Genomic DNA, 112623 nt, shown 5'->3' with positions numbered 1-112623 from the left:
TGAAATCTCATCCGCGCGGCGGGCAGGCCGACGCCATCATTGTCGATATGCACTGCGAGGCGACCTCTGAAAAGATGGCGATGGGGCATTATTGTGATAAGCGCGTCAGCCTTGTGGTTGGAACACACACCCACGTTCCAACGGCGGATACGCAAATTCTTCCTGGCGGTGCCGCGTACATGACCGATGCTGGCATGTGCGGCGATTACGACTCGGTCATCGGTATGGACAAGTTGGAGCCAATGCGTCGCTTCATCACTGGCATGCCCAAGGCGCGGTTCACACCCGCCAATGGCGAAGCGACGCTGAGCGGCGTGTTCGTCGAAACGGATGATCGCGATGGGCAGGCCAAGTCTGTCCATATGGTCCGTGTAGGTGGCCGGTTGCAGCAGGCAGGCCCCTGAATGCAAGTCAGGCTTGCTCTACCCTTGTCAATGCGAGAAACTGACCGCCAGGCGCGTTGGCCAGGTTAGGGTTCGGACAGAATACCACGAATGCAATTCCTTCAACTTACAGATATGGGCAGTGCAATTCTGGCGCTGGTGATTGTTGCGGGCATGTTTGTCATGTTTCTGCGCGAAGTTTACCCGACTGAAGTGGTGGCGATAGGCGGCGTGGCCCTGATGCTGGTCACCGGTATTTTGCCTTATCAAAGTGCACTGGCCGTCTTGTCCAACCCCGCCCCTTGGACGATTGCGGCGATGTTCATCATCATGGGCGCTTTGGTTCGCACCGGCGCACTGGACGCGTTTACGTCGACCGCACAGAAACAGGCGCAGGTGAACCCGCGATTTGCCATCGGCTTGCTGATGGCTTTTGTCGTAATCGCTTCGGCCGTGGTATCGAACACGCCGGTGGTGGTCGTCATGATCCCGGTCTTTGTTCAGATCGCGCGCACGTTGAATATACCGGCTTCAAAACTGCTGATCCCGCTCAGCTACGCAGCCATCCTTGGCGGCACACTGACCCTGATCGGAACTTCGACCAACCTGTTGGTGGATGGGGTTGCGCGGTCTCAGGGGATGCCCGCGTTCACGATCTTTGAGGTCACCCCACTGGGCATTGCGCTGGTGATCTACGGGATGATCTACCTTCGCTTCATTGCGCCGCGTCTTTTGCCGGACCGGGACAGCATGGCCTCGATGCTCAGCGACCGATCCAAAATGAAGTTCTTTACCGAGGCGGTGATCCCCCCCGAAAGCAACTTGATCGATCGCGAGGTGACGGGCGTCCAATTGTTCAAACGTCCCGGTGTGCGTCTGATTGACGTTATCAGGGGTGATGAATCACTGCGACGCAATCTTAAGGGCGTCACGTTGAATGTGGGTGACCGCGTTGTCTTGCGTACCGAGATGACCGAATTGCTGAGTCTGCAAACCAACAAGGAGTTGAAACGCGTCGATCAGGTCTCGGCGGTCGAGACAAAGACGGTTGAGGTGTTGATCACCCCGGGGTGCCGCATGGTCGGACGAACGCTGGGCGCGATGCGCTTGCGCCGCCGCTATGGTGTTTATGTTCTGGCCGTACATCGCCGGAACCAGAATATCGGCCGGCAACTTGATGATCTGGTGGTCCGGGTTGGCGACACGCTGCTGTTGGAAGGTTCTCCGGCGGATATCAAGAAACTGGCCGCCGACATGGATATGGTTGATGTCACGCAACCCTCGGCGCGCGCCTTCCGGCGCAGCCATGCACCGATTGCGATCGGTGCGCTGACCGGCATCGTGGTTCTGGCTGCGCTGGGAGTGGCCCCGATCCTGTTGCTGTCTATCCTTGCGGTCGCGGTGGTCCTGTTGACCCGCTGCATTGATGCGGATGAGGCGTTTTCCTTTGTCGAAGGCCGCCTGTTGGCATTGATCTTTTCGATGCTTGCCATCGGCGCCGCGCTGGACGCCTCGGGGGCGGTCTCTCTGATCGTTGAGGCGGTGGCGCCTGGTCTGGGAATGCTGCCACCGTTCCTGATCATCTGGGCGGTCTATCTGCTGACATCCGTGTTGACGGAACTTGTTTCGAACAACGCGGTTGCGGTTGTGGTCACGCCCATTGCCATTGGACTGGCACAGGCGGTCGGTATTGATCCGCGCCCATTGGTGGTGGCGGTGATGGTCGCGGCCTCTGCTTCGTTTGCGACGCCTATCGGGTACCAGACCAACATGATGGTCTACGGTCCGGGCGGGTACAGGTTCACTGATTTCCTGAAGGTCGGTGTGCCTTTGAACATCACAGTCGGGTTGCTTGCCTCGCTGTTAATTCCATTGGTCTGGCCTTTGTGATACCGGCGCAGAACCGCCGATATTTGGGCGCCGGTCTTGTAAACACTTATCCAGACCCGATCTTTTCTTCAAAGCATCTGATAAAAAGGACACGACCATGTCTTTTCCAAAGATCGGTCAAACCATTGTGGCCAGTGCAGTTGTAGTGACCTTGCTGAGCAGCGAAAGCTCGGCTGGTACCGTGAGTGGAAGCGCCACTTACCGCGAACGGATTGCTCTTCCACCCGAAGCGACGCTGTATGTGGAATTGCAGGATATTTCGCGCGCTGATGCAGCAGCGGTTACTCTGGCTGCGCAGCGTTACGCGTTGGACGGAGTGCCAGCGGATTTTGAACTGGCCTATGACGATGCGCTGATTCAGGACGAGATGCGCTACGCGGTACGAGGGTCGATTTATCGCGGAGAAGAACTGCTGTTCACAACGGACACGGTCTATCCGGTTCTGACCAACGGCGAGGGCAATTCGTCTGATTTGGTGCTGGTGCAGGCAAGCGGGCAGGGGGCCGCGATGCTCGAAAACACGAAATGGACCGCGATCGGGCTGAATGGTGACGCGCTTAACAGTGAGCGTCTTCCAGAGATCTCTTTTGAGACGGGCGGCGCCTTCGGCGGAAGCGGTGGCTGTAATCGCTTTACCGGACAAGCCGAGATCTCCGGCAGTAGTTTGGATTTCCCGGATAATATTGCCGCGACATTGATGGCGTGCCCTCCTGAATTAGAAAAGGTTGAGAGAGCGTTCTTTGACGCGCTGCAAAACGTGGCAACGTATGCAGTAGCAGGTGATAACCTGGTGATGCTGGATGGTGCAGGCGAACCGATACTGAAATTCGTCCGCGCGCAGTAGGGCAGAGAGCTCAGGCTACCGCTCGGGATCGTCCTGCATTGCGGCCGGAGAATATACAACCGCCCAGAAACGTGCCTTCCAGTGCGTTGTAGCCGTGATAGCCACCTCCGCCAAATCCTGCGACTTCGCCGGCGGCAAACAGGCCGGGGACGACCTGTCCGTTTGCGCCGATCATCTGGCTGTCCAAATTGGTTTGAAGACCCCCGAGGGTCTTTCGGGTCAACACATGTAGTTTAACCGCAATCAGCGGGCCGTTTGACGGATCAAGGAACTTATGCGGCTTGGCGGTGCGGATCAGCTTGTCTCCGCGGTAATTTCGAGCCGCAAGGATCGCCATAATCTGCGCATCTTTCGAAAACGGATTGTCCACCTGTGAATCCCGCGCCTCGATTTGGGCGCGAAGATGTGCTTCGTCAATCAGACCGTCGCCCAGATGGTTCATGCCGCTAACCAGCTCAGTCAAGGTATTGGCGACCACGAAGTCCTCACCCTTTTCCTTGAAAGCTTCGACCGGCGCTGTCGCCTTTGTGCCCGAAAGGATGCGTTGACGGATCACCTCTTTCCAGCTGCCAGAGGTGAAGTCGGGGTTTTGTTCCGAACCGGAAAGCGCGAATTCTTTCTTGATCACTTTCTGCGTCAGGACGAACCAGCTGTATTCATATCCGGTTTTCAGGATCTCTCGCAATGTGCTCAGAGTGTCGAAGCCCGGCAAGCAGGGGGGTGCCAGCCGGTTGCCTTCCGCATCGAACCACATCGAACTTGGCCCGGGCAGAATGCGGATGCCATGCGAGGGCCAGATCGGGTTCCAATTTCGAACGCCTTCTGTGTAATGCCACATCCGGTCACCGTTGATGACATGGCCGCCCGCTTTTTCGCTGATTGGGATCATCCGTCCATCAACGTGAAACGGCACTCCGGCCACCATGTCGTTGGGTGGCTGTCCTAACCGATCATGTGGCCAGTTCTTCCGCACCATCTCGAAATTCCCCCCAATCCCACCCGAGGTGACAATGATTGAAGGCGCATAGACTTCAAATTCGCCCACCTCATCCCGATTGGTCTTGCCGCCACGCTGGGCGGTGTCGTCGGCCAATACCTCGCCCGAAACGCCTTTGGCGCCACCGTTCTGCATGATGATGTGACTGACCTGGTGGCGGAATTTCAATTGGATCAGCCCAGAGTTGAAGTGATCACGTACGCGGCGGACGAAGTGTTCCAGTACACCCGGCCCGGTGCCCCAGGTTATGTGAAATCGCGGGACCGAATTGCCGTGCCCATCCGCATAAGATCCGCCGCGTTCCGCCCATCCCACAACCGGGAACCAACGCAGACCCATTGCATGTAGCCATGGGCGCATTTCTCCGGCGGCGAATTCGACATAGGCCTCTGCCCATTTGCGAGGCCATGTGTCTTCGTCCCGATCGAACTGGGCACTGCCCATCCAGTCACGCAGGGCAAGGTTCTGGCTGTCGCGAATTCCCATCCGGCGTTGTTCCGGCGTGTCGACCATGAATAACCCACCAAGGCTCCAGAACGCTTGTCCGCCAAGGAAGTGTTCTGGCTCCTGGTCCAGGACAATCACTTTTTTACCGCGGTCTCCCAATTCAGCGGCAGCGGCCAACCCGGCCAGGCCGCCACCGACGACAATCGCATCTGCAGTGTTGTTGGTCATAAGGCGTCCTTTCAGCGGTTGCGGAACCAGACGAGAAACGGCAGGACCACGATATGCATCGTGATACCATATACAACGGAAGGTAGGGCCAGCGGGCTGAAACCGCTTTCGGTTCCGGTAATTATAGCCGCCAGCGTGATATCCATGGCTGCGTTCTGAATACCGGTTTCGATCGAGATCGTCTTGCTCTCATCCCACGACAGACCTGCCGCGCGGGCTAGTCCCAGTCCGGCCAGTAGCAAAGCGACGTTTAACGAGATCAGGCCAGCGCCCATGGCGCCAAGATTGTCGACAAACAGTTGCCAATTCCCAGCCAACGCGGTCAGGACAGTCAGAACGAATAGAACGGTTGCGGCTTTGTACAAGGGGCCATCCACACGACCGGGGAATCCGCGCGTGAAATGTCGCATGATGACGCCGGTGGCAAAAACTTGGCGGCGGATCAGTACGCGCCGGAAATCGGCTACTTCAAGCCCGATACCCAGCGACAGCATGATAGTAGCCAGCGACAGCAGTAGGCCCACGTTGGTTAGCAGATCCAAGAACAACTCCTCCCAAAGCCGTCCGGATTAACCTAAGCGAGGGGTAAGTGATCAGGCAACCACGCCGTTGGGTCATCCATATCGTTGGGCAAAACAGCGCAGGATTTCTCCGGGCTGCGTCACGTCGGCGGCGTGGCAGGTATCGATCAGACTTTGGGCATCCGCGGGTGGGAAATAGCCGTGATCTTTGTAGATGTTGATGCGCTGCTCAAAATCTTTCGCGTCCGCTTCGGGGTGGAACTGCGTGGCATAGACATTCTGACCCCAACGGATCATCTGGAACGGGCAGGGGTCCGAAGCCACAAGATGGACGCACCCGTCAGGCAGTGCTTGCACAGCTTCCTTGTGCCCCACGAAAGCGTCGAACCTGGGCTGTAGATTGGCAGTTAACGGGTCGCGCGCGCCTTCCTCGGTCAGGTGGCAGGTCGAAGGGCCGACGGGTTCGCCAAACTGTTCCTTGCTGACCTCTCCTCCCAGATGGGCCACAAGTATCCCCAAACCATAACAGCAACCCATAAAGGGATGATCGTGCGCCGTGATCTGAGGCATCAACCCCATGATGGCCTTTTCGATCCGCGCGTCCATCGGCGACTTCGTTGCCGGATCGTCACTGACACATCCCGGTCCACCACCAACGATGACTCCGGCGTAGTCGGTCACGTTCAGCCCCTCGGGCAAGTCTTCGCAGTCTAACCTGATGCGGTGGGTCTGGTCGGGCAACAGGCCGCTGCGATTTAAGATCGACGCGAACTCGGCATCCGAAGCATCGGTTTCCGGGCGCAATTGCAGGGTCAAAAAGCGTTTCATGAGGTGCCTTTACCCGTCAAAGCGGCCAAAAGACAAGGATGGAGGGAATGGACACCGCGATGATCAGAACTTCGAGCGGTAATCCCATACGCCAGTAGTCACCGAACCGGTACCCGCCAGGACCCAGTACCAGTGTGTTGTTCTTGTGTCCGATGGGTGTGAGGAACGCGGCAGAAGCGGCAACTGCCACGGTCATTAGAAACGGGTCAGGCGAGACCTCAAGCGTACGAGCCATCTGAATCCCGACAGGTGCGGCTACGATGGCAGTAGCGGTATTGTTCAGCACGTCAGACAACGTCATGGTGACTACCATCAAAACGGTCAGGATAGCCCAGGCAGGCAGGCCATTTGTCAGCTGGATCAGCGCATTGGCGATCAGTTCCGTGCCGCCCGAACTATCCAGCGCACTGCCCAGCGGTATCATTGACCCCAGCAGTACTACTACTGGCCATTCAATGTGATTGTAGATGTCCGCGATTGGCATGATCTTTGTCAGCACATAGGCCACCACCACCAATCCCAACGCAATCGGCAGATAAAGCAGCCCAACACTTGCCGCCAACACGGCAGTTGCGAACAAGCCAATGGCCAGCCACGCTTTATCGTTAGCCGTGACATTCAACCCGCGCTCTGCCAGCGGCAGACAGCCCAGCCACTCGGTCACATCCGCCCCGCGATCACGGGGGCACAACAATAGCAGGATGTCACCGGGCTCTACTTCTGTTTTGCGCACCTGTTCGGAGATGCGGCGACCTTGGCGCGAGATACCCATCAATACCGTGCTTTGACGCCAGGCAAGGCCAACGCCCTGCGCGGTACGGCCGGTGATGCGGGCGCTTTCGGGAACTACGACCTCGATTACTTCCAGACCGTCACCGCCGGCAGTCAGCAATTCCTGCCGGCGCGTGTCAGAGAAATCCAGGTTCAGGGCAGCACGAAACTCATCCAACGCTTCGGGCCGTGCTTCAAGCACCATCGCGTCGCCCTCGTGCAGCGTTGCATGGGCAGATCGGCCATAGCGTCGTTTGCCGTCGCGGATCAGTCCGATGATGGCCACGTCTGATTTTTCAGCAACCTCGTATAACTCGCTGACCCGCTTGCCTATATGCGCCGAGTCCGAAGGAACGGTCAGTTCGGCAATGTACTCGGCCAAAACCTCCGAAGTTTCTTCGTGCGGGCCGCGATTGGGGATCAATCGCCATCCCACCAGCGCGACGAATGCAAGACCAGCAATAGCGGCCAAACCACCGACGGGGGCAAAATCGAACATGTGAAACGGCTCGCCCAATGTCTCGGCCCGGATTGAGGCAATAATGATATTGGGCGGAGTTCCGATCAGGGTGGCCATACCGCCGAGAATGGTGGCAAAACTCAGAGGCATCAGGCTCAGGCCTACGGAGCGTCCCGCTTTACGGGCGGTTTGGATGTCGACCGGCATCAGCAAGGCCAGCGCGGCCACATTGTTCATGAATGCGGACAATACTGCCCCGATCCCGCCCATCAGCGCGATATGGGCGCCAAGGCCGCGCGAAGAGTCGACCAACGTGCGCGTGATCAGGAAAACGGCACCAGACCGGACCAGTCCCGCGGAAACAACCAGAACCAGTGCCACGATGATGGTCGCGGGATGTCCGAACCCGGCAAAGGCATCGTCCACTGGCACCACACCAAGGACAACGCTGATCATGAGAGCCGTAAACGCCACAAGATCGTAGCGAAATCTGCCCCATAGCAGCATTCCAAAAACAGCAATGAAAAGGGCGAAAAGAATAATCTGATCCGTCGTCATGCCGTCACCATACCCGTAGGCGGGGCCTGAGCAAGCCGCTCTCTTGATCCTGCCCCCCGCAAACGTCTATATGAGCGCCAAATACACAATTACGATGACGAGGACGCAACATGGCAGGCCACTCAAAATGGGCCAACATCCAGCACCGCAAGGGGCGTCAGGACGCCGCGCGGTCCAAACTTTTTTCTAAACTGTCTAAAGAGATCACTGTCGCCGCGAAGATGGGCGACCCTGATCCCGACAAGAACCCGCGCCTGCGTCTGGCGGTAAAAGAGGCCAAGTCGAACTCGGTCCCCAAGGACGTGATCGACCGCGCGATCAAGAAATCGCAGGCGGGCGAGGGCGACGATTATGAAGAAATCCGGTATGAGGGCTATGGCCCCAACGGTGTGGCTGTGATCGTTGAAACGATGACTGACAACCGCAACCGCACTGCGTCTACCGTGCGTTCGACCTTCTCCAAGAACGGCGGCAACCTGGGCGAGACCGGGTCGGTGGGGTTCATGTTCGAGCGCAAGGGCGAGGTCGTATATCCTGCGTCCGCGAGCGATGCCGACACCATTTTCGAAGCCGCGATTGAAGCGGGTGCGGAAGATGTCGAAAGCTCGGAAGACGGGCACATCATCTGGTGCGCCGATACCGATCTGAACGAGGTTTCGAACGCGCTGGAAGCGGCGCTGGGTGAATCCGAGTCCACCAAGCTGGTGTGGAAACCTTCCACAACGACCGAGCTGGGCCTGGAGGATATGCAGCGCCTGATGAAATTGGTCGATGCATTGGAGGATGATGACGACGTTCAGCGCGTCACAACCAACTTCGAAGCCACCGATGAAGTCATGGCGCAGCTCTGACCGGCAGCGACTTCGCGTTATTTCAAATCCCGGCCTGGAAAGGCCGGGTTTTTTGATTCCACGGGATCTTAACTGAGTTCTTGGCCGCAGCGGTGCGAGTTTATACACTTGGAAAAGCGCGGTGGATGACCAACGGCAATCGGGCATGTCCGCGTCCTGAGGTGCGGAGCTACGTGGGCGACCGGTGAATGGTGAACAAAACCTCTGATCCGTCAAAGCGCAATGTGCCGGTCTTGGCTGGCCAGAGTATCCTGTCGCAAGTGGCATGGACCTTGGGTAGTCCCTCGGTCGTTTTGTCTTTTCTGGCGGTGTCGCTTGATCTGCCGATGTTCTTGGCTGGCGCGCTGGTATCTGTACGTATGGTGGGCAACATGATCTCGGACATTTTTCTGGCGCGTCCCATCGCGGCGCAACAGAGGAAGAAGCGCGGGATCGCCATAACCGAGCTCGGCATTGGCGCCTGTCTGTTGATGGCTTTGCTGATCGCGGCCACCGGCAGCGTGCCATTGACGGCGGTTGCCTTTGTGGCGGCGTTTTTTGCGATCGGGCTGATCGAAGAAACCCAGTCGCTGATGCTGTCTGACCTGTTTGGAGATCAACTGAAATCGAAATCTCGTATGGTCATTCGCTATCTTCAGTTGGGTGCGGGGGGGCTCGGTGCAATAGGTCTGGTGTTGCTTATTCACGAGGTTACTAAGCAAAATCCGCCATTTTCCCGCCATTCTGCTGTTATTGCGGCCTCAGTTACCTTTTTTCTGTTTTCCGCCCTGTGCATTCTGGCGATGGCTGAAAAGGCGCCGGATAAAAAACCCGATGTTAAAGGTCCGCACTTTCCTCGCCAGTCGTTGCGCGAGATCGTTTCAGGCATTCGTGACATGTTCGATCAGGCCTGGTTTCGCCGTTATCTGGTCATGCGTCTACCATTGGTCGTGGTGTCATTGTCGGTGCCCTTTTTTGCGCTCATCGCCGCAGAGGCTCATCACCACTCGGCCAAAGGGCTGACAGCCATGATCGTTTCATCGGCGTCCGGCTATCTGGTATCGGCGCCCCTTTGGCAGCTGGTGAACATGAAATCTCATCGAGCGGTGATGGTCACAGGCGCGCTTTTGGTGGCAGTAACTGGTATTGTGTTGCTGGCATTTCATTACATGCATATCGACCACGACGTTCAACTGCACGCGATTGCCTTGTTTGTCGTTTCTGTCGCCGTTACGGGAATAAGCAGCGCCAAAGGGCTGTATTTTCTGGATGTCGCTCCCAAAGACCAGCGCGTTCGGGGAGCGGCCGCCATAAAGGCCATCTGCCGGTTGGCCGGGGTTGTTTTCTCGGTTACTTTGGCGGCCGTTGCCCACATGCATGAGGTCGCTGCGGCAATTGTGTTCATAGTCCTGGTCAGCCTGTGGTCGGCTTTTTCATGTTATCGCATTGCTGCGCCGAAAAAGGGTAAGGCGATGCAGACCTGACTTCGATCCTTAGGAAGGACGCAGCAAATTGCGAGCGGCAACGTCTCGCACAGCGCGGGTCAGGGGCGCAAGGGCAGGGGCAAGTATGCGACCGACCTGCCAGCTTAGCGCCACGTCGAGAGGAGCGTTGGGCACAATCGCGCATAAGCGCCCGTCGTCCAAAGCAGGGCGAGCAAGGTTTTCAGGGTTCATACCCCAGCCGAGCCCGGCAGCAGCAGCTTCGACGAACCCTTGCGAAGATGGCAGGAAATGAGATGGAGGAGAAATCCGAACACCCGTTTGTTGAATAATCCAAGCCTGTTGCAGGTTATCCTTGAGGTTAAATGTCAGGCACGGCGCGAGTTGCAGCGATTTGGCGGAAACGCCAGTGCTGAACCAGGTTCGCACAAAGGCAGGGCTGGCGGTCGGCAAGTACCGCAGCGTTCCCAATTCGATCGCGTCGCAGCCGGTAACGGTCGAACCGCCGACTGTGACGGCAGCACTGACCTCACCGCGCCTCAACCATTCTGCTGAGTGATCCTGATCGTCAACCACAAGATCGAACAGCATGCCATCGACTTGTGACAAGGCCTCGATGAACCAGGTGGCCAGACTGTCCGCAGGCACTGCGATCCTGACGCAGGCAGGGCCCGTCTCTTGGTCCAGAGCCAGCTCTCGGTTTAACTGAGCTTCCAATAATCCGATATCAGCAGCGTGTTGGGCGATCCGCAACCCCGCCGGAGTTCCAGTGCAGGGCGTACCGCGCTGGATCAGAGATACTCCAACGCGATCTTCTAATGCCTTGATCCTTTGCGAAATGGCCGAGGGTGTAACAGACAAGTCGGCGGCGGCTGCGTCGAAACTGCCGTGGCGCAAAATAGCCGCCAACGCAGAGAGGTGATGTGGGTCAAGTGACATTAGCCAAACTTAATCAAGGTAAATCTCTTTAATTTGTTAAAGGTGCCAGTGCCATGTAGTCAACCAGCCAACAATTGGAGGCTTCATGTCCACATCGCTTATCGCCGGGTTTGTTCTTGGGTTCAGTCTGATCCTTGCCATCGGTGCGCAGAACGCCTTTGTGTTGCGGCAAGGCCTGCGGCGCGAGCATGTTTTTGCGCTGTGTCTGACCTGCGCACTGTCCGATGCAATACTGATCGGAGCGGGGGTCGCCGGTTTCGGTACTTTGGCGCAAGCCGCGCCGTGGTTTGAAACAGTGATGCGCTATGGTGGTGCGATTTTCCTGACGTGGTACGGGATGCGCAGTTTTTGGTCAGCGTGGCAGGGCGGGGCGGCAATAAAGGTTGGCGAGGGGCAGCGGACCACACGGCGGGCTGCCTTGCTGACGGTGCTGGCGTTCACCTGGCTGAATCCGCATGTCTATTTGGACACTGTGGTACTGATCGGATCCATCTCGGCCCAATACGAAGACCGGATGGGATTCGCCGTAGGTGCTATGACTTCAAGTTTTGTGTTCTTCTTTTCGCTTGGCTACGGAGCTCGGGTTCTGACCCCCTATTTTACGCGGCCTCGCGCATGGCAGGTTCTGGACGTTGTGATCGGTGTCGTTATGTTGGGTATCGCTTTGAAACTTGTTGCCATGTGAAGGGTTGTGGCGCGGCTGTTTTCGGTGTTCAACCAACGCCATGACTTTTCCTTCCGCCTCGTCCCGCCATGTTGCCGGTATGCTTTGGATGCTAGCTGCCGGGCTATCCTTTGTCGGGATGAACGCATTGGTGAAATCGCTTGGTTCATCCATGGACCCTATTCAGGCGGCGTTCCTGCGGTACGTTCTTGGGCTGGTTTTCCTGCTTCCGGCGATGCGCGCGATCGTGACGACCCGACTGACAACCCGTCAACTGCAGCTGTTCGGGCTAAGGGGTGTCATCCACGCCGTGGCCGTCATGCTTTGGTTTTATGCCATGACGACCATTCCGCTGGCCGAAGTCACCGCCATGAATTACCTGACGCCGATATACGTCACCATAGGTGCCACCCTGTTTTTAGGCGAAAAGCTGGCCTTTCGCAGGATCGCGGCCATCGGTGTTGCTCTGATCGGTGTAACTATCATTCTCCGCCCGGGCTTTCGTGAAGTATCACCGGGGCATCTCGCCATGCTGGGAACTTCTTTGTCTTTGGGCGGCTCGTATTTACTGGCCAAGTTACTTGTACGCGATATCCCTCCTTCAGTGGTGGTTGCCCATCTGTCGATCTGGGTCACGATCGCTTTGATTCCATTTGCCGTCGCTGTCTGGGAACCTCCCACTTTGCGGGACATCTTTGTGCTGTTCCTGATTGCAAGCTTTGCCACGGCGGGTCATTATTTCATGACGCTTGCCCTTCAGGCGGCTCCTGTTGCTGTGACCCAGCCGGTGACATTCCTTCAGCTTATATGGGCCACATTGCTGGGGGTGCTGGTGTTCCACGAGGGCATCGACATCTGGGTTGTCAGCGGCGGAACGCTGATTCTGGCTGCGGTCAGCTTTATCTCTTGGCGAGAGGCAGTGCTGAACCGGAAAGCAATCACTCCGCCTGACGTTGGTACAAAATTCTAGATGCCTGAGGTTCCGGGAATGGTTATTGATTGACGAGTCAATAAAAACCCCCTAGCGTTTAGGTTCAGGGCCTGAGCCAGGGGTGTATCAATGCCAAAACTCGGAATGGAACCGATCCGCCGCGACGCGATCATCAAAGCGACGATTGCCGAGCTGGGCGTTCAGAAATCGCTCGACGTGACGGTCAGTCAGATCGCCAAGCGGGCAGGGATGTCGAGCGCTTTGGCGCATCACTATTTCGGCGGCAAGGAGCAGATTTTTCTGGCAGCCATGCGCCGCATCCTGTCGGATTTCGGCGCGGAAGCCCGGGGCGAGCTTAATAAAGCCAAACCGAATGAGCGCGCACAGGCCATCATCCGGGCTTGTTTCGCCCAATCGTGCTTTACGCCGGATGTGATCGCTGCCTGGATGACTTTCTACGTGCTGGCGCAAACCAATGACGATGCCCTTCGCCTTTGGCGGATTTATCAGGCGCGTATTCGATCGAACCTGATCTACGCCCTGCGCCCGTTAATGAATGAACCGGTCGAAGCGGCCGAGAACATGATTGCTCTGATCGATGGTCTGTACATTCGCGCCGCTCTCAGCGCGCCGGAAGAGCCGCAGCTGGCCGTGATCCACGCTCAGCGCGTCCTGAGAACACTGCTCGAGGCTGAAAAATGACAAAACCGAATATTTTGATCCTGATGGTGGATCAATTGAACGGAACCCTCTTTCCTGATGGTCCGGCGGACTGGCTGCACGCTCCGAACCTCAAGAAGCTGGCTGCCCGGTCGACGCGGTTTGCCAACACCTATACTGCGTCACCCTTGTGCGCACCTGGGCGCGCCAGCTTTATGTCCGGGCAACTGCCGTCTCGCACCGGTGTCTACGACAACGCGGCTGAGTTTCGCAGCGATATCCCGACCTATGCCCATCATCTACGCCGCGCGGGGTATTACACGTGCCTCTCTGGCAAGATGCACTTTGTCGGCCCCGATCAGTTGCATGGGTTCGAAGATCGTTTGACGACCGACATCTACCCGGCCGATTTCGGCTGGACCCCGGATTACCGCAAGCCGGGTGAGCGGATTGACTGGTGGTATCACAATATGGGCTCGGTCACGGGTGCGGGTATTGCCGAGATATCGAACCAGATGGAGTACGACGACGAGGTCGCCTACAACGCTAAAGCAAAACTCTACGATCTGGCGCGCGGAAACGAAGAACGCCCGTGGTGCGTGACCGTCAGCTTTACGCACCCACATGATCCCTATGTGGCCCGTCGGAAGTACTGGGATCTGTACGAAGATTGCGAGCATCTGCTGCCTGAAGTTCCCGATCTGGGCTACGACAATCAGGACCCACATTCTAAACGTATCTTTGACGCAAACGACTGGCGCAGTTTTGACATCACCGAAGAGGATGTCCGCAAGTCACGCCGCGCTTACTTCGCCAATATTTCCTATCTGGACGACAAAATCGGCGAAATCATGGAGGTGCTGGAAACCACTCGACAGGACGCCATCGTCATGTTCGTCTCGGACCACGGCGACATGCTTGGCGAGCGCGGCCTGTGGTTCAAAATGAACTTCTATGAAGGTTCTGCACGCGTGCCGCTGATGATTTCCGCGCCCGACATGCAAGTCGGCCGCATTGATACCCCGGTTTCAACGATCGACGTCACGCCGACCCTTGGGGCACTGGCAGGTGTCGATATGGCCGAGATCGCTCCGTGGACCGATGGCGAAGATCTCGTGCCGCTTGCCAACGGCTCTGAGCGAACGGCTCCGGTGAAGATGGAATATGCCGCCGAAGCCTCTTACGCGCCGCTGGTTTCGCTGCGCTATGGCAAGTGGAAGTATAACCGCTGCGCACTGGACCCGGATCAGCTGTATGATGTCGAGGCTGATCCGAATGAACTGCACAATTTGGCCGACGATCCGGAGCACGCGGGAACGCTACAGACTCTGCGTGCTAAATCCGAGGCGCGTTGGGATCTAGACCGCTTTGATGCTGAAGTACGCGCCAGCCAGGCTCGGCGCTGGGTGGTCTACGAAGCGCTGCGCCAGGGTGGCTACTACCCGTGGGATTACCAGCCGCTGCAGAGGGCGTCCGAACGGTACATGCGCAACCACATGGATCTGAATAACGTCGAGGAAAATGCGCGGTTCCCGCGCGGAGAATGACCTCTTCATCTTTCTGGAAATACTCTCGCCGAAGGCCTCATAACTTGGATCGGCGGGGCAAGGAGTCGTGAATATGGAAGCAGACTTTGTCATCGTTGGTGCAGGATCCGCTGGCTGTGCGATGGCCTATCGCCTGAGCGAGGCTGGCGCCTCGGTTCTGGTAATCGAGCACGGCGGAACCGATGCCGGGCCGTTTATCCAGATGCCGGCGGCGCTCAGCTATCCGATGAACATGTCGCGCTATGATTGGGGTTACCAGTCCGAGCCCGAGCCGCATCTGAACAATCGCCGTCTGGCCTGTCCGCGTGGCAAGGTGATCGGGGGGTCTTCATCGATCAATGGTATGGTTTATGTGCGCGGACACGCCCGTGATTTCGATACCTGGGACACGATGGGTGCCGATGGCTGGTCCTATGCAGACGTATTGCCGTATTACAAGCGGATGGAAACTTGGCATGATGGTGGCCACGGCGGTGACAGCACTTGGCGGGGAACGGATGGCCCGCTGCACGTCTCGCGAGGCCCACGCGAGAATCCGTTGTTCAAAGCCTTTGTGGATGCGGGGCAACAGGCGGGTTACGAAGTCACTGGGGATTACAACGGGGAAAAGCAGGAAGGCTTTGGCCCGATGGAGCAAACCGTCTGGAAAGGGCGGCGCTGGTCGGCGGCGAATGCATATCTGAGACCCGCGCTCAAACGCGAGAATTGCGATATCGTCCGGGGACTTGCCTCTCGCATTGTCATCGAAAATGGGCGGGCGACAGGGATCGAGCTGACGCGTGGTGGCAAGAAAGAGATCATCCGCGCCCGGCGTGAAGTGGTTATTGCCGCTTCGTCAATAAACTCGCCCAAGCTACTGATGCTGTCCGGCATTGGGTCGGCTTCTCATCTGGCCGAGCATGGCATCGATGTTGTGGCGGATCGCCCGGGCGTTGGTGCGAACCTGCAGGACCACCTGGAGCTTTATATCCAGAAAGCTTCTCTGCAACCGATCACGCTCTACAAACACTGGAACCTGATCAGCAAGGGGCTGATCGGTGCACAATGGTTGTTTACCAAGACCGGCCTTGGTGCGTCGAACCAGTTTGAAAGTGCCGCATTCATCCGTTCGAAGCCCGGCATTGAATACCCGGACATCCAGTACCATTTCCTGCCGATTGCCGTGCGGTATGATGGGAAAGCCGCCGCCGAGGGGCATGGGTTCCAGGCTCATGTCGGCCCGATGCGTTCGCCGTCACGTGGCGCGGTGACCCTGCGTTCGGCCAAGCCTGAGGATGCCCCCGTAATCCGTTTCAACTACATGAGCCATGAAGAGGACTGGGAGGACTTCCGCACCTGTATTCGCCTGACCCGCGAATTGTTCGGTCAGGATGCGTTCAAGCCCTATGCCGGCAAGGAAATTCAGCCGGGCGCATCAGTTCAGACAGACGAAGAGCTGAACGCCTTCATCGCCGAACATGCGGAGAGCGCTTATCATCCTTGCGGGACCTGCCGCATGGGTCGGGCGGATGACAAACAGGCTGTTGTCGATCCGCAAGGTCGCGTGATCGGTGTCGAAGCGTTGCGCGTTGCCGACAGCTCGATTTTTCCGCAGATCACCAATGGCAACCTGAATGCGCCCTCGATCATGGTTGGCGAAAAGGTGTCGGACCACATGCTGGGGCGTGATCCGCTGCCCAAATCCAATGATCGGCCATGGATACACCCTGGTTGGGCCACCGCGCAGCGATAAGCTGCGCGGCGATTGCCGGTGAATCGTAAGCTACCGAATTGTTGCGATGTGCGGACTGAATTTGATCCGCGTCAATGCGGTACCTTACAGGTATCTTTAGCATTGAGACGTAACGCTAAACAAAGGAGCGAACAGGATGTCTCACACCCCGCATGAGCTGGCCGAGGAGTTCCCCGATAAGGTCGAAATGATGAGCCAGCTCAAGCAGACAGATGCGCATTTCGCACGGCTGTCGGATGAGTATCACGAGGTCAACCGTACGGTTCACAGGGCAGAAACCAACGTAACCCCGATGGAAGAGTTGGCAGAAGTCGAGCTGCGCAAGAAACGTGCGGCACTTAAAGATGAGATCTGGGCGATTTTGACCAAAAGCTGAGATCGCAGGTGGGGGTTCTGCCCCCGCCGCAATTCGCCGCCCCAAGCATTTTAGTTGGGAAATATCAGGTCACTTCATAGGGTAGTGTGCCGCGTTTGTGCGCGTCGATTGTCAGGCGCCGTTCCAGCGGCGGAACTGAGCGTTGGTGGCATGTCTGGCGCTCGCAGATGCGGCAGGAAATACCAATCGGTTCGAAGGCGCTGGCGTTGTTGATGTCGAGATTGTCGGCATAGACCAATGCTTCGGCGTGGCGTACTTCACATCCCAGAGCAATTGCGTAGCGGCGGACGGGGGCACCGAACGAGCCTCCGGATTTGGATACGTCGCATGCCAACGAGATATAGCGAACCCCATCCGGTGTTTCTGCTAGCTGTCGCAGGAAATGCCCCGGTGTCTCGAAGGCACGGTGAACATTCCACAATGGGCATGCGCCGCCAAACCGTGCGAATTGCAGGCGCGTAGCGGAATGGCGTTTTGTGATTGTTCCGGCTTGGTCGACACGCACAAAGAAGAACGGGATACCTTTGGCCCCGGGCCGTTGCAGAGTCGACAGGCGGTGCGCCACCTGTTCGATTGAGGCCCCGAAGCGGTTGCTGAGCAGTTCCAGATCGTGTCGGTCTTCTTGGGCTGCGGTCAAAAACGGGCCGTAAGGCATCAGCGAGGCGCCGGCGAAATAGTTGGCCAGCCCAATTTTAGCAATGGCGCGGGCCTCGTCGCTTTGGAAGCGTGCAAAGTCCAGCGTTGCCTCAAGCAGTTTGTCCTGACTGATCAGGGCTACCTGCAACAGCAGTTGAAACACCTGTGTTTGCGGGGCCGCGCGGGAAGACAGTCGCAGAGCCTTTCCGGCCGCATCATAGCTGCGCAACGTTTCTGTATCAGCAAAGGTAACCTGTATGCCCCGCTCGGACAGGCTAGTGAGTGCGGCCTGACGAATACCGCCCGGTGCTTCGGCGTGTGAGGCAAAGCGCTCGGCTGCGCGGTCGACAGCATCGATATAGTTGTCGCAGTAATGGAAGAAATCGCGCACCTCCTCCCAAGGGCTGGCCTGCGTACGCGCGTCTTCGCGCCCCAAGGCCTCGTCCAAGGATGCCAACCGTTCGTGAGTTTGGCGATACGTGCGGTGTAGTTCGATAAAGGCACGCGCTAGCGCCGGGGCGTTCGAAGCGGTCAGCCGAAGATCGGCAAGAGGCGGCACAGTGTCGGCAAAAACCGGGTCGGCCAGCACTTCGCGCATATCTGACACCAGCCGTTCGCTGTCGCCGGTGCTGAGTTCGGTCACGTCCATGCCGAATTCTTGTGCCAGCGCAAGAACAACAGTAGTCGAAATCGGACGGTTGTTGTTCTCCATCTGGTTCAGATAGGGCAGCGAGACGCCCAACTTGGCGGCGAATTCCTTTTGTGTCAGGGTCAGACGTGTGCGCATTTCGCGCAATTTCGCGCCAGCGTAGAGTTTTTGAGTGGCCATGGCGTATCTTTGCAGATTTTCTGAATGCTTAGGCTAACTTTGCAAAACTAACTGTGCAAGCCGCTACATGCCCAGTTGTCTTTCGCGCCAGATAACGCTGCTGATGGCAAAAATAGCCAGAACCGAAGTCGCCAGCATCAGCCACAACAGCGGCATTGCACCGGTTTCGCGGGTCAGTAGTGCGCCGGCCCACGCGCTGAGAGCTGCACCGCCTCCCAGCATAATGGCACCGCTCAGCCCTGAGGCCGTTGCTGCCAGATGCGGTCGAACTGAAAGCGCGCCGGCAGTGGCATTCGGGATGGACATGCCGTTGCCCAGACCGACAAAGGTCATTAGCCCAAAAAAGCTGAGGGCCGTGCCCATTCCCATAAGAAACAACGCTGCCGACAGCGCGACACCAATCGCGTTCAACCAGCAACCCCAGCGCACCATGCGATTGACGCCATAGCGTGTTGAATAGCGCCCGCTGATGAAGTTGCCGAAAAAGTACCCTAGAGCAGGGGCGCCGAAATACACGCCTACTTCGGCTGCAGTCATCCCAAACACTTCGGTTCCGATGAAAGGTGCCCCGCCGAGATAGGCAAAGAATGCACCGGACGATAGCGCCGATGACAGCGAATAGCCCCAGAACCGTGGAGAAGTCAGTAGTTCAGGGTATTCTCGAAACTGTTGCATCAGTGTCTTGCCGCTAGCCGCGGCCGTTTCCCCAAAATCGCGATAAGTCAGCAGCAATGCCAACGCTGCCAGTCCAAATGGCATCCAAAAGTTGGCCTTCCAGCCGAAAGCTTCTTCAAGTAATCCGCCGACTGCCGGACCGATCATAGGCACAACTGCCATACCCATGGTCACATACCCGATCATTGAGGCCGCCTGATCCTGTTCGTACATGTCGCGCACGGCTGCCCGACTGAGAACGATTCCCACAACAATCACGGCCTGAAACATTCGGAAAGCCAGGAAAATTTCAATGTTTGGCGCGTAGATGCACCCCAGAGTGGCCAGCAGGAACAAGCCCAGACCCCACAAAAGAACGGGTCTGCGCCCAGCCTTGTCTGCAATTGGCCCGATCAGTATTTGTAGAACTGCATTGACTAGAAGATACAGCGCAATGGACAGCTGCATTGTCTTGTAGTCGGTCTGAAAATAGGTGGCCATGAATGGCAGGCTTGGCAGATACAGATTCATGCTCAGTGCCGACAGGCCAGACAGCAAAACGAGTGTTGCAATCGTCGGGGGCGTGCGGCTGATAGGGGTTGTGCTGAACTGCATTGTTCACCTTTAGAGCTTCGGAATTGGAAATACCATCGGGCTATCCAAATTGTTTTGTTAATTAGCAAATTTGCAATTACCATTGCTATGGTTGTCAAAGTTTTGCAAATTTGCCGAATATAGCTTTGGTCAAGGACCATGTCCCGGTATTGTCCTGCAAAATTTCATAGGGGAATACCGGCATGAAAGATATCCTTTCCGAGCTTGAAGATCGCCGCAACGATGCACGGCTGGGCGGTGGGCAAAGGCGGATTGATGCACAGCACGCGCGAGGTAAGCTGACTGCGCGCGAACGGATTGAGCTGCTTGTAGATGAGGGCAGTTTCGAGGAATTCGACATGTTCGTAAGCCACCGGTGCACCGATTTCGGGATGGAAAAACAAAAGCCTGCGGGAGATGGTGTCGTAACCGGCTGGGGCACCATCAATGGTCGCATGGTCTATGTCTTCAGTCAGGACTTCACGGTTTTCGGAGGGTCGTTGTCTGAAACGCATGCCCAGAAGATCTGCAAGATCATGGATATGGCGATGCAGAATGGTGCACCTGTGATCGGCATCAACGACTCGGGTGGTGCGCGAATCCAGGAAGGCGTTGCTTCGTTGGCAGGCTATGCCGAGGTGTTTCAGCGCAACATTATGGCCTCGGGCGTGGTTCCGCAGATCAGTGTGATCATGGGACCCTGCGCCGGTGGTGCGGTCTACAGCCCCGCGATGACCGACTTTATCTTCATGGTTAAAGATACCTCGTACATGTTTGTGACCGGGCCCGATGTGGTGAAGACCGTGACCAACGAAGTTGTCACGGCCGAGGAGTTGGGCGGAGCGTCAACGCACACCAAGAAATCTTCGGTTGCAGATGGCGCATTTGAGAATGATGTCGAGGCGCTGGCCGAGGTGCGTCGTCTGGTGGATTTCCTGCCACTCAACAACCGTGAAAAGCCTCCTGTCCGCCCGTTTTTTGATGAACCCAACCGTGTTGAAACTTCACTGGATACGTTGATCCCTGAAAACCCGAACTCCCCCTATGACATGAAGGAGCTCATCACCAAAATTGCCGATGAGGGTGATTTCTATGAGATTCAGGAGGATTTCGCCAAGAACATCATCACCGGGTTTATCCGGCTTGAGGGGCAGACCGTAGGGGTCGTGGCCAACCAGCCGATGGTTTTGGCGGGATGCCTGGATATCGACAGCTCGCGCAAAGCAGCGCGGTTCGTTCGATTCTGCGATTGTTTTGAAATTCCGATCCTGACGCTGGTGGACGTGCCTGGCTTTTTGCCGGGGACTTCGCAGGAATATGGCGGCGTGATCAAGCACGGTGCCAAACTGCTGTTCGCCTACGGTGAAGCGACGGTGCCGAAGGTAACCGTGATCACCCGTAAAGCTTATGGTGGTGCCTATGACGTGATGGCGTCCAAGCACCTGCGCGGTGATTTCAATTATGCGTGGCCTACGGCTGAGATTGCGGTGATGGGTGCAAAAGGCGCGACCGAAATCATTCATCGCGCTGATCTGGGCGATGCGGAAAAGATCGCGAAGCATACGCAGGACTACGAAAACCGGTTCGCCAATCCCTTCGTTGCGGCTGAGCGTGGTTTCATCGACGAAGTCATCATGCCGCAATCGACCCGTCGCCGCGTGTCCAAGGCTTTTGCCAGCCTACGGAACAAGCAGCTGAAGAATCCTTGGAAAAAGCACGACAACATACCGTTGTAATCAGATCGGGCGGGGTGTTCCGCCTGATTCAACCCAAAGAAAAGCCAAGCCAAAGAGCATTTTGCAGCTATCAGATGAAGCATCCGACACGACATAGTTTTGCGCAGAGCCGCGGTTCCGCGCGCGCGACCCCGGGTGGAGGAGACCGGCACCGGTGGTTCTGGGGTCGCGTCGGTATTAGTGTCATTATGGCGGTTCTGACTGCAGCATCAGCTCATGCCGGCAACCTGTTGCCGGTTCCTTCGGGGCAGCCCGTTGAGCTCAATAATGTATTGCTGGACGACAATCCCGGCGAGCTCTGGGTTCGTTTCCGCTTTGTCGCGCCCAGAATCGGGTCGACTGCCGGACGTATCACTTATGATGTGGCTGTCGTCGACATGGCGCATTTGTGTGAAACACTGGCTGTTCCCTATGTGGCGCGGCATGAACTGGAACCTGCACGTGTCGTTATTTCGTTCTCTGACCGTGCGCTGGATTTCGGCGATAGGGCGCCTGACGCCACACAATTTTTCGAGGCCTACCGGTTGGAAGAGTCCCGGTGTATCTGGGAGGGGCTCTGACCATGAATGCCAGATTTCATGACCTCAGCGCGTCTTGTCCCAGTGTCGCACCTTCGGAGGTATACATGACTTTTCAGCTCCGGTTCATGAGCCGGTTTTGCCGTATTCTCAACCGTTTGCCCGAGGAGGCTAAGGTATGTTGAAACACCGTGGCTTTCCCGGTCGCCTGCCCGGAACCGATTTCCAGTTCATCATTCGACGTGCCAATCCCAAGGGCGCGACCCCTTTGGTGAAACGTGAGCGGTTCCGCGATCGCAAGCCGGCGGACCGCCGGGCCGACGCGGCCTTTTTACAGGCGTTGCTAGATCACTTCGGTGATCAACCTTTTGAGCGGGGCAATCTGGATGCCGGGCGGCTCAGTTGGCTGTTCGGGCGTGAGGTTGTCGCGGCGGAGGATCCCTTTGATCCCGACAGCTATGAGGCGTTGCTTGTGATTGATCTGGATGCAGTTCGCCAATCTTTTCCCGACATTCTCGACGGGGCACGCTGATTGTGAGCGGTTTGGCGCAAAACAAGAATGGGTGCGGCGTAGCCCGTGCAACCCCGCCCTGTGTCGGGCGGGGCCCGTGTGATGCGTCAGAAGTTCAGCTGCGCCGCCAACTGAACACGGTTGCCATCGAAGGTCTGACCGGAATTGACGTCGTTCCGCTCGCCATAGATGTATTCGGCGCTCAGTGTCAGATTATCGGTTGCCTTGTAGAAGGCGTTGACGTGGATCGTTTCCAGCTCGGTGAAGGCCAGAGTCCCGGTCGAGGTCGGCAGGTCATAGTCTTCTCGGCCATAGGCGATCCCTACGTTCCACTTCGGAGCAATATCTTGACGGAATTCGACGGTATAGCCGTCGACGTCATTGGCCTGACCGTTGACGATTGGGTCACCCAGACCGATCAAGTAAGGGCCCAGGGCCTCGCCGTTGACATAGTTGACCTGAAACAGGCCGCCATCCCACGGACGAACAGAGCCGGACAGCGTAAAGCCCGTCTGATCGACCTCGATACTACCGGACTGCGCTTTGCCATAAAGCGCAGAAGCCCGGGCAATGTACGTGCCGTCGTTGTATTCGGCAGAAGCAGTCAGGACCGGGTCATCCGAGTTGGATCCGCTGACGTTTTCTTCGACCGAGGCTGCAAAGGTCGTGTATTCCCCAAACTTGTTTGTGAAACGCACCTGCGGAACCCGGGCGAAGGGGATGCCAACAGGGCCATTGAATTCAACCGAGGTCGGGTATGTGTCGAGCGGTTGGAAATTGGTCCAATACTGACCGATCAGCCAGGCGTCTCCGATTCTGATATTGGCATGACGCAGCCGCAGCTCAGCCGTTCCGTTCGATGCGAAAAGGTCCAGTTCCAACTGCCCGCTGATGTCGCCAATAGCCGAGGGCGTGTTGGTTCTCAGGCCGATCCTGGATTGCCGGACCGTGGCGCCGAAGGTGCCATCCGTCGCGGCCGAAGGCTCGCCGATCACGTTAACAAAGGCCGTGTCGCCCTGATCGTATTCGAAGTCGTAGAAGAAGTCGGCTTTGATGTATCCGTAGACGTCAAGTGTGGTGTTTCCGATCTGCAGATCACCCGTTCCCGAGCCGGGATTGGCGGACTCCAATGCTTCGACCCGGGCGCGAAGCGCATCCAGTTCAGCCTGTGTCTGAGCATCTTGCGCAAAAGCTTGCGTAGAGGTCGCGCAAAGCGCGCTGGCAGCAAGCAAGCAAGCGGTTTTACTCTTTATTTTCATGGGGATAAATCCTTGTGTGCGAGTGTGCGCCGCCACCGTTCCACGCATGCAAAGATGATGGAAATCACTAAAAAGGGAGAAGAAAATCGGATTCTCTCAAGCAATCGTGTCGCGGGCCGCTCAGTTTTTCACACAGGTGTGAAACGCGTTCACAAGCGCCCAAACATACGCAGAAATTTTCGTCAGACACGCGCTATTGGCCGTGAAGGAAACCGGTGTCGTTCAGAGGTTTCGAAGGCGTTCTGTAACGGCAATGTGACGGCCGGAAGACGCACTGCAATGCAGGTTGCACGGCGGGACGTCGGCGCAAATCTGCGCGCGTTTTTGCCCGATTGGCGGGTTTCAGCCGGAAATCAAAAGAGAAGAAATGTCTGGTTGGCGGCAGAAATTGAACTGTGCAAGGTGAACAGGCCGTGCGGCTCTACTTTGCCTGCGTCGCACAAGCACCTACTATTCCGTACCCCTTCCTTCCGCGGGCAGGCTTGTGATCCCCACAATGACCTGTCCGCGTTTTTCTTTGCGCAAAACTTGTGGGTAAACTGGCAAAAAACTGCGCAAATTGCGAATTTTGCTGCTTTGTTATTGAATAACAACGCGTGTTTCCGACATCTGCCTCAAAAGACACCAAGAAACCTAATGGGGCAGAAAACATGCGATTCTCACGACTTTTCTATGTATTGGCGGCCTGTGCCGGGCTGGCAGCCTGTGGCGACACCACAGGTGAGCAGGCGGTGCTTGGCGGTGGAGCCGGTGCAATCGGTGCGGCGGTCCTTAGCGCCGACCCACTGTTCGGTGCTGCGGTCGGCGCCGCGGGCAACGTTTTGTACTGCAAGACGCAGAACAACTGTAACTAACAATAATTCTTCGGGGCGTGCGTCGCCCCGACCGTCATCGCGCAACACGCCGTTGCGGGGCTTTTGCCCTGCAGCGGCGTTTTTGCGTTTCCAGAACATCAAGACAAAGGACGTTCCATGTTCAACAAGATCCTGATCGCCAACCGGGGCGAAATCGCCTGCCGGGTCATCAAGACCGCGCGCAAGATGGGAATCGGCACAGTCGCCATTTACTCGGATGCCGACAAGAACGCTCTGCATGTCTCGATGGCAGATGAGGCAGTGCACATCGGTCCGCCGCCTGCAAACCAGTCGTATATCGTGATCGACAAAGTCATGGATGCCGTCCGTCAGAGCGGCGCTCAGGCGGTTCACCCTGGCTATGGCTTCTTGTCGGAAAACTCCAAATTTGCCGAAGCGCTGGATGCTGAGGGCGTAGCTTTTGTTGGCCCGCCAGTGGGTGCGATCGAAAGCATGGGTGATAAGATCACGTCCAAGAAAATTGCGCAGGACGCGAACGTTTCCACGGTGCCAGGCTACATGGGGTTGATTGAAGACGCCGATGAAGCGGTGAAAATCTCGAACGAAATCGGATACCCGGTGATGATCAAGGCCAGCGCTGGTGGCGGTGGCAAGGGCATGCGGATCGCGTGGAACGACGAGGAAGCGCGCGAAGGTTTTCAATCCTCCAAGAACGAAGCGGCGAACTCCTTCGGGGATGACCGGATTTTTATCGAGAAATTCGTGACCCAACCACGCCATATCGAGATTCAGGTGCTTTGTGACAGCCACGGCAACGGCATTTATCTGGGTGAGCGTGAATGCTCGATTCAGCGCCGGAACCAGAAAGTGGTGGAAGAGGCGCCGTCGCCGTTCATTGATCCCGAAACCCGCAAGGCAATGGGTGAACAGGCGGTGGCATTGGCCAAGGCTGTGAACTATGCCAGCGCTGGTACGGTGGAATTCATCGTCGACGGCGACAAGAACTTCTACTTCCTTGAAATGAACACGCGATTGCAGGTGGAACACCCGGTGACCGAACTGATCACCGGCGTTGACCTGGTGGAACAGATGATCCGAGTGGCTGCGGGTGAGAAACTCTCGATCACGCAGGACGACGTGACGCTGACCGGTTGGGCCATCGAAAACCGCCTTTATGCCGAGGATCCGTATCGCGGCTTTTTGCCGTCCATTGGCCGTCTCAGCCGCTACCGTCCTCCGGCAGAAGTCGCCTCGGGGCCATTGCTGGAAAATGAAAAATGGCAAGGCGATGCACCCGAAGGGGAAACGGCGGTGCGCAACGATACCGGCGTCTATGAAGGCGGCGAGATCAGCATGTATTATGACCCGATGATCGCCAAGCTCTGCACCTGGGCCCCGACCCGCGATCAGGCTATCGAGGCGATGCGCGTGGCGCTCGACAGTTTCGAGGTCGAAGGTATCGGTCACAACCTGCCTTTCCTATCGGCGGTGATGGATCACCCGATATTTGTCAGCGGAGACATGACGACCGCGTTCATTGCCGAAGAGTACCCGGACGGGTTCGAAGGTGTTGAACTGCCCGAGGCCGACCTGAAGCGTATCGCGGCGTCCTGCGCCGCCATGCACCGTGTCGCCGAAATCCGGCGCACGCGTGTGTCGGGTCGAATGGACAATCATGAGCGTAAGGTCGGCACAGACTGGGTTGTTACACTGCAAGGGCATGGGTTTGAGGTAACGATCGACGCCGATAAAGACGGATCGTCGGTCACGTTCTCGGATGGCACTACAATGCGTGTCACCTCGGGTTGGACGCCGGGCGATCAACTGGCAGTTCTGGATGTCGATGGCAGCCCGTTAGTGCTGAAGGTTGGTAAAGTGTCCGGCGGCTTCCGCATCCGTAACCGAGGGGCAGACCTGAAAGTGCATGTTCGCACCCCGCGTCAGGCGGAATTGGCCAAGCTGATGCCCGAGAAACTGCCGCCCGACACGTCGAAAATGCTGCTCTGCCCGATGCCAGGGTTAATCGTGAAGATCGACGTGGAAGTGGGGCAGGAAGTACAGGAAGGTCAGGCATTGTGCACCGTCGAAGCAATGAAGATGGAAAATATCCTGCGCGCCGAAAAGAAAGGCACCGTTGCCAAGATCAATGCCGGTCCAGGCGATAGCCTGGCGGTGGACGATGTGATTATCGAGTTCGAGTGATCCAGCCATGCTCGCAGTGAGGCCACATAACCAGATGGAGCCAGCGCCGTGCGCGGGAACCGGGTGGTGTGGCTTCAGTTGGGTGCCGGTTCAGCCGCCCTCGCGCCGTTCGCGAATCTCGCGTTCGCGCAAGGGTGTTTTGTCGATGGAGCGGCCAATTTCCCGCACGCTCCATGGCGACGGCTTACGAAGTTTGACCACACCGTCCTTATCGACAAAAACCATCTGGAATCCGCGCGGGCGCAATTGCGACCGGATCGGGGACCGTGACGCGGGATCTGTATCCGTGAGAACCACCACATCGCGGTCTCGCATCGCGTCTTCGCCTTCCAGCAACATGTCTATCTGTTGTTGGAAGCGTGGGTCAGCGGGTGTGTCTGCAAAGACGACGATGGGGCGGTTGACCCAAAGAAATTCACTTAACTCGCTGTCGCCAGCCGGACGGACAAACGCGTCGTCCGCAGGTGCAGACCCGTCCGCGGCCAATGCCGCCAACGGGATTAGTGCCGAAAAAACAAGGGCAAGCGTTCGTGTCATAGGGCCTCCTGTTCTGATGAATATAGCTGCTGCGCTGGCGAATGCGACTATAGGAATGCAGGTGATGGTCAAAAAAGTGTTCAAAATGCCTTTGCATCGCAAAACGCAAAGCTGCGTGGTGGGCTAGGCGCATGGAAATCACCTTGCATTTTGGTGCGCACCGCTGTGCGACTACCAGTTTTCAGGAATACATGCGCCGCAACGCCATGGCGCTTGCGCAAAAAAGAGTTGCGTTCTGGGGACCAGAAACCACGCGTGAAACGGATCTGCGTGCGCTGAAGTCCATGACAACAGCGTCACATGCCGCACTGCATCGTGAACTGGACCGGTGTCAGGCGCGCGGCGTTGAGCAACTGTTGATAAGCGAAGAAAATTTTCTGGGTATGATGCAGCAGAACCTCAACAAGGGTGAGCTCTATCCCGAAGCCGGATTGCGGGCGCAGCTGGTGGCTGAAGCGTTCGACGGTCGTGTAACCAGAATCGCCCTGAATATCCGGGCACTGAATACCTATTGGCCCTCGGTCGCAGGGTACGCGGTTCGGAACAAGAAAGATTTTGGGGCACATGTGAGATGGGCGAAAATTTCGCAACATCATCGCGGTTGGCGGGAAGTAGTCACCGATCTGTCCCAAGCCTTCCCGCAGACATCATTGAGTGTTTTGCCGTTCGAGGAATTCGCCGGCCACCCGGATGTACAGTTGGACACTCTGCTGAGATGCAAAGCGCCGAGTCAGGAGGCGAATTTGTGGCTTAACAAGGACATAGACGAAGAACCGCAGTGTCCTAACAGCGGGCAGGAAATGAAGCTGATGGCAAAGTTTGCGGATGATTTGTCGTGGCTGGCATCGGGTGCCGACGGTTTGGCCCAGCTGTGTCTGCTGCAGGAAACAGTATCGGGCGACACGGCGCCTGCTTACGAACGAATTGACGAGAGGAATTCGAAATGACCGACACAAAGGACTGGAAAGCGCTGGCAGAAAAAGAGCTGCGCGGACGGCCGTTGGACGATCTGACCAAAGAGACGCTGGAAGGTATCGACGTCAAACCGCTCTATACGCAGGAAGATACAGCTGATCTGCCGCATATGAAGTCACTGCCCGGTTTCGGCCCGTTCACCCGCGGTGTTAAGGCGACGATGTATGCTGGGCGCCCCTGGACCATCCGGCAGTATGCAGGTTTCTCGACTGCCGAGGAATCGAACGCCTTTTACCGTCGGAACCTCGCCGCGGGTCAGCAAGGGGTTTCGGTCGCCTTCGATCTGGCGACGCATCGGGGTTATGACAGCGACCACCCTCGCGTGGTCGGAGACGTGGGCAAGGCGGGCGTAGCCATCGACAGCGTCGAGGATATGAAGATCCTGTTTGACGGCATTCCGTTGGATAAAGTCTCGGTTTCGATGACGATGAACGGCGCGGTCATTCCGGTTCTCGCAAGCTTTATCGTCGCCGGGGAAGAGCAGGGGCACGACAAGTCCGTGCTGTCAGGCACCATTCAGAATGACATTCTGAAAGAGTTCATGGTGCGCAACACCTACATCTACCCGCCGAATCCGTCGATGCGGATCATTTCGGACATTATCGAATTCACCTCGAACGAAATGCCCAAGTTCAACTCGATCTCGATCTCGGGTTACCATATGCAGGAGGCCGGGGCGAACCTCGTGCAGGAGCTGGCTTACACGCTGGCCGACGGTCGCGAGTATGTACGTGCCGCGACCGAAGCCGGTATGGACGTGGACAAGTTCGCGGGTCGCTTGTCGTTCTTCTTTGCCATCGGCATGAACTTCTTCATGGAGATCGCCAAACTGCGCGCCGCGCGGACGCTGTGGCATCGGGTCATGACCGAATTCGGCGCGAAGTCTGAACGCTCCAAGATGCTGCGGACGCACTGCCAGACATCAGGAGTATCCCTGCAGGAGCAGGATCCATATAACAACGTGATCCGCACCGCCTATGAGGCAATGAGCGCGGTTCTCGGCGGAACTCAGTCGCTGCACACCAACGCCTTGGACGAGGCCATTGCGCTTCCCACTGATTTCTCGGCCCGCATCGCGCGGAACACGCAGCTGGTGCTGCAGGAGGAGACCGGCGTGACCGATGTGGTCGATCCGTTGGCCGGGTCTTACTACGTGGAAAGCCTGACCAATGAGCTGGTCGAAAAGGCGTGGGCTCTGATGCAAGAGGTCGAGGAAATGGGCGGAATGACCAAGGCGGTTACGTCAGGCATGCCCAAGCTTCGCATCGAAGAAAGTGCTGCTCGCCGTCAGGCCATGATCGATCGTGGCGACGAGGTCATCGTCGGCGTCAACAAGTACCGTAAGGAAAAGGAAGACCCAATCGACATCCTCGACGTCGACAACGTCGCCGTGCGCGAGGCGCAGGTGGCGCGGCTGGAACGTATTCGCGCCACGCGCGATGAGGACGCGTGCCAGTCGGCGTTGGACGCATTGACCACCACTGCACGCGAGGGCGGAAACCTGTTGGCTGCTGCCGTTGAAGCCGCTCGCGCCCGCGCATCCGTAGGAGAGATCAGCATGGCAATGGAAAAAGAATTCGGCCGTCACCGCGCCGAAGTTAAAACCCTCGCCGGTGTTTATGGTGCGGCCTACGAGGGTGACGAAGGCTTCGCCGCTATTCAAAAATCCATCGAAGACTTCGCCGAGGCCGAGGGCCGCCGCCCGCGTCTTCTGGTCGTAAAGATGGGGCAGGATGGACACGACAGGGGGGCAAAGGTGATCGCCACTGCATTTGCTGACATCGGTTTTGACGTTGATGTTGGCCCTCTGTTCCAGACCCCCGCCGAAGCTGCGCAGGATGCCGTCGATAACGACGTGCACGTCGTGGGAATTTCGTCTCAGGCCGCTGGACACAAGACGCTGGCACCGCAATTGGTCGAGGAACTGAAAAAAGCAGGGGCAGAGGATATCATCGTGATCTGCGGCGGAGTAATTCCACAGCAGGATTACCAGTTCCTGTACGATCATGGCGTCAAAGCGATCTTTGGCCCGGGCACCAACATCCCCGAGGCAGCACAGGATATCTTGCGTTTAATTGGCGAAGCGCGCGGCTAGGACCTTCCAGCGCTCTGTGCAGGAACAAGTTTTTTCACAGAAAAATCTTGTGGTACAAAGCCTTCGACGACTCTGCCATCTAAAGCAGCGCGTTTTCGCGCTGCTTTTCTGCTTGAATTACAGGAGTGTGCGATGCAGCTGGACCATATAGCCGTTTCAGGCGAAACACTGGATGCAGCAACTGCTCATGTTCAGCAAGCCCTCGGTGTCCAGCTTCAGCAGGGCGGTAAGCATGCGAAGTTTGGCACTTACAACCGTTTGCTCGGGTTGGATAACGGTCTGTATCTGGAAGCGATTGCCATTGATCCTGACGCGCCTGCTCCTGACCAGCCACGATGGTTTGATCTCGATCGGTTCGAGGGAGACGCGCGTCTGACCAACTGGATTTGTCGAGTGGCGGATATCGAAACCGTCACCATGCCTGATGGTCCGGTTACGCCAATCGATCTGGATCGGGGGGCACTGCGCTGGCGGATGGCCGTGCCTTCGTCCGGGCGCTTGCCATTCGACAACCTTTATCCGGCCGTCATCCAGTGGAAGGGGGGGCTACATCCCACTCAGATGCTGCGGGCCAGCGGGTGCAGGTTGCGCCGGTTGGTCGTCTATCATCCCGATGCACTGGATCTTGCCCGCATTCTGGGGCCTTTGGAGCTGGTAGAATTCGATTCCGGCCCTGCCGCGATGCAGGCTGAATTCGATACGCCTCACGGGACTCGTGTGCTGGAATGATCGTTCGTCCTGCCCGGATTGGGGATGCAGATTCGATCGCTGCGATCACCAACGCGATCATTCGGGACACGTTGGTCACTTTTACGACCAAAACTCGCACCACGGACAGCATTGCTGCCGACATTGCATCACGTTCGGGGCACTATCTGGTTGCGCAGTTGGATGAACAGGTCGTGGGTTTTGCCACTTATAGCCCGTTTCGTGGCGGGCCGGGATACGCGAACACTCGCGAACACACGATCCAACTGGCCCCGGAAGCGCGTGGTCGGGGTATCGGGCGTTCACTGATGGCTGCTCTAGAGGAGGCAGCCCGCTTGGATGGCGTGCATGTTTTGGTGGCAGGCATTTCATCGGCCAACCCGGATGCAGTGACCTTTCACACGGCCCTGGGTTTTGTCGAGGTCGGGCGGATGCCGGAAGTGGGCCGCAAATGGGAGCGCTGGTTGGATCTGGTTCTGATGCAAAAAATACTTTCCCCGCAGTGATCTGTCGCACCTGACAGTCGCAACATGGCGCGCTAGTGTGCGCTCATGTCGATCTGGACCCGCATATCCGACGCGCTGAGTGCGCTCGCCCAAGGTGAAAGCCTGACCGCTGTTTTCGAGAAACTGCGCACGCCACCGGAGCGTTCTATCGCTTTCGCCATCGCGGTGATCGCGCTGGGTGCCAAGATGGCCAAGGCTGATGGACAAGTGACGCGGGACGAGGTGACGGCCTTTCGCGAGGTCTTTCAGATCGCTCGCGATGACGAAGAAGGGGCTGCGCGGGTCTTTGACATGGCGCGCACGGATGTGGCCGGTTATCAGGATTACGCCCGCAAAATTGCAAGAATGTTCGCCGAGGACAACACCACCCTGTGCGACCTTATGGAAGGATTGTTCCACATTGCAATGGCGGACGGGTTCTACCATCCCAATGAAAACGAATTTCTGGAAGAGGTCAGCCGTATATTCGGTCAGACCGAAGCTCAGTTCATGGCCTTGCGCGCGCGGTTTGTTCCAGATGCGCCGAATGACCCATATACAGTGCTTGGCGTGCCCCGCGACATGCCCTTGCAGGAAATCCGCAAGATCTGGCGGCAGTTGGTCCGCGATACTCACCCCGACGCGATGATGGCCCGCGGAGTGCCGGAAGAGGCGGTGCGCCTGGCGGAAAAGAAGATGATCGACATCAATCGGGCCTGGGACGAGATTAACGGGGCCAAGGTCTGAGCTGATGCGGCTGGCGACCTACAATATCGAATGGTTCGCCAATCTGTTTGATCGAAATGATGCTTTGATCGTTGATGACAGCTGGTCGGGTCGACATGATGTGACGAAAGCCCGGCAGATCGAAGCCATCGCCAAGGTCCTGACTGCGTTGGACGCCGACGCGATATTGATCGTCGAGGCACCTAATACCGGAAAGTCTCAAAACACGGTGCGCGCCCTGCAGCAGTTTGCCGAGGTTTTCGATCTCAGGACAACGCACGCGGTTATGGGGTTTGCCAATGACACGCATCAGGAACTGGGGCTGCTCTTTGATCCTGCTATCCTGCATGCTCGGCATGATCCGGTTGGAAGCCCAACGAACGAAGATGGCAGTACGGATACTCCGCGATTTGACGGAGTTTTCCGCATTGATCTGGACGTGGACGCAACCGAAGATCTGGTCAGATTTTCGAAGCCGCCGATGGAGCTGGCCGTCGAATTGGCCAACGGTGCGGCTTTTCGTTTGATTGGTGCGCACCTCAAGTCCAAAGCGCCCCACGGCGCAGAAACCAAGGACGAGGCGATCCGCATCTCGATTGCCAATCGCCGGAAACAATTGGCGCAGGCAATATGGCTGGCCCGGAGGGTTGAGACGCATCTGGCCAAAGGTGAGCCTGTTATCCTTCTGGGTGATCTCAACGACGGCCCGGGCCTGGATGAATTCGAAAACTTGTTCGGGCGGTCTTCGGTCGAAATACTGCTGGAATCCGGTCTTTACGATCCGCATGCCGCGCGGGCATATGGCCCGCGTCCCGGATCGGTTTCATCTACCGCGCGTTTTGCGCGACCAGATGAGGGGCGATACCTTGAGGCACTTCTGGATTACATCATGATCAGCCACGATCTGCGCGACCGACATCCGGAATGGCGCATCTGGCACCCGTTTCAGGATGCTGCCTGTTGGTCCAACCCTGAACTAAGGGACGCCTTGCTGACCGCTTCGGATCACTTCCCGGTCTCGCTGGATATCGACCTGTAACCTTTCAACCTGAACGACCATCCCCTATATTTTGTTCATGCAACGTATCGCGATGATCTGCGCAGCCTGTGCTGCCACGGTTCTTCCGGCCAGTGCCCAGGAAGATGACAGCCAATCTCTTATGGAGCAGGGGGCAGAGCTGTTTTTGGAAGGATTGCGGAAGGAAATGGAACCGGCACTTGATGAATTGCTGGGGCTTGCGGACCAGTTTGGTCCAGCCGTGCATTCATTTGTTCAGGAGATGGGTCCAGCCTTGGCCGAACTTGCGGCCCAGATCGAGGATTGGAGCGTGTATGAGGCGCCCGAGTTGCTACCCAATGGCGACATTATTATCCGGAAAAAGCCAAAGCAGGATAATGAACACCCACCCGAACCAGTGGATCCGCCGTCCGATGGATTCACCGACATCTGATCAAACAGGATCAACGCCGCATGATTACTCGGCTGTTGGACTCCAAGGCGTCAGCAAGCGAATTGAGCCGTGCTTCGGCCACTTCGTTGTATAGCGCTGCGGCAGATTTTGGCAGGATCAGTTCCAGCTCGTGCTTCTTCGGGTAATAGCGCAGCTTACCCATCGCCGCGTCATTCTGCATCCAGAGCATGGCACCGAACCGCATGGCCTTGCCAAGAATTTCCGCCTGTTTCTGGCCCGCCTCATCCAAAAGCTCGTAGAGCGGAGTAAATCGATTGCCTTCGCGTTTATTGCGATAGCGGTGTTGCAGGGCTAGCCCAATGAATACGCGCTCGGAATGCTTCAAACCGCTCATGTTGGCCCGGGTCACGTATTCGAAGCAAACTTCGGCGCGATAATCGGGATGGGCACGCCAGCTGACATCGTGCAGCAGGCAGGCCGCCTTGATCAGCCGCACCTTTTGCGGCGGCGCCGAACGAAACAGCGGCATGACGAAATCATAAAGATGGCGGCCAAAGCCTGGTAGACGCGCATCCTTTGCCTCGGAAAAGCGGCTGGCCTCGATCAAGGGGTCCCGGTCACGTAGGTGTTGCGGCATCTGCTGGTACAGTAATCCTTCGCGGATGCCATAGCTCGAGATCGCGATATCCTTGGGCTTGAACGCACGGATCAACCGGGCAAGAACATCCATCGCGTAGGGTATCAATGCCATGCGAGAGCTGGAGACCCCCGCTTTGCTGCGCAGCTTATCCGGGTCGTTCTTTTCGATGAACTTGATGGTTTCGCGGACCTGCTTGTGGGTCATACGGTATTCGTGCAGCACGTTAAGCGGATAGCCCCGTCGCAGCATGTCCAAACGTGCAAAGGCACGCCAACTGCCGCCCACCAGAAACAAGCGGTCACGCTGAGGACCCATCTGGTCACGCATATCTTCCAGCGTTTTCTTGATATGAGCCTTGCGGGCACGGCGTCCGCCTTTGATGTCGCGCAACTTTAGTGGACCAAGTGGCGACGTCATACGGCTACCGACTTCACCGTCACCGATCTCGGCCAGCTCGACTGACGAGCCACCGATATCGCAAATCAGACCATAGGCGCCGGGCCATCCCAGTAGCACACCCTGGGCCGACAGGCGCGCCTCTTCCTCGCCGTTGACGACGTTGATCGCCAGACCTGTCTTTTCTTTTACTTCTTCACAAAACTCAGACCCGTCTTTGGCTTCGCGCACGGCGGCAGTTGCAACGGCATGCAAGGCGGGCAGGCCCAGATCTTTGGCCAAGTGTTGAAACCGTTGCAGCGCTGACAGCGCCCGAACGCGCCCAAGGGGGTTCAGACGACCCGTTTCCGACAATCCTGCGCCCAACTCGCACATGACCTTTTCATTGTAAAAGTAGGCAGGCGACCGGGCGGCGCCGTCAAAGATAACCATTCTGACCGAGTTCGAACCGACATCCACAACCCCCACTCGCGACAGTGCTCTGGCACCGGGATCGTCAAACAAAGGCTTTCCAAACGGCCCGTAATCCGGGGTTTCAGCTACGGCAGTCTGTTCCATGGGTTCCCCAACAGTTCCGGTCACAGGATGCGAAATCGTTGTTGTTCGGTCAATCGTCGGCTGTGGGCGAAATGGCCGCAGTGCTTAATACACGTACGGCCAGAGCACGGGTGATTTCACGCTTTTCGCTGAGCGCCAGAGTATCCAGTTGCTCAACGACATCCGCCGCAGTTTCAAAACTTCGATCCATGTGCTTGACCAAATACGAGATAACATCAGGGCCTGGGTTCAGTTGCCGATCCGTAAACAGCTTGGCCAAAACCGCCCCCAATAGCGCATCATCCGGGCTTTCAAGTGCAACGTGGTGTGCCCCTTCAACGCGGCTCTGCAAGTCAGCCAGCGGCAGGTGCCACAGTTTTGGCGCGTCCCGCCCGGTCATAAGCAATGCATGCCCCTCGGCCAGAACGAGGTTGTGCAAGTGAAACAACGTCTTTTGCTGCTCGAGGTCCGATGCAATTGAGGGGACATCTTCGACAGCGACGGGCGTACGGGCCAGATTGGGTACGTCTTCATGGCGCAATTTGGAAGCCTGAACGATGCGCCCTCCGGTTTCGCCAGCCCAGACATGCGCCAGATGGGTTTTGCCCGATCCAGGCGGGCCGCTCAGTACCAGTTTGCTACCCGGCCAGGATGTGGCCGAAATCATTGCTACCGCCAGAGCGTTTGCAGGTGAAACAAAGAAATCCTCACGCCCCAGTGCTGTCTTGGAGGGCAGGTCGAAACTCAGCTGGGTGGCCATTGTTAGTCGTCCTGCTCAAGCCCGTCGCGACCGGAATAGAGGCGGCTGTTGAGATACTGATCGGTCGCAAACCGCGCAAGCACGCCAAGAGCTGCGGCTACGGGAACGGCGATCAGCATTCCGACAAAACCAAACAATGCGCCGAATACCGACAACGCCAGGAGCAGCCAGACGGGATGCAGGCCAACCGAACTGCCGACCAGTTTGGGGGTCAGGAAATTGCCTTCGGTCACTTGGCCAAGGGCAAAGATGCCAGCCACCAGCCCGATCTGCGTCCAGTCGCCCCAGAACTGAAACAGAGCCAGTCCAATCGCCAATGTGCCGCCGATCAGTGCGCCGAGATAAGGAATAAACGTAACCAACCCGGCGATGAACCCAACGATCAGGCCGAATTGCAGACCGACGACCATCAGGGCGACAGCGTAATATGTACCAAGGATCAGACAGACGGTGCCCATCCCCCGGACGAAGGACGCCAGAACTGCATCGATCTCGGTGGCCAATCGCTTGATGGTTGGCGCGTGGTCTCGTGGCAGCAGATCGCCGATACGGGCGATCATGCGATCCCAGTCCATCAACAGATAGACTGCAACTACGGGAACAATAACCAGCAGAACCACAACGTTGATTGCCGACCCGAGCGAGGACAGAACGGTTTGCAGTACATCGCCGGTCTTTGATTTCAGAGTCTCGCCAAAGGAAACCAACATCTGATGCGTATTGGATTCCTGATCCAGCAACGACGGAAACTGTTTCTCAATGAAGGCGCGCAATTCTTTGAAAAGGCTGGGAAGAGTGTCGACAAGGTCCAGCAACTGAGTGATTAGCGCCGGCGCAACCATCAGGATCATCAGGACAAACCCCAGCACGCCGACCACGGTAATAATGCCAGTTGCGGCTATGCGGGATAGGCCAAGCGTTTCCAGCCGATCTGCCACAGGATCAAGGAAATAGGCGATTGCCCCTCCGATGACGAAAGGAAGCAAAACGTCGCCCAGTAGATACAAAACCACGACGAACACCGCAGTAGCGACGCCCCAATACCTGAGCTGATCTTTAACCGGCAAAGCCATGGCGCTTCCCTGTTTGCGGCGCTTTGCAATGTTCTTGGCGCATGAAGGCGCGCGATGCAAGCGGTTCATGGCTCAGGCGTTTTTGCCGATCAGTCGTGTAGTGTCCCCAGCTCAGGTGTGTCTTCGTCAGCGGTTTCGTCAGGCCAGTTGGTCCTCCAGATCTCGGCCGACCAATGGCCGCAATGCACCGCGGGGCGGTTAAAGCTGGGGAGGGGTGGCAGCAACGGTTCCACAGTGACGTCATGGCGCGGTACGGCAAAGTATGGGAAGGAATACCGCTCCTGACCTGATCTGTTGACGACCCGATGCGGGGTCGATTTCAGACGTCCGCCTGACCAAAGTTCCAGCATGTCGCCGATGTTGACCACAAAACCGCCCTCGGGGCAGTCAGGTGTGATCCAGCCGCCATCCCGGGTCTGGACCTCCAGGCCACCAACCGGATCGGGTGCGATGATCGTAAGTGCATCCGTGTCCTTGTGCGGGTGAATGCCGTAACCGCCTTCCTCCGGCGCCTGAGGGGGGTAATGCAGAAGTGTCATATTGGTCAGAGGGTCCTTGAAGGCGCAGCGCAGAATGCCGGGTTTCAGGTCCAGCCCGCTTTCCAGCGCGCCCAACAGTTGATCTGCGACACCGTCCAGCAGTTGCCAGTATCCGAGAATTACGCTCTGAGCGTGCGGAACCTCCTTTGGCCAGAGGTTCGGACCATAAAGCGAACAGTCCTGCCGAATTGGGGCGTCCTCGGCAATTTCGTGATGCAGTTTGTAGCCCTCATATTTGTCTGCCTTGCCCGAGCCGTCATTGGGCGTGAAAAAACCCATCGGGATGAAGCCGCGATAATTGTGCCTAGTAATGGCCTGATCCCACTTGCTTTGTTCATGAACGTCAAAGATTTCGCGGGCGCAGGTGCGTACCTGGTTCACTTTCTCCAGTGGAATCCCTGTTCCTGTGATCGATAGAAAGCCAATGCTGGTACAGGCATCGATTATCTGTTCGACCGTTGCAGCGTATTGCGGGTGTGCTGGGTCTTTCAGAGGAGAGATATCTATCGTTGGAATGCTGTCCATCAGTTGATCCTGACCCCCTGTCGTTTCAATTCCTGATGTACGGGCGCTAGATTTAGTCGATCCAATTCCTGATTGCTCCTAAGCGACAGCGCCGCTGCAATACCTGCGCCCTGACCCATGACCGCGCAGCATGCCATGTTACGAGTTGCGGCATGGGCTACGCGGTCGGCGCCATGCGAACGTCCTGCGACGAGCAAGCCTTTCACTCCTTTGGGCAGCATCGAGCGATAGGGGATCTGCATGTACCGGCCGGTTGTTGGCAGGATCAGAATGCCATACCCATCGATGAACTCAGGGTAGATGCCGATCGTATCTTCAAACCGGCCCTGATGGCGCGCATCATTTTCGGTCATATTGTAGACCGCATCGATCTTGCGCGTATCGCGAATGCCGATGGTCATGCCAAAGTTCCGCAACCGTGCGTTCTCGCAACCGGGCATGAAGCGACGCAGCGCTTCGATGGCCAGCATGGATTGCCGCCGCCCCTCGATCTCACCTCGTGTCAGGCTGTCAGGGTCGGTGCCGTCGATTTCTGCAAGGTGAATAAGGTTCATGTAGGTCAGTTCGCCGGTATCGTGCATCGCGCCCCATGTGCCTGCGATCGTGTTCAGGTGTGGGGGGATCAGCCCCTCGTCAATTGCCTGTTGGAACGGTTTGTGCACAAAGGGCGAAAACATGTCGTCCTCTTTGCCCGAGGTTTCAATGTTCCATTCACCACCGCCACCCCAGTCCTTGTAGGTTTGCGGGTCTGCCTTGACGCCTTCCATGAATGCGCGTTTGTCGACACCGGCCAGATGGAACATGACAGACGCTGCCATCATGTCCTCTCGCGGGGTTTTATGAGTCGGAGCGCCCGCGCGATGGGCCACGTCGGCGTCACCGGTGGCATCGATCACGACCTTGGCCAGTATCGCCTCACGCCCGGCCTTGGATTCGGTGATGATGCCGGTGATCCGGTCGCCATCCATAATCGGAGCCACAAATTGGCGGTGCAGCATGGCATGCACGCCAGCCTCTTCGACCAGCTTGTCAGCGACTAACTTGAATCCTTCACTGTCCAGCTCGTAACTGAGCGACTGGCTCTCGGGTACGGCTGCGCCCATATCCTTGGCGCGGGTCTCGAATTCCATGCCGATACCACCAGCTTCGATCGTTTGCTCGTGGCGATACCAAGCGAATCCTTCGACGCCCACGGCCGTAATATTACCGCCCATACAGCCGTAGCGGTCGACCAGTGAAACCTCGGCACCCGCACGTGCTGCCGCCAGCGCCGCAGCCAGCCCAGCTGGGCCCGAACCGACGACCAGAATTTCTGTTTTGTGCACAACTGGTATTTCGCGTGCGGGTTCCTGAATGGTCAGCATTTGCGCCTCTGTATTTCGTGTTTGCGATACCATCCCGGCGCCTGACTAACGGGTCAATCAAAAATCCGACTGATCCGAGGTCGCAAATTCACCAATGCCCGATTGCCCCCGGCGGGGCTTTGTCATAAGCAGCTTTGAAGTCGAATTCTCACCTTTGAAGGTCAAACTATGCGCCTCAGCCGTTACTTTCTGCCCGTTCTCAAGGAAAACCCGTCCGAGGCTCAGATCGTCAGCCACCGGTTGATGCTACGCGCCGGGATGATCAAACAGGCTGCTGCCGGCATCTATTCCTGGCTGCCGCTGGGCTTCAAAGTGCTGCGCAAGCTGGAAAACATCGTCCACGAAGAGCAGGCGCGGGCCGGACACATCGCCATCCAAATGCCGATCCTGCAATCGGCGGACCTGTGGCGCGAATCCGGTCGTTATGACGACTACGGTCAGGAAATGCTGCGTATGCAGGACCGGCACGGGCGCGACATGCTATACACGCCGACTGCCGAGGAACTGGTGACCGACATCTTCCGGGGCCACGTCAGCAGTTACAAGGACCTGCCGCTGACGCTTTACCAAATCCAGTGGAAATTCCGCGACGAAATCCGCCCGCGTTTCGGCGTGATGCGGGGCCGCGAGTTCTATATGAAAGACGGCTACAATTTCGATCTCACCAAAGAGGACGCGCTGCACGCCTATAACCGCCATCTGGTCAGCTATCTGCGCACTTATGAGCGTATGGGGCTGCAAGCGATCCCGATGCGCGCCGACTCTGGGCCCATCGGCGGCGATGACACGCACGAATTCCTGGTTCTGGCCGACACCGGTGAATCCGAAGTCTTCTATGACAGCGCGGTCACCGATCTGACCTTCGGCGACCGCGAGATCGACTTTGATAGTCGGGAACAGTGTCAGGCGATTCTGGAAGAGTTCACTTCAAAATACGCCCGCACCGACGAAACCCATGACGAGGCGCTGTTCAATCAGGTCCCCGAAGATCGCCGCCGCGTGGCGCGTGGCATCGAGGTCGGTCAGATCTTCTATTTCGGCACCAAGTATTCCGAGGCTATGGGGGCAACTGTTCAAGGACCCGATGGGAAGCCGGTTCCGGTCCACATGGGCAGCCACGGCATCGGTGTTAGCCGCCTGATCGGTGCGATTATTGAGGCCAGCCATGATGACAAAGGCATTATCTGGCCCGAGGGCGTAACACCGTTCCACTGTGGGATTGTCAACTTGAAGCAGGGTGACGAAGAGGCCGATGCTGCTTGTGAGAAGATCTACAAAGCGCTGACCGCGTTGGGTCTGGAGCCGCTTTATGATGATCGCAAGGAACGGGCAGGCGGCAAGTTCGCGACTATGGATCTAATCGGTTTGCCGTGGCGTATTACTGTTGGGCCGCGTGGTTTGAAAAATGGTGTAGTTGAACTCACCAGCCGCCGTACCGGCGAAAGCGAAGAACTAAGCCCTGAGGCGGCCGTTACCAAGATAGCGGAAATCTACGAGCACACCGCCTGAAAAGGGCGGAGGCTTCCGCGGAATTGAACCCTAGGACGCGGCGGGTGTTGGCCGTACGGCCAACACGTCGCCATCGGCATGACTACCGCGGGCGACGACAATTGGGCGGCCCATACGCCGCACCAACTCCCGAAATTCCAGACCAAGAAAACGCAGACCGCAGATCCGCTCGTCGGTAGCGCGGTCCGTGATGCAAAGCCGTCCTTCGCGAAACGCCAGACGATAGCCTTTTTCTTTCAGGATGTCCGTCAAATTGCCCCAATTCGCCGCGCTGGCGAATAACGGTCGGATGGCGGCGCGTAGAAGTGCCGCGCTTTCGCAGTCCAATTCTGTTGATGCCGTGCGGGTCAAATTCGACCCCGTTTTTTCAATGTCACTTTCAAAATTCATGAGCGACCCCCGCTCTGATAATGTGTTCCCCCACTTGTAGGGTGTCAAAATTTCCCAAAGTAAGCAAAAAGCGAAATAATATTACTCGATAAATGTTGCATTTTGAATTCAGTTTTGGGCGCTATGTTCACATTGACTTCATAACCGAAACAATAACGCTGTGTCTGTGAAGAGCGTCACAACTGCGGGTTTAGTCGTTTTGGTGTCCATCTATTTTCGGAAGATTGTCCAACGGCAGTGTGGCCAAGTGATTCGCGGTTTCCACGGTGGAATAACTGAATTGCGCACCGTGAGACGAAGCTGCTAGGTGTGCCCGAACAAGGTTACTGAGTCAGGTCTTGCAGTGTTAAGCTTTGCAACAATTGTCTATTCAAGAGACTTTCCGCTGCTTAGGCTTCAGGCTCTTTCAATGGCGCAATTTGTCGATGCTGGCGACGTGGCATCAATCCATGTCATTCTGAACGACGCAAATGAGAAGAGACTGACGGCACAAGTTACCGAAATCCTGGATGCTTATGGGCCGCTGAAATCCAAAGTTCATGTCGTAAGCGGCGACGCAGCCCTTTTAACCGCACATCCGTCCCTCAGGCGCTCAGTTCTGGACCGCGTATTTATCGAAAACCGATTTCGATTTCCGTTCATTCGCAAAGGAGGATGGCGGGGAAACAACGGGTATCGCATGCAGCAGGCCCTAAAACTTGGTGCGGCCCGCGTTGCAAAGACCGAGAACATGGTCATCCTGGACACGAAGAATATATTTCTGAAACCAGTCTCACCTTCGGATTTTTTTGCACAAAGCGGTGCCGCCAAGATCCCGTTTCTTGAAGTGAACAGGGACAATCACCGTAACTGGCTGCGGCATAGTCTGGAAGCGTTGGGGATGACGGGCTCGAATCCCTTACCGTCGCGCACCACGACCTTCACCACACCCTATCCTGTTCGCAGGTCGCTGCTTCTGGCTTTGTTAGAGGAAGTCAACGCGCGTCACCGATCTGTTCAGGCATTGTTTGCCTCGCGTCGCCGTCCGTCCGAGTTCATGTTGATCAATGCATTCTGCCTCAGCTCCTCATTCGGTTATGCGCGGTGGTTTGAAGAGGCGCAGGGGCACGCCTTAGGTATGTGGCCGACCTATTCAGCACAAAAGGTCAAGGAACTGATTTCTGGATTGGATCATTCTGAGGTCCGATGCCTGGGCCTGCATAATCGTATGATTTCCATGATGCCGCCCGAGTTGCTTGAACAATTGTGCCGGTTATTTGAACGCCGAGGTATCTGTGACCAGCAAACAGCCAGAACTGTTTTGCAAGCAACGGCCGTCCAATCGGTTTGACGTTGGTTTAATCCCACAACCGACTTGACCATCCACCGAAATGCCGAAAGGGTCGCGGCAAAACAATCGTCGGAGCAGGAATGGCCAAAACACCGCCTCCTTTCGCCCCTTTTGAATGGAAAATAGCTTGGCGTTACCTGCGTGCCCGTCGCGCCGAGGGGGGCGTCAGCGTGATGACGTGGATCTCGCTGATTGGGATCACGTTGGCTGTGTTCGCGCTGATTGCCACGCTTGCGGTGCGGTCTGGGTTCAGGTCCGAATTCGTAGGCACTATTTTGGGGGCAAATGCCCATGTCACCGTCTACTCGGCAGGTGAGGTTGACTCACAAGGCCGCATTGATCGCACCATCGTCGACTATGACGATATGGCTACGAAGATCGCAGAAGTGCCGGGCGTGGAAAGGGCTGCGCCACTTGTCAAAGGACAGGTTCTGCTGACGAACCGTGACCGCAGCACTGGGGTCGAAGTTTTTGGTATCCGGCCAGACGACCTGTACAGCTTACCAGGAATTGCCGAAAGCGAGCAGGCTTATGGCGATCTGAACCGGTTCGAGGACGGAATTGCCATCGGTTCGGGTGTTGCGCGGGCCATTGGGGCGAGCGTAGGCGATACGGTCAAAGTGACTTCACCCAACGGGGTCAAGACGGCCTTCGGCACATCGCCACGGGTCAACGCCTACGAGGTCGTCTATGTGTTTTCTGCCGGCCGTTATGACATTGACCGAACCCGCGTTTACATGCCCTTTGCCGAGGCGCAGAGCTTTTTCAATCGTGACGGCGTTGCCGATGAGATCGAGGTTATGGTCGAGCAGCCTGAGAATCTGAACCCAATTCTGGTTCCGATACTCGAAGCCGCGGGTGGCCGACCGCAGCTATGGACGTGGCAGGATGCTTCGGGTGGGTTTCTGCGCGCGCTCGAGGTCGAGGACAATGTGATGTTCATCATCTTGTCGATCCTGGTTCTGATCGCTGCAATGAACATCGTCTCGGGCTTGATCATGCTGGTTAAGAATAAAGGCCGCGATATCGGTATCCTGCGTACAATCGGGCTGAGCGAAGGGTCTGTTCTGCGCGTGTTTTTCATATGCGGGGCGTTTACAGGGATTATCGGCACTGCGATGGGCGTCATTCTTGGTTGCTTGTTTGCGCTTTATATCGACCCGATCTTTTCCTTTGTGAACTATGTCATGGGGGGCGGTGTGTGGGATCCTTCGATCCGCGGCATCTATGCATTGCCGGCCGAATTGCATCTGTCCGATGTGCTCAAGGCTATTGGCCTGTCTTTAGGGCTGTCCTTTCTTGTCACCTATTTTCCGGCCCGCCGCGCGGCGCGGCTGAACCCGGTCGAGGCGTTGCGCTATGAGTGATGTGGCACTGCGGTTGAACGGCTTAACCAAAACCTATCTGCAAGGTACGCCGGGTGAGGTGCAGGTACTGCGCGGCGTCGATCTGGAGCTGCGCGCAGGTGAGGCAGTGGCGCTGGTTGCACCTTCGGGAGCCGGTAAATCTACCCTGTTGCATATCGCGGGCCTGCTGGACACGCCGGACACCGGTACGGTTGAGATCACAGGGCAGGCGGCCTCGGGCAAGGGGGATCGTACCCGCACCGCGATCCGGCGTCGGGACGTTGGGTTCGTCTATCAGTTCCATCACCTGCTGCCCGAATTCACTGCGCTTGAGAACATCGTGTTACCGCAACTGGCCAACGGTATGCCCGAAAGGGTCGCGCGGGATAGGGCGATGTTGCTGCTGGGTCGCGTCGGTGTTGATGCAAGATCGGATCACCGCCCAGCTGCCTTGTCAGGGGGGGAGCAACAGCGTGTAGCTTTCTGCCGGGCCCTGGCGAATGAGCCGCGCGTTCTTCTGGCAGATGAGCCGACAGGAAACCTGGACCCTGAGACCTCGGATCAGGTCTTTGGCGCGTTGATGACACTTGTACGCGAGGCCGGTTTGTCGGCTCTGATCGCCACGCACAACCTGGACCTGGCAGCCCGAATGGATCGGATGGTTCGTCTTGACGGAGGCGTGCTCAAGCCAGTTGAGTGATCGCGACACCGATAGCCATTACTGTAATTCCTCCGGCCCTCATTAGCGTCAGCGGGGTGATCTGAGCGCCAAACAGGCCAAAGTGGTCTATCGCGGCAGTACTGACCAACTGTCCCAGTAATACAAAGAACACCGCATTCCCAACTCCGAAATGGGGGGCGACATGGGTGATGGACAGCACATAAAACGCGATCAGCACCCCGGCCAAAAACAGATGTTTGGGGGCTTCGGCGGCTTTGGCGAAAGCCTGACCGCCTGGCAGCAGGAGCAAGGCCAGCACCGATGCGACAAACGCGATGGCAAATAGGATTACGGCGGCCGAGTTGGGCGATCCGATCAACTTGCCAAGGGCTGCGTTCAGCGCTGCGAGGACTGGAATGCCAATTCCGGCAGCCAGCATGATCGCCGCATATTGTGTCATGAATTGCCCCTTCAAGTTGAACCTGTTGATCTGGATCATTGCGCCATGGCGGTCTGCGGGCAAGCCTGTAAATGTTTGATTGCAGTGGAGGAAGCGATGATCAGGTGGCTATTCACGACAAGTTCTATCGCATTTCTTGCGACGATGTCTCAGGGCGTCTTGGCCCAGGATGCTGAAGTGGGGGCCGAACTGTATCAGCATTACTGTGCAACCTGCCACGGTTTGGATGCGACCGGGCACGGACCAATGGCCGGTGTCCTGATTATTCAGCCGACCAACCTGAAAACACTGTCTGACGATGATGGCGTATTCCCAACGGCCCGCGTTGTGGCGCGCATCGACGGACGGGATCCTTTGGTCAGCCACGGCAGCCCGATGCCAGTCTATGGGCCATATTTCGAAGGACAGGATACACCAATTAAGACCCCTGCGGGTCAGCCGATTTTGACCAGCAAACCCATTGTCGATTTGGTTGCCTATCTGAAAACGTTGCAGGGCAACTAAAGGCTCAGCTGCATATCCCCTGAACCTTAGCGCCGTCCCAAGGAAGCAGCACGTCGTTCTCTCGGCGAGTGCCCGGCAGCATCGACAAGTCGAAGTGCGGGCTAAGCATATCGTGCAGGCGTTTCGTACGGGGCGCGTTGGGGTCCAGCGCACGGCAGCACACATATTCCTCGACGATCGAACCCTGTTGTTCATACCCATAGGCCAGAAAATCCGGAGACGAATCGAGGTCGAACAGATACGGATCACTCTCTCCGCCATGCTCAGCGGCCGCGCGGAGCGGGTGGTACCCGGTAGTCCGGCGGTTCTGCCATTGCCAGACATGCGTCAGCTCATGAGCCAGCAGCATTGCTGCAATCAGGCTCACCTGATCCGGGTACTGACTCATGTAGTCATCCAGATACCAGTCTTTGGTGAAGTAAACATGGTTAAACAGGGCGACGGCTGCCGGCTTCCCGGTGACGGTTTCCTCTTTGACCGGCGGTAGGACGCGTTCCCGGCAAGCTAGCCTCGGGCGCACCTTGCGTGTGTAGGTAATTGCGGTGACCGGTGCGCCCTCGACCAGTCGCACCCGGTCGAGATCCAGCGTTTCGCCATGAATATTACCGGCAAATGCGCGTTCTTGCTCGGTCAGGGGGCGACCGCAGGCTGAAAACAGGATCAGAATACTAATCAGCAAGGGGCGAACCATGGCGATAAGCCTAATGTGCTCTGCCCACTCTGCAAGCTGTTTTCACAGACTCATCGCCAGAACGCGGCTGATCTCGGTCAGAGTACGCCCCGATTGCTCCATCCAGGTGTTGAAAGCTTCCTGTACAGCTGCCATTGCCTTTTTAGACGTCGCGGGTTTGTCGATCACACCTTCAGCGATCAGGCGAGCAGTGACGTCGCGCGACAGGATGAAACTGTCCCGCCCAGCAAAACGCATCGCATATTGCGCCGAAGCCCCGCCCAATCGCGAGCCGCGCTTTGCCAGCATCGCCAGCAACCCGATGTAGTCAGTTGAGGGCCAGCCACCAAGTACCTGTCCGGCACCACCTTCTTTGCGCAATTCCAGCAGAAAAGCGGCGTTGTCGCGCACGGATTCGATCTTGGTACCGTTTCGCACGATCCGCGTGTCCTGAAGCAAAGCATCAAACTTTTCGTCGTCCATGAACGCGCAACGTCCAACGTCAAAGCCGTCAAACGCGATTTCAAACCCGTCCCATTTGGCCTCAATAACCTTCCAGTTGAAGCCAGCTTGAAAAACGGTCTTGCTGATAATTGACAGCCAGCGATCATCGGGCATTTCGGTCAGTTCAGATTTGGATTTTGGTTTGGCCAGTTTGCCTTCCAACGTATCCGGCCCACCGTGACGATCGGCAGCCAAGCTATAGATTTCTTCAAAATTGCGCATGTCGAGCCCCCTCCATGCCGGCGAGTGTTGTCCCTTTGTTCTGGACTGGCAAGAGAGAAAACTAGGCTGAAGAGTGGGATGAGTGGCGCGAGCAGGCCATCAGAATCTATTTTGGGATATTTATAATTGACTAGTCAATCAATTTCCCGCAGCCTACGACAACAGAAACACCAGATGCGTGCAAATTGATGCATACGGGGTGGGGAAGGTGAGGTTGGTTTGACGGGTCGGGTAATTCGACCTGTAAGCCAACTGTTCTCTTTTCTTTTCCGACAGAATTTGTGCATGCTGCGACATAGTTTCGTAATCCGAAAAAACCTTGGTCAGGGTGTGCCTGTCGCAAGGGGCCAAAAAAGGAAAACAGGGAGTTAAACTTATGAAAAAACTGGGTGTAAGCCTTCTGGCGATGACCGTGGCAGGTGCTGCAAGTGCGGCTGATATGGGTGCTGTGGACGAGCCGATAAAACTGGCGATCAACGAATGGACCGGTCAGCACGTGACGACGCATGTGGCCGGAGAGATGCTGAAAGCAGCAGGGTACAACGTTGAATTCGTAACCGCTGGGATGATGAACCAGTTCCAGGCATTGGCCGATGGCGACATCGACGCGACGTTGGAGATCTGGTCTTCGAACGTATCGGATGAATATGCGAAGAAAATTGCCGAAGGGTCTGTTGTGGAGATCGGCGATCTGGGTCTGGATGCCAAGGAAGGCATCGCATACCCCGCGCACGTTGCGGATTTGTGCCCGGGCCTGCCTGCTTGGGAAGCGCTGAAAGACTGTGCGCAAGTATTCGCAACGGCCGAAACGTTGCCCGGGGGGCGCCTGGTTGATTATCCCGCCGATTGGGGTACGCCTGGGGCTGATCGCATGACCGGGCTGGAGCTGCCGTTCAAGGCTGTCCCAGCTGGGTCCGAAGGTGCCTTGATTGCTGAATTGCGCGCTTCGACCGAGCGTAAGTCGCCTCTGCTGATTACTTTCTGGCAGCCGCATTGGGCGATGTCGGCTTATGACGTGCAGTTCGTCGACCTGCCTGCCGGTGAAGAAGCGTGCTTCACTGATCCGGCTTGGGGTCCCAACCCCAACGCGGTAAATGATTGTGACTTCTCGCCGTCTCGAATTTTCAAAGCCGGTTGGAGCGGTATGGAAGAAAAGTGGCCTGCCGCTTATGAGATCCTGACCAATTACCAGCTTGCGGTAGAAGACCAGCAGCCGATGATGGGAGCCATCGACGTGGACGGCGGTTCGGTCGAGGAAGTTGTCGCCGCATGGATGGCCGAAAACGAAGGCAAGTGGCGTCCGGTTGTTGACGCGGCAACACAGTGAGCTGACATCAGTGACTGATATGACGACGCCTGCCATCGCCTGCCGGAATCTCTGGCAGGTGTTCGGCCCCGGCGCAGAAAAAGCCCTGACCGACGCGCTGTCTCGGTCAGGGAATGACGCCGACAAAGCCGCCGCCGACCTGCGTGAAAGCGGGTTTATTCCAGCAGTTCAGGATGCCAATTTCGAGGTCAAGGAAGGCGAGCTGTTCGTCATCATGGGTCTATCGGGATCAGGCAAATCCACCCTGATCCGCTGTATCTCGCAATTGCTACCGGGTACCGGTGGTGAGATTCGGGTGGACGATGAGAATGTGGTTGGCGCCTCCAAGAAGGCCCTGACCGAGTTGCGTCGCAAAAAGCTGGGTATGGTGTTCCAGCATTTTGGCCTTTTTCCCCATATGACAGTGGCCGAGAATGTCGCCTATCCGCTGCGCGTTCAGGGCGTGAGCCGCAAGGAGCGGCTGGCTCGTGCACAAGAAGTGATCTCGCTGGTGGGTCTTGAAGGCCGCGAAGATAGCTTCCCGCGGCAGCTTTCGGGTGGTCAGCGGCAACGGGTCGGGATCGCGCGGTCTTTGGCCGTGAATCCCGATATCTGGTTTCTGGACGAGCCGTTCTCGGCCCTTGACCCACTAATTCGCCGTCAGTTGCAGGATGAGTTCCTGCGCATCCAGGCGACGCTGAAGAAATCAATTGTGTTCATCACGCACGACATCGCCGAGGCGCTGAAACTGGCGGACCGTATCGCCATCATGCGCGACGGCAAGATCGTTCAGATCGGCACGCCCACCGACATCGTGCTGCGTCCGGTCGACAATTATGTGCGCGAATTCTCGAAGGATGTTGCCAAAGGACAGCACGCCAAAGTTGCTTCAGTCATGCGGGACGCAGATGGTGATCGCGGACCCGACGACCCGGGCCTGACGACGTCGATGACGTTGGATGCGGCTCTGGCGCATTGTATGGAGCTGTACGAGCCGGTGCCTGTACGGGATGCTTCCGGCACCATCGTTGGCACGGTCCACCCGTCTGATCTGGCTGCAGCCTTGCAGGTGGACGAAGCATGACCGCTTTCACCGATGTTTCGGCGCAGAATTACGTACGAATGACAGCGGGGGCACAGGCCGCCTTGATCACTTTGGTGGTTGGCGCGATTTGTCTCGCGCTTGAGGGCGTTGCACCTTGGCTGATTAAGTGGCCCACCTCGCTGGAATTGCCCGCAACGGATTGGGTCGGGTCTTTTCTGGTCTGGTTTTTGAACGGTATCAAACCGGCCGCGCGATTGTTTTCCGATGTCATGGCTTATCCCATGGACTGGGCCAACTTCGTACTGGGTAATACACCCTGGCCGATACTGATCGGATTGGTCACTGCGCTCGGGTGGTTTCTGGGCGGGTTTCCGATGGCGGCGCTGGGTTTTTTCGGGCTCTGTTTTGTTCTGGCCTCCGGCTATTGGGTCGAAAGCATGAACACGCTTGCGCTGGTCGCGGTATCAGTTCCGGTGGCGTTGATTGTGGGCGGAGCAATAGGCATCCTTGCCAACGAAGTACCACGCGTCAAATCTGCGGTGCAGGCGGTGTTGGATATTATGCAGACGGTTCCAACCTTTGCATACCTAACGCCGCTGTTGCTTCTGTTCGGTTTTGGGCCGGTTGTGGGCTTGATCGCCTCGGCCATTTATGCGGCCCCACCAATGGCACGCAATGTGATGCTGGGCTTGGAGCGTGTAGAACCTGAAATCAAAGAGGCTGCCATCATGTCCGGCGGCACACGGTTCCAGCAACTGTTTCAGGTCGAAATCCCCTCGGCCGCTACGCAGATCATGGTGGGCGTGAACCAATGTCTTATGGCCGCGTTGTCCATGGTGATCATCGCTGCCGTTATTGGCGGGTTCAATGATATCGGCTGGGAAGTGCTGCTGACCATGCGCAAGGCGCAATTTGGTGAATCGTTGCTGGCCGGCCTGGTTATCGTGGTCTTTGCCGTTGTAATCGACCGCATGAGCGGGACTTTGGCCACGGAAAGAAAGCGATACGACCAGCGCGTTGTCTGGGCCATGCTGGGCTTTACCGTCCTGTTCACGGCTGCTTTCTGGGCCTGGCTTCCGAACCCTTCGGACTTGACCTTACTGGACCCACTGGCCGGAGCTGTGGACAGTGGCCTGACTGCCTTCACACAAAGTAACGGCCCGTGGTTGGACGCATTGAAGAACAACTCGATGTTCTATGTGCTTCTGCCGTTGCGGATTGGCCTTGATCAGGCAGTGTTGCCATTCACCTGGGGCTTCCAGTGGACCTCGGCAATGAGCTACGGCCTCTTTGCAGCCGGTGCTCTGGTTGCCTTACTGATGGCTTGGCGCGGGCGCTTGACCGGCGGGTTGATCGTCCTGATCTTGATCGGAATGCTGGAAACCGGCATTTCGAACCTTCCCTGGCCATTTGTCCTGACTGGAGCTGCTGCTCTTGGGTGGGTCGCAGGCGGCTGGCGCCTGGCCGCGCTATCGGTTGGGCTGCTGTGCACCATCCTCGTTTCTGGCCTCTGGGAGCGGGCGCTGCTTTCGCTCTACCTCAGTGGCGCAGCGGTGTTTTCTTGCGCCGTTGTGGGTGGCTTGATCGGTCTGGCCAGTGCAGTTTGGAGCCCGGTCTGGAAAGTGGTTCGTCCGATCTGCGATATGCTGCAGACAATTCCTTTGTTCGTGTTTCTGATCCCCGTACTGATGGTGTTTCAGATCGGTGAGTTCTCGGCCTTTCTGGCGATTTGCGCCTACGCGATCGTGCCGATGATCCGCTATACAAGACACGGGTTGGTGAATACACCGGACGAGATGATGGAGGCCGCAATTTCAAGCGGCGCGACCGAATGGCAGATTCTGCGGGACGTACGCGCGCCTTACGCGGCACCGACCATCCTGTTGGGCCTGAACCAAACCATCCTCTATGCCTTTGCCATGCTGGTAATCGCGGCGCTGATCGGAACGACTGGTCTGGGCCAATCGATCTACCTGGCGCTTGGACAGGCGGACGTTGGTCTTGGTATATCGGCGGGGGCGGCGATGGCCATCCTTGCGCTGATTGCGGACCGGATGGTGCAGGGCTTTGCCGAAGAACGGCGCAAGGCGCTAGGCCTCTAGAAGCGGGCAGGGGCGGCAAGGCTGCCCCTTTCCTCCACTTGACTTCGGACAAAGACCGGTTGCCCTTCGGGGTCTAATCCAAGTGCAACACCTTCGGAGACGGCCATGACCGGTTGGGCAATATTCTTTGCAGCTCTTGCCACCTTTCTTCTCAGCCACATGATCCCGGCTCGCCCGGCTGTTCGCGGCTGGCTGATCGGTACACTGGGGAAGACAGGTTATTTCGCCGCGTATTCAGGCCTCTCGCTGCTGGTGCTGGTCTGGCTGGTCGTTGCCGCCGCCAGTGCACCCTATGTCGAGGTCATCCCGCCCCTTGCGGCCCTGCGCTGGGTGCCGGTCCTGATCATGCCCGTGGTCTGCTGGCTGGCGGTCGCTGGACTGTCCATACAAAACCCGTTCTCCTTCGGTGGGCTTGGGCGTGCACCTTTTGATCCTGAGCGTCCGGGCATCCTGCGTACTACCCGTCATCCGATTCTTGTGGCCTTGATGCTGTGGGCTGTCGCCCATCTACTGGCAAATGGAAGCTTGGCGCATGTGATCCTGTTTGGTCTGTTTGCCGCCTTCGCAGGCCTCGGTATGGTTTTGATTGACCGCCGCAAGGCCCGGGACATGGGACCTGACTGGCCCCGCCTGTCTCACAATACTGCGCGACTGTCTCTGCGCGCGCCCCGTCCATGGCCACGCCTTTGGGTTTGGCTGATTGCTGTTGCTGCTTACGCAGCGCTTCTTCACCTGCACGCACCTGTGATCGGCCTCTCCGCTCTGCCATAGCGGCACAGAGTGGCCGAAGACGCTCTTGCGTGCTATCTGGAACGTAACACTTTTATTTTCTGGGGGTTTCCCGATGAACCTGGCCTATGTCACCACCACCGATCGCGGCGCCACGGACCGCCTGTTGAGCATGGTTGCTGAACGCCTGCTGGCAAAGGACGCCCGGTTGTCCGGTGTCGTGCAGACCAACACGGAATGTGCCGATAATACGAAATGCGATATGGACCTGCGTGTCCTGCCCGATGGTGAGACAATTCGGATTTCTCAATCGCTGGGTGCGATGTCGCGCGGCTGCCGTTTGGATCCTGCGGCATTGGAACAAGCGGTGGGCTATGTGACTGCTTCGCTCGGTGATGCGCCACAACTTCTGATCATCAATAAGTTCGGCAAGCACGAAGCTGACGGCCGTGGTTTCCGCCCGGTGATTGGCGAAGCTCTGTCGCTGGACATCCCCGTGCTGGTCGGCGTGAATAGCTTGAACGAAGACAAGTTCCAGGACTTCGCGGACGGCGCTGCGGAAGTGTTAGAGCCGAATGTAGATGCGATTCTGGCATGGTTCGAAAAGATCGATGCGCGGCGTACAGCGGCGGCCTGACGACCTAATTTCAATCTGAACGGAAGTTAGGCGCGCTGGTTCAGTGCGCCTTTTTTTGGTTGCTTTGGCTGACCGATACGAGGTTGGCATATGGCGTGCGCTGAGTTCGAAGCAATATAGCCACGGTGCCTTATGCGTCAGCAGTAAACTAGGTCCGTCATGCGAGGATAAAAGAAAGTGGTGGGCGACCCTGGAATCGAACCAGGCGTGCGTCTCCGCGAGGGAGTTACAGTCCCCTGCCACACCTTGCGGCCTGTCGCCCACTGTCAGGCGTTGCACCTGACGTGGAGGCGTGATTACTAGCGCACCAAAGGAGCGTCAACAGGAAAATTCCGCTTTGGCGCAGGAAACGTATTCCCCGGCCCGGAGGCCCATGAAATGAAGAAACCCAAGTGGGTCGTCGAGAAGGAACAGGCGCGAAAAGCTGCTGCCGCGGAAACCGTTTGGCTGTTCGGACTGCACGCTGTTCGCGATGCGCTGATGAACCCGGATCGGCAAAAACTGCGCCTGATCGTAACCCGGAACGCGCGGGATAAACTGGCGGAAGCTATTGAATTTGCAGGCATCGAGGCCGAAATGGTGGATCCGCGTAAATTCACGGCCCCCATTGATCCTGGGTCAGTGCATCAGGGTGCAGCCCTTGAAGTGAAGCCGCTGGAGTGGGGCGGCCTGGCAGAAAACTGCATCGGGCGCGAGAATCCTCGTGTCCTGCTTCTGGACCGAGTCACGGACCCGCATAACGTGGGGGCGATTCTCCGTTCAGCCGAAGTTCTTGGGGCGAGCGCCGTTATTGGAACGCGTCATCATTCCGCTCCGGAAACGGGCGCATTGGCAAAAACAGCAAGTGGTGCGCTGGAGCGACAACCTTACCTGCGGGTTCGCAACCTGGCTGATGCGATTGTCGAGCTTCAGGGGATGGGGTTCCTGGTCCTTGGCCTGGACGGCGAGGCTGAGGAGACGATCGAATCCTTCCTTGGCGACAAACGTGACCGTCCAGTGGCTCTGGTGCTGGGGGCCGAAGGCCCCGGATTAAGACAGAAGACCAAAGAGACAGTGGATCAGCTGGTCAAGATTGACGCGGCTGGAGGATTTGGGTCACTGAATGTCTCAAATGCTGCCGCAATCGCCCTATATGCATCGGGTCGCAAATAGCAGGAGGTTCCAATTTCCACTCCGCATAAAATCGCAACGTGCTGCTATTGCGGCACCCGGGCGGCGCTGGTTTTGAAAGGCCAGCGGCAGCACGAGCTGAGTTGCGCAAGCTGTGGTGCGCCGCTGCATAACCTAAAGATGGTACCCAAGGCCAAACTGGCAGACAGAAAGCCGAAGCGTTCTTCAAAGTACGAAAAGCCGAAAAAGAAGAAGAAAAAGGGGCTGTTCTCGCGGGTTCTTGATGAAGCCTGGGATGTAATCGAGGACGTTTTCGACTGAGGGGTACACTCGTGGCACGTCCGTTCACATCACCGTCATAGGGGGTTTCTACTGGTGTACGAAACATGCATGTTTAAACCTTCAATTTGATACCGATGAATCGCCCATGCTGTCTCGACGTAGTTTTCTCACCGCTCTAACCTGCTCCGCTTTGGCGCCTATGGCCCAGGCGCAGACGATGCCTATGTTCTATGCGGCCGGTGGAGCAGCCATTTCCGGCTATGATGTTGTGTCCTACTTTAAAACAAGTGGGCCTGCTACGGGGCAGTCGGACATATCCCTGATGTGGAAGGGTGCAGTCTGGCGCTTCGTATCTGAGGAAAACCGGGATCGGTTCGAGCGCAATCCTCGCGCCTTTGCCCCTCAGTACGGTGGGTACTGTGCATTTGCGATGGCGAAAGGGCAGCTTATCAGCTCGGACCCGCAGGCCTGGAGGATAGTCGAAGGAAAATTGTACTTGACCCATTCTGCAGCAATCGAGCGGATTTGGCAGCGAAACGTGGGTAAGTACATCCGTGAGGCCGACAAGAACTGGCCGGGTATTCTTTATCTTTGATCGGCAATTTTCCGCTTTTCGTGATCTGTCATCACAAAAATGCGTTCCCCCTCTTTTTTTCTCCGAAGTCATGCTTAAATGTCACAGTGACCGCGGAACGGAACTGCCGCGGGTCATTTCACTGTCCCTCGTTCCAACAACTGGCGCCCAGGCTTTCCTGGGCGCTTTTTTCTTTTGGTTGGGATGGTTAGGGTGCCGCCATGCATGATTATTCCGACGACTGCCTGAAATCCATTCTGCGACGTACCAAGGTTGTCGCAGTCGTGGGTGTGTCCCTGAACCCGGTGCGGCCTAGCTACTATGTTGCAAGATACCTGTCACTCAAAGGGTATTCGGTGATTCCGGTCAACCCGGGGCATGCCGGTAAGCAGCTTTTTGGGCAGACGGTACGAGCGTCCCTTTCTGAAATAACCGAGCCTGTCGATATGGTGGATATTTTTCGCCGGTCCGAATCTGTGCCTCCGATTGTTGACCAAGCTTTGAGTACTTTCGCCGGCTTACGGACGGTCTGGATGCAAATAGGTGTCGAGAATAAGGAAGCCGCGGCAAGTGCGCAGGCGCAGGGCGTTGACGTGATCATGAACCGTTGCCCCAAGATTGAATATCAACGCCTGTTTGGCGAGTTGCGAATGGGCGGATTTGCAACCGGGATGATTTCGTCGAAACTTTGAAGGATCAGTTGTTTGGAAGCGGCTGCAGGCGTGCCACCTGTTCCTTGCGACGTTTTTCCAACACCACGTCGCGCGGGACCCATTCATAGCGCGTGTCCTCGGACAACGGAGCCCAGTACAGGGTTCCGCCGTATCGCCAGGGGTCCAGAATCACCCCGTCATACATAGATTCGCCCCGACGGCTGACTATGGCAGTGCTGTGGTCGATCCGGAAAGGGTTGTCCGCGTTGGCTATTGCGCGGTGTAGCGTCAGGGTTTTAAAGCCTTCCTGATTCAACCGTCGTTCGATGTCTTCGGCCCAATGCCAGCACAGTCCACGGGGACGCAAACCCTTGTTTACCTTGGCATTATGGATCAGAGGCGGATCGGTGATCTGATACTCCTGCGCCAGCTGTGCTGTGTAGGAATAGGCGATGCGGGCGGCCCGGTCTGCTTCTCTGGGGTCGATATCCGGCCCGAGGCTTTGAATTTGGGTCGCGAGCCGCTGAACATCATCGTCGTTTGCTGGGGGCGGTGTTGTGCAAGCGCTAAGCGTCACAACAGCAAGCAGTGCCAGCGCATATGCCAAAGGTCTGATCAATCCCGCACCCTTTGAGTTCCGCGCCAGCGCGCATCGACCTGACTATAATCGTGAAAACACGACAGCGGAACCCGTTGGGTCAGTTGTCTGAACGGGCAGCCTTTTCCGCGATGCCGCTGACACCCTGACGCTGGGCCAGCTCTTGCAGAACCGCGTCCAAAGGTATGTCCCGCGCGGCCAACATGACCAATAGATGGTAGAGGACATCAGCGGCCTCGGCAGTCAGCTTGTCAGCGTCACCCTTTACGGCTTCGATTATGGCTTCGACAGCTTCTTCACCGAATTTCTCGGCGCACTTCTCGGGCCCTTTAGCCAGCAGTTTTGCTGTCCAGCTTGACTCCGGGTCCGCGTTTTTGCGTGCTTCGATGGTTGCCGCAAGTTCGTGTAGAATGCTCATGTCAACCTCACCGGGATACCTGCGGAGGCCATGTGTTCCTTGGCCTCGCGGATCGTGTATTCGCCGAAATGAAAAATCGAGGCCGCCAGTACAGCGCTGGCCCCACCTTCTGTAACGCCCTCGACCAGATGGTCCAGATTACCCACGCCGCCCGATGCGATCACGGGCACGTTCACCGCGTCCGAGATTGCGCGTGTAAGCGGCAGGTTGAACCCCGCCTTGGTCCCGTCGCGGTCCATCGAGGTCAGCAGAATCTCGCCCGCACCTTTGGCGACAACCGTCTTGGCAAATTCCACAGCGTCGATGCCGGTGGGTTTGCGTCCGCCGTGAGTGAAAATCTCCCACTTTCCGGGGTTGACGGTTTTTGCGTCGATGGCACAGACGATGCACTGGCCACCGAATTGGTCCGCTGCTTCGGCTACAACGTCTGGGTTCGCAACAGCGGCAGAGTTGAAGCTGACTTTGTCCGCGCCGGCCAATAACAGGGCGCGAACGTCATCCTTTGTACGAACGCCACCACCGACGGTCAGAGGAACAAAACACTGTTCAGCCGTGCGCCGCACCACATCGAACATAGTGCCTCGGTTTTCATGAGTGGCGTGAATGTCCAGAAAACAAATCTCGTCCGCCCCGGCGGCGTCATAGGCCTTTGCCGATTCAACCGGATCACCTGCGTCGCGCAGGCCTACAAAGTTCACACCTTTGACCACGCGGCCGTCGGCGACATCAAGGCAGGGAATGATCCGGGTTTTCAGCATGGCGCATCCTTTGTTGCCGCACCTCTACCGGCAAAGCCCCGCCGATGCCAGAGTTGTGATTGTCACTCCTCTTAAAGCCGTGAAAAATGCTCTTTATTTCATCAGGAGATCAATGAGATGCGTAAACTCTTTTTGGCAACCACATTCATTTTTGGAGGCGCTGTCGCTGCTATGGCAGATGATATCATCAAGGTTAACACCGCTAAATCGGTGACCGAGGTGATGGACGCCCTGGAGGCCGCCGTCGGTAACGCTGGCGCGACCGTATTTGCCCGCGTGGATCATGCGGCGGGTGCCGAGAAGGTTGGCATGACAATCCCGGCCAATCAGGTTCTGATCTTCGGCAATCCTGCTCTGGGCACGCCTGCGATGCAGATCGACCCGCGGGCGGGTCTGTACCTGCCTCTCAAGGTGCAGGCCTATGAGGATGAAAACGGTCAGGTCTGGCTGGCCTACGAAGACCCGAAAGAAACCATGGATGAGCTTGACGCGGCGGAAAACTCCCCGGTTGTCGAGAAAATGCGCGGCGCATTGGCTAAGTTGACCTCGGTCGCCGCACAATAATTCAGTTCAGGGCGCGAATGGCCTCGGCAAGGTCGATCGCGCCATCATAGAGAGCCCGGCCCGAGATCGCGCCGTTCAGATCGACACCGCAATCGCGCAATGCGATCAGGTCGTTCAGGGAGCTGACGCCGCCCGAGGCGATGACCGGGATCGATACCGCGCGGGCCAGAGCCGCCGTTGCTTCGACATTCGGACCCTGCATTGCGCCGTCGCGGTTGATGTCTGTGTAGATGATTGCGGCCACGCCAGCGTCCTCAAAACTACGTGCAAGATCGGTGACTTGCACATCGGTTTCTTCGGCCCAGCCTTTGGTGGCGACCAACCCGTTGCGGGCATCAATGCCCACGGCAACTTTTCCGGGAAACGCGCGGGCTGCTTCGCGGACCAAATCCGGGTTCTCAACCGCCACGGTACCTAGGATGACTCGTGCCAACCCCTTTTCGATCCAGGTTTCGATTGTAGCCATGTCACGGATTCCTCCGCCCAGCTGGGCGGGCACGTTGCAAGCGTTGAGAATCGCTTCGACGGGGGCGGCGTTGATCGGTTCGCCCGCGAAGGCACCGTTCAGGTCGACAAGGTGCAGCCATTCGCACCCTGCATCGACGAAGGCGCGCGCCTGCGCGGCAGGGTCTTCGTTGAAGACGGTTGCCTTGTCCATTTCACCGCGAAGCAGGCGCACGGCCTGGCCGTCTTTGAGGTCGATGGCGGGGTAGAGGATCATTTTGCGCGGCCCTATATTTCAGTTACACGCGCGGGATATCGCATAAGCAGGGTAGGGGATGCAACGCGACGCAAAGTCAGTCTTGCCCGATGGCTGTCAGGGGGTCAGACTGGCTGAAAAACAGGGAGTATATTATGAAGACATTTACAATCGCGGCTTCTTTCGCTGCCTTGGCGACCAGTGCGTTCGCAGCCGATCCGGTTGATGGTCTCTGGAAAACGCAACCGGGTGATACCGGGGGGTACCTGCATGTCACAATAGGCTCGTGCGGCAGTGCCATTTGCGGCACCATCGATACCGCGTTTGATAAAGACGGCAATGAGCAGCTGGAATACGAGAACCTCGGCAAGCAAATCATCTGGGACATGATTCCCGAGGGGGATGGCAAGTATGATGACGGCAAGATCTGGGCGCCGGACCGGGACAAGACCTATAGCTCGAAAATGACGCTGGACGGGCAGAATACTCTGACAGTGAAGGGCTGTGTTGCTGGCGGTCTGGTTTGCCGCGGGCAAACCTGGATGCGCGTTCAATAGCCCGTTACGGAGCCCAGGTCAGGAAATTCCCGATCATGCGTAGGCCCACATCCTGACTTTTCTCAGGATGGAACTGCATCCCTATCATTGTGTCGCGGCCGATCATGGCCGTGACCTCTTGCCCATAGTCGACAAATGCCAGACGTTCTGCCGGGTCGTTGACCAAGAAGTGGTATGAGTGCACAAAATAGACGTGGTCCCCGGATTTGACCCCGTCAAATACCGGGTGTGCGCTTTCAAGGACCAGATTGTTCCAGCCCATATGAGGCACTTTCAGAGCGCGGTCTGACGGTTCGATCCGCACAACATCGCCTGCAATCCAATCCAGACCATCGGTTTCGGTGTATTCATGGCCCTTGGAGGCCATGAGTTGCATACCGACGCAGATGCCCAGAAAGGGGCGCCCTTTCTGTTCGACGGCCTCAACCATCGCGTCATAAATGCCTTTGTGCCCACGCAGCTCGGTCGCACAGGCAGGAAATGCGCCGTCTCCCGGCAATACCAGCCGGTCAGCCCGCGCAACGACATCTGCGTCCGAGGTTACGACGACCTCACCCGCATCCATCTCACGTGCCATACGCTGGAACGCCTTTTCTGCGGAGTGCAGGTTGCCGCTTTCGTAGTCGATAATGGCAGTGAGCATTTACAAGGCGCCCTTGGTCGACGGAATCGCATCTGCCTTGCGCGGGTCGGTCTCAACTGCCAGGCGCAGCGCGCGGGCGACCGCTTTAAAGGCGGCTTCGGCGATGTGGTGACTGTTAAAGCCGTGCAGCTGGTCGACGTGCAGGGTGATGCCTCCATGGGTGCTGAGCGCCTGAAAGAACTCGCGCACCAATTCGGTGTCGAACGCGCCGATCTTGGGGGTCGGCAGGTCCACGTTCCAGATCAGGTACGGACGTCCCGACAGGTCCAAAGCACAGCGCACCTGCGCGTCATCCATGGGCAGATGGCACTCGCCATAGCGGCGGATGCCCTTCTTGTCGCCCAACGCCTGCGTCAGCGCCTGACCCAGCGCGATACCGGTGTCTTCGACCGTATGGTGATCGTCGATGTGATAGTCGCCTTTGGCTCGGATCGTCATGTCGATCAGCGAATGGCGCGCCAGCTGGTCTAGCATGTGATCGAAGAATCCGACGCCGGTCTGATTGTCATAAATACCGGTCCCGTCAAGATTGACCTCGACCGAGATATCCGTCTCGGCTGTCTTGCGGCTGATCGAAGCGGTGCGCATGGGCGAATTCCTTTTGCTACAGGCGCGCTTATAGACGGGGTGGGGCGGATTGATCCAGACCAAGCGTTGCAATCGCTTCAATCTGTTGCAGGGGATTGCACCTACCCGCCCGTCATGCCAGCCTGCCGGCAACTCAACTAACAGGGCCACACCATGTCCACCTGCGTTTTCATTCAAATTCGTTGCAAGCCGGGCACCACTTATAAGGTTGCCGAAGACATCGCGCTGAGGGAAATCCACTCAGAGCTCTATTCGACCAGCGGCGAGTATGATCTGCTGTTGAAACTCTATATCCCCGAAACCGAGGATGTGGGGCATTACATCAATGAAAACCTGTTGGTGATTCCGAATATCGAACGATCACTGACGACGATGACGTTTAAGGCGTTCTAGCCCAGTTCGAAGGTGGTGACGCCAAAGATGCGGCTCAAGTCGATGTCCGGTTGATGGCTGGAATACATCCGGGCCGTTTCGAAAAACTTCTCCAACCCAAGCTTTGCGGCCAAATCAAAGGCGGCCTGATTGGGCTGGGGCATGTCGATAAAGACATCTTGCGCGCTTTGATCTTCTGGCAACGTTTCCAGCAAGCTGGACAGCAAGGTTTCGGCAATGTCTGGGCGATCAGCGAACAGCGGTCCAACCTTGTAGCCAGTCCTGCACGGGCGCAGTGTGGCATATCCTTTGATCTTTCCGTCCTCGGAATACACACGGGAAATATGGCTGGGCGCCCTGATCCAGCCCTCCAGGAAAGTGTCACGCGGGGTTGGGAAGAGCTGACGGTCATACGCCCTCAACTCATTTGAAACAGCGGTCAGAGGGTCGGTGCCGGCCGACGGCGCCAATGCCTGCCGAATTTCCGCTACGCTTCCCGTGAAACGGTAATTGTTGTACGCAAAGGCAAAACCCGATTTGCTATAATTGTGCTGCTGATCGACGACCCCATCCAGCCCGACGTTGCGCGCGGTGCAATTGGACAATGCACGCTGCCAAAGCTTCAGCCCATGTCCAGCGCCGCGAAACTCGGGGTGAACGATGTAGAATCCAAGGAAAGCAAACCCATCGTCGTAATGTACCACCGAGATTGAGGCGATCATCTCACCATCCAAAAACCCGCCCAGAAACCCGTCAGTATCCGTACTATGGAAACACGTGGCATCATGATGGCCCGGATTCCACCCTTCGTGTGCGGCCCAATCCACGGCCTGCTGCAACTCGTCAGCGGTGAGAGGGCGGATAACGTATTCAGACATGAGTGAACCCTGTGTTGCGCAGCGCAACCAGAATGACGCAATGCGCCACGAAGAACCAGCATGTTCGGAGAGTTCGGTATCTGGAGCGGGCGAGGCGATTCGAACGCCCGACCCTAACCTTGGCAAGGTTATGCTCTACCCCTGAGCTACGCCCGCATCAGATACATATGTTGGTCCGAAGACCCCTCAATGGAGCGGGCGAGGCGATTCGAACGCCCGACCCTAACCTTGGCAAGGTTATGCTCTACCCCTGAGCTACGCCCGCGCCGTTGAGTGAGCCGTGAAGTATAAATTCTGGCGCAAAGCTGCAAGAGGAAAAACGCAAAAACACCGAAAAATCTTTTGCGACGGAAATTGCGACCTCGTGCGTTCAAGACCCAGAGAATTGTAAAACAATAATAGTGGAGGGATATACATGGCACGGTTCGAGAGTATAAAAATGGCGGTCCTGACCGCTATGATTTTGCTGGCCATGGCTGTTTGCGAAGTCCGCAAGGATCAGGTGGGCGAAGTCGACCCGGTTCTGAGAACTGCGCCCGAAGTCGAAACGCGAATATTGAACGGGTAGGGCGGGCCCGCAGTTGTCAGGGATCTGTCAAATTGCCAGTGCAAGGTTTGCCAGAGCCGCGAGCAGAATTGCCGAAAAGGTCAAGAGCATCCCGATTTGTCGCAGAATCACGATCTGAGGCGTGCGCCCAAACCCGAAAGCGTGAAGCAGGCGTCCCGCCAACAGCATCAGACCCAGCAGGTTCAGCAACAGGCTGCCAGCGCCCTGTAGCTCGACCAACGCAATCAACAGCAGGGCAAATGGGGCATATTCAGCGCAATTGGCCTGGGTGCGCATCGCCTTGATCATTCTCTTGTCACCGTGATCGCCCACCGAGATCTTGCCGCTCCGGCGGTGCAGGATGACATTGACGCTCAGCGCGACATAGAGAAATGCGATCAGGGCCGCGTAGATTGGTGTGATGGTTAACATAAGAGACCTTTCAAAGGGCAACACAAAAGGACCGCGCAGTTACCTGCGCGGCCCGAATAGTCTAACCCGATCTGCGGTTTATTCCAGTTCGACGAGCAAATCTTTTGCGTCGATCTGGCCACCCGGCTGGACGTGTACGGCTTTGACGACCGCGTCGCGCTCGGCGTGAATGCCGGTTTCCATCTTCATCGCTTCGATGGTCAGCAGCATATCGCCTTCCTTGACCTCTTGTCCGGTTGTGACGGCGACTGTCGCGACGACGCCGGGCATGGGCGCTCCAATATGGTTGGCATTGCCGACTTCGGCTTTGGGGCGCTGTGCGGTTGTAGCTTTGACAAGACGGTTCGGTACCCGGATCACGCGCGGCTGGCCGTTGAGTTCAAAGAACACTTTGACTTCGCCTTTTTCATCTGTCTCGCTAACGGCCTGACACCGGATTTCCAGGATCTTGCCGGGGTCGATTTCAGCCGTGATCTCTTCGCCCGGCTCCATGCCGTAGAAGAAGGTGCGCGTGGGTAAGGTGCGAACCGGGCCATAGGTCCGGTGGCGGCCCATGTAGTCCAGGAAAACCTTGGGATACATCAGATACCCGTTCAGGTCCTCATCATCGATTTCCTTGCCTTCCAATTGCTTGGACAGGTCAGCACGGGTGGCCTCAAGATCGACCGCTTCGACATGCTTGCCGGGGCGCTCGGTATTCGGAGCCTCGCCCTTCAGTGCCTTTTCGATGATTGCGTCAGGGAAACCGCCCGGAGGCTGACCCAGATTGCCGCGCATCATATCGATAACAGAATCCGGGAAGGCCACATCCGTATTCGGATCTTCAACCTCTTCACGGGTCAGGCCCTGGCTGACCATCATCAGAGCCATGTCGCCCACAACCTTCGATGACGGTGTCACCTTCACGATATCGCCGAACATCTGGTTCACGTCGGCATACATTTGAGCCACCTCGTGCCAGCGCTCTTCCAGCCCCAGCGAACGCGCCTGCGCCTTGAGGTTGGTAAACTGGCCGCCCGGCATTTCGTGCAGGTAAACTTCGGATGCCGGAGCCTGCAGGCTGGATTCGAAGGCCGCATACTGGCCGCGAACAGCTTCGAAATAATCGCTGATCTCGCGAATGGCTTTGATGTCCAGCCCGGTGTCGCGATCTGTATGGCGCAGCGCCTCGACCACAGTGCCCAGCGTGGCCTGGGATGTGTTGCCCGAGAAGCTGTCCATGGCACAATCGACTGCGTCTACACCGGCCTCAGAGGCGGCAAGGATAGTTGCACTGGCGATACCTGCGGTATCGTGTGTGTGGAAGTGGATTGGCAGTCCAACTTCTTCTTTCAGCGCCCGGATCAGGATCTTGGCCGAGGCCGGTTTTAGCAGACCCGCCATGTCCTTGAGACCAAGAACATGGGCCCCTGCGTCGCGCAGCTCTTTCGCCATGCCGACATAGTATTTCAGGTCATATTTGGCGCGGTCCGGGTCCAGAATATCGCCGGTATAGCAGACGGTGCCCTCGCAGATCTTGTTGTTCTCGATCACCGCATCCATGGCGACGCGCATGTTTTCGACCCAGTTGAGGGAATCGAACACGCGGAACACGTCAATACCGGTCGCGGCCTGACGCACGAACTCCTGCACGACGTTGTCGGGATAGTTGGTATAGCCAACTCCGTTAGCGCCGCGCAGCAGCATCTGGGTCATCAGATTCGGCATCGCCTCGCGCAGGTCGCGCAGGCGCTGCCATGGGCATTCCTGCAAGAAGCGATAGGCCACGTCGAAAGTCGCTCCGCCCCAGCATTCAACCGAGAATAGCTGCGGCAGGTTGGCTGCATAGGTTGGCGCTACCTTGATCATGTCGATCGAGCGCATCCGCGTCGCCAGCAGCGACTGGTGACCGTCCCGCATGGTGGTGTCGGTGATCAAAAGCTGCCGCTGTGCTTTCATCCAGTCAGCGACCGCTTGTGGCCCCTTTTGTTCAAGCAGATTGCGTGTGCCCATCTGCGGCTCAGCCTTCGACGCCGGTGCCTTGGCCTCTTTCAGGTCAGAACGCGGCATCGGGCGATCTTTTGTCTCGGGGTGTCCGTTGACAGAGATATCCGCGATGTAGGTCAGCACCTTGGTGCCGCGGTCGCGACGCTTTTTGAACTGGAACAGGTCCGGCGTCTCGTCGATGAACTTCGTCGTGTACTCATTCGACAGGAAAGTCGGGTGTTTCAGCAGATTCTCGACAAATGCAATATTGGTGCTGACGCCGCGCACACGGAACTCACGCAGCGCGCGATCCATCCGTGCGATCGCCTTTTCGGGCGTCGGCGCCCATGCGGTGACTTTGGTCAACAGCGAGTCGTAATAGCGGGTGATTACGCCACCTGCATATGCCGTGCCGCCATCCAGTCGAATCCCCATCCCGGTCGCGGAACGATAGGCAGTGATGCGGCCATAATCGGGTATGAAGTTGTTGAGCGGGTCTTCAGTCGTGACACGCGTTTGCAGCGCGTGGCCGTTCAGACGAATTTCATCCTGGCTGGTTTTACCGGTGGCCTCAGACAACGTCTTGCCTTCAGCAATCAGAATCTGGGCCTGAACGATGTCGATACCGGTGACTTCCTCGGTAACGGTGTGTTCCACCTGCACTCGGGGGTTCACCTCGATGAAGTAGAATTTACCCGTCTCCATATCCATCAGGAATTCGACAGTGCCCGCACATTCGTAATTTACATGGGCGCAGATCTTGCGACCCAGTTCACAAATCTCGGCGCGCTGTTCTTCGGTCAGATACGGGGCAGGGGCGCGTTCGACCACTTTCTGGTTCCGGCGCTGGACCGAGCAGTCGCGTTCGTACAGGTGGTAAATCTCACCATGCTTGTCGCCCAGAATCTGAACCTCGACGTGGCGGGCGCGGATGATCATCTTTTCCAGATAGCCTTCGCCATTGCCAAAGGCCGCTTCAGCCTCGCGTCGGCCTTCGAGCACTTTTTCTTCCAGCTCATCTTCGGACGCGATCGGGCGCATGCCGCGACCGCCACCGCCCCACGAAGCCTTGAGCATCAACGGATAGCCGATCTCAGCAGCTTCTTTGCGGATCGCATCCATGTCATCGCCCAGAACCTCGGTCGCCGGGATCACCGGCACGTCGGCCTGGATAGCCACGCGCCGCGCGCTGGCCTTGTCGCCCAAGGCTCGCATGGTTTCAGCCTTGGGACCAATAAAGGTGATGCCATTCTTGACACAGGCATCGACAAAGTCCGGGTTTTCCGACAGCAGGCCATAGCCGGGGTGAATCGCATCTGCGCCACACTCCTTCGCAACGCGAATGATCTCATCAATCGACAGATATGCGGCCACTGGCCCCATCCCTTCACCAATGCGATAAGCTTCATCCGCTTTGAAGCGATGCAGGCCCAGCTTGTCCTCTTCGGCAAAGACGGCAACGGTGCGCTTGCCCATTTCATTGGCTGCGCGCATTACGCGAATGGCAATCTCGCCGCGGTTGGCGATCAGGATTTTCTTGAAGTCGGTCATTTCGGGTCCCGGTCTTTTTGGTGTGGCCGTGTTGATAAAGCGAGATTATGCGCAGGGGTATCAGTTCTTCTGGGTAGAACCGGCATGTTAACGCTCGCAAACGCCACTTGTTCGCGTAGACCTTCTAACGATGCGGCAGTGCAGCATCAATCATTTGAGTGAATCGGGTTCAGTTTTTTTGTTTTGAGGCACGAAATCGGCGCATTTAAGTGCCTCCGCGGTTATTTCAGAACTGGATAGGGCAGCGCTATCGCGAAGGTTTCGGATGTGATTCGCGCTTTTCGTGGACCTCCACGAGCTCAATCTTCGTTCCCAGAGCCTCCGGTAAGAATGGTGCCAGAATGCCATTTGGGCCTGTCTAAGGAGGGGGCCATTCGCTACGCTGTGGATGCTGGCACGCGACGTCTCTCCAGATACTCCCACATCCGAAAGCCCAGCATCACGAACAGGGTATGACGGCGGGATAACGCGGTCATCTCAGTGCATGGGAAGATTGTAACAATTGACCTTTTTGCGCGGTGCGCTTTTCAGTGAACAAGCCGTGAACAAACCCTTTCCCTCGGCGCATATCCGGCGTAGTTTGGGCGCATGAGCAGTTTTGACGAAACAGACGCCTTTGAGGGCGCATCGCTGTCCGCACGGGCAATGGCCGCACGCCCTGCACCATATCTGGATGAATTGAACACTGCGCAGCGTGAAGCGGTTGAGCGTCTGGACGGTCCGGTCCTGATGTTGGCGGGGGCAGGGACAGGAAAGACTAAGGCGCTGACTGCACGGATTGCACATCTGCTGTCGACCGGACGGGCGCGTCCCAACGAAATTCTGTCTGTGACTTTCACCAACAAAGCTGCGCGCGAGATGAAGGATCGGGTCGGCCGGTTATTGGGGCAGCCGGCAGAAGGCATGCCTTGGCTTGGCACCTTCCACTCGATCTGCGTCAAGTTGTTGCGTCGCCACGCGGAACTGGTGGAGTTGAAATCCAACTTCACCATTCTTGATACGGATGACCAGTTGCGGCTGCTCAAGCAATTGGTACAGGCGGCAAATATTGACGACAAACGCTGGCCCGCGCGAATGCTGGCAGGCATAATCGACGACTGGAAAAACCGTGCGCTGACTCCCGGCAAAGTGCCGGCTGCTGACGCGGGAGCCTATAACAACAAGGGAATCGAGCTCTACGCCCAATACCAAACCCGCCTGCGCGAGTTGAACGCCGTGGATTTCGGTGACCTGTTGCTGCATATGGTCACGATCTTCCAGACCCACTCGGATATTCTGGAGCAATACCAGCGTTGGTTCCGCTATATCCTTGTAGACGAATATCAGGACACCAACGTTGCCCAATACCTCTGGCTGCGTTTGCTGGCTGGCGCGCATAAGAACATCTGCTGCGTGGGCGACGATGACCAGTCGATCTATGGCTGGCGCGGGGCCGAGGTGGGTAACATCCTGAGGTTCGAAAAGGACTTCCCCGGCGCTTATGTGGTGCGGCTCGAGCAGAATTATCGCTCGACCCCTCATATTCTGGCTGCGGCGTCGAATGTCATTCGCGGCAACGAAAGCCGTCTGGGCAAAGAGCTTTGGACTGATGCGCAGGACGGTGAAAAGGTGCGCCTGATCGGCCATTGGGATGGCGAGGAAGAAGCGCGCTGGATCGGGGAAGAGATTGACGCCATGCAGGGAGGTACACGGGGGGTACGACCAGTAAACCTTGATGAAATTGCCATCCTCGTGCGTGCCAGCCATCAGATGCGTGCATTCGAAGATCGGTTTCTGACCATCGGATTGCCTTACAAGGTGATTGGTGGGCCTCGGTTCTACGAGCGGATGGAAATCCGCGATGCCATGGCCTATTTCCGGCTGGTCGTCAGCCCCGAAGATGATCTGGCGTTCGAGCGGATTGTGAATACGCCGAAACGCGGCCTCGGCGACAAGGCACAGCAAACGATCCAAAGGACTGCGCGGGAAAACGGTGTGTCGCTGGTCGATGGCGCACGGATCGCAGTGGATAATGGGCTGATCAAAGGGAAGGGCGGCACTGCGCTGCGGCAGTTGATCGATGGTTTGGCGCGGTGGAATGCGATGACTCGTGGTCCGCGGATCGAGATTGACGACGATTCGGTGATTGATGACGGCACGGCGCCGATGCGGTTTGGTGAACCCGAACACACTCATATTGAACTGGCGCAGATCGTGTTGGATGAATCCGGCTATACTGCGCATTGGCAGAACGAAAAGACACCCGAGGCACCCGGACGGCTGGAAAACCTTAAGGAACTGGTGAACCAGCTGGACAATTTCGAGAATCTGCAAGGGTTCCTTGAGCATGTCAGCCTGGTCATGGACAACGAGCAGGAATCGGACGGCGCCAAGGTTTCGATCATGACCCTGCACGCAGCAAAAGGGCTGGAATTTCCCGCTGTGTTTCTGCCGGGGTGGGAAGACGGGCTGTTCCCGTCCCAGCGATCCATGGACGAATCCGGAATCAAGGGTCTCGAAGAGGAACGCCGGCTGGCCTATGTCGGAATCACCCGTGCCGAAGAGGTGTGCACGATTTCGTTTGCCGCCAACCGGCGGGTGTTTGGGCAATGGCAGAACTCCATGCCATCCCGGTTCATTGATGAACTGCCCGAGGATCACGTCGAAGTGCTGACACCGCCGGGTCTTTATGGTGGAGGGCAGACAATGGCCAGCATCGAAACCCGTGCGGCCGAAGCAAATGTCTACAATTCACCCGGTTGGAAACGGATGCAGGCGCGGCAGGGGCAGTACGGAATGTCTCAACCGCGTGAAAGCCGCAACACTGTGATCGACGCGACCGCGGTGGCGAGCTTTACTTTGGGCGAGCGCGTTTTTCACCAGAAGTTCGGGTATGGGGCGGTGATCGGCATCGAAGGCGACAAGGTCGAGGTCGACTTTGACAAGGCGGGCACCAAGAAAGTCGTGTCACGCTTCTTGTCGGCCAAGGACGACGTGCCCTTCTAGGTGGTTACAGACCTTCGACCAGTACCATGTTCGTTGTCGCAGTATTGTGCCTGAACTTAGCCAGTTCGATGTAATCTGGATCGTCTTTCCATGCCTGGGCGGCGGCCAGGTTTGGAAACTCCATCAGGACAATACCGTCTTCGGGCCATGTTCCCTCGATCAATTCCACCGGTTTGGATGACACTGTCAGCAGGCGGCCGCCGTGGCGGTCAAATATCGGCATGAACCCTTCAAGGTATCGCTGGTACCCTTCGGGGTCGTGAATGGAAATCTGTGCGATGAAATAGGCGGCCATTGGAAGCTCCGTTAGATCCGTGCTGCGCCTCATTCTACATCTTATCGGGAAAACGAAAAACGGCGGTTCCCAGGGAGGAGGAGAGGGAACCGCCGTTCTTTTCTACATCCGGGCAGGGAGGAGGAGAGCCCCGATGTATTCGAACCCGGGTTTCAGCCCGGTATGAGGAAGACGCGGCGACGTCAGGGAGGAGGAGGACGTCGCCGCGCGCTTTCAACATCGGGAAAGGGAGGAGGAGTACCCGATGTGTCTGCGTCCGGCGCTCAGAGCCGGTATTTACTGCGGCAACGTCAGGGAGGAGGAGAGACGTTGCCGCTGAAATACAGACCCAAAGGGAGGAGCTGGGCCTGATCTCGGTGTTCGTTTCGCGCTTAGCGCGCGATATGATCTTCGGTTGCCTGCATGGCTACGCGGCGGATCATCGAGCGGTGCAGGCCCAGATCGGCCAGTTCGCGATTTGACAGCGCCGAAAGCTCGTTCACAGTCTTGCGGTAAACGCGGTAGCCGACGAAGCGGTTCTTCGCAGCTTCGATCAGTGCGGTCAGACCGTTTGTTTGGGCGCCTTTCAGGGCGGTAAGGTTGCTTGCTACTGCCATCGTCTTAATCCGGTATATCGTGTTTGGTGCCGGTGTGTCCGGCGTTTGCTTGAGACTGAAAATAGGTAATTGCTGCGATTGCACAATACCGGACGTCGTCAATGCTGCTATGCAGCAAATGCATAGATATCATCATGTTGCCGACAGGCAGTTTGAGCTCCTTTGAAAACAAGGAACTTGGACTAGTCTTGTCATTCTGTAATGTCCCGAGTGCGGGTTGGAAGCGCTGTGGCGTGCAATCTGTTTAGGCGGTTGTGGCTGAAAACCAGGCGGAGCGAAAACCCTAGGGTTGGGTCAAGAGCCGTGCCCGGCGCGTTTCATGCGCTTTATGGGAATTCATGGGCAGTCATCTGTATTGAGGCGACAAGTCGAATGATTCAAGAACTTGATAAGTGATTCGACTGCTGTTGTGCGCGAGATCAGGCCATCAACGGCAGTTGAGAGGGAAAACTCGAAAAAATGTGGGAAATTATGGGAGGAACCCGATTCCTTGCTGGCTTCATATATATAGTATTCAAAGTCAACACATGACCAATTTGTGGTATAAAGAGCCCCTTTATCCCTCATGCCCGCAAGATTGGAATCAGTGCTATAGGGTAAATTCCCTAAAATGACTATTGATTTCCATGAATTCCCATGGCATCCCTTGTACATCCGATGAGGACGAGGCACATGGGGCACCAAACGACCCCGAACCAAAAATACTAATCAGGTTTCATACAGGCATCTCGCTTTCATCAATCAAGAGATCCGGCGCGCGGGCGAGCAGACATCCCCCCAGGTGGCGCGCGCAGCTGGACATCCCGCAAAGCGGGTCAATGCGGCGGGTTGATCAGTGGCAGCAGATCAACCCGCCGTTTTACATCCGGGGGAACAGTTTTTGGTGGGGCGCAAGCGAAAGGGACAGTCGTCTTGGCGCGCAGGTTTAGAGGCGAAAGCCAACACAAGGTGGATGCGAAGGGCAGGGTGTCGATCCCGGCCTCGTTTCGCCGTGTGCTTGAAGCGTCCGACCCCAACTGGCAGCCAGGCGACAACCCGGAACTTGTGATTGTCTATGGCGACCACCGCCGCAAATACCTTGAATGCTATACGATGCAGGCGATCGACGAGGTTGATGCCAAGATTGATGCCCTTCCACGCGGTTCGATGCAGCGTAAGATGCTTCAGCGCATGTTCCACGGTCAGTCCTTTCCGACCAATGTCGATGAAACCGGGCGATTGGTTCTGCCAGCCAAGCTGCGCACCAAGGTTGATCTTGAGGGCGAGGCCTTCTTCATAGCTGCTGGTGATACCTTTCAGATTTGGAAACCCGAGACCTACGAGGCCGAAGAATTGGCTGCAGCCGAAGAATGGCTGGACGATCTGCCGGACGATTTCGATCCGATGCAGTTCCTCGACGGAACCGGGGATGCGTGACGGCATGGCCGGCGCTGAGACCCCTTCGGACAAACCTCACATCCCCGTTTTACTGCGCCCGCTATTGGCGGCAGTCGCACCGGTTTCTGGTGTGTGGCTTGATGGCACCTTTGGTGCGGGTGGATATACACGCGGATTGCTCGAGGCAGGGGCTGACAAAGTTATCGGGGTTGACCGGGATCCTTTGGCGTTTGAAATGGCTGCCCCTTGGGCCGCGGAATATGGCGACCGCCTGCTGATGCAGCCTGGTGTTTTCTCGCGTATGGATGAATACGCGGACGGCTTGGACGGCGTCGTATTGGACCTTGGTGTTTCCTCGATGCAGCTGGATCAGGCCGAACGCGGTTTTTCTTTCATGAAGGACGGCCCGTTGGACATGCGGATGAGTCAGGAGGGCGAAAGTGCCGCCGATCTGGTCAACTCCGCTACCGAGGCGCAACTGGCTGATATTCTGTTTCACTACGGCGAAGAAAGAGCCAGTCGCCGCATTGCCAAGGCTATCGTGAAGGCACGTGCCGAGGAGCCGATCACTACGACTCTGCGTTTGGTGGGGATCATTGAATCCTGCCTGCCCCGACCCAAGCCGGGCCAGTCCCATCCTGCGACGCGCAGCTTCCAAGGGCTGCGTATTGCCGTGAACGCGGAATATGAAGAGCTGTTTCAGGGGCTTATGGCTGCCGAGCGTGCGTTGAAACCCGGAGGACAGTTGGCCGTTGTCACCTTCCATTCCATCGAGGACCGGATGGTAAAACGGTTCTTCCAGTCCCGTGCGGGGAAGACCGGTCGAGCAAACCGATACGCGCCGGAATTGGAGCAGGAGCTACCTCAATTCACCCTCAAAACCCGCAAGGCCGTTGGGCCAGATGAGCAGGAACTGCAAGAGAATCCTCGCTCACGATCGTCCAAGCTACGTGTGGCAATCCGGACCGAGGCACCGGCAGGGGAAATTGACGCCCGCGCAATTGGGATGCCTCAGCTTGGGGGAAGGGCAAGATGAAGAGTGTACTTTATGTGTTGACTGCTCTGTCCGTGTTCGGCCTGGCGTTGTGGGCCTATCAAGAGAACTATCGGACCCAACAAGTACTGAAAGAGACTCAGTCGTTGCAGCGCCAGATTGGCGTCGCACAGGCTCGGTTGGCAGTACTGAATGCCGAATGGGCTTATCTGAACCGCCCCGACCGCCTGCGCGAACTGGCTGATCTGAATTTTGAGCGTCTAGGGCTTTTGCCTTTGCGCTCCGAACAATTCGGGCGCGCGGACCTAATCGCTTATGGCGAAGACCCCGATCTGCCCTCTGTCGATCCCATTGAACTGCAGGCAATCACCGAGGTTCAGGCCCTGATCGAGGTGCAGGTTCCATGACCCGCAAACCTCTGCGCCCCCTTGCCCGTATTCTCGAAGCCCGCGCACGCGGCGAGAACCCCAAAGTAATCGAGCGTGAGAATATCCGCCAGCGTCACGAAGACATGAAGGACCGCGCCCGTGCCAGGGCCGAGGGCCGTCTGCTGGTACTGGGCCTGTTTTTCTTCTGCGCCTTTTCCGTAGTTGGGTTTCGCATGGGAGTGCTGGCGACTTCGGAGGCACACGAACCACTTGCCAGCGCACCGGGCGCATCCATCGCTATGCAGCGCGCCAATATCGTGGACCGCGAAGGGCGTATTCTGGCGACCAATCTGGATACTTATTCCGTTTATGCTCAACCGCCTTTGATGATCGATCCTGCTGCCGCAGCCGAGCAGCTGGTGGCCATTTTCCCGGATCTGGACAAGGATCAGTTGGTCAAGGACTTCACAGGCAAACGAAAGTTTCTTTGGATCAAGAAACGCATTTCGCCTGAGCAGAAACAGGCGGTGCATGACATCGGCGATCCTGGCATCCTGTTCGGCCCGCGCGAAATGCGCCTGTATCCAAACGGCAGGCTGGCCGCCCATGTCCTTGGTGGTTCCGGCTTTGGTCGCGAAGGCGTCAGTGCCGCCGAAGTGATTGGTGTCGCCGGTGTCGAAAAACAATTCGACAATTATCTGCGCGACCCGGCGAACGGCAACAAACCGTTGCAGTTGTCACTGGATCTGACCGTTCAGGCAGCGGTCGAGCAAGTTCTCTACGGTGGCATGAAAATCATGAACGCCAAGGGCGCTTCGGCTGTACTGATGAACGCGCATACAGGCGAGGTGATCTCGGCGGCCTCGCTGCCATCGTTCGATCCCAACGACCGGCCGCGCCCGCCGACCTCAGGCTTTGACCCGTCGGACAGCCCCTTGTTCAACCGCTACGTGCAAGGTGTTTACGAGCTGGGTTCGGTTTTCAAAATCTTCACTGCCGCACAGGCAATACAGCTGGGCTTGGTGAATTCCGAGACGATCATCGACACCTCTGGACCGATGAAGATCGGTCGGTTCCCGATCGGCGAATTCAATGGCAAGAATTATGGCGAGATCAGCGTTGCGGACGTAATCGTGCACAGTTCGAACAGGGGCACAGGTCGGCTGGCCTTGCAGATCGGAGCGCAGCGCCAGCAGGATTTTCTGCAGGCACTGGGCATGTTCGAACCGACGCCGTTCGAAATTGTTGAGGCCAAGGGCGGTGTTCCTCTTAAGCCCCGAAAGTGGGGTGAGCTGAGTACTGTGACCATCTCATACGGCCACGGCCTTTCTACCAGCCCGATGCATTTGGCGGCAGGATACGCTGCGATTGCCAATGGGGGGCACTATGTCAGCCCCACGATCCTGCGCAAGAATGGTCCGCAATACGGCCCCCGGGTCATGTCACAGGGCGCTGCGCGACAGGCGCAGAAAATGCTGCGCAAGGTGGTAACCGATGGCACGGCCAGTTTTGGCGACGTGCCCGGGTATTCAGTGGCGGGCAAGACCGGAACGGCGGACAAGCCTAAACCACGGGGTGGGTATTATGATGACAAGGTCATCGCCACTTTTGCCACGTTGTTTCCCGCGGATAACCCGCAGTACGTGCTGATCGTCACGCTGGATGAGCCTTCGATCGTCGCATATGGCGAAAAGCGTCGTACAGCCGGTTGGACAGCGGTGCCGGTAGCCGCGGAATTGATCGGCCGGATCGCCCCATTGCTGGGTCTGCGCCCCCGGCTTGAGCCTGAAGCGGGCGCTGCTATAACGCTGACTTCGAATTAGGCAGTCCGGCAAGAGGTGGGTCATGGGCGCAAGGTCAAAGAAACTAAGCCAACTGGCCCTGACTGCGCGGGGGGGCGTGAATCCTCTTGTCACCGGGCTGGCTGTTGATAGCCGAGAGGTCAAGGACGGATACCTGTTTGCGGCGCTGCCGGGCACGCGCGTACACGGCGGTGAATTCATCCAATATGCCTTGCGCATGGGGGCTGCTGCGATCCTGACAGATGCCGAAGGCGCAGAGATTGCCGCCGAAGACTTGGCCGGATCTGACGCCGCGCTGGTTGTGGTTGAAGACCCGCGGCAGGCACTGGCTGGCTCAGCTGCTCTTTGGTTTGGTGCGCAGCCCCAGACAATCGTGGCCGTCACGGGAACCAATGGCAAAACTTCGGTTTCCAGCTTCGTGCGCCAGATTTGGTCCGAGCTTGGTCATGCTGCTGTTAACCTTGGAACAACAGGGGTCGAGGGTGCTTGGACGAGCCCGTTGGCGCATACCACTCCCGAACCTATTACATTGCATCGCTGTCTTGCTCATGCGGCGGAAAATGGTGTGACGCACGCGGCCATGGAAGCTTCGTCCCACGGTCTGGAACAGCGCCGCCTGGATGGCGTGCAACTGACGGCTGCGGGGTTCTCGAATTTCACACAAGACCATCTGGATTATCACGAGACATTCGAAGCCTACTTCAATGCCAAGGCCGGATTGTTCGATCGGGTTCTTCCGCAGGACGGAATAGCGGTTGTCAATCTGAGCGACCCGAAGGGTGCACAGGTTCGCCGCATCGCGGAAAGCCGTGGTCAGTCGGTACTGACAGTTGGACTGGGATCGGCCGATCTGTGTCTGATCAATCAGCGATTTGATGCGACCGGGCAGGATTTGCGGTTTTCCTGGAAGGGGAAGGTTTTTCAGACCGGTTTGAACCTAATTGGAGGGTTTCAAGCTGAGAATGTTCTGTTGGCCTGTGGATTGGTCATCGCCGCCGGGGATGACCCTGAACTCGTATTCGAGACACTGCCGCATCTGACCACCGTCCGTGGGCGCATGCAACTGGCCGCGACGCGTGAGAACGGCGCAACGGTCTTTGTTGATTATGCCCATACGCCGGATGCGGTGGCCACTGCGCTCAAGGCCATGCGACCGCATGTGATGGGACGGCTGATCGCTATCGTAGGTGCAGGTGGCGACCGTGATGACACCAAACGCCCTCTGATGGGGCAGGCTGCAGCGGCAAATGCCGACATTGTCTTTATCACGGACGACAACCCCCGCAGCGAAGACGCCGCTGCGATCCGAACCGCCGTCATGCTGGGAGCACCTGAGGCTACTGAGGTTGGCGACAGGGCTGAGGCAATATTGCGCGGCGTTGACGCTCTGCAACCGGGTGACGCCCTTTTGATTGCAGGCAAGGGACACGAGACCGGGCAGATTGTGGGTGACCAGGTCTTGCCATTCGATGACGTGGAGCAAGCAAGCATTGCAGTGGCTGCTTTGGATGGGCGGGTCGCATGACGCTCTGGACTGCGCAGGAGGCCGCGGAGGCCACGGGTGGCCGGGCGAGCTGCGATTGGTCGGTGAATGGCGTTTCTATCGATACCCGTACAATACAACCTGGTGATCTGTTCGTTGCATTGAAAGCGGCGCGGGATGGGCATGACTTTGTCGCGCAGGCGCTGGAAAAAGGTGCAGGGGCCGCATTGGTTTCGCACGTCCCCGAAAACGTGTCGCCGGACGCACCTTTGCTGGTTGTTGATGATGTATTGGAGGGGCTCGAAGCACTGGGGCAGGCGGCTAGGTCGCGATCCACCGCGCGCGTAGTCGGGGTGACAGGTAGCGTCGGGAAGACTTCTACCAAAGAGATGCTGGCCACGATATTGGAAACGCAGGGCAAAACCCATGCCAGTGTTGCCAGCTACAATAATCACTGGGGCGTACCACTGACGCTGGCCCGGATGCCGCGGGACACGGAATTTGCAGTCATCGAGATTGGCATGAACCATCCGGGAGAAATTGCCCCTCTGGCCCGTCAGGCGCGTCCGCACGTGGCTTTGATCACGACTGTCGCGGCAGTCCACCTTGAAGCCTTCGATTCTGTTGCGGAAATCGCCCATGAAAAAGGCGCTATTTTCGAGGGGTTGGAAGAGAACGGCGTAGCCATCGTGAATGCGGATGTTGATCACACGGATATCCTTCGGCAAATCGCCAGAGCCCAGGGGGCAAGGATAGTCGAGTTTGGTCGCAATGCAGCAGATTACATACTGGCAGATGTGGCCCAATCCGCGAACACCGTCCGTGCGCAGGTGTCGATTGATGGACAGACTGTGGACTTCATGGTTCGGTCGGCAGGCACGCATTTCGCCATGAACGCCTTGGGGGCCTTGGCTGCGTGTGTCGAAATGGGCGTGGACCTGGATCAGGCAATTTCAGGCCTCAGCTACTGGTCTCCTGTAACCGGGCGTGGGGTGCGGGAAACTCTGCCGCTGGCAGGTGGAGGACGGATCGAACTGCTCGACGACAGCTACAACGCCAACCCGACTTCGATGGAGGCTGCATTGGACGTCCTGGCCGCATCAAAAGGTGGGCGGCGTGTCGCGTTCTTGGGCGATATGAAAGAGCTGGGGCCTCAAGAGAAGGCTATGCACGCTGCAATGGCTGACCTCGAGGCGATGACACGTGTCGACCAGGTTCATTGCATTGGCCCTCTGATGCAGGCGATGCATCAGGCATTGCCAGAGAGCAAGCGCGGTTTGTGGTTCGACACCAGCGATCAGATGGCTGCGTATCTGCCCGAACTGATACGCGATGGTGACGTTGTACTGGCCAAAGGCTCGCTGAGCATGGCGCTGGCGCGGATTGTTGACGGTCTGCGGAAAATGGGGCATGGGAGCGCGCTTGACCCATGACCGACGCGTGAGAGAGGTTTTGTAATGCTGTATTGGTTGACCGCATTGTCGGACGGAGGGGATTTTTGGAACCTCTTCCGCTATATCACCTTCCGCGCAGGTGGTGCCTTTCTCACTGCGCTGGTGTTTGGTTTCCTGTTCGGCAAACCGTTGATCAACGTGTTGCGCCGCAAACAAGGCAAAGGTCAACCTATCCGTGATGACGGCCCCGAGGGGCATTTCAGCAAAGCTGGAACGCCGACAATGGGCGGGTTGCTGATCGTGGGCGCACTGGTCACGTCGACGCTGATTTGGGCGCGGTGGGACAATCCCTATGTCTGGATGGTGCTATTTGTGACATTGGCCTATGCCGCGATTGGGTTTGCGGATGATTATGCCAAAGTGTCGAAGCAGAACACCAAGGGCGTATCCGGCAAGATGCGACTGGCACTGGGCGTTCTCATTGCGGTCCTGGCGGCGCTCTGGGCCACGTTGCACCATCCCGAGGGATTGCAGAACCAGCTGGCGTTGCCAATTTTCAAAGACACTCTGGTCAATTTGGGCATCTTCTATATTCCGTTCGCAATTGTCGTGATCGTTGGGGCCGCAAATGCGGTTAACCTTACGGATGGCCTGGACGGTCTGGCGATCATGCCCGCAATGATTGCGGCTTCGACACTGGGCGTTATCGCTTATGCAGTGGGGCGGGTGGACTTTACCGAATACCTTGATGTGCACTACGTGCCCGGTACGGGAGAAATATTCATTTTCACCTCGGCGCTGTTCGGCGCTGGTCTTGGCTTTCTCTGGTACAATGCCCCACCGGCTGCGGTCTTCATGGGCGACACTGGATCGCTTGCCTTGGGGGGCGCACTGGGCGCAATTGCTGTGGCGACAAAACACGAGCTGGTACTGGCTGTCGTCGGTGGCTTGTTCGTGGTCGAGGCGTTGAGTGTGATTATTCAGGTGCTTTATTTCAAACGCACGGGAAAGCGCGTGTTTCTGATGGCGCCGATCCATCACCACTACGAGAAAAAAGGATGGGCAGAACCCACCATCGTTATTCGATTTTGGATCATCTCTCTGATTCTTGCGATGATCGGGCTGGCAACACTGAAGGTCCGGTAAAACTCCCGCCAGGTTCGGCTGGCCTGCGGCCTGCCTGCCACCTGTTGGGCCCGGCTCGCGCATATACGCGAGCCTGAACACGCCCTTGCCATTCGGAATTTCTTCAGTGCAGTGTGGCGGCGCATCAAAAGTTCTGTGAAGGTAGGCAGCATGATCCCGGTCAAAGGGTTTTCCGGACAAAAAGTTGCGGTGTTGGGGTTGGGTCGGTCTGGTCTTGCGTCGGCCAGAGCTCTGCGCGCTGGAGGAGCTGACGCGATATGTTGGGATGACAATCCGGCCGCACGTGAAAAGGCCGAGGCCGAAGGATTCCTTTGTTTTGATTTGCGCCGCAACGGTGCGTTTGAAGGCATCGCGACACTAATCGTTTCGCCCGGTATTCCGCATCTTTACCCAGACCCCAACCCGGTTGTGGCAGCAGCGTTGGAAGAGGGTGTGCCGGTGGATAACGATATCGGTCTATTCTTCCGCTCATTCGCAGGACCGGATTGGAACAATTTTGATACGCCCCCACGTGTGATTGCGGTGACGGGATCGAATGGGAAATCCACAACCGCCGCTCTCATTCACCACATCATCTCGGAAGCCGGGCGTGACTCGCAACTGGCGGGCAATATTGGGCGTGGCGTACTGGATATTGACCCCGGCGGCGATGGGTCAGTCGTTGTTCTGGAGCTGAGCAGCTATCAGACTGAGTTGGCGCGCGCGCTGACACCGGATATTGCGGTGTTTACCAACCTTTCACCGGATCATTTGGATCGACACGGCGGTATGGGAGGGTATTTTGCTGCCAAGAGGCGCCTGTTTTCTGAAGGCGGACCCGATCGGGCCATAATTGGTGTTGATGAAACCGAAGGTGCCTTTCTGGCTGGGCAATTGTCCGAAGGGCCCGCAGATGATCGGGTGATCCGGATTTCGGTCGCGCGCAAGCTGAACGGCCCGGGGTGGCAGGTTTTTGCGCGCAAAGGGTTTTTATCAGAGTACCGGAAAGGTCGTCAGGCGGGTTCGATCGACCTGCGGGGCATCAAGGGCTTACCCGGAACGCACAACCATCAAAACGCCTGCGCTGCTTACGCGGCCTGTCGTACGCTGGGTCTTGCGCCGCGCGTGATCGAGGATGCGATGCACTCATTCCCAGGTCTGCCGCACCGCAGTCAGATCATTGCCGAGGACAACGGGGTTACTTTTGTCAATGATTCCAAGGCTACAAACGTCGACAGCGCCCTGAAGGCATTGAGTGCCTTCCAGCGGATCCGCTGGATCTGTGGGGGGCTCGAAAAAGAAGGAGGGGTCACCGGGTTGAATGTGGCTAGAGACCAAGTTCTCAAGGCATATGTAATTGGGCGAGAGGCTGCGTCGTTTGCCATGCAGCTGGATGTGGAAGCCGCTGTTTGCACCGACATGGCTTCGGCCGTGGATCTAGCCATTGCAGATGCACAGTCGGGTGACACGGTTCTGCTTGCGCCTGCCGCTGCAAGTTTCGATCAGTATGACAATTTCGAACAGCGTGGCGAAGATTTCACAACCCGGGTCAAATCGCGTCTGAAGGAAGCTGCCGGTTGCAATTGATTGCCAGTTCGGCAAAGTTTTGACGCTATCGACTTGACGCGCCTTGATTATTGGTTTTGCCTTTCGAAAACTCAACACGAGGTCATGGATATGCCAAACCGTAAAACTCTTTTAATTGTTCCCGCATTTCTGCTGGCGGGAGCCTGCTCGAATGTCGGAGCTAACTACCAGCCTGTCATCGACGGTCCGGTTAGCCCAAACTACAATGCGGATCTTGCCCAGTGCCAGGCGCTGGCAAGATCGCAGCCTACAGTAGATAGCAGAACAGCTGGTGCCGCCGCGATCGGTGCTGCAGGTGCTGCAGGCACCAAGGCCATCATTGATGACAGTGCCAGCGATCTTGGTCGGGCTGCAGTCGCAGGTGCTTTGGTCGGTGCCGGGGCGAGTGCAATTCAGAACACCCAGAACCAGGAAGTGATCGTGCGCAACTGCATGCGCGGACGTGGCTATAACGTGGTCGGCTAACCCCGACCCGAGATGGCTGTTCCAGCGGCGTAGCCTGAGGACCAGGCCCACTGAAAATTGTAGCCGCCCAACCAACCGGTTACATCCACTGCTTCACCAATCGCATAGAGGCCAGGAACTTTCCTGGCCTCCATCGTTTTTGAAGAAAGCTCCTGGGTGTCGATCCCGCCCAGGGTAACTTCGGCCGTGCGGTATCCTTCGGTTCCGGAGGGCAACAACTGCCAATTTGAAAGCGCTGCGATCAAATCAGCCAGAGCGGCATCGGATTGATCCGCCAAATTGCCTGCCATCGGAATCTGCTGGCTAAGATGGTCAATCAATCGCGCGGGCATATGGCGTGCGAGTTCTGTTTTCAGCGCCTTGCGGCCCGCCAGTTGTCGTTGTTCGCGCAAGAGGTCGAACAAGGGCATGTCTGGTATCAGGTCGGCGGAAATCGCCTCACCTTCACGCCAGTAAGACGACAGTTGTAGCACGGCAGGGCCGCTTAAGCCGCGATGTGTGAACAGCAGCGCCTCGTCAAAGCTGGCGCGCGCGTTGGTCAGCCGGGCAGGCAGGGAAACCCCCGACAGGTCTTTGAACCGGTTATCGGAAAACGTGAACGGCACCAGCGCTGCCCGCGTTTCAGTGACGGAAAGGCTGAATTGGCGCGCGATATCGTATGCCAGCCCAGTCGCCCCCATCTTTGGGATCGATTTGCCACCTGTGGCCAGCACCAGATTTCGGCAGTTCACAGAATGCCGCTGCCCGTCGCGGTCCAGGTCCAGTACAAATCCGTCTTCGGTTTTTACCACACTTTGCGCAGTGGTTTGCAGCCACAGCTCTGCGCCAGCTTGCCGCATCTCCGACAGCAGCATTGCGACAATCTGCTTGGACGAGCCGTCGCAGAAAAGCTGTCCCAACGTCTTTTCATGCCACGCAATGTCGTGGCGGTTCACCAGATCAAGGAAATCCCATTGTGTATATCGCGCCAGAGCGGACTTGCAGAAATGCGGATTGCCGGACAGAAAGTTCTCGGGTCCAGCATACAGGTTGGTGAAGTTGCATCGCCCGCCACCCGAGATGCGGATTTTCTCGCCCGGTGCCATTGCATGATCGATCACCAGAACACGCCCACTGCAATGAGTCGCGCACATCATGCCAGCGGCTCCGGCGCCCAGAATAATCGTGTCATAAGTCATTCCGAGCCCTTGGCTGGAATTTTGCGCAATGACAAGGGGGTATGGGTTGCAAAGGCCCAGAGGCAGGTTATTCAGGCTGAGCTGAAAATCCTAGTCTGGGATTAGTGAAACGCATTGAATTCACTGGCCAGTGGCCTTACTGCTTTTTTTCAGCCTCTCTGAGTCTGGCGCCGTGCGGGCGTGATGGAATGGTAGACATATCAGACTTAAAATCTGAAGGGCGTATGCCCGTGTGGGTTCGAGTCCCACCGCCCGCACCAGTATATTTAAGAAATTGATTTCAAATAGAAAAATAATATGCTGAGTTAATCGAACCCACTTCAAAAGAGCTGTCTATTGTGGCTTTTCTCATTGTTTACGAAAAATTTTCGCGCGTTATGCACAAATTACGCATCAGGAGACGCTTCGGGTTTGCGTGTCGATTTAAAAAATTTCGACCTTATAAGGTTAGGTTGACCACAGAGTTGCCGTTCGCTGTCGGCACATAATCAAAAGCTCACAATGCCAGTTCTGCGCAACAAAGCAGACTTAATCAGAGAACGAGCGGCGACCGCATTCGCGGGGTTTCAATTGGAACCCAAAGCTAAAATCGACAAAAGCCATTTTTTGAAAATTCTCACCGTGACCCGCTCCTGATCGCCGGGGCGGCAAACGAAGTGTAGCCCACGATCCAATGGAACATGGCTTTCATCGAGACGGATCAGTCGACCAGATTCCAAGTCTCTTGCCGCCAAAAGATGTCTCGCCAACGCCACGCCTTGCCCGTCAATTGCGGCCTCCAACAGAACAGCACTATCAACGTACTTGATGCTCTGCGAGTTGATCCGATCAGCGCTCAACCCAACTTGCGCAGCCCAGCTTTCCCATCCGACGTTGAAAGCATCGTGCAATAGTGGGAGATCAGTAACGTCCTCGGCACGCATTGGCAGGTGTGCTTTCTCAACAAGGGATGGCGCGGCCACGACAACCAGCTCTTCTTGTCTTATTTGCTCATGATATAGCCCGTCCCAACCGGGTTCGCCAAACCGCAGGGCCACATCCACCTCAGTTGTATCGAAATCTGCATAGGAATCATTTGTGTCCAGTAACAATGCGATACCCGGGTGCTTTTGCTGAAACGAACTGAGTAATGGCACAAGCCATTTGAGCGCCAGAGATGTGGACAAAGACACTGTAATCGACTGGCGGTGATGTAATCGCTTCACCTCTGACACGCCCAGCTGCAATGCAGAAAACGCCCCGCGTGTTGATTGATATAAGCGTTCCCCGGCTTTGGTCAGTTCGACACCATTGGGGCGGCGATGAAACAGCGTCACGCCAAGGTGCAGCTCCAGCAACTTGATTTGCCGACTGATCGCCCCGTGGGTGACGTTCAGCACATCCGCTGCCTTAGTTAGGCTGGAGTGGGTTGCGGTTTCGTCAAAGGCCTGAAGGGCCCGAAGGTGTCTGAGGTTTTCCGGCATGTGAGAAAACCTAACAGCAACGTCCAAAAAACTCGATAGACCTATCTAATTCTAAGGAGATACACTGGCTTCAACTCATTAATTCTCACACACTATGCACCTAAAGAAAGGGGACACCATGCCCGATACCAAAGTCGCACTGATGACAGGTACAGGACAAGGCATTGGCCGGGGCTGCGCCATTGAAATGGCAAAGGCAGGCTACAAGGTCTCGCTGATGTCCCCGTCCAATCGCTCAGTTGAACTGGCGGCGGAGCTTGGGGGCATTGGCCGCCGTGGCTCGGTCTTAGATGTAGATGATCTGCAAGCGATGATCGACGACACCATGAGCAAGTATGGACGGATCGATGCAATCGTCAGCAACATGGGTCACGGTGGATCGGTGCCAGAAGCCATCAAGACGGTCGGCTTCGATCCTGATTTTGATGGACCGCTTTTGGAACTCAGCGACGAGTTGTGGCACGAATGTTTGGACATGTATGTGCTGAACGTCGTCAAGATTGCCCGTATCGTCACGCCCATACTGATCGAACAAGGCGGCGGCGCTTTCGTAAACATCTCATCCATGAACACAATCGAGCCGCGTGCGCCCTATCCCATGAGCATGCTCCGTGGCGCCCTGCACAGTTTTTCAAAGCTCTACGGGGACCGCTACGCTCGGTATAACATTCGCATGAACAACCTGCTGCCCGGGTTCTGCGAGAATGTGAACCTGTCCGAACAAGCCCGTCGGGAAATCCCCGCTCAGCGGCCCGCGACGTTCGAAGAAATTGGACAAGCTTGCGTGTTTCTCGCCAGCGAAGGAGCCCGTTATATTAACGGTCAGAGTATTTTGTCCGACGGCGGGATGAACCGCGCGGTACGATAGCAAAGAGGCGGGGAAGTATGATTTTTACGGCACTTAAAGATATCCTTGGAACAGATCGGGACGTCTCTGGTCCGGGGTGGAACAGCAGAAGGTTACTGATTGCCTCTGATAGAATGGGGTTTTCCCTGACCGATACGATCATCAAAAAGGGTGCAGAGCTTGAGCTTGAATATACCCACCATTTAGAGGCGTGTTACTGTATAGAGGGCAAGGGTCAGATCAGGGCGGTTGACGATAAAACCTGGCATTCCCTAGAACCCTTTACTCTCTATGCTCTGGATCAACATGACCGGCATGTGGTGCAGGCCACAGACGCTGATCTGCGGCTTGTCTGCGTCTTCACCCCGCCGCTCAGCGGGCGCGAAGTGCACCGCGAAGACGGAAGCTATGCCCCAAGTGGATCCTGACGAAGACGGCACTATCAGGCAAAACTGCCAATTACGTAATGCTCAGTGCCGGTCGAAATGGGTTCACAGCGGCCCAGTGCATCCTCAGTATCCAGTTCTCATGGCAACGGCAGATCGGGGCTCATACCTGCGGCTAAAAACATCGTATAGGCGGAGAGTTTTTGAAGCCTTTCCCCAACGCGGCTTCTGGTGCGCTTGCGGCAAACTCCATATGCGCCTCCTTGCAAACACGTAAATCCACAACAACCTGCACTTCGCGCAAATGGCCGTGTTAGAGATACAGGTCTTGGGCGGTTGAAGGTCCAGTATGGGCCGTCAGCGCCCTTGGGGATCAATACTGCATCAGTGCTGGCTTCGCATTCTAGATTAAGCTGGGCTCAATCTGCCAATTCCCCAAAATGTGTAAACGTCACGAAAAACGCTATTCCTTACGCAGTTAACAGGGTCTGGCTCGTCGTCGCTCGCTCGGTGCATAAGTCCATTAAACGGCTGAAGTCCTTTACAGACAGCCTATCGAATTGGCTGGTCAAAGCCTCGATCTCATCGGCGCGTGATTGACCAAGAACAGGGGCGGCCAATGACTGAAACTTCGCTGAGATTTCCTTGTCAGACAAAGGCATATCCGCGTCTCCGCGCGGTGTGCGCGGGGCGCTCGCGAACTGACGACCATCTTTCAAAACCAATGAAACCTGTGCCCAGCGTTTATCTGTGCTGATCCGCGTCATCTCGTCGTCATCTATCAGGTTTGTAACCCGGCTGATGCGCAATATGTCCGGGTCATTCAGCGCCTCTTGCGCTAACTCTGGAACACCGACTTGCTCACGCACGATCATCGCGGCAACCGGAAATGCGATGGAATACGCAAACTCATCCTGCGACATGGGCTCGTGGCCTGCTAACCGCGTCGCGTAGTGGAATGTTCGAATGTTCACGGCTTCGATCATGTCGTGGGTAAGCGCGTTTTCTTTCATCAGGTCATGTGCAGCGTCGAGTGACGGGTGTGACCATCGACAGCACGGGTAGGCCTTGTAGTGGGTATGATCGATCAGACGCCAGCCTTGTCCCAAATCGGTCCAGAAATCACGCCCTTCGGCACCCTCGCATGTCAATGCTGGAGCGCCTGTGAACCCTTGCATGGCTAGGTACGCGGCAGTGACGCCTGACGGTGCTCCCCATCCAACACCATCACGCACCATTGTTGGATGGTCTATACATCGCATCATTTGGCTGCGGGGGCCGTGATATTCGCCTATCCCTGCCGCTTGCCTGATTTGTTCGCTGTTGCCGCCCAATAGCTTTGTACCGGCGGCCGCCACGCCCACGGCAGTCCAGGCCCCGGAGGTATGGTAATCTGGGCAAGTCGCGTGTTGAACCAAGCCTGCGCGGTATGAAATCTCGTAAGCCACTGCCAAAATCTCAGCAAACCGCTTGCCGTCGATTGCTTGTTCTGTTGCTTGAGCCATGGCCATCATTGCCGGAAACACAGCAGACCCCGCGTGGCCTTTGCAGGGCGTCGTCCCATCATGGGCGTCAATGCTGTCAATCGTGAAAGCTCCGGCCATCGCCGCGCCCACGGGGCTAACGGCCGTGCCTTCCATTAGGATTCGCGCCGCACCAGCTGGACCCTGCCCGAAAATCGCTGGAGCAACGCGTCGGGCAATTTTGGACAACGGAGTTGTTGACCCAACAGCTGCGACACCCATCGTGTCCGTAAAACTTCTACGCAGAATGGCCAAAACATCAGCTGGCAAAGCCTCATATGTTAGCTCATCTGCAAAGGTTTCAAATGGTATGGCCATTGACTGAGTGCCCTCCCCAGGCATGTTTCTTGAAGCGCCGTGGTCAAAGAAACTCTAACCTTGTCGGCCCGAATCTATCAATGAGCGTGCCTTCGATTTAGCGCGGTTTATCAATCTGGCGTACTTTGTTTCAGCTACAGAGGCTGGCGCAGATTGAAGCTGCATCCGTGACCAATAATTAACTCGATGAAAGCAATTTTCGACGCGCGAACGGCAGGTTTGGTGAAGTCGCACGACTGTAAGGAGAATGATCTTTATGTCTCCTGTGGGCCGTCCTTGATACGATTGGTGAGGTTTCACGAGCAGCGGTTAAGCGAGTCCAGTGCTCATAGTGCCGGTTGCATACGCGAGCGTTTGCCACCCAACAGACTCACGGAATTGTGAGGGTCCGGATTTGGTGGTTTGCCGCATAATTCCGCCATTACATTCTTTGATTTTGGGAGGTCTCGATGAAACTGATTACGGGTCTGCTGTTGGCAGTTTTGGCCACTCCGACGTTTGCGCAAGACGTGAAGCGCAGCATCGAACCAGTGGCAGGCGACATCTATTTGATGAGAAACAACTTTCACAACTCCCTTCTTGTGGTGACAGATGAAGGGGTTATCCGGGTTGATCCTATCAATGCCGAAGCCGGGGTCTGGCTGAACTCTAACCTCGATCAAATCGGGCAGGATCGGGTCAGCCATCTGATATATTCGCACAGCCATGGCGACCACGCTTCAGGTGGCAGCGCCCATGAAGGTGCAATGGTAATCGCGCATGAGGATGCCCCCGATGCGATCGACGGTGTCACCCCGGATTTGCGCGTGGGCGACACGCATACGCTGGAGGTCGGCGGCAAGACGATAGAGCTGACGAACCTTGGCGCTGGTCACGACAACCACATGCTGGTCACCATTGTCCGTCCCGAAAACGTCGCTTTTATCGTTGACGTCGCGGCTCCCAAACGGCTTCCGTTCCGCGATTTTGCTCGCTCTGATATCGGCGGGTGGTTCAAGCAGCTTGAAACCGCCCAGACGCTGGATTTCGAGATTTTTGCCCCCGGGCACGGGGCCGTGGGAACGAAAGCCGATCTTGATGACGCATATACTTACATGGTCGAGTTGCAGGCCGCGGTGCTTGACGGTCTGAAAGCAGGCAAATCCGTCGAGCAACTGAAAGCCGAGGTTATGATGGAGGACTACAAGGACTGGGGACAATATGCTGCGTGGCGCGAGGAAAACATCGAAGGAATGGCGCGCTACCTCAAGGCGTCCGGGCAAGCGGACTGATTCCTGCCCCGGCTCCTGCCTAGGTGTTTTTGGATGCCGATCACGCTGTTGAATTATTGATGGGTCCGGCTACGTGTTATGCTGTTGATTGACTGGCTATCCTGATAGGAGAAATCCAGATGCAGAACCGAGCGTTCAAACGTCGAACCGTTCTTGCCGCGGGCGCGTCCCTCGCGATCACCGGGCCGTCCGGGCTTTGGCTTCCTGCGCATGCCAAGAGCCTTGACCCGACACCATCAATGCGCGGTGGATCAAACAACTACATTCCCGGTGCGCCTATCGTCGAAAGGATCGGAGGCGGCGGCTTTTGGATGACGGGCACGGTGCGTCGCGCAGTCGATGGTGTCCCGCTGGCCGGCCAGCGCATCCAAATCTGGGCGCATACGACCGAAGGTCATGAGCGTGACCCGCACAGTCACGGCGCAACACTGACCGACGCCAATGGTAAGTTTCGCCTGGAGATGCCGCAGATTGTCCCTGCATTTGGCCAACCACACGGCCACCTTGCCTATGACAGCGGAGAATTCGAAACTGTCTTCCTGCGCCCGGTGATGTCGAGCGCAAAGGATACAAGCCTTGAGGCGCATTTCGTCCTTCAACCGGTTTGATTGGGTCGGGTCGAATTAGATGAGCCAGGCGCGCAAGGTATTGATCTGGAGTGCGCTTGCCATTGTGGTGCTCCTGCCAGTCGCGCTCGCGGGTTCGAGCCCGCTTCTCGCCTGGCGTCAACCTGTCTACATACTGGCCGGATTTGCCGGCGTCTTCGCCATGGCCATTCTGCTCATCCAACCCCTGTTGGTGGCGGGATATCTGCCGGGCTTGCCGGGTCCGCGCGGGCGCCGTGTTCACCGTTGGGTCGGCATTGGGTTGGTAGCTACGGTGATCGTCCATGTCGTGGGCCTCTGGATAACCAGTCCGCCAGATGTGATCGACGCACTACTCTTCACATCCCCGACGCCATTTTCCGCCTGGGGCGTTATCGCAATGTGGGCTGTATTTGGCGCCGCGCTGCTTGGCGTGTTTCGTCGCCGACTGCATCTGCCACCACGCAAGTTTCGTCGCAGCCATACGACTCTGGCGATGATTGTCGTGGTCGGAAGCGTGATCCATGCATTGCTGATTGAGGGAACGATGGAGGGGGTGTCGAAGGCGCTGCTTTGTGCCCTTGTCCTTGCAGCCACCGTGAAGGTCGTGTTTGACCTTCGGGTCTGGGTTGCACGGCCACCATCAAGCTGATCTGAAGAAATAAGGCGATTGCATCGGACTTTACGAAGGACGCGCAAGTTGGTGTCGCGTCAAAAGCTTTTGTCGACTTTGTTCCGCGATTGCAGACCCTGATGACTGACCAAATTCTGTGGTATGCGGCAATCTCCAGATATGGAAGCATTGTTGGTTGGAAATGCATGGCCTCGAAAGGTGCCAGAGCACGCTGATGATTTGGTATTGGAGTGGTATCTAGGCGAATAAATGCCGCGCACGTAGCGGGTTTCCGCTACGTAAACATGCCCTCACTTTGCGAACCGGCAGAGTTACTCTATGTCGTTCAGAGCGTTTTGATGGGGGTCAAAATGAAGTTCAGTGCCTTAGAAGTTTTTTGTATTGCTTTAGCAAGCGCGGTTGCGGTGGCAGGGTTTGTGTCTGCCGCAAGTGCACTAATTTCTGCCATTTGAGGTTAGCAAGCAGAAAAACCTGCTGCATTGCAACGCCAGGCACTAAAACGCCCGCGTTAAGCGAAGACAAAAGTCGAGAAAAGCATAGGCAGTTCAGATTGGACTGCTGGTCTTGGCTGGTGTTCTTTGCGCTGTTCCGAGCAGGTCAGTTGAGCTGCCCGTTGTGCTTCGAAACCTGTGCTATCCCAAGGCTGAGCAGCCGCAGCCGTCACTACAACCGGTTTGCTATCCTTCTTATCCAAATACTGAAAGCCAGGGTTCAGCATGATTAGGGAGTTTTTCAGACTTCAGGTCAGAGATTTAGCCAGACTGGTTGGCGGTGAACGACCGGTCTGGCAAAGCTGAGCTGCGCTTGAAGAAGTGGGAAGGTCTGGAATGGACCGATCTGCGACAGATCTGGTAGGTTGTGCTAGCCTTGCCTCAACGCGCAGTTCAACCACAGCAGAAAGGTCAATCTGATGTCCTCACGCGATACTTCGGTCAATGTGCATTACAAAGTCGGTAAGTGGTTGCCTTCGGATCAAGACGTTTTGGATGCCTGGTCTACAAAGATCGCAAGAAAAGCTGAATTGGACACCAGCCCACTTTTGCCCGCGGTCCAGAACCTCAAGACACTGATCGAAACGGACGCTAAAGCGTATATGTTCTTTACGCAGATGTTCCAGGAAGTACCCGAGAGCGAGCAAGTCTCACCTTCAGGCAAACCGCAGGTTCGCGACTATGAGCACATGCTGCGTCTCTTCAACACGATTATGACCCATGCGCCTGAATTCAACGAAAGCGGGTTGGTGGGTTTCCCCTTTAACGCAATTCTCGATTGGTCGATGGCCAATATCGGAGGCTGGTCCGGCTTTCTGGACGACAAAATCGACGCCCATCTTCGGGCGATGCTGAATGAATGGGCAGTGTTTTTACAATCTCCGGAAAGCACCTCGGTCCTTAACGATGATCCCAAATCCGGTTGGTTCGGCGCCGATGCGAAGAAAGCCATGCCGACATTTGTTGAAGACTTTATCTGCGACCCGTCGCTGCCACATTATGGTTTCAAATCCTGGGACGATTTTTTTACTCGCCGTTTCCGCGAAGGTGTGCGCCCCATCGCTGGGCAAGGCGATGATGCGATCGTTGTGAGCGCTTGTGAATCTGCCCCATATCGCGTGGCGCGAGACGTAAAAATGCACGACAGGTTTTGGATCAAGGCGCAACATTATGCGCTGCAATTCATGCTCGACAACGACTCTTATGCAAGCCGCTTTGAAGGCGGAACGGTGTATCAGGCGTTTCTAAGCGCATTAAGCTATCATCGTTGGCATGCTCCGGTCTCCGGCCGTATCGTCAAGACTCGGTTGATCGAGGGTACGTATTACTCCGAAATCATGGCAGAAGGGCTGGACCCGGCGGGACCTAATGCTTCGCAGGGGTATATCGCCGAAGTCGCGACGCGCGCGCTCATTTTCATTGAGGCCGACAATCCCGATATCGGGCTGATGTGTTTCGTGGCGATCGGTATGGCCGAGGTATCTACATGTGATGTTACAGTCTATGAGGGTCAGCACGTTACAAAGGGTGACGAGATCGGCATGTTCCATTTCGGTGGATCCACGCATTGTCTGGTATTCGAACAGGATGTCGATATCGAGTTCGATTTGCATGGGCAATCGCCGGGACTGGACAGTACCAATATCCTTGTCAACGAACGCATCGCCAGGGTTGGTCCTCGAAAGGCATCTTGATCGGTGGGGCGGTTATCGCAGCCTTATGTCCTAAGCTGCATAGACCTGCGGTAACCGTCCGTCGATCAACATCCAGACTGCGGCCACAGCCAGCAGAAACAACGCAATTGCCGCAACAGCCTCGCGCCTGGTAAAGGCGCGCTCTTTCGGCGTGCCCGACCGTCGGGCCCAGTAGAAAACAGGGATCCCTGCGGCATATATCACCGCTCCGGCCAGCATGAATTGAACGCCTGCGGCATAAACCAGCCACAGCCCAAAACCCGTCGCAAGCAGGCTGATGATCAATGCTGGCGTCTTGCCTATCTTCGCCGTTGACGGATACGAGCCGGATCCTATGAGCTTCCACAGAAAGGCTGCCGATCCGATATAGGCGGGCAAAATAACCACGCCGGTAATTGACAGCATCAGGTTCCAGGCGTTGTCAGAGAAATACACCAGAATGATTGCAGCCTGCATGATGGCGGTGGACACGATCAGAGATACCGACGCGATCCCAGCCGCGTTGGTCTTTGCGAACATCTTTGGAAAGGTTCCATCCTTGGCGCAGGCCCAAGGCAATTCTGCCACCAGTAACGTCCAGACCAGCCAGGAACTGAGCAATGCAATGATGACACCGACGTTAATCAACATCTCTCCCCACAAACCCACCAACGACCCGAGAATCGCTGACGTCGAGGGGGGCGCAAGGACCGACAACTCACCTTGCGACATGACCCCAAATGGTAGGACAGAAACCAATACAAACAGCACGGTTACGATAAAGTATCCCAGCAACGTTGCCCGGCTCACCGTTTTGGCATCCGAACGGTTGGACATGACCACCGCGCTTTCGATTCCGATATACATCCACAGGGTGACCAACATTGTCCCCTTGATCTGCTCGGCCACATTGCCCAGTGGTTTGTCCTGCCGTGCTTGATCAGAGACATTACCCCAGAAATCAGAGGTGAAGAGATTCTGGCTGAACGAGAAATAGAGGACCACGAGTAGGAACAGAGTAACAGGAACGAACTTGGCCACCGTTCCGATGTTGTTCAACACCGAAGCCCCCTTTACGCCCCGCAGCACAAGAAAGCACAGCCCCCAAATAATCGCCGAAGACCCCAACGTTGCCTGCCAGGTGTTGCCGCCTGCGAAATAAGGTGGAAAGAAATAGTTCAATGCGTCCATCAGCAGGATCGCATAGCCTACGTTGCCGAACGCCACTGACAGCCAGTATCCCCAGGCGATCAAAAACCCAGCCAGCTTTCCGAACCCTGCGCGTGCATACATGTAGATGCCGGAAGTCATTTCCGGGCGGATATCGGCCAGAACCTGAAAACTGCGCGCGAGAAAGAAGATGCCCAGGCCCGAGATTACCCACGCAATCAAGATCGCCCCAAGTGCCGCCGACTGCGCCATATTCTGCGGGATATTGAAGACACCGCCACCGAACATGGCACTGACCACCAGCAGCGTCATCGCAAAAAGGCCCAGCTTCTTGGGGCCTGAGCCATTTGCACTATCGCCAGAAGAGGGCGGGGTGCGGGATGCGGTCTCGGTTGGCATCAACTCTGTCCTAAAGCTTAGCAGGTGACGGCGATTGGCCTGCCCGTGCATTTTCAGGGAACATCAGGTTCTTCAGCCTTACTCTAAGGTTTTGCAGCTATTGCGGAAAGCGTTCTTCGCGGGGTCCGCAATCGGCCCCATCGGACGTAGCGCCACGTGATCACTGATCTGCAGAAATTCGATTGGCGCGCGGTGTCATCAAAATGCTGTACCTGTGTCGCCAATTTCCATGGAGTTTAACGGGCCAATTCTTCGGTGGCCCGCAGGTCAGTTTTGTACACATGTTGAACGATGCCATTAAAACAGAGAGTGCGTTCTCAGTCGGCCTTTCACAGGTACCGCTAAGAAGATAACGCGGATCACCGCTGCATCATAGTTTTCGCAAATACGCCCAAGAGACATACCCTATGAGCCCACGTGCACGCTCCAAAGAAACGCGGCACCACCGTGTGCCGCCGGTCTGTTCGCAACTGTGAACACGCAAGGCGGTTCCATTAGGAAGACCAACGATCACAATGAAGCCTGTTCCAGGCCCGCCACGCATTTTCAGCATGTCACCGTCTTCCACGCCAAAAACCTCGTATCGCCCAAGCGAAGCTGCCGCTGCAGGTTCAGCTTCGATCATGGCCCCTAGTAATAGTGCAGCAAGGGGTAAGAATATTGCTCTGCGCATCGCGTTGTCCTGTTTGTTGCCTCAAATACTATCGTAGCGTTTCAGATCACCAAGAGGAACAATGCCATGACAAATCTGCGCGAAAATGCCAAAGCCTCAAAGCAATGATAGTCGCATCGGTCGACTATTTCCGAGGTGAATGAAATGCGGCGCGATCGAACAAGGTCCGGTTCGACCGGCTGCACAGCAGCATGCGACTGTTAGATGAATGTCGAATTGGGGTCGACCTAGAGCGAAGAAAGCTGCATGAGACCCCTTCGAGACGCTCGTGCAAGTGCTCTTTCCAAGAACGTGAACTTGAATTGCGTTCGAACTCGGAAGTTTGTCATGCGAGTAGTATTGCCATTGGTTGCTTGGCCCCGCGGAGCATACTCAATTTTGTTGCCTTAGCCGCTCTGCCATCTCAGCAAACCCGCGGCTTTCAGCGTGATGGAGAGGCGTGACACCTTCCCGGTCGGTCAGCGTTCGGTCAGCCCCGGCCGCGAGTAGAGCGTTGAGCACGGCTTGGTGGTCTTCTCCCCCGTCGCCCAGAACTACGGCCTCCATCACCGCCGTCCAGTGCAGATTGTTGACATGGTCGAGCGGCGCGCCGGCATCTATCAATCGTTGGACAACTTCGACATGGCCCAGATGCGCTGCTGCGATGAGCGCTGTACCGTCATATGGGCTGGTAGTCAGGCCCGGATCATTGCCAAGTTCGATCGCGAGCGACATCAGTTCTGGGTCGTCGGCCACTGCAGCAATCGTAACAACATCGTAAGCCTGTCCATCAAGTGCGTTCATGTCGGCCCCAGCTACAGCCAGTGCGCGAAGGGCTTTATCTTCCGAAGCGAAGGCTGCCACGTGTGCCGGGGTACGGCCGTGGGAATCACGGGCATTGAGGTTGGCACCGTCTGCAGCCAGGAGCCGAATCGTGGTGACATCACCCTCCTGCGCGGCTTTGAAGAGCCCCTCATAGGCCGAGATTTCGTGAACCGTGGGCGCCATTTGCGCCGTCCCAGCAGTGGCGAGGCCGATCAGAAATGCAGTGACCGTGAGGCGAGCCATGGTGAATTTCTCCTTCTGGGTGATGCAGGTCCGCTCGTCGGTCGCGCGAACCGGATCGTAACCGCAAAGATAATGCAGGTTCGAGCTATGACCTGTCCTAAAAGGTCTGACACCAGACGGTTTGGTGTTTCCCCGGTGCTTAGTGCATGCAGCAGAAAGCGCCGTGTTTGACATCTTTCATCAACGTATCGAAATCCTTGCCGCGCATCTCAACCAAGGTTTTGTGGTCTCCTGCTTCGAACCAGATTTTGTCAAGTCCGGTGAGGCTGTTGTCCACGATGGTAGGCAGGTTATAGGCTTCGCCTACAGGTGGTACCGCACCGAGGGCGCAATCATCAAATAGATCACGCATTTCAGATTCCGGTGCCAAACCGAGACGGCGGTCCATCATCGATTGCAGGGCGGTGAGGTCAACCTGATGGTTGCTGGGAAGAACCGCGAGCATTGGGCCTTCCTCCATATGGATGAGGACGGATTTGGCAAGGTGATCACCAGGTACATGTGCCGCTTCGGCGCATTCGCTGGCGGTTGCAGCATAGGGATGTGGGACAATGTCAAAGGGAATTCCTTGAGCGTCCAGATGGTGTTTCAGGCGAGTTGCAATAGTCATGGTGCCCTCCGGATCATCGAAGGCGCCCCGGCCGCGAGACGTGTCACAGTGCGCACCCAGGGCGCAATTTGGTGTGTGAGATCATATTGTGCGCTTAATGGGCGGGTCGGGCAAGAGGGCAAGGCTTGTTGTGCAATGGAAAGGGCTGGGGCGGGCTAGAGTTTTGCGATGAAAAGTAGAGCACGGGGTGCAGTTGCTTTATACGCCCAGCCCGTTGTGCCGATTTGTTGGTAATCCGTGATCGGCGTAAGGTACGTGAAAACCGTTGTTGTTTTTGTGGTGCGGGTACACAAACCCAAAAACCCTGGGTTGGGCTTCCAAAGTCTAATTCGGGGAACGGCAACGCACAAAGCAACACATCGCTCGATGACCGGTTTGGGTCATCTGCGAGGACCTATTATCCGCGCGTGCTTCAGCAAAAAAGGATCTTTCCCGTCTGCCTACGCGACCTGCGCTCTAGGCCGTGCGGCACGGGCAAATGGTCAGGAAATTGGCGACATGCACGGTGGTTTCTCAACACGACTACACCCGCCTCGACACCAACCCGACATTGACAGCTTTTTGTGCCAAAGGATGCCGCGGCGCATCCGAGGCCTGCAGTGAGGCCAAAGTGGGCACGCCTGATGAATTTGGCATCCAATTCCTATGCGGAGCTTTAGCTGATAAACTCTGCATTAGAACTCCAGCACACCGACTGATCAGATGGAGGCGAAGATGGAACGCAAGCTAGCAGCTATTATGGCCATTGACGTCGTGGGATTTGCCGGGCTGGTATCGCAGGATGAAGCCGGAACTCTCAAAAGGCTTGAAAGCCTTCGGCGCAACGTAATTGGCATGCAAGTTGAGGCTAACCGAGGTCGCGTCTTCAAGTCACTTGGAGATGGTTTCTTAGCGGAGTTCTCCAGCACCTTAGAAGCGGTAAATTGTGCTGTCGGCATTCAGAAAATGTCTTCGCTTGAAGCCCGGCAACCTAACGAAGCCCAGCCGCTTTTGCTTCGAATTGGTGTGTCTTTGGGGGACATTGTGGTCCAGGATGATGATCTCGTGGGCGAGGGCGTCAATATAGCAGCACGATTGGGGGCAATGGCTGAGCCAGGAGGCATCGCCGTATCCAGCGAAGTTATGAATCAGATTAGAAATAAGGTCGAGCTTCCTCTGGAGGATTGTGGATACAAATGCTTGAAAGAAACTGATTCTCCAATTCACGTGTATATGACACAAGCAAAATCCAGCGCACCAGGCGGTTTTTTTGATTTCGATGAAGATGACATTGCAAAAACGCTTGTAACAGGAGGCTGCATTTGCGGCTCTGTCCGGTACGAAATAAATGCGCCAACGATCAGCGCCGGTTATTGCCATTGCAGCATTTGTCAGAAGTTTTCGGGCTCAGCGATGAGCACGTGGAGCGCCTTTCCCGCGTCAGCGTTGAGGTTCGTAAATGAAGAGCCACGCTATTTTGCTTCATCTCCGATAGCGGAACGCGGGTTCTGCTCTAAGTGCGGCGCTAGTTTGACTTACAGACTCGTGCGGCCACGCATAGCTGCATACATAGTTGTTTTCACATTAAGCTTGGACAAACCAAGAGGCCACGCGCCAGCAGCTCATAACGGAATCGAAAGCCAGATGCCCTGGATCGACATCTTAGATGACCTGCCGCGCACCCAGTCCTCGGAATCCAGAGTGTTGCAAGAAGCATGGTCGAGTGTTGGCTTGCCTGATCCAGCCACATGGGGTCCAATGGCAAAGCCACCGAAAGTCTTCTGAGATACAGTTCAGTTGTCAGTTATCTCCACATGTGTTTGGCAATTGGAGGATCGCTCGGCCTTCTGACACCGCTGTTTCATCATTCGTGCCGCAGTTTCCTAAAGTGAATTGATGTCAGCCTGGTTCGCAATATGCCAAGTCTTTTTCTGCATCGCGCTACAGGCTTTGGGGACCAGCACACCAAGTTCGGTTTCGCCTTTCAGCATTCCGCGAAAGGAAGAGATAGGGTATTCTAGGTCCATGTAAAAACTCAGATATCCAGCGCTGTTAGGGCTTCTACCAACACCTGCCGGAAACGGAGACTTGAAGCTGGAACCAGCGCTAAAACGTGTTCTTTCCGGAGGTCAGGATTTCTGCGACGGGCTTCAGTTACCCACCAATGTGCTTTCTCAGGGTTGTCGTTCAACCAATGGCTCATGGCTGTAAAGAAGGCCATGCCAGCATGCGCCCATGGTGTGCGCGCTGCGATCTCTGCCCATTTCACGGCGGACTCATAGTCCTCCTGCGCTATGTACACCCACATTTTGTTACCGGTCATGCCAGGGCGAAACGGGTCAATCGGGCTCAGATCGATTGCTTTGTTGGCGTTTCCCATTGCACTGTTGAAATCGTCCGTGAAAACACTCGCCCAACTGGCCCCATAAAAACCCCATGTGTAATTGGGGCAGGCCTGAATCGACTGAGAAAACCACTGTTTGCTGCCTTCGGGATCGTGGTCAAGCCAGTGACATCGTCCCATCATGAAATTTGCGAAAGGATCCCGTGGTTGCAGCGACAGGCTTTGTTCCGCAAATCTGCGTGCCCTGTCTGCCTCAGCCGAATATTCCGGAGTGTAGCGCATGAACGCGTTCTGAAAGCGAACGAATGCCATCCCGGCACTGGCACGTGCCAACCGCGGATCCAGATCGATTGCTCGACCTAGCATCACCTGTGCCATCTCATTGCCTTTGCGGCTGAACTGGCTCATGTAGTGAAACCCTAAATGCATAGCGGACCAAGCATCCAGGTTCTCGGCGTCTACGGGTCCGAGCGACGTGGTTTCATGCTGCGGAATCTCAAGCTCCGCTACCATAATCACATTGGCTGCGATTTCGGCGCGCAGAGCGTGGATGTCGTCGATATTTGCGCTTTTTCTCAGCGCCCAAATGACTTCGGAACTGCGTGTATCAGATAGCTCCGTGTCGATTGTTATCTGGTTTCCCGTCAGCTCGACGACGCCCGTCAGGCAGTAACGTGCGTTCAGTATATTGTTGACCTGTGCCAGATCGACCTGTTTCCCACGGAACTTAAACGCTGAGCCATGCGAGACGACTTTGATCCAGCGCAGGCTGGCCAGCGTCATAATCAGTTCCCGGGGGATCGCTTCTTCGATGGCTTCAAACCTGTCCAGGTCGCCATTTCTTTGAAAGGGCAGCACGGCGATCGACGGTTGGACGTCAAGACCGACCGGGTCCTCATTGACAGCATGATTATCACCCGAATTTGGTTCCGGCCGGGATTCACTGCGGGGCGCGGCCTCGGCGCGAAGAGTGACATCTCCGGCAAATCGAAAACCGTGACCACGCAAAGTACGAACCAGGTTTGGGTCTTGTCCGGTTTCTGTAAGGACGCGCCGAAGATCCCTGATCCGACTGGAGATGGCGTCTTCAGATACGATGCGCCCCTTCCAGACTTTTTCCACGATCTCATCGCGGCTGACGACGCGATGTGCGTTTTCGACCAGCAGACTCAGTAGGTCGAATACCTGGGGTTGCAAGTGAACAGGCTGCCCGTCGCACAGTAATTCACGGCGCGATACATCAAGAAGAAAAGGGTCGAACGAGTAATTCACGGCGGTAGCCCGCATTAAGAATTCTGTCTCTCAAGCATAGTGGGATAAAGAATCCTCGCAATATCCCGGAAATCTCCAGCTTGGCTCCCAGCAACGTAACCGCATCCACACTAGTGCTGACGGATCGAAACTTGCCGACGGAGGCAACTATGCCCGATCACGTTACAAACCCCACCCATCCGGTTCTGCCACTGTCCGGTGAAAGCTACTTTCTGACAGATGGCGGCATCGAAACTACGCTCATTTTTCATGACGAAATTGATCTTCCGCTTTTCGCATCATTCGTTCTGCTGGAAACGGAAGAAGGGAGAAATGCCCTGATCAACTATTTCGAACGTCACATTGCGGTCGCTCAGGCTCATAAGCTCGGCTTTGTTCTGGAAAGCCCAACATGGCGTTCCAGCCGGGACTGGGGGCAGAAACTGGGCTACAGCGCTGACGATCTCGACAGGATCAACGCTGATGCGATCTATTTGATGCGCACTTTGCGCAATCGGCACGAAAATTCCGTGTCCCAGTTGGTGATCAGCGGGTGTGTCGGGCCGCGTGGAGACGGTTACGTGCCGGGAGAGCTGATGGCGGCCACCGAGGCCAAGGATTACCACGCGCCTCAAATCGCGGCCATGTCCAAGGCCGGAGCAGACATGGTTACTGCAATCACAATGAACAACACGCCTGAAGCGACAGGCATCGCACTGGCTGCAAAAGAGCAGGGCGTGCCAGTAGTCATCGCATTCACTGTAGAAACGGACGGCGCGCTTGCAACCGGCCAATCTCTGGCCGATGCAATCCGCGAGGTGGACGAAGTCTCCGGAGGCTACCCGATCTACTTCATGGTCAACTGCGCGCATCCTGATCACTTTGAACATGTTCTGCGCGAAGGGGGGGATTGGCTGCACCGTATCGGCGGCATCCGAGCGAACGCCTCTCGCATGTCGCATGCGGAACTTGATGAAAGCGAACTTCTCGACGACGGGAACCCGGCAGAACTGGGCGAAGATTATCGCAGGTTAATGGAGATTTTGCCGAACCTGCGGGTGCTGGGCGGGTGCTGCGGTACTGATCATCGCCACGTTGATGCCATGGGGCGGGCTTGTACGCACGCTCATCACGTTGCTGCGCAATAGCATTCCATAGAACCGAAGTGATCCGGGCACATGCCCGGATCAAACAGTATTGCAAAAGGAAATCCCAAAATGAATTTCTCGATCCGCCCAGTTTCTTCAGAAGATACCAAGTCTGTGGCAAAGGTCCTTTCGGACCCAACGGTTATGCTTGGAACGATGCGGTTGCCCTTTGTTTCTGAAACGCTTGTTGCAGAACGCACTGCCGCCGTGCCGGGAATCTACCGGCTGGTCGCAGAGACGGAAAAAGAGGTTGTCGCATACTGCCAGATGAGCACTTTCCCCGATGTTCCGCGCCACAACCATGTTGGTGAGATCGATTTGATCGCTGTACGCAGCGATTTTCAGGGGCATGGCATCGGAAAGGCGATGATGAATGCATTGCTTGACCTAGCCGATAACTGGCTGCAACTGGAGCGTACAGGGTTGCTTGTCTGGTCTGACAACGCTCGGGCAATTGCATTGTACAGTGCTTTTGGTTTCGAGGTTGAAGGCACATTGCGGCGATATGCCAGACGTCCTGGAGGGTTCGCCGACGCACACACAATGGCCCGGTTGACAGATAGCCGTGAGAGCGCAGAGTTGGAGTTCAGCGAGAATCTGGAACGCGCCTGATGCACCTTGTCAAAGCTTATCGGCATCTTCGACGCGAGAAGTGCAGAGATTGTCGATACGCCTGACAATGTCTCAGCTACTTCTTACTCGCGGAGAACGGTGTCTATTTGCAATCACTACCTAATTTTTCCCGAAAGGGGCCGAGGTGCAGGTCAGCAACTAGAACAACAATACGTGTGATCAGGTCCCCGTGTTACTTGCAGGGCGGATCGAGTTTAACGGTACCGTATTCTGATACAATCCCGCCATCGGAGGCTTTGGAATAGCAAAAGAGAAACGGACTAATTGCTGGACTTATCTGCTAGGAAGGTCGAGGCAATTATCAGCGTCCGTTTAAAAAAGTGCGCGGTAAGCTCGACCTGCCCGCACAAGAGTTTGTACGACAGAATGATGGTACTCCACGCCTGATCAACGGCTAGGTGAAGCTTATTGTATCTAGGCTCAGGACCCATTGATTTCCGGAGCGCCCAACGCGCGCGTATTATCTTCAATTGATCAAAGCATAGTCAGACAGGGTAGCCTAAATTTCGGATCAGCTGCCAGATGTCGCGATTGGCGGCGGACAGTTGATCGACCACATCTTCGATTTCCTTCATCGCCTTGTCATCAACGGTATCTTCGCGCCCCAGTTTGATATCGGTCTTGCGATCGGCAATGCGCATCAGAATGGTCTTGGGGTTTCCACTTTCGGGATCGAAAGAATATATACAATGATTGTATCTGTTCCGAATAGCGGACAGGCGGGCGAGACGTTGAGTGTGTTCCAGAATGGGATCCCGCACGTCAGATGACCGCCCCTCCATCTTGGCGAGGCGTTCGACCAAATCAATTCGCGCACGCGTCGTGTTAAGGGTCAGAAAAATGATGACAGCTACGTCCTTGTTTGCTCCGGTCAGGCCCGCAATCAGGTGGATCAGCAAACTTTCGGTATTGGTCCACATGTAATTGAGCCGACCAACCAGAAGGATCAGCCGGTCGAACCGAGTTTCGAATGTGTCAGCCACGTAACTGCTCGTTCGGTGAAACCTCGAAGTAGAAATGCGCTGCCGCAGTTCGGTTGCCCACCCCGATTTTGCCCGAGACATTGTGGAGGTGCAGTTTTACGGTGTGTTCGGTAATGCCCAGTTTCGCGGCAATCATCTTGTTGCTTATGCCTTGTGAAACCAGCTTCAAAACCTGTTTCTCCCGAGGCGTCAGCGTGGAATACAGCCGTATCTTGTTGGTTTCCGTTTTACGCAAAGGGGTTTGTTCAGGCTGCGGACCCGGTGCATGCGAAACGCAATCGGCCATAAAGCTGGGCAGGTGCAGTTCTTCATGCATCAACAGGCGCAGAATGGCACGCCAGACATCCGGCGCGACATTCATCGGCAGATACCCAATGTCGCCGAAATGCTGCCTGTCCCAATGTTCAAACAGAAACTGGGCCGAGCTTTTCTTGCGATACGCAAATGCCAAGCATCCCGCCGCCGCTACTTTTGTATAGTCTGAGGGGCGAGCCAGCAGATCTTCAAGCAACATCTGATCGACGACGATAATACTTTCGACTGGGCTTTGCTTGCCATTCTCTGAACGAAGTGTGTCCAGGCTGTCATACCGAGATGACAGAACACCGAATTCGCTTTGCACACTTCTCAGTGTTTGATTGGAAAAAAACAGCTCTTTTCCAATAAAAATAACGGACAATTCCGCAGGATAGCCATTGTGATTGCGGGCGTCGTTTTTCAATGAATCAATCATTGCTTCCTTCCCCACTAACAAACGTTCCCTTGGTCAACAAAAGGGAGATATTTAACCGGTACAGGATGTTCAAAGAGTTCCTAAAATGCGCGTGCATTATAGCTGAATGTGCAGAAATCGGCAACAAACCGTAATGGTTTTTTGTCGTGTTTTAGAACTATTGGCTAGGGCAAAACTTTCTCAGGAATTGTAACCCAAGGATAAGTTTGAATTAATTTCGATATCTGGCCAAATCTCTCGAAACTAGCCTGAATGACCCATGCTGACCGGGGCGTGGTTAAAAAAGTTAATCAATTTAGATGGTTGGTGAGATTTATGCTTTTGGTCAGCTAGTCATGATGCCGCGTCGCTGCAACGATGAACCGGCTTCAATTTTGGAAGCGTCCTTGAACCTGACCGGTGAACAGACCGCCAATTTCGCGGATTCTAAGAGGTCACGGAATCGGCTTGGCCGAGAAAGGGGGGTGCAGACAGAGAAAAACTTCAACGGCAATCGCGCATTAATTGATGTGCGGCTGCATTTCATTTTGTTCAATCGCGCTTGTTATCGCTTTGTAGATGAATGGCGGTCTGGCGCTCGAAAGATGGAAATTTATTATGAGACGCAATACTAATAATACAAATGTCACGACCGTTGACGAAGTAAATGTCGAAAATCTGGATGCTGCGTTTGAGACCGACGTTGAGATTGCAGAGGCCACGATTGAGGCTGACCTGACCGCACAACAGCAACAGCAGGATCAGGCCGTAGAAAACACCAACAACAATCAGGATGAGCAGAACCAGGCTCAGGCCCAGTCGACCGAAGTTGGCAATGAACAGGGTCAGGACCAGAACCAGGCTCAAGCACAGAACCAAGCTCAAAATCAATCCAACGTGAATGGTGGCGATGACAGTAACGACAACTCGAACTCCAATTCGGTCAACATTGATTTTGGTGGTGGCGAGTGGATTCCGCGAGACGACGACAAGGTCGACGTGGACGTAAGCAAAGGTGGCTATGTCGGTGGTGATGTCATTACTGCCGGTGATGCTCTGGACTACGATCCTGGCGACGACCTCAATCTAGACATCTCACTCAACGGTCGTGGCAATGATATGTCTTCGATCAACAAGCAGTTGGCTAATCTGAGTGATGATGACACGTTGTCAAGCGCGTCAGTGTCAAACAACTCCGGCTTCTACCAGTATGGTGACGCCAATGGCGGCACTGCCAAAGCTCAAGAAGGCATTAAGACCTCTTCTGAAGGCGGCAATTCCGGTAGTGGCGGCAGTACTTCCGGTGGTTCGGCGTCGACGAATACCTATGGCAGCCATGCGCTGGGCTTTGGCGGCAATACCGGTGATGCGGGTGCAAGTTCGCAAGGCGGCGCCGGTGGCGCGTCAGGAAATGCGACCAACTTGAGCGTGGGCCTAGGATTGTCCGGTGCGGGCGCAGACGGTGACAGCACCGGCGGTAAAGGTGGCGATTCCACAGGAACATCCAACGCGAACAATTCCGGCACCTCGGGCGTCGATGCTGACGGTACCGGCGGCACTGGCGGAAGCGCGGATTCGTTTGGCCTTGGTCTAGGCCTTGGTCTTTCGGGATCGAACGCGAACGGTGATGCAGACGGTGGAGACAACGGATCCAGCTCGGGCGCGTCGGGATATGGCTCTGCTGGCAATTACTCTCCAGCTAAGGGCGCGAATGGTGGTGATGCCGCCGATACCACGACGGGTTCGACGGCGAACTCCAGCGACGCGGACACCGAGGCCAATAACGCCACGGCTGGCGACAACACGGCGGCTGGCACAGCCAGCAGTCCAACCAGCAGCACTGCCGATGGTGAAGGTGGATTCTCGGCCTTGGTCGAAGAAGCCATCATGGCGCTGCAAGAAGAAGTTGGGCTGATAGACGGCGGTGACGGAACCGGCGGTACGTCATCTGCAGAATCTACGGCGCAAGGTGTTGGTGATCAATCGACCAGCGGCCCGGACATCAGCCAAAGTCCGGGTGATGTGAATGGTACAGCCAGCAACGCTCAAACGACAGATACGGATGGCGGCGCAGGTGGTTCCAACTCATCGAACGGTACTGCGACCGGTACAGGTTCCGGGACGTCGATGGCCGACGGTGTCGCAGGTGCAGGTGGCACGACCACACCGACCTCGACCTCGACCGGCAGCGGCGCGGGATCGGCCGATGCGGCCAATACCGCGGGAGCAGGTGGTGCAGCTGACGTTATGGGCGATTCTGCGACGACTGGCACAGCAGATAGTCTTGCTGAAGCCATCGCCGGTTACGGCGGATCCGCCAACAGCGACAATGACGCCACGTCGACCGGATCGGGTAGCGCAACTGGCGCAGCAAGTTCAGGTGCAGGCGGAGCTGGAGGTATGTCCGCGTCAACCGGTGGCACCAGTGGGTCCTCCACAGGGACCGGCACGTCGGGTGACACCTATGGTGGCCAAGTTACTGGCGGCTTTGCGGCTGGCGCCTTTTCGGGCGACGGTGGAGCTGGCGGACACAGCGGAGCTTGGGGATCTAACAACGGTGGTGACGGTATCGTGACCGGCGAGTCCTACGCCTCGGCGGCGGCTGTGGTCGACACTTCGGCCTTTAACCAGACGATCGTTATGGGCGCTAACGTGCTCGGCAACTCGGTCGATACGACCATGGTTGGCGGTTCGATGACTTCGTCTTACGCAAGCGACGATACCGACGTCTAAGACCAGTTTCGGGGGCCGCATTCTCGGCCTCCGTTTTAACAAGAACGCCGGGGCCGTCTTGTCGGCCCCGGCACAACAAACCCAGATCCGGAAATTTCTGGCCGGTGACGGAGATAGGGATCATTGACATGTCTCTCGACAGTGTTACCGAAACGATTGCTCATTTTGTTGGAACTTTTAATCTCACGATTGAACAAGCCCGCTTGAGGGATCAATACGAAGAATTCACGGCGCTCCGGCGTAAAGTAGAGCTTGAAGAGCTGGAAGATCCAACGGTTATCAAGATCGGAGCAAATCTTGACCCCGATCCAGGTCAGTATGATCCGCTTCCATATCGTTTCCAGCCTCCTCCAGCCGATCAGGAATTACCTTCTCCATCAGAGGGTCTCTATACCGAGGCTTCCATTTCAATCGGTTTTCCATTCCTCCCAGAGATTCAGTTGCCTGATAGCGAACTGATCTCGTCTGGCGAGTTTGGTGTAGTTATTCAGCAGCCGCAGATCGTAGTAGAGGTGATCGGGTCGGCAGTTACGTACACGTTCCAGACATTGTTCCTGAGCGACAATGATACGCTCGGGTCAGGCGATTTTCGCGACGCGGAAACACTGATGGCGGAGGCTGAGGCAATGTTGGACGTGGCAATGTCATTGCACGCGATATCCGCGCCGTCGTTTGCGATTTCGGATTACCTATCAGCCGACTTTGTCAAATCGCTGGCCGAGGAAATGCTGTCTCCTGTTACGGCTGAGGTCGAAGGGGTTACCATCTACCAGTTCCAGGGCGACGACGCAGTTGGCATCATTGTCAACGGGCAGCGTGTCGATGAGGCTCCGGAATGGAGCGATCTTCTTCCCGCATATCATCAGCCCGATGAACCGGAAGACGAAGATTCAGCCCCAGATATGACTCCGGCGGAGTGGGATCAGGGTGATGACCCGGAATTTGTCGACGGTCATACCGTTGTCACCGGCGGAAACCTCGCAATCAACGAAGTGGCCGCGACAATTGCGTGGGTGGATGCTCCGTTTATCGCGGTTGGTGGGCAAGCGATCAATCTGACCATGATCAGTCAGGTCGCGGTCGTCTCGGATTACGATCAGGGCAATCCCGGCAGCGGATCGGGTACCAATGTCGTTCAATCTTCACAAATCAAGACCGAGGCGAAGGCAGCATCCTGGTTGGACACGACCGCAAATCCTGGCGGCCAGCCTTCTAAGATTCAAATCGATTGGATTCAGACCGATCTGATCGTGTCGAACTTTATCCAGCAGACAATTGACGCCACCGATATCGACCACATTCAAACTGAAATCACTGCCGCCTCGACTATGTACACAATGGGCGCCAACCAATTAGTAAATGTGACTGATATCGTGCAGTTGGGCAGCTATTATGACCTCATCATGATCGGCGGAGACATGGTTTCGGTCGACATGCTGTTCCAGACTCTCGTGTTGATGGATGACGACGTGGTGACCGGGGGAATGCCCGGAACTGCGGGCGGCGCCGATGACAATTTGCTGATGAATCAGGCGTCTTTGACCACGCTAGGAAAGGATATCGAGGCTGCGGTTCAGAAAGACATGGCAGACGCGATGGCTATCGCCAACGCGGACCTGAAGGCACTTGAGGACGCTCTGCTGAACGATCCTATGTTCGCGGGTATGGAGCAGATGCGAGTGCTCAAGATTGACGGGGATCTGTTGCAGTTGAATATCGTTGATCAGGTAACGATGCTGGCAGATCAGGATGATATTCACCTGAGCGGGCCAAATGCAGCCCAGACCCAAGTCATCGCGGGCAGCAATGCGATGTTGAACGCAGCCAATATTACCAAATCCGGAGTGGATTCCACGGTAATGGCAGCGAACGGAACCTATTCGGATCTATTGCTTCATCAGGCCAGCCTGATCGACGCGCCTCAGACTGACACTGGCTCGGACTTGGCCAACGAAGCGATTGCCTTCCTGATGGACGATACAAACCCGATGGGGGCTCAGGCAGGTGTTAATCAGACCGGCCCCGATCTGACACCGTCCGAAGCGGCAAGCTCTGCTGATGGCCTGCAAACCATGCTCGCCTGACTTTCCCAATTGTTACGAGTGACTCAAAGGTTTTTCCATGTCGATTTGTTTTTCGTCGCGCCGCACCCGTTACGCCAGTCCGCTGGATCGCCATGGGGGTGCGCAGACAAACACGTTGAAGTCTCAGCCAGCAGCGCAGTCCACAAGAAAGGAAGACGCGCCAGCTGATAATATGAACCTGCGATTGACCAAGGAGATGCGTGTGCCAGCCACCGAGCAAAGCTCTTTGAAACCTGCCCAGGCCCGCACAGATGTCAACACCGGACAATCCATTGAGGCCGAGCAGGCAACGCAACCTCTGCGACCGCAACAGGTTGATCCGGCGGACACAAAGCAGGTGCCGCCAAAAACTTCAGAACAACAGATGCACGCTGGCTCTCCCCAGCAGCGTGTACAGCCGCAACCTGCCACCGACGATTCCTGTGCGGGCCGCGGCAATGGGGTGGCCGGTGCCGAGACCTCGGATCGTGATACCACCGACCAATCGACCGCGCGCATGACCCCCTCTGCGCCGTCCGAAGGCGGAGATCGCATGGGCACCACGATCGAGGCCAAGGCGAACGAACCGTTGTTGCGTCCGGGATCGGGCGGCGGCGACGGTAACGGGCCACCCCAAACTTTCCATAAACGCACTCCGCCTGAGGATTTTCAGAAAACGCTGCGCACGTCATTGCGAGCGATCTGGCGCAATCTTGCTTTTGTGTTGGTGCTGACTTGCGCCACGAATATTCTAATCCTCGCAATCCCGATTTATCTGTTCCAGATCAGCGATCGTGTGCTGACCAGCCGTTCGCTGGACACCCTGATCATGCTGACGGCAATTGTCGCTGGGGCGGTGATCTTTCAATCAGCCTTTGATGCTGTGCGCCGTTTCATGTTGATGCGCACAGCGGTCGAAGTCGCCGCTCGGTTGGGCGCACCGGTCCTGAGCGCGGCGGCACATGCCTCATTACATGGGAACGGGCGCGAGTATCAGACATTGGGTGACTTGCAGCAGGTGAGAGGGTTTCTGGTTTCAGGTACGCTGATCTCGTTTCTGGATGTCCCGTTCGCACCATTGTTCATCCTGATGATCTTTCTGGTGCATCCGCAACTTGGGATGATCGTTGTGGTGACCGCGCTACTGCTGATGATCATCGCGGTGGTTAACCAGAAAACGACGGCAAAACCCTTTGCCAAGGCCAATCGGGCGCAATCCATGGCAAACCAGCACCTGGATTCCATGTCGCGCAACAGCCAGATCATCAACGCGTTGGCTATGATCCCTGAGGCTGTGCGCATCTGGGGACGCGACACCGCGCAATCCCTGACCTGGCAGGTGCGCGCGCAGGATCGCAACGTCATTTTTGCTGCAATTTCGCGTGGTGTGCGTCTGTTGACTCAGATCGGAATCCTGGGATGGGGGGCGTTTCTGGCTCTGCAAGGTGAAATCACCGGCGGCATGGTCATCGCTGCCTCGATCATAGCGGGCCGCGCATTTGCGCCCATTGAAGGGTCCATCGAAGGGTGGAATACCTTCCTGCTGACGCGCGGGGCATTTGGCCGGATCAAGGCGTTGCTGTCGAATTCAGCCCTACAATTCGAAAAGTTGCGTCTGCCGCGCCCTGAAGGCCGGTTGGATGTGGAACGTCTGCTTTACGTACCCGGCGGCACCAAAAGAGTGGTTTTGAACGGAATCAACTTCTCTCTCAGTCCCGGAGAATCTCTAGCCATCATCGGCAACTCAGGCGCAGGCAAGACCACGCTGGGCAAGGCGCTGGTTGGTTCGGTTCTCCCGACGTCGGGCAGCGTGAGGCTGGACCTGATGGATATCCGCAACTGGGACTCACGCCAATTTGGGGAAAGCATCGGCTACTTGCCGCAAGACGTGCAGCTGTTCCCCGGATCTATCAAGGACAATATTGGTCGCATGCGCGCCGATGTCACCGACGAACAAATACACGATGCGGCGGTATTGGCCGATGTCCACAACATGATCGCCACGCTGCCAGAGGGATACGAAACTGTAGTCGCCGCAGACGGCGCACCGCTGTCAGGCGGACAAAAGCAGCGCATCGCATTGGCGCGGGCCTTCTTTGGCAATCCCCAGATGGTTGTTCTGGACGAGCCGAACTCGAACCTTGATGTGGCGGGGGACAAGGCACTGTCACGTGCGATCAATCAGGCCCGGGCAAGCAAGATCACCGTGGTCGTGATCACGCAGAAACCAACACTTCTGAACGTGGTGGACAAGATCATGCTGCTGACGGACGGACGCGTTGCGCTGTTCGGTCAGCGCGATCAAGTGCTGCAGGAACTCAGCGGTCAACGGCGTAAGCCCGAGTTGCAGGGGTAGGGGGAGAAGATGAACGAACTAGTACGAACCGATCAACCGAACCTTTGGTACTCTGAGGTCCCGCGCTCGATTAACAAACTCATTGTCGTCGGAATTCTATTGTTGGTCCTGTGTTTCGGGGGCTTTGGCGTGTGGTCTTTTAGTGCACCGCTGGCCGCTGCGGTCATTGCACAGGGCAGTTTTGTCGCCACAGGCCGCAACAAGATCGTACAGCACCTGGAAGGCGGCATTATTGAAGACATTTTGGTAGCAGAAGGCGAGGCAGTCGAGGTCGGTCAGGTCTTGATGACGCTGGACCAGACTTCGGCTCAGGCCAATGAGCGGGAGTTGTTCATCCGCAAGATCCGATTGCAGGCCATGACCGAACGGCTGTTGGCCGAGCATAGCGAACAGGAGCAACTGGCTTTCTCGTCTGCTCTGATCGAAGCCTCAAAGGATGTCGAAGTGATGACAATTCTCGACAGCCAGAAGCTCAGCTTTAATGTGTCACGCAAGACTTTGCTAAACGACATTGCCTTGCTGGAACGCAACATGGAGGCGCTCAGAATTCGTGCTTCCGGTTTCGAGGCGCAGTTGTCCAGCATGAAACGTCGTTCGGAAATCTTGCAGGAAGAATTTGATACGAAGAAATCATTATTCGAAAAAGGGTTAGTGCGCAAAGGTGATGTGAATACCATCCGGCGCGTTCAGGCCGAGGCCGAGGGGCAGTTAGCACGCCTAAGTGCTGAATCGGCCGAAGTCAGTCAGATGCTATTGAAATATCAGGAACAGATTTTGCGTACCCGGTCTGCTTACCGCGAGGCTGCGCTGGACGAGCTTGGCGTGATCGAAGCTGATCTGGAAAGTGTACGAGAAAAGGCGCGTCAAGCTCGTAGCGTGCTGGATCGCGCGGTAGTGCGCGCGCCGGTGACGGGAACGGTTGTTCGATTACATCACCACACTCCGGGTGGCGTTATTGAAACCGGTGAGCAAATAGCTGAAATTTTACCAGCCGACGCGCCGCTGATCATCGAGGCCCAGATTCCACGTACAGATATCGACAGCGTTGTCACCGGGCAATCCGCAACAGTGCGTCTGGTGGCGCTCAATCAGCGCACGACACCGGTGCTGAGTGGCGAGGTCTTTTACGTCTCGGCCGACGCGTTGCTTGAGGATTCGGCTGGTGTCCCGCAAGAGGTTTACTTGGCGCGAATATCCCTGTCGCCCGACGAAATGGAACGCGTGCGAGGTTTTATTCCGACACCCGGAATGCCCGCCGAAATCATGATTCAGACAGAGGAAAGGACGTTTGCGGCCTATATCGCCAAGCCGATAGTCGACAGCATGTCCCGCGCTTTTCGGGAGCACTAATGTGAGAACCAATTGGCCAAAACGGCTACATCTTCCATTAATTGCATGTTAGTTTCCCGCCAGATCAGAACTGGGGGAGTGCACATGCCGCTGACGGTCAAAACTATGCTCGAGGCAGCCAACGCCGTGGTCGAACGCATCGACGTAGGTCGGGCGAAAAACCTGCTGGAGCAGGGTGCACTGCTTCTGGACGTGCGGGATGCGCCTGAGTTGGAACGGGCCGGTCGAGCCGTCGGCGCACATCACATCCCACGCGGGATGTTGGAGTTTCGGGCGGACTCTGAATTGCCCTCATTCGACGCGGAGCTGCGTAAGGATCGACCGATAATCCTGCATTGTGCCACGGGAGGACGGGCTGCGCTTGCGGGTAAGCTGCTCAAGGAGATGGGGTATGAACAGGTCTATAACCTTGGCGGTTTCGCGGACTGGGTAAATGGCGGCGGCAAGGTAGTCGGCCCGATAGATGCAGGGATGTAACCCTTTGATCTGACAGAGATCAAAGAAGAAGTATTCAGCTGTCGTTATGTGATTTCCGAGTGTCACAAAACAGGACGTCGGACATGTTACGCCTTGCTGCTATGCTGTATTCTTTGATTGCCACTGCTGTGGCAGGGACGGCCGTGATCGCGGTCTTGTCGGCAGGAATGGTGTCCGCTGTCGCCATTCTGGCGGCCGCCGGGGCAGGGGCCGTAGTGGCCGCGCCAGCATCCTGGCTGGTGGCAAAACGCCTGTATCAGGGTTCCGCGTAATCAGGCATTCAGGAAAGCCCTGACAGCGGCCTCAAACTCTCTCGGTTTCTCGGCGTGAAGCCAATGCCCCGCGCCCGGGATTTTGGCGAACTTGGCAGCGGGAAACAGACTGCGAATGCGGTCTCTGTGCTCGGGCAGCACATAATCAGATGCTGCCCCGGACAAGAACAGCGCCGGGCCGTCCCATGTGGACGTTATGTCCGGAAAGCCCATGATCTTGGGCATTTCTTCGGCCAGAACATCCAAATTCAGGCGCCATTTCTTCTCTTCGGTATCCAGTGATTGGGTGAAAAAGCTCTGCAGTGCTTTCTCGACGCCCAACTCGGACAACTGTTCCTGAACGTCCGAACGTCTCTGAACACGTGACATATCAACGGCACGCATCGCCTCGATAAACTGAATCTGGCTGTGACCATAGGAAACGGGTGCGATGTCAGCAACGACAAGCTTGCGCACCATATCCCCATGTTGAAGCGCCAATACCATTGCGGATTTGCCACCCATGGAATGTCCGACCACGTCAGCTTGACCGCCAACACTGTCGATCACCTCGGCCAAATCGTTCGCCAAACGAGGGTAATCGTGGTCATCGTTCCAAAAACTGTAGGCGTGATTGCGCATGTCCACTGCAATCACCTGCCGCTCGTCCGAGAGCCTGCGGGCAATAACGCCCCAGTTTCGAGCGGAGCCATAAAGCCCGTGGGCAATCAGCAAAGGGGGGTTCTGTGTCGGTGTTCCATGAATGATCGTGTTCAGCATAACGCCGTGATACCTTTCGCTGCCTGGAACAACCAGCCCCATTGTCGACGGTCCCGCTCGCAGCTAAATTGCCCCTTCAGGAGGACCAATGTCGCAGGAAACCGATATTCAATCCCGGATCTCTGAGACGATCCAGTTGCTGCGCAAAAAGCTTGGCGTGCGGGACAAGACATTGGCCGCGTCGATCCGCCGTGCGAAACGTCGGCTGCCGCGTGCTGTGTACAAGCAAGCTCAGATTCTGGCGCGGGCTGAACCGATGATGGACCATCCAAGGTTGCGATTGGTACTCGACACGCCTGCTCTGCAAAAAGCGTCGGACGATGTACAGGCCCATCTGAAATCCATTGATCTCAAAGATCGTCGCTGGGGCTGGTTTCTGAGTGTTGTCGGTTCGATGGCGTTCGGGTTTTTGGTTCTTGCAGCGCTTGCGCTAGTGGTCATGCGATGGCGTGGATTCATCTGAAGAAACAGCCGAGGGTTGTACTGCAAGCCGATGTTATAAAATGAAAACAGCGCCCGATACGGACGCTGAAATCGTTTCGGATTTTTCGAACCAATTACAGGTTCGGATACAGGGGGAATCGTGCGCATAGGTCTGCGACTTCGGCTTTGACCTTGGCCTCGACCGCGCCGTTGCCGTCCTCGC

108 protein-coding genes and 4 tRNA genes (1 of these 112 only partly in view) are annotated in these 112623 nt (G+C 56.5%); 69 read left to right on the top strand and 43 right to left on the bottom strand.

Going from position 1 to position 112623, the window contains the following annotated elements:
- The 3 genes from AC2TDA_RS13345 to AC2TDA_RS13335 form a co-directional block, all read left to right on the top strand.
- Window positions 1–404, top strand: the 3' end of a protein-coding gene (locus tag AC2TDA_RS13345) for a TIGR00282 family metallophosphoesterase (RefSeq protein WP_480848471.1). 409 nt of this gene lie to the left of the window's left edge; only the last 404 of its 813 coding nucleotides appear in the window; the start codon falls outside the window, past its left edge; it ends in the stop codon at window positions 402–404.
- A gap of 90 nt (window positions 405–494) precedes the next feature.
- Entirely contained in the window at window positions 495–2273 is a 1779-nt protein-coding gene (locus tag AC2TDA_RS13340; RefSeq protein WP_480876676.1) for an SLC13 family permease, read from the top strand.
- Between the two features lie 97 nt (window positions 2274–2370).
- Complete coding sequence (locus tag AC2TDA_RS13335) at window positions 2371–3117, top strand: YbaY family lipoprotein (RefSeq protein WP_480876673.1); 747 nt, start codon at window positions 2371–2373, stop codon at window positions 3115–3117.
- A 10-nt stretch (window positions 3118–3127) separates the two neighbouring features.
- On the opposite strand, the gene AC2TDA_RS13330 is transcribed toward AC2TDA_RS13335, so the two are convergent.
- The 4 genes from AC2TDA_RS13330 to AC2TDA_RS13315 all read right to left on the bottom strand — a co-directional run bounded on the left by AC2TDA_RS13330 (window position 3128) and on the right by AC2TDA_RS13315 (window position 7927).
- A complete protein-coding gene (locus AC2TDA_RS13330) occupies window positions 3128–4789 on the bottom strand; it encodes an FAD-binding dehydrogenase (protein ID WP_480876671.1) in 1662 nt (553 codons plus the stop codon).
- Between the two features lie 11 nt (window positions 4790–4800).
- Window positions 4801–5331: a hypothetical protein gene (locus tag AC2TDA_RS13325; RefSeq protein WP_480876668.1), complete on the bottom strand. Its 531-nt coding sequence runs from the start codon at window positions 5329–5331 to the stop codon at window positions 4801–4803.
- A 72-nt stretch (window positions 5332–5403) separates the two neighbouring features.
- Window positions 5404–6138, bottom strand: coding sequence for a glutamine amidotransferase (locus AC2TDA_RS13320; RefSeq protein ID WP_480876665.1), 735 nt, complete (start codon window positions 6136–6138; stop codon window positions 5404–5406).
- A gap of 16 nt (window positions 6139–6154) precedes the next feature.
- Window positions 6155–7927: an SLC13 family permease gene (locus tag AC2TDA_RS13315; protein WP_480876662.1), complete on the bottom strand. Its 1773-nt coding sequence runs from the start codon at window positions 7925–7927 to the stop codon at window positions 6155–6157.
- A gap of 110 nt (window positions 7928–8037) precedes the next feature.
- On the opposite strand from AC2TDA_RS13315, the gene AC2TDA_RS13310 reads away from it, so the two are divergent.
- The gene (locus tag AC2TDA_RS13310; RefSeq protein WP_480848460.1) at window positions 8038–8778 is read left to right on the top strand and encodes a YebC/PmpR family DNA-binding transcriptional regulator; all 741 of its coding nucleotides are present in this window, start codon (window positions 8038–8040) and stop codon (window positions 8776–8778) included.
- Between the two features lie 188 nt (window positions 8779–8966).
- Entirely contained in the window at window positions 8967–10241 is a 1275-nt protein-coding gene (locus tag AC2TDA_RS13305) for a permease (protein ID WP_480848458.1), read from the top strand.
- A 9-nt stretch (window positions 10242–10250) separates the two neighbouring features.
- Here AC2TDA_RS13305 and AC2TDA_RS13300 read toward each other — a convergent pair whose 3' ends face one another.
- Window positions 10251–11138, bottom strand: a complete 888-nt coding sequence (locus AC2TDA_RS13300; RefSeq protein WP_480876659.1) for a LysR family transcriptional regulator ArgP — start codon at window positions 11136–11138, stop codon at window positions 10251–10253.
- Between the two features lie 85 nt (window positions 11139–11223).
- Between AC2TDA_RS13300 and AC2TDA_RS13295 the strand changes: the two genes are divergently transcribed.
- The 6 genes from AC2TDA_RS13295 to AC2TDA_RS13270 all read left to right on the top strand — a co-directional run bounded on the left by AC2TDA_RS13295 (window position 11224) and on the right by AC2TDA_RS13270 (window position 17048).
- Complete coding sequence (locus AC2TDA_RS13295) at window positions 11224–11823, top strand: LysE/ArgO family amino acid transporter (protein ID WP_480848455.1); 600 nt, start codon at window positions 11224–11226, stop codon at window positions 11821–11823.
- A 40-nt stretch (window positions 11824–11863) separates the two neighbouring features.
- Window positions 11864–12772, top strand: a complete 909-nt coding sequence (locus tag AC2TDA_RS13290) for a DMT family transporter (RefSeq protein ID WP_480876656.1) — start codon at window positions 11864–11866, stop codon at window positions 12770–12772.
- A gap of 90 nt (window positions 12773–12862) precedes the next feature.
- Window positions 12863–13435 (top strand): choline-binding transcriptional repressor BetI, encoded by a 573-nt coding sequence (gene betI / locus AC2TDA_RS13285; protein WP_480848452.1) that lies wholly within the window; start codon window positions 12863–12865, stop codon window positions 13433–13435.
- Window positions 13432–14940 (top strand): choline-sulfatase, encoded by a 1509-nt coding sequence (gene betC, locus AC2TDA_RS13280; RefSeq protein WP_480876654.1) that lies wholly within the window; start codon window positions 13432–13434, stop codon window positions 14938–14940. Before betI ends, betC begins: the two co-directional genes overlap by 4 nt.
- A gap of 73 nt (window positions 14941–15013) precedes the next feature.
- Window positions 15014–16672, top strand: coding sequence for a choline dehydrogenase (gene betA / locus AC2TDA_RS13275; protein WP_480876651.1), 1659 nt, complete (start codon window positions 15014–15016; stop codon window positions 16670–16672).
- Window positions 16673–16808: 136 nt separating this feature from the next.
- A complete protein-coding gene (locus tag AC2TDA_RS13270; protein WP_480848446.1) occupies window positions 16809–17048 on the top strand; it encodes an HP1242/YdcH family protein in 240 nt (79 codons plus the stop codon).
- A 64-nt stretch (window positions 17049–17112) separates the two neighbouring features.
- Here the strand turns inward: AC2TDA_RS13270 and AC2TDA_RS13265 are convergent, their stop codons facing one another.
- Entirely contained in the window at window positions 17113–18513 is a 1401-nt protein-coding gene (locus AC2TDA_RS13265) for a helix-turn-helix domain-containing protein (RefSeq protein ID WP_480848444.1), read from the bottom strand.
- Between the two features lie 63 nt (window positions 18514–18576).
- Window positions 18577–19782 carry a multidrug effflux MFS transporter gene (locus AC2TDA_RS13260; RefSeq protein WP_480848442.1) on the bottom strand — a complete coding sequence of 402 codons (1206 nt, stop codon included), beginning with the start codon at window positions 19780–19782 and terminating at the stop codon, window positions 18577–18579.
- Window positions 19783–19964: 182 nt separating this feature from the next.
- On the opposite strand from AC2TDA_RS13260, the gene AC2TDA_RS13255 reads away from it, so the two are divergent.
- From AC2TDA_RS13255 to AC2TDA_RS13245, 3 genes are all read left to right on the top strand, one after another.
- Entirely contained in the window at window positions 19965–21497 is a 1533-nt protein-coding gene (locus tag AC2TDA_RS13255) for an acyl-CoA carboxylase subunit beta (protein WP_480848440.1), read from the top strand.
- A gap of 74 nt (window positions 21498–21571) precedes the next feature.
- Entirely contained in the window at window positions 21572–22057 is a 486-nt protein-coding gene (locus AC2TDA_RS13250; protein ID WP_480848438.1) for a DUF6497 family protein, read from the top strand.
- 136 nt (window positions 22058–22193) lie between these two features.
- Window positions 22194–22547: a hypothetical protein gene (locus AC2TDA_RS13245; protein ID WP_480876648.1), complete on the top strand. Its 354-nt coding sequence runs from the start codon at window positions 22194–22196 to the stop codon at window positions 22545–22547.
- Between the two features lie 86 nt (window positions 22548–22633).
- Here the strand turns inward: AC2TDA_RS13245 and AC2TDA_RS13240 are convergent, their stop codons facing one another.
- Entirely contained in the window at window positions 22634–23785 is a 1152-nt protein-coding gene (locus tag AC2TDA_RS13240; RefSeq protein WP_480876645.1) for a DcaP family trimeric outer membrane transporter, read from the bottom strand.
- Between the two features lie 650 nt (window positions 23786–24435).
- Here AC2TDA_RS13240 and AC2TDA_RS13235 point away from each other — a divergent pair.
- Together AC2TDA_RS13235 and AC2TDA_RS13230 are read left to right on the top strand one after the other, a co-directional pair.
- On the top strand, window positions 24436–24639 hold the full coding sequence (locus AC2TDA_RS13235; protein WP_480848433.1) for a hypothetical protein: 204 nt from the start codon (window positions 24436–24438) through the stop codon (window positions 24637–24639).
- Window positions 24640–24756: 117 nt separating this feature from the next.
- Window positions 24757–26802: an ATP-binding protein gene (locus tag AC2TDA_RS13230; protein ID WP_480876642.1), complete on the top strand. Its 2046-nt coding sequence runs from the start codon at window positions 24757–24759 to the stop codon at window positions 26800–26802.
- A 90-nt stretch (window positions 26803–26892) separates the two neighbouring features.
- Here AC2TDA_RS13230 and AC2TDA_RS13225 read toward each other — a convergent pair whose 3' ends face one another.
- The gene (locus AC2TDA_RS13225) at window positions 26893–27339 is read right to left on the bottom strand and encodes a DUF4174 domain-containing protein (RefSeq protein ID WP_480876639.1); all 447 of its coding nucleotides are present in this window, start codon (window positions 27337–27339) and stop codon (window positions 26893–26895) included.
- Between the two features lie 131 nt (window positions 27340–27470).
- Between AC2TDA_RS13225 and AC2TDA_RS13220 the strand changes: the two genes are divergently transcribed.
- The 7 genes from AC2TDA_RS13220 to AC2TDA_RS13190 all read left to right on the top strand — a co-directional run bounded on the left by AC2TDA_RS13220 (window position 27471) and on the right by AC2TDA_RS13190 (window position 33779).
- On the top strand, window positions 27471–28286 hold the full coding sequence (locus tag AC2TDA_RS13220) for a hypothetical protein (RefSeq protein ID WP_480876636.1): 816 nt from the start codon (window positions 27471–27473) through the stop codon (window positions 28284–28286).
- The gene (gene scpA / locus AC2TDA_RS13215; protein ID WP_480876634.1) at window positions 28283–30409 is read left to right on the top strand and encodes a methylmalonyl-CoA mutase; all 2127 of its coding nucleotides are present in this window, start codon (window positions 28283–28285) and stop codon (window positions 30407–30409) included. Before AC2TDA_RS13220 ends, scpA begins: the two co-directional genes overlap by 4 nt.
- Window positions 30410–30541: 132 nt before the next feature.
- Window positions 30542–31138, top strand: coding sequence for a VOC family protein (locus tag AC2TDA_RS13210; protein WP_480876631.1), 597 nt, complete (start codon window positions 30542–30544; stop codon window positions 31136–31138).
- On the top strand, window positions 31135–31623 hold the full coding sequence (locus tag AC2TDA_RS13205) for an N-acetyltransferase family protein (protein ID WP_480848422.1): 489 nt from the start codon (window positions 31135–31137) through the stop codon (window positions 31621–31623). Before AC2TDA_RS13210 ends, AC2TDA_RS13205 begins: the two co-directional genes overlap by 4 nt.
- 45 nt (window positions 31624–31668) lie before the next feature.
- The gene (locus AC2TDA_RS13200; protein WP_480876629.1) at window positions 31669–32349 is read left to right on the top strand and encodes a TerB family tellurite resistance protein; all 681 of its coding nucleotides are present in this window, start codon (window positions 31669–31671) and stop codon (window positions 32347–32349) included.
- A 4-nt stretch (window positions 32350–32353) separates the two neighbouring features.
- Window positions 32354–33367: an endonuclease/exonuclease/phosphatase family protein gene (locus tag AC2TDA_RS13195; RefSeq protein ID WP_480848418.1), complete on the top strand. Its 1014-nt coding sequence runs from the start codon at window positions 32354–32356 to the stop codon at window positions 33365–33367.
- Between the two features lie 37 nt (window positions 33368–33404).
- Entirely contained in the window at window positions 33405–33779 is a 375-nt protein-coding gene (locus AC2TDA_RS13190) for a hypothetical protein (protein WP_480876626.1), read from the top strand.
- Window positions 33780–33789: 10 nt separating this feature from the next.
- On the opposite strand, the gene AC2TDA_RS13185 is transcribed toward AC2TDA_RS13190, so the two are convergent.
- The 5 genes from AC2TDA_RS13185 to AC2TDA_RS13165 form a co-directional block, all read right to left on the bottom strand.
- A complete protein-coding gene (locus tag AC2TDA_RS13185) occupies window positions 33790–35334 on the bottom strand; it encodes a Ppx/GppA family phosphatase (RefSeq protein ID WP_480876623.1) in 1545 nt (514 codons plus the stop codon).
- Between the two features lie 49 nt (window positions 35335–35383).
- Entirely contained in the window at window positions 35384–36073 is a 690-nt protein-coding gene (locus AC2TDA_RS13180) for an HdaA/DnaA family protein (protein WP_480848412.1), read from the bottom strand.
- Between the two features lie 2 nt (window positions 36074–36075).
- Window positions 36076–37146 carry an AI-2E family transporter gene (locus tag AC2TDA_RS13175; protein ID WP_480876620.1) on the bottom strand — a complete coding sequence of 357 codons (1071 nt, stop codon included), beginning with the start codon at window positions 37144–37146 and terminating at the stop codon, window positions 36076–36078.
- A gap of 89 nt (window positions 37147–37235) precedes the next feature.
- Entirely contained in the window at window positions 37236–38210 is a 975-nt protein-coding gene (locus AC2TDA_RS13170; protein WP_480876618.1) for an isopenicillin N synthase family dioxygenase, read from the bottom strand.
- Window positions 38210–39574: an FAD-dependent oxidoreductase gene (locus AC2TDA_RS13165; RefSeq protein ID WP_480876616.1), complete on the bottom strand. Its 1365-nt coding sequence runs from the start codon at window positions 39572–39574 to the stop codon at window positions 38210–38212. Before AC2TDA_RS13165 ends, AC2TDA_RS13170 begins: the two co-directional genes overlap by 1 nt.
- 168 nt (window positions 39575–39742) lie before the next feature.
- Between AC2TDA_RS13165 and proS the strand changes: the two genes are divergently transcribed.
- Window positions 39743–41083 (top strand): proline--tRNA ligase, encoded by a 1341-nt coding sequence (gene proS / locus AC2TDA_RS13160; protein WP_480848404.1) that lies wholly within the window; start codon window positions 39743–39745, stop codon window positions 41081–41083.
- Window positions 41084–41113: 30 nt separating this feature from the next.
- Here proS and AC2TDA_RS13155 read toward each other — a convergent pair whose 3' ends face one another.
- Complete coding sequence (locus AC2TDA_RS13155; protein WP_480876613.1) at window positions 41114–41473, bottom strand: hypothetical protein; 360 nt, start codon at window positions 41471–41473, stop codon at window positions 41114–41116.
- A 409-nt stretch (window positions 41474–41882) separates the two neighbouring features.
- Here AC2TDA_RS13155 and AC2TDA_RS13150 point away from each other — a divergent pair, with 409 nt between their 5' ends.
- The 3 genes from AC2TDA_RS13150 to AC2TDA_RS13140 all read left to right on the top strand — a co-directional run bounded on the left by AC2TDA_RS13150 (window position 41883) and on the right by AC2TDA_RS13140 (window position 44849).
- Window positions 41883–42803 (top strand): DUF6492 family protein, encoded by a 921-nt coding sequence (locus AC2TDA_RS13150; protein WP_480876611.1) that lies wholly within the window; start codon window positions 41883–41885, stop codon window positions 42801–42803.
- Between the two features lie 80 nt (window positions 42804–42883).
- Window positions 42884–44170 (top strand): lipoprotein-releasing ABC transporter permease subunit, encoded by a 1287-nt coding sequence (locus tag AC2TDA_RS13145; RefSeq protein ID WP_480876609.1) that lies wholly within the window; start codon window positions 42884–42886, stop codon window positions 44168–44170.
- A complete protein-coding gene (locus AC2TDA_RS13140; protein WP_480848397.1) occupies window positions 44163–44849 on the top strand; it encodes an ABC transporter ATP-binding protein in 687 nt (228 codons plus the stop codon). Before AC2TDA_RS13145 ends, AC2TDA_RS13140 begins: the two co-directional genes overlap by 8 nt.
- Here AC2TDA_RS13140 and AC2TDA_RS13135 read toward each other — a convergent pair.
- Window positions 44833–45270 carry a DMT family transporter gene (locus AC2TDA_RS13135; protein ID WP_480876606.1) on the bottom strand — a complete coding sequence of 146 codons (438 nt, stop codon included), beginning with the start codon at window positions 45268–45270 and terminating at the stop codon, window positions 44833–44835. The genes AC2TDA_RS13140 and AC2TDA_RS13135 overlap by 17 nt on opposite strands.
- 96 nt (window positions 45271–45366) lie before the next feature.
- Here AC2TDA_RS13135 and AC2TDA_RS13130 point away from each other — a divergent pair, with 96 nt between their 5' ends.
- Entirely contained in the window at window positions 45367–45774 is a 408-nt protein-coding gene (locus AC2TDA_RS13130) for a c-type cytochrome (protein WP_480848393.1), read from the top strand.
- 4 nt (window positions 45775–45778) lie between these two features.
- On the opposite strand, the gene AC2TDA_RS13125 is transcribed toward AC2TDA_RS13130, so the two are convergent.
- Both AC2TDA_RS13125 and AC2TDA_RS13120 read right to left on the bottom strand, forming a co-directional pair.
- A complete protein-coding gene (locus tag AC2TDA_RS13125; protein ID WP_480876604.1) occupies window positions 45779–46465 on the bottom strand; it encodes a hypothetical protein in 687 nt (228 codons plus the stop codon).
- A 42-nt stretch (window positions 46466–46507) separates the two neighbouring features.
- The gene (locus tag AC2TDA_RS13120) at window positions 46508–47170 is read right to left on the bottom strand and encodes a DNA-3-methyladenine glycosylase I (RefSeq protein ID WP_480876601.1); all 663 of its coding nucleotides are present in this window, start codon (window positions 47168–47170) and stop codon (window positions 46508–46510) included.
- 376 nt (window positions 47171–47546) lie between these two features.
- Between AC2TDA_RS13120 and AC2TDA_RS13115 the strand changes: the two genes are divergently transcribed.
- The 5 genes from AC2TDA_RS13115 (at window position 47547) to AC2TDA_RS13095 (ending at window position 52989) form a co-directional block, all read left to right on the top strand.
- Window positions 47547–48497, top strand: a complete 951-nt coding sequence (locus tag AC2TDA_RS13115; RefSeq protein ID WP_480848387.1) for an ABC transporter substrate-binding protein — start codon at window positions 47547–47549, stop codon at window positions 48495–48497.
- Between the two features lie 10 nt (window positions 48498–48507).
- Window positions 48508–49560 (top strand): quaternary amine ABC transporter ATP-binding protein, encoded by a 1053-nt coding sequence (locus tag AC2TDA_RS13110; RefSeq protein ID WP_480876598.1) that lies wholly within the window; start codon window positions 48508–48510, stop codon window positions 49558–49560.
- Window positions 49557–51623 (top strand): ABC transporter permease, encoded by a 2067-nt coding sequence (locus AC2TDA_RS13105; RefSeq protein WP_480876595.1) that lies wholly within the window; start codon window positions 49557–49559, stop codon window positions 51621–51623. Before AC2TDA_RS13110 ends, AC2TDA_RS13105 begins: the two co-directional genes overlap by 4 nt.
- 105 nt (window positions 51624–51728) lie before the next feature.
- A complete protein-coding gene (locus AC2TDA_RS13100) occupies window positions 51729–52394 on the top strand; it encodes an NnrU family protein (RefSeq protein ID WP_480876592.1) in 666 nt (221 codons plus the stop codon).
- Between the two features lie 73 nt (window positions 52395–52467).
- A complete protein-coding gene (locus AC2TDA_RS13095; protein ID WP_480876589.1) occupies window positions 52468–52989 on the top strand; it encodes a DUF2478 domain-containing protein in 522 nt (173 codons plus the stop codon).
- Between the two features lie 178 nt (window positions 52990–53167).
- On the opposite strand, the gene AC2TDA_RS13090 is transcribed toward AC2TDA_RS13095, so the two are convergent.
- Window positions 53168–53251 (bottom strand) — tRNA-Tyr (locus AC2TDA_RS13090).
- A gap of 116 nt (window positions 53252–53367) precedes the next feature.
- Here AC2TDA_RS13090 and rlmB point away from each other — a divergent pair.
- The 4 genes from rlmB to AC2TDA_RS13070 all read left to right on the top strand — a co-directional run bounded on the left by rlmB (window position 53368) and on the right by AC2TDA_RS13070 (window position 55647).
- Window positions 53368–54141, top strand: a complete 774-nt coding sequence (rlmB, locus tag AC2TDA_RS13085; protein ID WP_480848379.1) for a 23S rRNA (guanosine(2251)-2'-O)-methyltransferase RlmB — start codon at window positions 53368–53370, stop codon at window positions 54139–54141.
- Between the two features lie 12 nt (window positions 54142–54153).
- Window positions 54154–54420 (top strand): hypothetical protein, encoded by a 267-nt coding sequence (locus AC2TDA_RS13080; RefSeq protein WP_480848720.1) that lies wholly within the window; start codon window positions 54154–54156, stop codon window positions 54418–54420.
- A gap of 178 nt (window positions 54421–54598) precedes the next feature.
- Window positions 54599–54976 (top strand): YHS domain-containing (seleno)protein, encoded by a 378-nt coding sequence (locus tag AC2TDA_RS13075; protein WP_480876586.1) that lies wholly within the window; start codon window positions 54599–54601, stop codon window positions 54974–54976.
- 200 nt (window positions 54977–55176) lie between these two features.
- Window positions 55177–55647, top strand: a complete 471-nt coding sequence (locus tag AC2TDA_RS13070) for a CoA-binding protein (protein WP_480848376.1) — start codon at window positions 55177–55179, stop codon at window positions 55645–55647.
- A 4-nt stretch (window positions 55648–55651) separates the two neighbouring features.
- Here the strand turns inward: AC2TDA_RS13070 and AC2TDA_RS13065 are convergent, their stop codons facing one another.
- The 3 genes from AC2TDA_RS13065 to hisF form a co-directional block, all read right to left on the bottom strand.
- Window positions 55652–56227 carry a hypothetical protein gene (locus tag AC2TDA_RS13065; protein WP_480876583.1) on the bottom strand — a complete coding sequence of 192 codons (576 nt, stop codon included), beginning with the start codon at window positions 56225–56227 and terminating at the stop codon, window positions 55652–55654.
- 79 nt (window positions 56228–56306) lie between these two features.
- Window positions 56307–56624, bottom strand: a complete 318-nt coding sequence (locus AC2TDA_RS13060; protein ID WP_480848372.1) for a phosphoribosyl-ATP diphosphatase — start codon at window positions 56622–56624, stop codon at window positions 56307–56309.
- The gene (gene hisF, locus AC2TDA_RS13055; RefSeq protein ID WP_480876580.1) at window positions 56621–57382 is read right to left on the bottom strand and encodes an imidazole glycerol phosphate synthase subunit HisF; all 762 of its coding nucleotides are present in this window, start codon (window positions 57380–57382) and stop codon (window positions 56621–56623) included. The genes AC2TDA_RS13060 and hisF overlap by 4 nt, the downstream gene beginning before the upstream one ends.
- A gap of 117 nt (window positions 57383–57499) precedes the next feature.
- On the opposite strand from hisF, the gene AC2TDA_RS13050 reads away from it, so the two are divergent.
- A complete protein-coding gene (locus AC2TDA_RS13050) occupies window positions 57500–57946 on the top strand; it encodes a DUF302 domain-containing protein (RefSeq protein WP_480876577.1) in 447 nt (148 codons plus the stop codon).
- A gap of 1 nt (window position 57947) precedes the next feature.
- Here the strand turns inward: AC2TDA_RS13050 and hisA are convergent, their stop codons facing one another.
- Window positions 57948–58667, bottom strand: coding sequence for a 1-(5-phosphoribosyl)-5-[(5-phosphoribosylamino)methylideneamino]imidazole-4-carboxamide isomerase (gene hisA / locus AC2TDA_RS13045; RefSeq protein WP_480876574.1), 720 nt, complete (start codon window positions 58665–58667; stop codon window positions 57948–57950).
- Window positions 58668–58801: 134 nt separating this feature from the next.
- On the opposite strand from hisA, the gene AC2TDA_RS13040 reads away from it, so the two are divergent.
- Window positions 58802–59203, top strand: coding sequence for a DUF2147 domain-containing protein (locus tag AC2TDA_RS13040; protein WP_480876571.1), 402 nt, complete (start codon window positions 58802–58804; stop codon window positions 59201–59203).
- Window positions 59204–59207: 4 nt separating this feature from the next.
- Here the strand turns inward: AC2TDA_RS13040 and hisH are convergent, their stop codons facing one another.
- Both hisH and hisB read right to left on the bottom strand, forming a co-directional pair.
- Window positions 59208–59846: an imidazole glycerol phosphate synthase subunit HisH gene (hisH, locus tag AC2TDA_RS13035; RefSeq protein WP_480876569.1), complete on the bottom strand. Its 639-nt coding sequence runs from the start codon at window positions 59844–59846 to the stop codon at window positions 59208–59210.
- Window positions 59847–60434: an imidazoleglycerol-phosphate dehydratase HisB gene (hisB, locus tag AC2TDA_RS13030; protein WP_480848361.1), complete on the bottom strand. Its 588-nt coding sequence runs from the start codon at window positions 60432–60434 to the stop codon at window positions 59847–59849.
- 153 nt (window positions 60435–60587) lie between these two features.
- On the opposite strand from hisB, the gene AC2TDA_RS13025 reads away from it, so the two are divergent.
- Complete coding sequence (locus tag AC2TDA_RS13025; protein ID WP_480848360.1) at window positions 60588–60827, top strand: Lrp/AsnC ligand binding domain-containing protein; 240 nt, start codon at window positions 60588–60590, stop codon at window positions 60825–60827.
- Here the strand turns inward: AC2TDA_RS13025 and AC2TDA_RS13020 are convergent.
- From AC2TDA_RS13020 to AC2TDA_RS13010, 3 genes are all read right to left on the bottom strand, one after another.
- Entirely contained in the window at window positions 60824–61684 is an 861-nt protein-coding gene (locus tag AC2TDA_RS13020; RefSeq protein ID WP_480876567.1) for a GNAT family N-acetyltransferase, read from the bottom strand. The two genes, AC2TDA_RS13025 and AC2TDA_RS13020, sit on opposite strands and share 4 nt — an antisense overlap.
- Before the next feature lie 81 nt (window positions 61685–61765).
- Window positions 61766–61840: transfer RNA gene (locus tag AC2TDA_RS13015), tRNA-Gly, on the bottom strand.
- Window positions 61841–61874: 34 nt separating this feature from the next.
- A tRNA-Gly gene (locus AC2TDA_RS13010) sits at window positions 61875–61949 on the bottom strand.
- Window positions 61950–62099: 150 nt separating this feature from the next.
- Between AC2TDA_RS13010 and AC2TDA_RS13005 the strand changes: the two genes are divergently transcribed.
- A complete protein-coding gene (locus tag AC2TDA_RS13005; RefSeq protein ID WP_480848357.1) occupies window positions 62100–62252 on the top strand; it encodes a hypothetical protein in 153 nt (50 codons plus the stop codon).
- Window positions 62253–62279: 27 nt separating this feature from the next.
- On the opposite strand, the gene AC2TDA_RS13000 is transcribed toward AC2TDA_RS13005, so the two are convergent.
- Together AC2TDA_RS13000 and AC2TDA_RS12995 are read right to left on the bottom strand one after the other, a co-directional pair.
- Window positions 62280–62663: an MAPEG family protein gene (locus AC2TDA_RS13000; protein WP_480848355.1), complete on the bottom strand. Its 384-nt coding sequence runs from the start codon at window positions 62661–62663 to the stop codon at window positions 62280–62282.
- A 78-nt stretch (window positions 62664–62741) separates the two neighbouring features.
- Window positions 62742–66179 (bottom strand): pyruvate carboxylase, encoded by a 3438-nt coding sequence (locus tag AC2TDA_RS12995; protein WP_480876565.1) that lies wholly within the window; start codon window positions 66177–66179, stop codon window positions 62742–62744.
- Between the two features lie 588 nt (window positions 66180–66767).
- Between AC2TDA_RS12995 and AC2TDA_RS12990 the strand changes: the two genes are divergently transcribed.
- On the top strand, window positions 66768–69164 hold the full coding sequence (locus tag AC2TDA_RS12990; protein ID WP_480876563.1) for an ATP-dependent helicase: 2397 nt from the start codon (window positions 66768–66770) through the stop codon (window positions 69162–69164).
- A 4-nt stretch (window positions 69165–69168) separates the two neighbouring features.
- On the opposite strand, the gene AC2TDA_RS12985 is transcribed toward AC2TDA_RS12990, so the two are convergent.
- Together AC2TDA_RS12985 and AC2TDA_RS12980 are read right to left on the bottom strand one after the other, a co-directional pair.
- A complete protein-coding gene (locus tag AC2TDA_RS12985) occupies window positions 69169–69459 on the bottom strand; it encodes a DUF1330 domain-containing protein (RefSeq protein ID WP_480848351.1) in 291 nt (96 codons plus the stop codon).
- Between the two features lie 371 nt (window positions 69460–69830).
- Window positions 69831–70055: a DUF1127 domain-containing protein gene (locus tag AC2TDA_RS12980; protein ID WP_480848350.1), complete on the bottom strand. Its 225-nt coding sequence runs from the start codon at window positions 70053–70055 to the stop codon at window positions 69831–69833.
- A 912-nt stretch (window positions 70056–70967) separates the two neighbouring features.
- Between AC2TDA_RS12980 and mraZ the strand changes: the two genes are divergently transcribed.
- The 9 genes from mraZ (at window position 70968) to AC2TDA_RS12935 (ending at window position 80650) form a co-directional block, all read left to right on the top strand.
- Window positions 70968–71471 carry a division/cell wall cluster transcriptional repressor MraZ gene (gene mraZ, locus AC2TDA_RS12975; protein WP_480848348.1) on the top strand — a complete coding sequence of 168 codons (504 nt, stop codon included), beginning with the start codon at window positions 70968–70970 and terminating at the stop codon, window positions 71469–71471.
- 4 nt (window positions 71472–71475) lie between these two features.
- The gene (gene rsmH, locus AC2TDA_RS12970) at window positions 71476–72468 is read left to right on the top strand and encodes a 16S rRNA (cytosine(1402)-N(4))-methyltransferase RsmH (protein ID WP_480878075.1); all 993 of its coding nucleotides are present in this window, start codon (window positions 71476–71478) and stop codon (window positions 72466–72468) included.
- Window positions 72465–72833: a cell division protein FtsL gene (gene ftsL, locus AC2TDA_RS12965; protein WP_480848347.1), complete on the top strand. Its 369-nt coding sequence runs from the start codon at window positions 72465–72467 to the stop codon at window positions 72831–72833. The genes rsmH and ftsL overlap by 4 nt, the downstream gene beginning before the upstream one ends.
- Window positions 72830–74617, top strand: a complete 1788-nt coding sequence (locus AC2TDA_RS12960; RefSeq protein WP_480848345.1) for a peptidoglycan D,D-transpeptidase FtsI family protein — start codon at window positions 72830–72832, stop codon at window positions 74615–74617. The genes ftsL and AC2TDA_RS12960 overlap by 4 nt, the downstream gene beginning before the upstream one ends.
- A gap of 22 nt (window positions 74618–74639) precedes the next feature.
- Window positions 74640–76121, top strand: a complete 1482-nt coding sequence (locus AC2TDA_RS12955; RefSeq protein ID WP_480876560.1) for a UDP-N-acetylmuramoyl-L-alanyl-D-glutamate--2,6-diaminopimelate ligase — start codon at window positions 74640–74642, stop codon at window positions 76119–76121.
- Window positions 76118–77512 carry a UDP-N-acetylmuramoyl-tripeptide--D-alanyl-D-alanine ligase gene (locus tag AC2TDA_RS12950; RefSeq protein WP_480876557.1) on the top strand — a complete coding sequence of 465 codons (1395 nt, stop codon included), beginning with the start codon at window positions 76118–76120 and terminating at the stop codon, window positions 77510–77512. The genes AC2TDA_RS12955 and AC2TDA_RS12950 overlap by 4 nt, the downstream gene beginning before the upstream one ends.
- A 24-nt stretch (window positions 77513–77536) precedes the next feature.
- Window positions 77537–78619 carry a phospho-N-acetylmuramoyl-pentapeptide-transferase gene (gene mraY / locus AC2TDA_RS12945; RefSeq protein ID WP_480848340.1) on the top strand — a complete coding sequence of 361 codons (1083 nt, stop codon included), beginning with the start codon at window positions 77537–77539 and terminating at the stop codon, window positions 78617–78619.
- Between the two features lie 150 nt (window positions 78620–78769).
- A complete protein-coding gene (murD, locus tag AC2TDA_RS12940; protein WP_480876554.1) occupies window positions 78770–80185 on the top strand; it encodes a UDP-N-acetylmuramoyl-L-alanine--D-glutamate ligase in 1416 nt (471 codons plus the stop codon).
- 90 nt (window positions 80186–80275) lie between these two features.
- On the top strand, window positions 80276–80650 hold the full coding sequence (locus AC2TDA_RS12935; RefSeq protein ID WP_480848336.1) for a glycine zipper family protein: 375 nt from the start codon (window positions 80276–80278) through the stop codon (window positions 80648–80650).
- Here AC2TDA_RS12935 and AC2TDA_RS12930 read toward each other — a convergent pair.
- Window positions 80647–81828, bottom strand: coding sequence for a BaiN/RdsA family NAD(P)/FAD-dependent oxidoreductase (locus AC2TDA_RS12930; protein WP_480876552.1), 1182 nt, complete (start codon window positions 81826–81828; stop codon window positions 80647–80649). The two genes, AC2TDA_RS12935 and AC2TDA_RS12930, sit on opposite strands and share 4 nt — an antisense overlap.
- 174 nt (window positions 81829–82002) lie before the next feature.
- On the opposite strand from AC2TDA_RS12930, the gene AC2TDA_RS12925 reads away from it, so the two are divergent.
- Window positions 82003–82088, top strand: a tRNA-Leu gene (locus AC2TDA_RS12925).
- Between the two features lie 306 nt (window positions 82089–82394).
- Here AC2TDA_RS12925 and AC2TDA_RS12920 read toward each other — a convergent pair.
- Window positions 82395–83291, bottom strand: a complete 897-nt coding sequence (locus tag AC2TDA_RS12920) for a LysR substrate-binding domain-containing protein (RefSeq protein WP_480876550.1) — start codon at window positions 83289–83291, stop codon at window positions 82395–82397.
- 118 nt (window positions 83292–83409) lie between these two features.
- Between AC2TDA_RS12920 and AC2TDA_RS12915 the strand changes: the two genes are divergently transcribed.
- Complete coding sequence (locus AC2TDA_RS12915; RefSeq protein WP_480876547.1) at window positions 83410–84159, top strand: SDR family oxidoreductase; 750 nt, start codon at window positions 83410–83412, stop codon at window positions 84157–84159.
- Window positions 84160–84176: 17 nt separating this feature from the next.
- On the top strand, window positions 84177–84566 hold the full coding sequence (locus AC2TDA_RS12910) for an ectoine synthase (RefSeq protein ID WP_480876544.1): 390 nt from the start codon (window positions 84177–84179) through the stop codon (window positions 84564–84566).
- A gap of 428 nt (window positions 84567–84994) precedes the next feature.
- Here AC2TDA_RS12910 and AC2TDA_RS12905 read toward each other — a convergent pair whose 3' ends face one another.
- Window positions 84995–86365 (bottom strand): MmgE/PrpD family protein, encoded by a 1371-nt coding sequence (locus AC2TDA_RS12905; protein WP_480876542.1) that lies wholly within the window; start codon window positions 86363–86365, stop codon window positions 84995–84997.
- A gap of 449 nt (window positions 86366–86814) precedes the next feature.
- Here AC2TDA_RS12905 and AC2TDA_RS12900 point away from each other — a divergent pair, with 449 nt between their 5' ends.
- The 4 genes from AC2TDA_RS12900 to AC2TDA_RS12885 all read left to right on the top strand — a co-directional run bounded on the left by AC2TDA_RS12900 (window position 86815) and on the right by AC2TDA_RS12885 (window position 91039).
- Window positions 86815–87636: an MBL fold metallo-hydrolase gene (locus AC2TDA_RS12900; protein WP_480876539.1), complete on the top strand. Its 822-nt coding sequence runs from the start codon at window positions 86815–86817 to the stop codon at window positions 87634–87636.
- Window positions 87637–87755: 119 nt separating this feature from the next.
- Entirely contained in the window at window positions 87756–88244 is a 489-nt protein-coding gene (locus tag AC2TDA_RS12895; RefSeq protein WP_480876536.1) for a twin-arginine translocation pathway signal, read from the top strand.
- Between the two features lie 19 nt (window positions 88245–88263).
- Entirely contained in the window at window positions 88264–88872 is a 609-nt protein-coding gene (locus tag AC2TDA_RS12890; RefSeq protein ID WP_480848324.1) for a ferric reductase-like transmembrane domain-containing protein, read from the top strand.
- An 892-nt stretch (window positions 88873–89764) separates the two neighbouring features.
- Window positions 89765–91039, top strand: coding sequence for a phophatidylserine decarboxylase associated domain-containing protein (locus AC2TDA_RS12885; RefSeq protein WP_480876533.1), 1275 nt, complete (start codon window positions 89765–89767; stop codon window positions 91037–91039).
- A 30-nt stretch (window positions 91040–91069) separates the two neighbouring features.
- Here AC2TDA_RS12885 and AC2TDA_RS12880 read toward each other — a convergent pair whose 3' ends face one another.
- From AC2TDA_RS12880 to AC2TDA_RS12865, 4 genes are all read right to left on the bottom strand, one after another.
- A complete protein-coding gene (locus AC2TDA_RS12880) occupies window positions 91070–92587 on the bottom strand; it encodes a basic amino acid/polyamine antiporter (protein WP_480876531.1) in 1518 nt (505 codons plus the stop codon).
- Window positions 92588–92957: 370 nt separating this feature from the next.
- On the bottom strand, window positions 92958–93260 hold the full coding sequence (locus tag AC2TDA_RS12875) for an SH3 domain-containing protein (protein ID WP_480876529.1): 303 nt from the start codon (window positions 93258–93260) through the stop codon (window positions 92958–92960).
- A gap of 372 nt (window positions 93261–93632) precedes the next feature.
- Window positions 93633–94307 carry an ankyrin repeat domain-containing protein gene (locus AC2TDA_RS12870; RefSeq protein ID WP_480876527.1) on the bottom strand — a complete coding sequence of 225 codons (675 nt, stop codon included), beginning with the start codon at window positions 94305–94307 and terminating at the stop codon, window positions 93633–93635.
- Window positions 94308–94446: 139 nt separating this feature from the next.
- A complete protein-coding gene (locus AC2TDA_RS12865; protein ID WP_480848316.1) occupies window positions 94447–94917 on the bottom strand; it encodes an aminoacyl-tRNA deacylase in 471 nt (156 codons plus the stop codon).
- 714 nt (window positions 94918–95631) lie between these two features.
- Between AC2TDA_RS12865 and AC2TDA_RS12860 the strand changes: the two genes are divergently transcribed.
- Window positions 95632–96681, top strand: coding sequence for a GFA family protein (locus tag AC2TDA_RS12860; RefSeq protein WP_480876523.1), 1050 nt, complete (start codon window positions 95632–95634; stop codon window positions 96679–96681).
- A 250-nt stretch (window positions 96682–96931) separates the two neighbouring features.
- On the opposite strand, the gene AC2TDA_RS12855 is transcribed toward AC2TDA_RS12860, so the two are convergent.
- Window positions 96932–98527: a winged helix-turn-helix domain-containing tetratricopeptide repeat protein gene (locus AC2TDA_RS12855; protein WP_480876521.1), complete on the bottom strand. Its 1596-nt coding sequence runs from the start codon at window positions 98525–98527 to the stop codon at window positions 96932–96934.
- Between the two features lie 134 nt (window positions 98528–98661).
- Here AC2TDA_RS12855 and AC2TDA_RS12850 point away from each other — a divergent pair, with 134 nt between their 5' ends.
- Both AC2TDA_RS12850 and AC2TDA_RS12845 read left to right on the top strand, forming a co-directional pair.
- The gene (locus tag AC2TDA_RS12850; RefSeq protein ID WP_480876518.1) at window positions 98662–99639 is read left to right on the top strand and encodes a homocysteine S-methyltransferase family protein; all 978 of its coding nucleotides are present in this window, start codon (window positions 98662–98664) and stop codon (window positions 99637–99639) included.
- A gap of 69 nt (window positions 99640–99708) precedes the next feature.
- Entirely contained in the window at window positions 99709–100251 is a 543-nt protein-coding gene (locus AC2TDA_RS12845; protein ID WP_480876516.1) for a GNAT family N-acetyltransferase, read from the top strand.
- A gap of 506 nt (window positions 100252–100757) precedes the next feature.
- On the opposite strand, the gene AC2TDA_RS12840 is transcribed toward AC2TDA_RS12845, so the two are convergent.
- Together AC2TDA_RS12840 and AC2TDA_RS12835 are read right to left on the bottom strand one after the other, a co-directional pair.
- Window positions 100758–101255, bottom strand: coding sequence for a hypothetical protein (locus AC2TDA_RS12840; protein WP_480876513.1), 498 nt, complete (start codon window positions 101253–101255; stop codon window positions 100758–100760).
- On the bottom strand, window positions 101248–101988 hold the full coding sequence (locus tag AC2TDA_RS12835; RefSeq protein ID WP_480876510.1) for a helix-turn-helix transcriptional regulator: 741 nt from the start codon (window positions 101986–101988) through the stop codon (window positions 101248–101250). The genes AC2TDA_RS12840 and AC2TDA_RS12835 overlap by 8 nt, the downstream gene beginning before the upstream one ends.
- Before the next feature lie 299 nt (window positions 101989–102287).
- Here AC2TDA_RS12835 and AC2TDA_RS12830 point away from each other — a divergent pair, with 299 nt between their 5' ends.
- From AC2TDA_RS12830 to AC2TDA_RS12800, 7 genes are all read left to right on the top strand, one after another.
- On the top strand, window positions 102288–102602 hold the full coding sequence (locus AC2TDA_RS12830; protein WP_480876507.1) for a hypothetical protein: 315 nt from the start codon (window positions 102288–102290) through the stop codon (window positions 102600–102602).
- Entirely contained in the window at window positions 102586–104700 is a 2115-nt protein-coding gene (locus AC2TDA_RS12825) for a hypothetical protein (RefSeq protein WP_480848306.1), read from the top strand. Before AC2TDA_RS12830 ends, AC2TDA_RS12825 begins: the two co-directional genes overlap by 17 nt.
- A gap of 128 nt (window positions 104701–104828) precedes the next feature.
- Window positions 104829–106784, top strand: coding sequence for a type I secretion protein (locus AC2TDA_RS12820; RefSeq protein WP_480876504.1), 1956 nt, complete (start codon window positions 104829–104831; stop codon window positions 106782–106784).
- Between the two features lie 37 nt (window positions 106785–106821).
- Entirely contained in the window at window positions 106822–109119 is a 2298-nt protein-coding gene (locus AC2TDA_RS12815; RefSeq protein WP_480876501.1) for a type I secretion system permease/ATPase, read from the top strand.
- A 9-nt stretch (window positions 109120–109128) separates the two neighbouring features.
- A complete protein-coding gene (locus AC2TDA_RS12810) occupies window positions 109129–110469 on the top strand; it encodes an HlyD family type I secretion periplasmic adaptor subunit (protein WP_480848301.1) in 1341 nt (446 codons plus the stop codon).
- An 84-nt stretch (window positions 110470–110553) separates the two neighbouring features.
- Window positions 110554–110946, top strand: coding sequence for a rhodanese-like domain-containing protein (locus AC2TDA_RS12805; RefSeq protein ID WP_480876498.1), 393 nt, complete (start codon window positions 110554–110556; stop codon window positions 110944–110946).
- A gap of 83 nt (window positions 110947–111029) precedes the next feature.
- Window positions 111030–111218, top strand: a complete 189-nt coding sequence (locus tag AC2TDA_RS12800) for a hypothetical protein (RefSeq protein ID WP_480848298.1) — start codon at window positions 111030–111032, stop codon at window positions 111216–111218.
- Here AC2TDA_RS12800 and AC2TDA_RS12795 read toward each other — a convergent pair whose 3' ends face one another.
- Window positions 111219–112019, bottom strand: coding sequence for an alpha/beta fold hydrolase (locus AC2TDA_RS12795; RefSeq protein WP_480876495.1), 801 nt, complete (start codon window positions 112017–112019; stop codon window positions 111219–111221).
- A 46-nt stretch (window positions 112020–112065) separates the two neighbouring features.
- Between AC2TDA_RS12795 and AC2TDA_RS12790 the strand changes: the two genes are divergently transcribed.
- Window positions 112066–112440, top strand: a complete 375-nt coding sequence (locus AC2TDA_RS12790; protein ID WP_480876492.1) for a hypothetical protein — start codon at window positions 112066–112068, stop codon at window positions 112438–112440.
- The last annotated feature ends 183 nt before the right edge of the window (window positions 112441–112623 follow it).

The organism is Ruegeria sp. HKCCD6426, from assembly GCF_057221115.1.
Note: the sequence above shows the minus strand (reverse complement) of the source record. Positions and strands in the feature narration are given on the sequence as shown.

Bases quoted from the DNA above. Each gene is read 5' to 3' on its own strand.
- AC2TDA_RS12820 (WP_480876504.1), top strand. From the start codon at position 104,829: ATGTCTCTCGACAGTGTTACCGAAACGATTGCTCATTTTGTTGGAACT.
- AC2TDA_RS13225 (WP_480876639.1), bottom strand. From the start codon at position 27,339: ATGACACGAACGCTTGCCCTTGTTTTTTCGGCACTAATCCCGTTGGCG.
- AC2TDA_RS13120 (WP_480876601.1), bottom strand. From the start codon at position 47,170: ATGCGCAATTTTGAAGAAATCTATAGCTTGGCTGCCGATCGTCACGGT.
- AC2TDA_RS12885 (WP_480876533.1), top strand. From the start codon at position 89,765: ATGTCCTCACGCGATACTTCGGTCAATGTGCATTACAAAGTCGGTAAG.
- murD (WP_480876554.1), top strand. From the start codon at position 78,770: ATGATCCCGGTCAAAGGGTTTTCCGGACAAAAAGTTGCGGTGTTGGGG.
- AC2TDA_RS13000 (WP_480848355.1), bottom strand. From the start codon at position 62,663: ATGTTAACCATCACACCAATCTACGCGGCCCTGATCGCATTTCTCTAT.
- AC2TDA_RS13070 (WP_480848376.1), top strand. From the start codon at position 55,177: ATGCATGATTATTCCGACGACTGCCTGAAATCCATTCTGCGACGTACC.
- AC2TDA_RS12865 (WP_480848316.1), bottom strand. From the start codon at position 94,917: ATGACTATTGCAACTCGCCTGAAACACCATCTGGACGCTCAAGGAATT.
- AC2TDA_RS12830 (WP_480876507.1), top strand. From the start codon at position 102,288: ATGGTTGGTGAGATTTATGCTTTTGGTCAGCTAGTCATGATGCCGCGT.
- AC2TDA_RS13310 (WP_480848460.1), top strand. From the start codon at position 8,038: ATGGCAGGCCACTCAAAATGGGCCAACATCCAGCACCGCAAGGGGCGT.
- AC2TDA_RS13115 (WP_480848387.1), top strand. From the start codon at position 47,547: ATGAAAAAACTGGGTGTAAGCCTTCTGGCGATGACCGTGGCAGGTGCT.
- AC2TDA_RS12860 (WP_480876523.1), top strand. From the start codon at position 95,632: ATGGAACGCAAGCTAGCAGCTATTATGGCCATTGACGTCGTGGGATTT.
- AC2TDA_RS12790 (WP_480876492.1), top strand. From the start codon at position 112,066: ATGTCGCAGGAAACCGATATTCAATCCCGGATCTCTGAGACGATCCAG.
- AC2TDA_RS13245 (WP_480876648.1), top strand. From the start codon at position 22,194: ATGTTGAAACACCGTGGCTTTCCCGGTCGCCTGCCCGGAACCGATTTC.
- hisH (WP_480876569.1), bottom strand. From the start codon at position 59,846: ATGCTCACTGCCATTATCGACTACGAAAGCGGCAACCTGCACTCCGCA.
- AC2TDA_RS12920 (WP_480876550.1), bottom strand. From the start codon at position 83,291: ATGCCGGAAAACCTCAGACACCTTCGGGCCCTTCAGGCCTTTGACGAA.
- rlmB (WP_480848379.1), top strand. From the start codon at position 53,368: ATGAAGAAACCCAAGTGGGTCGTCGAGAAGGAACAGGCGCGAAAAGCT.
- AC2TDA_RS12800 (WP_480848298.1), top strand. From the start codon at position 111,030: ATGTTACGCCTTGCTGCTATGCTGTATTCTTTGATTGCCACTGCTGTG.
- AC2TDA_RS13130 (WP_480848393.1), top strand. From the start codon at position 45,367: ATGATCAGGTGGCTATTCACGACAAGTTCTATCGCATTTCTTGCGACG.
- AC2TDA_RS13295 (WP_480848455.1), top strand. From the start codon at position 11,224: ATGTCCACATCGCTTATCGCCGGGTTTGTTCTTGGGTTCAGTCTGATC.
- AC2TDA_RS13265 (WP_480848444.1), bottom strand. From the start codon at position 18,513: ATGGCCACTCAAAAACTCTACGCTGGCGCGAAATTGCGCGAAATGCGC.
- AC2TDA_RS13335 (WP_480876673.1), top strand. From the start codon at position 2,371: ATGTCTTTTCCAAAGATCGGTCAAACCATTGTGGCCAGTGCAGTTGTA.
- AC2TDA_RS12900 (WP_480876539.1), top strand. From the start codon at position 86,815: ATGAAACTGATTACGGGTCTGCTGTTGGCAGTTTTGGCCACTCCGACG.
- AC2TDA_RS13095 (WP_480876589.1), top strand. From the start codon at position 52,468: ATGAACCTGGCCTATGTCACCACCACCGATCGCGGCGCCACGGACCGC.
- AC2TDA_RS12835 (WP_480876510.1), bottom strand. From the start codon at position 101,988: ATGATTGATTCATTGAAAAACGACGCCCGCAATCACAATGGCTATCCT.
- AC2TDA_RS13005 (WP_480848357.1), top strand. From the start codon at position 62,100: ATGGCACGGTTCGAGAGTATAAAAATGGCGGTCCTGACCGCTATGATT.
- AC2TDA_RS13305 (WP_480848458.1), top strand. From the start codon at position 8,967: ATGGTGAACAAAACCTCTGATCCGTCAAAGCGCAATGTGCCGGTCTTG.
- AC2TDA_RS12905 (WP_480876542.1), bottom strand. From the start codon at position 86,365: ATGGCCATACCATTTGAAACCTTTGCAGATGAGCTAACATATGAGGCT.
- AC2TDA_RS13020 (WP_480876567.1), bottom strand. From the start codon at position 61,684: ATGTCTGAATACGTTATCCGCCCTCTCACCGCTGACGAGTTGCAGCAG.
- AC2TDA_RS13320 (WP_480876665.1), bottom strand. From the start codon at position 6,138: ATGAAACGCTTTTTGACCCTGCAATTGCGCCCGGAAACCGATGCTTCG.
- AC2TDA_RS13220 (WP_480876636.1), top strand. From the start codon at position 27,471: ATGGAAATCACCTTGCATTTTGGTGCGCACCGCTGTGCGACTACCAGT.
- AC2TDA_RS13140 (WP_480848397.1), top strand. From the start codon at position 44,163: ATGAGTGATGTGGCACTGCGGTTGAACGGCTTAACCAAAACCTATCTG.
- AC2TDA_RS13240 (WP_480876645.1), bottom strand. From the start codon at position 23,785: ATGAAAATAAAGAGTAAAACCGCTTGCTTGCTTGCTGCCAGCGCGCTT.
- AC2TDA_RS13165 (WP_480876616.1), bottom strand. From the start codon at position 39,574: ATGCTGACCATTCAGGAACCCGCACGCGAAATACCAGTTGTGCACAAA.
- AC2TDA_RS12910 (WP_480876544.1), top strand. From the start codon at position 84,177: ATGATTTTTACGGCACTTAAAGATATCCTTGGAACAGATCGGGACGTC.
- AC2TDA_RS13190 (WP_480876626.1), top strand. From the start codon at position 33,405: ATGCAACGTATCGCGATGATCTGCGCAGCCTGTGCTGCCACGGTTCTT.
- AC2TDA_RS12805 (WP_480876498.1), top strand. From the start codon at position 110,554: ATGCCGCTGACGGTCAAAACTATGCTCGAGGCAGCCAACGCCGTGGTC.
- AC2TDA_RS12810 (WP_480848301.1), top strand. From the start codon at position 109,129: ATGAACGAACTAGTACGAACCGATCAACCGAACCTTTGGTACTCTGAG.
- AC2TDA_RS12915 (WP_480876547.1), top strand. From the start codon at position 83,410: ATGCCCGATACCAAAGTCGCACTGATGACAGGTACAGGACAAGGCATT.
- AC2TDA_RS12875 (WP_480876529.1), bottom strand. From the start codon at position 93,260: ATGCGCAGAGCAATATTCTTACCCCTTGCTGCACTATTACTAGGGGCC.
- AC2TDA_RS12930 (WP_480876552.1), bottom strand. From the start codon at position 81,828: ATGACTTATGACACGATTATTCTGGGCGCCGGAGCCGCTGGCATGATG.
- AC2TDA_RS12990 (WP_480876563.1), top strand. From the start codon at position 66,768: ATGAGCAGTTTTGACGAAACAGACGCCTTTGAGGGCGCATCGCTGTCC.
- AC2TDA_RS13150 (WP_480876611.1), top strand. From the start codon at position 41,883: ATGGCGCAATTTGTCGATGCTGGCGACGTGGCATCAATCCATGTCATT.
- AC2TDA_RS12955 (WP_480876560.1), top strand. From the start codon at position 74,640: ATGGGCGCAAGGTCAAAGAAACTAAGCCAACTGGCCCTGACTGCGCGG.
- AC2TDA_RS13025 (WP_480848360.1), top strand. From the start codon at position 60,588: ATGTCCACCTGCGTTTTCATTCAAATTCGTTGCAAGCCGGGCACCACT.
- AC2TDA_RS12895 (WP_480876536.1), top strand. From the start codon at position 87,756: ATGCAGAACCGAGCGTTCAAACGTCGAACCGTTCTTGCCGCGGGCGCG.
- AC2TDA_RS13105 (WP_480876595.1), top strand. From the start codon at position 49,557: ATGACCGCTTTCACCGATGTTTCGGCGCAGAATTACGTACGAATGACA.
- AC2TDA_RS13185 (WP_480876623.1), bottom strand. From the start codon at position 35,334: ATGGAACAGACTGCCGTAGCTGAAACCCCGGATTACGGGCCGTTTGGA.
- AC2TDA_RS13180 (WP_480848412.1), bottom strand. From the start codon at position 36,073: ATGGCCACCCAGCTGAGTTTCGACCTGCCCTCCAAGACAGCACTGGGG.
- AC2TDA_RS13100 (WP_480876592.1), top strand. From the start codon at position 51,729: ATGACCGGTTGGGCAATATTCTTTGCAGCTCTTGCCACCTTTCTTCTC.
- AC2TDA_RS12995 (WP_480876565.1), bottom strand. From the start codon at position 66,179: ATGACCGACTTCAAGAAAATCCTGATCGCCAACCGCGGCGAGATTGCC.
- AC2TDA_RS13330 (WP_480876671.1), bottom strand. From the start codon at position 4,789: ATGACCAACAACACTGCAGATGCGATTGTCGTCGGTGGCGGCCTGGCC.
- proS (WP_480848404.1), top strand. From the start codon at position 39,743: ATGCGCCTCAGCCGTTACTTTCTGCCCGTTCTCAAGGAAAACCCGTCC.
- AC2TDA_RS12985 (WP_480848351.1), bottom strand. From the start codon at position 69,459: ATGGCCGCCTATTTCATCGCACAGATTTCCATTCACGACCCCGAAGGG.
- AC2TDA_RS12980 (WP_480848350.1), bottom strand. From the start codon at position 70,055: ATGGCAGTAGCAAGCAACCTTACCGCCCTGAAAGGCGCCCAAACAAAC.
- AC2TDA_RS13075 (WP_480876586.1), top strand. From the start codon at position 54,599: ATGCCTATGTTCTATGCGGCCGGTGGAGCAGCCATTTCCGGCTATGAT.
- AC2TDA_RS13260 (WP_480848442.1), bottom strand. From the start codon at position 19,782: ATGCAGTTCAGCACAACCCCTATCAGCCGCACGCCCCCGACGATTGCA.
- AC2TDA_RS13230 (WP_480876642.1), top strand. From the start codon at position 24,757: ATGTTCAACAAGATCCTGATCGCCAACCGGGGCGAAATCGCCTGCCGG.
- AC2TDA_RS12880 (WP_480876531.1), bottom strand. From the start codon at position 92,587: ATGCCAACCGAGACCGCATCCCGCACCCCGCCCTCTTCTGGCGATAGT.
- AC2TDA_RS13125 (WP_480876604.1), bottom strand. From the start codon at position 46,465: ATGGTTCGCCCCTTGCTGATTAGTATTCTGATCCTGTTTTCAGCCTGC.
- rsmH (WP_480878075.1), top strand. From the start codon at position 71,476: ATGGCCGGCGCTGAGACCCCTTCGGACAAACCTCACATCCCCGTTTTA.
- mraY (WP_480848340.1), top strand. From the start codon at position 77,537: ATGCTGTATTGGTTGACCGCATTGTCGGACGGAGGGGATTTTTGGAAC.
- AC2TDA_RS12845 (WP_480876516.1), top strand. From the start codon at position 99,709: ATGAATTTCTCGATCCGCCCAGTTTCTTCAGAAGATACCAAGTCTGTG.
- betA (WP_480876651.1), top strand. From the start codon at position 15,014: ATGGAAGCAGACTTTGTCATCGTTGGTGCAGGATCCGCTGGCTGTGCG.
- ftsL (WP_480848347.1), top strand. From the start codon at position 72,465: ATGAAGAGTGTACTTTATGTGTTGACTGCTCTGTCCGTGTTCGGCCTG.
- AC2TDA_RS13040 (WP_480876571.1), top strand. From the start codon at position 58,802: ATGAAGACATTTACAATCGCGGCTTCTTTCGCTGCCTTGGCGACCAGT.
- AC2TDA_RS13145 (WP_480876609.1), top strand. From the start codon at position 42,884: ATGGCCAAAACACCGCCTCCTTTCGCCCCTTTTGAATGGAAAATAGCT.
- AC2TDA_RS12795 (WP_480876495.1), bottom strand. From the start codon at position 112,019: ATGGGGCTGGTTGTTCCAGGCAGCGAAAGGTATCACGGCGTTATGCTG.
- AC2TDA_RS13205 (WP_480848422.1), top strand. From the start codon at position 31,135: ATGATCGTTCGTCCTGCCCGGATTGGGGATGCAGATTCGATCGCTGCG.
- AC2TDA_RS13135 (WP_480876606.1), bottom strand. From the start codon at position 45,270: ATGACACAATATGCGGCGATCATGCTGGCTGCCGGAATTGGCATTCCA.
- AC2TDA_RS13270 (WP_480848446.1), top strand. From the start codon at position 16,809: ATGTCTCACACCCCGCATGAGCTGGCCGAGGAGTTCCCCGATAAGGTC.
- hisA (WP_480876574.1), bottom strand. From the start codon at position 58,667: ATGATCCTCTACCCCGCCATCGACCTCAAAGACGGCCAGGCCGTGCGC.
- AC2TDA_RS13175 (WP_480876620.1), bottom strand. From the start codon at position 37,146: ATGGCTTTGCCGGTTAAAGATCAGCTCAGGTATTGGGGCGTCGCTACT.
- AC2TDA_RS12890 (WP_480848324.1), top strand. From the start codon at position 88,264: ATGAGCCAGGCGCGCAAGGTATTGATCTGGAGTGCGCTTGCCATTGTG.
- AC2TDA_RS13315 (WP_480876662.1), bottom strand. From the start codon at position 7,927: ATGACGACGGATCAGATTATTCTTTTCGCCCTTTTCATTGCTGTTTTT.
- AC2TDA_RS13235 (WP_480848433.1), top strand. From the start codon at position 24,436: ATGCGATTCTCACGACTTTTCTATGTATTGGCGGCCTGTGCCGGGCTG.
- betC (WP_480876654.1), top strand. From the start codon at position 13,432: ATGACAAAACCGAATATTTTGATCCTGATGGTGGATCAATTGAACGGA.
- AC2TDA_RS13195 (WP_480848418.1), top strand. From the start codon at position 32,354: ATGCGGCTGGCGACCTACAATATCGAATGGTTCGCCAATCTGTTTGAT.
- AC2TDA_RS12855 (WP_480876521.1), bottom strand. From the start codon at position 98,527: ATGCGGGCTACCGCCGTGAATTACTCGTTCGACCCTTTTCTTCTTGAT.
- AC2TDA_RS13170 (WP_480876618.1), bottom strand. From the start codon at position 38,210: ATGGACAGCATTCCAACGATAGATATCTCTCCTCTGAAAGACCCAGCA.
- AC2TDA_RS12950 (WP_480876557.1), top strand. From the start codon at position 76,118: ATGACGCTCTGGACTGCGCAGGAGGCCGCGGAGGCCACGGGTGGCCGG.
- hisF (WP_480876580.1), bottom strand. From the start codon at position 57,382: ATGCTGAAAACCCGGATCATTCCCTGCCTTGATGTCGCCGACGGCCGC.
- AC2TDA_RS12870 (WP_480876527.1), bottom strand. From the start codon at position 94,307: ATGGCTCGCCTCACGGTCACTGCATTTCTGATCGGCCTCGCCACTGCT.
- hisB (WP_480848361.1), bottom strand. From the start codon at position 60,434: ATGCGCACCGCTTCGATCAGCCGCAAGACAGCCGAGACGGATATCTCG.
- betI (WP_480848452.1), top strand. From the start codon at position 12,863: ATGCCAAAACTCGGAATGGAACCGATCCGCCGCGACGCGATCATCAAA.
- AC2TDA_RS13210 (WP_480876631.1), top strand. From the start codon at position 30,542: ATGCAGCTGGACCATATAGCCGTTTCAGGCGAAACACTGGATGCAGCA.
- AC2TDA_RS13250 (WP_480848438.1), top strand. From the start codon at position 21,572: ATGAAGCATCCGACACGACATAGTTTTGCGCAGAGCCGCGGTTCCGCG.
- AC2TDA_RS12825 (WP_480848306.1), top strand. From the start codon at position 102,586: ATGAGACGCAATACTAATAATACAAATGTCACGACCGTTGACGAAGTA.
- AC2TDA_RS13340 (WP_480876676.1), top strand. From the start codon at position 495: ATGCAATTCCTTCAACTTACAGATATGGGCAGTGCAATTCTGGCGCTG.
- AC2TDA_RS13060 (WP_480848372.1), bottom strand. From the start codon at position 56,624: ATGAGCATTCTACACGAACTTGCGGCAACCATCGAAGCACGCAAAAAC.
- AC2TDA_RS13290 (WP_480876656.1), top strand. From the start codon at position 11,864: ATGACTTTTCCTTCCGCCTCGTCCCGCCATGTTGCCGGTATGCTTTGG.
- AC2TDA_RS12960 (WP_480848345.1), top strand. From the start codon at position 72,830: ATGACCCGCAAACCTCTGCGCCCCCTTGCCCGTATTCTCGAAGCCCGC.
- AC2TDA_RS12935 (WP_480848336.1), top strand. From the start codon at position 80,276: ATGCCAAACCGTAAAACTCTTTTAATTGTTCCCGCATTTCTGCTGGCG.
- AC2TDA_RS13200 (WP_480876629.1), top strand. From the start codon at position 31,669: ATGTCGATCTGGACCCGCATATCCGACGCGCTGAGTGCGCTCGCCCAA.
- AC2TDA_RS12850 (WP_480876518.1), top strand. From the start codon at position 98,662: ATGCCCGATCACGTTACAAACCCCACCCATCCGGTTCTGCCACTGTCC.
- AC2TDA_RS13155 (WP_480876613.1), bottom strand. From the start codon at position 41,473: ATGAATTTTGAAAGTGACATTGAAAAAACGGGGTCGAATTTGACCCGC.
- AC2TDA_RS13050 (WP_480876577.1), top strand. From the start codon at position 57,500: ATGCGTAAACTCTTTTTGGCAACCACATTCATTTTTGGAGGCGCTGTC.
- AC2TDA_RS13255 (WP_480848440.1), top strand. From the start codon at position 19,965: ATGAAAGATATCCTTTCCGAGCTTGAAGATCGCCGCAACGATGCACGG.
- scpA (WP_480876634.1), top strand. From the start codon at position 28,283: ATGACCGACACAAAGGACTGGAAAGCGCTGGCAGAAAAAGAGCTGCGC.
- AC2TDA_RS12815 (WP_480876501.1), top strand. From the start codon at position 106,822: ATGTCGATTTGTTTTTCGTCGCGCCGCACCCGTTACGCCAGTCCGCTG.
- AC2TDA_RS13300 (WP_480876659.1), bottom strand. From the start codon at position 11,138: ATGTCACTTGACCCACATCACCTCTCTGCGTTGGCGGCTATTTTGCGC.